Origin of the sequence: Psychrobacter sp. 219-2-C, assembly GCF_049560815.1 — a bacterium.
GTDB lineage: Bacteria > Pseudomonadota > Gammaproteobacteria > Pseudomonadales > Moraxellaceae > Psychrobacter > Psychrobacter faecalis.
In genome coordinates this window covers 1,557,126-1,672,468 of record NZ_CP186933.1, presented here as the reverse complement: position 1 = coordinate 1,672,468, position 115,343 = coordinate 1,557,126, and the positions used below count along the sequence as shown (strand labels likewise).

The following is a 115,343-nucleotide window of genomic DNA, read 5'->3' as shown; positions in this document are numbered from 1 at the left end:
TATTAGTTATATTTTATTATCAATAAATGGCGCATTTAACTAAAAATAACCTTTAAAAAAAGTTGTTTAAAATGTTTTAAGACAGTGATACATCATATCACTCTAATAATTCGATAGAATTCTAACGCGTTACGCGTCTGACCCCCACAGTGCGAGATGTTACTCATGTCCTTATATTCAAAATATTCAAACCTTTTGGCGCTAGATTGTACGCCAACGAACACGCTAACAAACATTGGCAGGCGAGCACGTTTGCCGCTTACCATAGCTGGACTGCTACTGACCGCGCAAGCACAGGCTTTTTTGCCAACGCCTGCAGCACTTGTGATGACAGGGGAGTTGGCACTGGATGCCAATGAAACTATGGATAGCAGTTTGGTCACCAAATCACAAAATGCTGAGCCAATATTAACGGCTTATACGAAGCCCATTGTTGCCAAAGCAAATGCCGAATCAAATAATACCATCAAAGAAAGTCACAGCCCAAAGGTAGAGGTAGCTTCTTCTGCATCTAATACTAAAAATATTAATGACGCCGATACAGAGCAGCTACTAGCCTCATGGCGTGCGCAAGCAAAAACAAAAAATCTCGCTCAGCATACGACATGGCGACGATTGTTATATTTCTTTGATGATCAAAAGAATTTAATCGGCAAGAAAAAAGACAGCAGTATCGTTGATGGTGCTGCATTTTACTTAAGCAAAAATGGACAGCATGATTCAGCGGCCGAGCTTGATGCCTTGCTGGTTGCCCTTGCTGACGAAATGGCTACGACTTCGGATAACGGCACTGCTAATAATAATACATCCAATCGTGCGACTGAAAATTTAGTACAAAATTCAGTAATGTGCCGTTTCCCAGCGCGTGTCCAGTGGCTGACTGATACACTCAATATCGACAAAAGCGGCTTGCAAACCGACTGTCCAGAGCTGAATGACTGGATGCAAAAGCTGGCACCTGAGCAGCTGTCTATTATGTTTGCACAAGAATATTTAGACAATCCTATTTCAGCTTTTGCTCATACATTATTGCGTATTGATTCTAAAGCCAGCGTTGCCGATCCAAGCCAAATTCATCATGCAGTGGCGTTAAATTATACGGTAGGCGGTGACTCAAGCGATAACTTTTTGGTCTATGCCATCAAATCGATGAGCGGTGGTTATGACAATTTGATTGAAATTGACCCATATCCGGAGAAGCTGGCGAAATACCTGCAAGAAGATGAGCGCGATGCGTGGACGTATCAATTGGCTTTGACCCCAGCGGAAGTGCAGCAGATTATGCTGCATGTCTGGGAGACCAAGGATTTGAAGTTGCCTTATTACTTCACCACTGATAACTGCGCCTCTGAGATTTTACGCTTGATTGACGTGGTACGCCCGCAGCAGCATTTATTAAGCCGCCTGCCTTATGCCGTGATTCCGTCAGATGTGGTGCAATTGCTCGATAGCGAAAATCTACTTGCCAGCACCAATTATACGCCTGCCGATAGCACCTTACGTCAAGCGCAGTTAAACAAGGTTAAAGAGCAGCGTGCGCAATTGGGCTATCATAATAGTGCTAAGCAGACGCTCAATGAGATTAAGTCTGCTCAGTTAAATCCGATTTCTAGCATTTCAGACGACGGACAAACGTTATTACCACGCCGTATTGCAGTAGCGGATAACAATCCGATAGACAGACATCCGCTGCAGCTAGGTTTTATTGGGCTAGGGCAGCGTGGTGATAATAATTATATGGATTTAGGTGTGCGCGCAGGTTATCACGATACCCTTGACCGTCCGTCAGGTTTCCCGCAGTTCTTTGATTTAGAAGGCGCGGCTGCAACCTTGCGTCTGTATGACACCGATAATGATAAGGCCCATCAGCCAAGTAGTGTGGTCTTGCAAAATGTGACTTTGGTGCGCGGGCGCTCATTTAATCCGGTAAATTCTGCCAAAAAAGGTAAAACCTGGGGCGCAAGTATCGAAGCGACACGCGTAAATGACGGCTCACAGCAGGATGGTAATGATCATTTAGTCGGCAGTTTAGGCTATGAAATGGGTTGGTCGTGGGCCTTTGGCACCCCTAGCGCGGGCACAGGCGAGATGCCGCCGCAGCTATGCTATACGTTCTTAGCAGGTACGGCGCAAGCAGGCCGCGGTATTAATAAAGGCTATCGTGTCGGCGCAGGCGTCAATGTTGGTTGCCGTTATCAGATTAACAATCAGTTACGTGCGCAGGCTGAATTGCAACTGCCATATTGGTATCATGGCAGCAGCGATGAGTCTAATGCCCTTGGTCATTATTGGCAGCCGATATCGACATTAGGGCTACAGTACGATATTGATAAAAAACAAGCGTTACGTATCAATGCCAACTACGAATGGCAAGATCGTATCGATGCCAAAGAAGACATACAGCTGTCGTATAGACGCTATTTTTAGTATCTTTTATGAAAAGCCCTTTTATTAATAAAGGTTTTAATAGACAGTCCTCACAAGTAGTTATCGAACAAAGGATAAATGATGAGTACGCAAAATTTACTGATTATTGGTCAAGGTGATATCGGCTTACCAGTCACCAATAAGCTCGCTCAAGACGGTTTTAACGTCACGGGGCTGGCACGTCGTGAGCGTCACCATTATGCTTTAGATGCTAACGCTAAGTTTTTGCAAGCCGATGCGTTAACGCTCAGCGCTGAGCAGCTGCAAGACTTTACTGCGATAGCAATTATCGTCACCCCCGATGAGTATTCGTCCAGCGGCTACCATGATAGTTATTTGGCCATCAGCCAACATTTAGCAACATTGGCGGATAAACTAACCAATCTTACGCGCGTTGTTTTTATCTCATCAACGGGTGTCTATGGGCAGGATAATGGCGCATGGATTGATGAAAATACCGTCCCTGTAACGCCAGAGCGTGAAGCTTCGCAAGTGATATTACAAGCAGAACAAGTTTTACAACAAAGTTTTGCTGCTAAGGCGATTATCATTCGCCCGAGTGGTATTTATGGACGCGAGCGCCTGATGCGGCTGCGTAAAGCCCAGGAAAAACAAAAAGAGCCAGTCGCCGCCGAGCACTGGAGCAATCGCATTATGGATCGTGATTTGGTTACTATTATTGCCAATGTCATGACCATAGGCACGCCAAAACCACTTTATATCGCTACTGATTATGCACCAGTCACCACTTTTGAGCTGAGCACTTGGTTAAGTGAGCAAATAGATACAGAGCCGCCTGCTATTGACGACAATAAAACAGCGGTTACGGGGAAACGCTTGCATAGCAACATTCCCTTAGCTTGGCTGGACTATCCTGATTGGCAAGCAGGTTATCGAGATATTTTGCAGCATCAAGAGCAAAAACAACATCAAAAGTAAAATGACTGTTCGATTGCTTTTATTTTTACATCTTTTAAATTGGTAAGCCTAGGGAACATCTATGACTCAGCATTCTACTTCTGACGATGGTTTATCCAGTGCTGATTTTATGGCAACAGAGGAGCAGTTTGCAGAAGGTCATACTGAACAGTCCGCTCATTTAGCAAATAGTCAGCAGCCGGCGATTGTCCATCCTAATTTTGATCCTAAGCGTTTGCCAATTGATCCTGCTCGGCCATTGACTGATATTCCAGAGCCTGCGCGGCGCTTAAATGGTCAGCTGCGCCGCTTATATGGCCGTTCGACTCGTTTTTATCAGCCTAAGATCGACAGCTTATCGAAATGGGCGCTAGTGGCTTCAGAAGCATTGGCCGAGCATTTATCACTGCTCAGTGCGGCAAAGCTGATTGAGCTGCCCGAGAGTTTTTATCACAATCACAGCGATCAGCCGTTATTATCGCCATTGACTGATATGACGTTGCTTGATATGGCAGATATTCAGCGCGCGCTACAGGCATACCCAAAGCTGACACGTTATGGGTTTGCAAGAGTCGATAGCATAAATATTGATAATAATATTAATAAGCCTTTAAAGACAGAATCCCTACGAGCATTGACCAGACGTTATAATCCTGATGAGCTGCTTAATAGCGTCTATGCTGACGATTGGCAAGTGGTATTGCAGCCGCAGCAATTTGACAGCGGCGCGGGCAGTTTGGCGACCGATATTATGGCTTGTAGTGTCGCCGTCCATGCTTTAAAGCAATGTAGTACGCGCAAAACCATCAATCACAGCTACAGCGCGGCGCAGATTTGTCAGCATCTGCGTAGTTATTTGCTCAGTCAAATAGTGTTTGAGCCCGCACAGCGCCATGCTTATCGTCAAGTGCGCTTATTTACGGGGCATATTATCGTTGCTGCCTATCATTTAGGCTGGGACATACAAGTCAGTCACGATGGGCAATGCTACTTTACTATCTCATCGCGCTGCGGATTATTGACGCGTTATGCGAATATGCAAGATTATGATATCAACGGTTGGTCAAGTTAAGCCGACGCGACTATAATGCCTTGCACAACTTTTTGATTGTTCAATTTTCATTTTTCTTTGCTGATAGGAAGACCCTATGCTGAATGCCGCCACGCTTAATAACGCTCAACATGCACAAAACGCCTCATTTTCATCGCATCAATTTATCCAATTGGCTTTAGACAATCAGGTATTGAAATTTGGCGAGTTTGTGCTTAAGTCTGGACGTATTAGTCCATACTTTTTTAATGCAGGTTTGCTGGCGTCAGGTGAGATGTTATCGTTATTAGCGCGTGGTTATGCCGATGCCTTAGCGGAAAAGATGGCTGAACAAATGGCAGCTAGTGATAATGGTACAAATGAGCAAGAGCTGGTCATTTTTGGTGCTGCTTATAAAGGCATTCCCTTTGTCGCCGCAACCGCACAAGCGTTATGGCTACACCATGGCATCAATGCCAAATGGGGCTATAACCGTAAAGAAGCCAAAACCCATGGCGAAGGTGGTAATTTAGTCGGCGCTGATGTCAGCGGCAAGGCGGTTTGGGTGCTTGATGATGTGATTACCGCTGGTACAGCAATGCGCGAAGTGGTAGAGATTTTAGAGCAAGCGGGTGCCAGTGTGGCTGGTATTATCGTTGCGCTTGATCGTAAAGAAAAAGGTTTGGCGGAGCGCTCTGCTATTCAAGAGTTGGCTGAAACCCTAGATGTACCAGTACGTGCCTTGGTAGATATCGATGATTTAATCAGCTACTTAGCAGGAAGTAGCACCGATAAAGATGCCGCCCAGCTTGCAAGAATGCAGCATTACCGCGCCCAGTACGGCGTATAATTTATCGCAAATGTGGCTGCACTCAGGTCATGTTTAAATAAAGTTTAAGTGACATTTGAGCCATACGCTATGTCCTCAATGTCTTTGAGATGTTTGCTTAAATAATTAATACTATAACGAAAGTGAGCCTTATCATGAGCCAAGAACAACAAAAAAAATCGTTAAAAATACTGGTCATTATGGATCCAATTGAGCTGGTCAATTATAAAAAAGATACCACGCTGGCGATGATGTGGTCGGCGCAAGACCGTGGGCACAGCCTTGGCTACTGTCAGATTCATGATTTATGGCTAGACCGTGGGCAATTGATGGTCGATAGCCAGCCGGTGACAGTCAAACGCGATCCCAATGACTTTTATGCGTTGGGTGAGAAAGCGATAGCGCCCGTCAGCGACTATGATGTGATTTTGATGCGTAAAGATCCGCCGTTTGATATGCGTTTTATTTATGCGACCTATATGCTTGACCATGCTAAAGCCGCAGGCGTGCTAGTAGTTAATGACCCACAAGCGATTCGCGATTGTAATGAAAAGCTCTTTGCGACGTGGTTTAGCGATTATATGAGTCCAACGATTGTTACCAGTAAACAGGCGCATATTCGCAAATTTATTACTGAGCAGCAAGACGTTATCGTTAAGCCTTTAGATGGTATGGGCGGCACGGGTATTTTCCGTTTAACCTCTGATAGTCCAAATATCGGCGTGACGCTGGAGATTTTAACCGAGCTCGAGACCCTGCCAATTATGGCGCAGCGTTATTTGCCAGAGATTAAGCAAGGCGATAAGCGCGTGCTGATCGTCGATGGGGAAGTGGTCGATTATAGCTTGGCGCGTATTCCGGTAAAAGGTGAGACGCGCGGAAATCTTGCCGCCGGTGGTAGTGGGGTTGCGATGCCGCTCACCGATATCGAGCGCCAAGTGGCAGAGGTAGTGGCGCCGATTGTCAAAGAAAAAGGGCTAATGTTCGTTGGTTTAGACTTAATCGGTGGCCGTATCACTGAAATTAACGTTACCAGTCCAACCTGTGTGCGTGAGATTGATGACCAATGCGGTACTGACATTGCAACTGACTTTATAATCGCTATCGAGAAAAAACTGGCTGTTTAAGCTATTTATTCTAAAGTATTGGTCTAAATAAAGCCTTTAAACGATAAGTTTAGGCAACGCCGTAAGGATAGAGTAATTTATCACTAAGCTATGTGCACAATACTTGAAAAACAGTGTGCTAAGCTATAACGATAGACCGTATCTCTTAATAGCACTTTTAAAAAGTGATAAAAAATCATGAAAAATGATTTTTTGACCTGTTAAGTGAATTTATAAAAGCCAAGCCGCGATGAATCACGGCTTGGATTTTTATTATTCATACGGCACAAAATGCTGTCTATCCGGCAGCGATTTACACTATACTATGCGGGCTTTTATAAGGCTGTTTTGGTTCGATAGATAGCGCAATCAAAAGATAATAAGTCTTTCATATACATAAAGAAAAGATAGGCAGACGTTCATGAAAACACCGCATATATTAATGATGGCTGCGGGGACAGGCGGGCATGTATTTCCAGCGCTAGCAGTTAGCGAAGAATTGACCAAGCGCGGCGCGGTTATTCACTGGCTGGGTACGCCAAATGGCATGGAAAATCGCTTGGTTGCACCGACTGGCTATCCTTTTCATGCGATTGATATGCAAGGGCTGCGCGGTAAAGGCGTAGGGCGTTTGCTTAAGCTACCGGTTAATTTGTTGTCAGCGACGATGGCGGCGATCAAAGTCATCCGTGGCAATCAGATTGATGTGGTTGTTGGCTTTGGGGGTTATGTCACCGCGCCCGGCGGTATTGCGGCGCGTTTGACCAAAACGCCGCTGATTATCCATGAACAAAATGCCATTGCTGGCATGAGCAATCGTTATTTGGCCAAGATGGCGACCAAGGTCATGCAAGCGTTTGAGAATACCTTTGCTAGTAGCGAAAGTGATAGCAAGATAGAAACGGTGGGGAATCCTGTGCGCAATGCTATTAGCGGGGTTGCCGAGCCTAGTGTGCGTTACGATGTCAATGATAGCTCGCCGCTTAAATTATTGGTGGTTGGTGGCTCGCTTGGCGCGCAAGTGTTAAATGAGACGCTGCCAAAAGCATTGGCTTTGCTTGACCGCCTGTTTGAGGTACGTCATCAATGTGGACGCGATAATGAGGCTACCACGCAAGCGGCGTATGATAGTGAAGCATTAAGCGCCCATCAATTTACCGTGCAGCCATTTATTGATGATATGGCAGCGGCGTATAATTGGGCTGATATCGTGGTTTGTCGAGCTGGGGCTTTGACAGTGACGGAAATTCAAAATGTTGGGATAGCGGCAATATTTGTCCCGCTACCAAGCGCCGTTGATGACCATCAGACCGCCAATGCGCGCACCTTGACCGAGCACCAAGCAGGGATTTTGCTGCCACAAAATGAGCTAACTCCTAACAAGCTGAGTAATGAGCTCAATATGCTAGATAGACGCGCTTGTTTAGAGATGGCAGAAAAAGGCCATGCGCTTGCCAATCGTCAAGCTTGTCAGCGAGTTGCCGATATCATCTGGCAGGCGTTATAAGAGCTGATTGTTTTGTTTATTATTTTTATTACTTATTATTAACCAAATTTGTTCGCCTTCAATAAAGAGAAAACCCTATGCCGACCTCTGCTAAATCTTTAACCAAACGTTTGATTGAAATACCAGAAATGCGCCGTATCCAGCATTTGCATTTTGTTGGTATTGGTGGCTCGGGGATGTGTGGTATCGCTGAAGTGATGAACAATCAAGGTTATACAGTCAGTGGTTCGGATATTGCTGAAAGCTTAGTGACGAAGCGCTTAGCAGAAATTGGTATTGATATTGCGATTGGGCATGATTCCAAAAATATCGCCAATGCCGATGTCATCGTCGTCTCGTCTGCCATCGACCGTAGCAACCCTGAAGTAAAGGCAGCGCTTGAAGCGCGTCTGCCTGTGGTACGCCGTGCAGATATGCTCGGCGAGTTGATGCGCTATCGTCATGGTATCGCTGTAGCGGGCGCGCACGGTAAAACTACCACTACCAGTCTGCTGACCACCATGATGGCGGAAGGTAAGCTCGATCCGACTTATGTCATTGGCGGTAAATTAAATGCTTCTGGTAAAAATGCCGCGCTTGGTAGCAGCCGTTATTTAATTGCCGAAGCCGATGAATCTGATGCGTCGTTTTTAACTTTGCATCCGATGGCGGCGATTGTCACCAATATTGATCAAGACCATATGGAAACCTATGGCAACAGTTTTGATAAATTAAAAGCCGCTTATATCCAGTTTTTACAAAATATGCCGTTTTATGGGTTGGCGGTGGTCTGCGGTGACGACCCTGAGTTGTACGCTATGATTGATGACATCGGGCGTCCGGTATTAACCTTTGGGCTTGAGCCGTTTAACGATGTACAGGCGGTTGATTTGGTCAGCGAAGGTACAAAAACTCACTTTACCGTGCTACGCCGTGACCGCGCGCCATTACGTCTGACTTTAAATATTCCCGGTGTACATAACGTTTATAATGCACTGGCTGCTATTACCATGGCAACCGATGAAGGCGTCGACGATGAAGCGATTACGCGCGCCCTACAAAAATTTGCCGGTGTCGGTCGCCGCTTTGAGCAGCAAGCGTCTGTAGAGATAGACGATGGTAACGTCTTGCTGATTGATGATTACGGTCATCATCCAAGAGAAGTCGATGCAACCATTAAAGCGGCGCGTCAAAGCTTCCCTGAGCGCCGTTTAGTCATGATGTTTCAGCCGCACCGCTATAGCCGTACGCGTGATTGCTTTGATGATTTTGTCGAAGTGCTTTCAAGCGTCGATGAGTTGTTGTTATTGGACGTTTATCCTGCTGGTGAAACTCCGATTGCTGGTGCTGATACCAAAGCCTTGGCACGTAGTATCCGTTTGCGCGGCGCCGTTGAGCCAACGATTATTGATAAAGCTAATATCGCCCCGGTCATGCAGCGTTTGCTCAAAGCCAATGACATGCTAATTACTCAAGGCGCAGGAAATGTCGGACAAATAGCAGTCGAATTGGCCGCTAATAATCTATATATCAAACAAGCCGCAAAAGAATTTTAGGAATAAGACTCATGACTATCAATAACCAAGAAAACATGAAACAAGAAAACAATCAGCAAAAAAATGAAAGCAACATTGATAAAAGTATCAATGCAGACGCTAAAACGACGATTGTCAATCCAGAGCTGGCATTGGTAGCGGCGGCACAAGCACAGCAAGATGATGCTGCAAGTCATGAGCAAAACGATAACGCCGTTCCTAGCATCGCAAACAGCAAAGTCAAAGACGCCAGTCAGTTTGGTAAAGTTGCCGTCATTTGTGGCGGCAGTAGCAACGAGCGCAGCGTCTCATTAGACAGTGGGGCTGCCGTATTAAAAGCGCTACAAAATCAAGGTGTAAATGCCACGCATTTTGACCCAAAAGATCAAGATATTACCGAGCTGCGTAAGTTTGATCGCGTGTTTAACGTCTTGCATGGTCGCGGCGGCGAAGACGGTCTGCTACAAGGCGTGCTGCAATGGTTTAATATTCCGCAAACCGGTTCTGGTATTTTGGCATCAGCGCTTGGAATGGATAAAGTCCGCACCAAGCAGCTTTGGCAAGGCTGCGGCTTATCAACCGCGCCATTTTCATTGTTAACCGCGGATACCGACTGGCAGCAAGTAGTAAATATGCTTGGACTACCGCTGATTATCAAACCAGTCCATGAAGGCTCAAGCATTGGTATGACCAAGGTCAATAACCTTGATGAATTGCCTGCCGCTTATGCAACGGCGGTGCAGTGCGGTGACGCGGTGATGGCTGAGCGCTGGATTACTGGGCGCGAATTTACCATTGTTATTATCGATGACGAAGCTTATCCGGTTATTCGCCTTGAGCCTGCTGATATCACCAACTTCTATGATTTTGAAGCCAAATACAACCGTAACGATACCAGCTACTACATACCTTGTGGGCTAAGCACTGCGGATGAAAAGCACCTACAAGATTTGAGCTTGGCGGCATTCCGTGCTGTCGATGCTAAAGGCTGGGGACGTATTGATGCGATGCAAGACGAAGCAGGCAACTTTTGGCTACTCGAAATTAATACCGTACCGGGTATGACCAGTCATAGTTTAGTGCCAATGGCTGCCAAAGCTCGCGGTATGGATTTTGAGGCTTTATGCTGGCATATTCTAGCGCAAACTTTAGAAGTATAGATTTGGCCAAATATACATTTGCTTAAATATCCTTTAAATGGGCTGTTTAACGTTCTTTAATTAACCATACATTTAACCATGAAGAGCACTACTTAATACAGACAAATGTATCGCTAGCCCTGCTATAACACAGCTTCATGTAAACTTGTGTAAATTCGTTGTTAGTAGTAAGGGTTGAGCTATTGTTTAAACGTAAAATACGTTAATATTGTAATTATTGGTCTATATTAGTGATATTTATAGTTATTTACGCAATTTCTTTAAGTTATTCATTAAATAAGAAAAATGTTACGTTTTAATGCGCCTAACTGAGCTTTATCGCTCGTTTTAGACAAATAAATTGATAATATGGCAGTTTCATCGATTGCTGTACCGATTAGCGGATTTACCATTAATAATAAGCACTATTGGCATTATGCAAATAGTTTAAGCAAAAATAGGGACGACGTGTATTATGACTCAAACTGTCAATGACATCGCTGACTTGATGAGTGATAAAACCTCGCACCCTAAATCTAATTTGCAAATACCCTCCATGCTCAGATATTTTTTCACAGTGTTGGTGTTAGGTTTGCTGGTGCTGATATTGGTCATGGGCGGTAAAGCATTGCGTGATGCACCGCCTGCCGCTATTCATGTCGACGATAGAGGGCTGACCGTAGCGCAATATCGTGCGTTACAACAAGTAATGAACCAACAGAGCGTAAGCAGTTTTTTTACCTCTGATTTGCAGGCGCTCAGAGATATCTCTACCGGTCTTGCTTGGGTGGACCAAGTCAGTATCAGCCGTGACTGGCAACAAGGTATTGTCGTGAAAGCGCTACCAAAACAGGCCGTGGCAAATTTTGGTACCGAGCGTTTAGTCGATGCCAAAGGGGCGGTTTTTGTGCCGGCTGATAGTAGAGAGCTGACGCAAGAGCAATTTGCGACGCTGCAAGGCGATATAGCGCAAGCGCCAGTTATTATGCAACAGATGCAACAAGTTAACGACTGGTATGCACCGCTCGATATGCAAGTTGAGGATATCATTTTATCGCCAAGAATGACGTGGCTGATTCGCTTTGATAATGGCTTACGTGTTATCGTTGACAATGAAAACACCGCGCAAAAACTGTTGAATTTAAGTCAACTGCTTGGTAATCAATTAAGTAATCGCCGCGATGAAATGCAGTCTGTCGATCTTCGTTATAAAAATGGATTTACTATCGCATGGAATTTGGCGCCCCCAAAAGATGGTGAAACACCGCCATAAAATAGCATCGTAAAATCATACTAAGCAATAAGAATAAAGCACCATAAATTAAGAAAGCAGTCGATTTCCAATACCCGTTTGCTTCTTGATAAAGAGAGTTTACTGATAATATGACCGCGTGATCATAACGCATTTTTCAATGATTTAATGGAGACATCATTTGCTCTCCTGTTTAGCGATAATTTGTCTGGTACCATGAAAAATACTGAAAATCTGGTTGTTGTCCATTTAAGTGCCACGGCAGTCTATGTCGTTATTGGTAATGTTGTGTCTGCAAAAGACATACGTATTATGGGTGTGGGGCAAGTTAAAAATAACGACTTCTATCAAGGTCAGATAAAGCATCGCGAACGCTTACAAGGCGCTATCAGACAAGCGATTCAAGAAGCTGAAGACACTGCCAATTGCCGCGTGCATAGCGTTTGGCTGACCTTAGCGACTCCTGAGCTGTTAAGTAAAAACAGTGCCGGAGATGTTAGGGTAGAAGACGAAGTTGTCCGCGCTCAAGATATGGTACAAGCGTTATCCAATGCTAAGTCACAAGATTTGTCGCCTGATTACTATTTGATGCATTGTTGCCAACAAGGTATTTATATCGACAATCAAGAGTTTATGGTTGACGATGCCATTGACATGGTCGCGCATAATATTACCGTCATGTATCATATGATGATGATGCCTGTCTCTAGCCGCCAGAACATTCAAAAACTTTTGCAAAGCTGTGACGTCGGTATCGACCACATCGTTTTTGATGCGGTGACCAGCGCAGAATATAGCTTGATGCCCGATGAGCGCCAGCAAGGCGTTTGTTTGGTCGATATTGGTGCCAGTACCACCAGTATTTGCGTCTATAAAGAAAATAAGCTGATTTTTACCCATTGTATTGCCACGGGTAGCCATGAAGTGACGATGGACATTTCAGCCGATGTTGGTATCTCAATGATAGAAGCTGAGCGCCTTAAAAAAACGCACGGTACGGTTGATGTCAATAGCGTCGATCCCAGCTCGTTCTTTCTATTTAAGCCGCAAGGCTCAGGTGACGAGATTAATATTGGTACTTATAATCTAGCGCGCATTATCGAAGCGCGCTATGAGCAAATATTTACCGAAGTGGTACGCCAATTACATGATGCTGACTTGTTAGGCTATATTGATAAAGGACTGGTACTTTCAGGCGGCGGCAGCTCTATTAAAGGCATGATACCTTTTGCCAAAAAATTGCTAAAAATGCCAGTAGTATTGACCAATACCCATCCTGCGATTAGCGCTTATAATCACTTTGACAATGATGAATCGTTTAAACAGCTGAATATGCAGGTCAATGATCGCGCTTATCAAACCGCATTTGGTACCTTACTATATAGTCAGAGCGAGCAATTTCGTCGTAGTGAAAAAAGTGAGCCAGAAGCGATTCAAAAAAGTCGCGTGAAGGGTGTTTTTCAAAGTGCCGGACAACGTTTTGCCAGTGTACTCAAAAAGATATTATAATTCTGCTGGCAAATTTGCTTCTGTTAAGCGTTAAGCAGAGAAGAGTAAGTCACAGCATAATAAGCAAACAGATTAATAGCAGCACCCTGTACCATAACGGCATACATTGGCAACGCATGACTATTTAAGCCATTGCCCTGTTTTAATTAAATACGTTTATATATAGTAAGTCGATAGCGCGCCCTATGAGTGTGTTACTACGTATCGACCATCACGCTATCTGCAACTGGAGAAATCTTTTTATGTCAAAATACACCATGCCAGATGATAATCAGCTTCAAAGTAACGGCCAGGCAAGCTTCACTGTATTCGGTGTGGGCGGCGGCGGCGGTAATGCGGTTGAGCATATGGTACAACAAGGGATTAGAGGTGTAACATTTGTCTGTGCCAATACCGATAAACAAGCGCTCGATCGTCTAACAGCGCCGCATAAATTGCAGCTTGGTGCCAAAACCAACCGCGGTCTTGGCGCAGGGGCAAACCCAGAAGTCGGTCGTGAAGCAGCAGAAGCAGATGAAGAAGCCATCCGCGCGTTACTCGAGCACTCAGATATGGTGTTCATTACCGCAGGTATGGGCGGTGGTACAGGTACGGGTGCAGCGCCAGTGGTTGCGCGTATTGCCAAAGAAATGGAAGTCTTGACTGTAGCGGTTGTGACGACGCCGTTTAAGTTTGAAGGTGGTAAGCGTATTAAGGCTGCCAAAGCAGGTATTGAGCAGTTGACCAATTTCGTTGACTCAATCATTACGATTCCCAATGATAAGCTTATGAGCGTCTACGGCAACATCTCTATGCAGGATGCTTTCAAAAAGGCCGATGACGTTTTATTGCATGCGGTACAAGGTATTGCAGAAACCATCGCTAGCGAAGGTATGATTAACATTGACTTTAACGACATTCGCACCGCGATGACGGCTAAAGGTCATGCTATGATGGGTATTGGACGTGCTAGCGGCGATGATCGTGCGCGTCAAGCAACCGAAAAAGCCATCAGATCGCCGTTACTTGATGATTTACGTTTAGAGAATGCCAAAGGCTTACTCGTTAACGTTATTTCATCTGAGTCTTTATCACTCGATGAGATGAGCAAAATCAGTGTCATCGTTGAAGAAATCACCGATATCGACGACGCCCATATTTTCTACGGCTCTGTTATTGATGAAAAAATGGGTGATGATTTGCATGTGACGGTTATCGCAACAGGTCTGACCTTAGATGAAAATGCGGGTCAAGAGCCTGAAGTCGTGGAGCAGCCAGTACCTTCTGTTAATAGTACCCAGCCTGTGGATCCGAACTTGCACACCAGTGCGCTAAACAGCCAAAAACAAGCGCAAGCGCAGTATCAAGAAAGCCCCGTACGCGCAAATGTGACGCAAGAACAGCCTAAAACTAAAACCAACAGCATTCAAGACTACCTTAAGCGTCAACAGAATAAATAGTCTTTAACAAAGCAATCGTTAGATAGTTTGGATAAAAAAGCCAGTATTTCGATACTGGCTTTTTTGTTTTTTAAAAAAATAAAAAAATATAAGGTTGATGGTTAATAAATAGGCTTTAGTCATAATTTAGCTAAGATTGAGCATTTGTTACGTTATAAAAATAAACGTTAAAATAATGACGATAAGTGTTATCAATCAAAGAGATAAGCAAATTAACGCTTTTTAGCGCTAGCGAAATAGGGTCGGGTAATGCTACACTATGGCAATTGTAACAAAATATGTGAGAAGACAGCCATGAACCAACGAACCATAAAAACAGCAATAGCCGTTACAGGTACTGGTCTTCATAGTGGTCAACCTGTTGACTTAGAGTTTCATCCGCAGCCTATTAATACTGGCATTATTTTTGAGCGTTCTGATATAGCAGGTAGCGAACCGATTCCTGCCAGTGCCTTTTTGGTACAAGATACCATGATGTCATCGAATCTAGTATTTGGTGGCACGCGTGTGGGTACCGTTGAGCATTTGCTCAGTGCGATAGCAGGGCTAGGGGTTGATAACCTATTAATCCGCGTATCAGCGTCGGAGATACCAATTATGGATGGTAGCGCCGCGCCATTTGTAGGTTTGCTACTGCAAGCAGGTTTCTGTGAACAAGAAGCAGCAAAGCGTTTTATTAAAATTGTGCGTCCTGTCCGCGTCAAAGTTGATGATAAATGGGCAGAGCTGCGTCCTTATGATGGTTTTGAGTTAAATTTCGAGATTGATTTTGACCATCCTGCTATTAATAAAGATTTTCAGCATGCACAATTGCAGTTCTCGACGCAAAATTTTATTGAACAATTAAGCTCAGCGCGTACTTTTGGTTTTTTACGAGATATCGAAGCTCTACGCCAAAATAACCTGGCGCTAGGTGGCAGTATGGACAATGCGATTGTTATTGATGATGCCAATATTCTTAATGAAGAAGGGCTGCGTTTTAATGATGAATTCGTGCGTCATAAAATTCTTGATGCTTTAGGCGACTTATACCTCATTGGCTATCCTATTTTAGGCCGTTTTAATGCCTATAAGTCTGGTCATGCATTAAACAATATGCTGGTACGCGAGATATTATCAGATCCTAGTAACTTTGAAATTGTAACTTTTGATGACAATGTAAGTTGTCCTATCGAATATTTACCTTTGAATCGTATAACAGTCGAAGGATAAATACAGGAATATACACGAAGTATCGAAACATTTACGCAATATTACATAACTTGGTTATAAGCAGTACTAAATAATATTCATTTAAATAGATATTTTCTCATCTATTTTTGAAAAAATGAGCTACAACTTCGATAGAATAAAAGCTGTAGGAGATAAAAAAATCATCTGTCAGTACGGTTCACATTATGAATCACACTGACAGATGATTTTTTTTGTTTGTAAGATTACAAAAACGCAGCTTTATCTGGGTCGAATATGGGTCTAGTTTACATAACTTTACATAGTAAACCGTACTTTTTCAGGAATTAATTAAGCGCAAAAGTGCATTTTTAAGATTTTTATCGGTGGTGACATGCTCTGCAGCCTGTGATATAGTCCGCTTTGTGTTTTGGCTAAGGGCCTGATTTTCATGGGCTTTACGAGGCTTTGATGAGGTCGCTGATAACGCTTTTGATGATTTAGAATAATTATTATGAGCGGGAATATTGGCTACGACGACGCGAATTTGCTTGAGTTGTTTAAATGTAATCGACTGCTCTGTTAATACCTGCAAATAGGCGTTCTGTAAATAGCGAATATGATTGGCAGCGGTTATCGAGCCCACACTGAGTATAAGTTGCTCAGCGGTTAAGCCCACGACCCAGCAGTTATTGAGGATTTCCTCAGGTAGACAATCTACCAAAAGCTCTTTTACCTCGGTCGTTGCTTGTAGATAGAAACGCATATTGTCAGCAAGAGTTTGAGGTAGCGCGCTACCGGCAAAAGCTTGATGATCAATCAGTTTAGCAAGTCGGTTAGGTTGTTTCTTTGACATCGTAAACACTCATCTTCTAGGTGACAGCAGCGATATTCATCATAAACAGCGAGCTTTTGTACTACGGATTTTATCATGTTTATTTCATGGTCATCTTCCCTAAATTAATTCATGCTTTGTCACGGACGGCGAGCAATCCTGTATTTACAATAGGTAGTAAATTTATGAAACAAGCTTTATTAATTTTGTCAGTATTGGGAATGGGTATAGCACAGACGAGTGGTGCTGTCGAAACAACCTTTCAACCAAATAATACCTTGAGTCATACCATTACAAATATCTCTACTTCTGCGAACTACGGTTCAAGTCGCAATATCTATAGCACCAATAGCGGTGCTTATGTTTCTAGCAATGACGAAATCAGTCAAGCGATTGACAATCTTAGTGCGCATGCAAAACAGAAAGAATACCAGCTTGCTTCGCTAACCAGCCGCTTATCTTATGAGCAGCGTCAGCAGCAAGCAAAATCAGTACCTGATCGTTATTCTGCTCCTGCTATCGCCGCCGCCAATGCGTCACGCGTTGCGCGCTCAAGCAGCACAGGTTACTGTGCCCGTTACGTCCGTAAAGCATTACAATCAGCAGGTTACGAGTTTACGCCAAATCCGTCAGCCTATCAGTATGCCTCTCGTGGTACGCTAGCCCAAGCTGGCTTTGCTAAGATTAGTAATAATACTCAGCCACAAGTAGGCGATGTTGTGGTTTATGATCGCAGCTCAAAGCATCCGCATGGTCATATTCAAATCTTTGATGGCAATGATTGGATATCTGACTTCCGCCAGAGTAGCATCAGCCCATATAGCGGTGTATACAGTTATACCACTTGGCGCGATTCTAAATACGTTGACGATGCATCGAACCGCGGTATCTATCTTGCTATGGTTGACTAATCAGCAAGTGTGAATTAACGATTATAGATTTTAGAATTCAGTGTTTTCTCCGAACCCAGTAATGCTCTTGATGGCATTACTGGTTTTTTTATGTATTAAATTCAGAAACATAAAATTAGAAAGCGTGAGAGGAAAATGTAGAGTGCATTAACGTTTTAAGAGGATTGCACCATTGCGGCCTGTTTATCAAATACTGGCCAATATTGCATGTCGTGAAAATCTGGCGGGGCGGCGTGATTGGGCGCGAAATATAATGCCGTCTTACCAAGTTTAGTATCAAAGCTCAAAATCACACAAGGATGGATGTATTCAATGCCAATCTCATCGTTGGTAGTCTGTACTTGGGATAATTGGTTTAATGATAAATAAAAGCTACGCTCGAAACGATAAGTTTTAGCGCCAGCTGCTAATGGATCATTAAAAGAGGGGGTTGGGATTGAACCCGCTTGCAGCGCTGCGTTGTCAGCGGCGTTACTCACTGAGAAGGGAGTAGCTGTCCAATCAATAGAAGCCCGTGTTTGCCCATTTCCTTGTAAAAGCGGCGTCGGCGGTAATGTCGCAGGCTTACGATAGTCGGCAAATTGATAAAGCGCATAACGGCCGTCAGGACTAGCGTTTATTTCCATATAAGGGTTTGTTTGAATATTATGTTCATTTATCGAAACGGCGCTGTTTATCAACCCGCCTGCTAAAAAGCACTCAAGACAAGTCTGTTCCCATAAATAATCTGCAAAACCTACTTGTTCAGCTTGCCAGTTTGGCCAGTACAATTGCGCTGATAACGATTTAAGCGGTAGCGTTATGCAGTAATCAAGCTGTAATTGCCATTCTGTAGGCTGGGCAATTACAGCTCTATTGACCAAAGTTGCGACCACTTCTACTTCGATGCCTTGTAAGTCTGCTATGGTGACACCTAGCTGCTCGGCATCAGCGGCTAGCGTATCAGTTGCTAAGCATAAATTAAAAATTTGGCTCATAGGTCGATAATGTCCAGAGTTTAATATCAGTAGCGCATTATAATATTTGTAGTATTTTATGGTGTAATGGACATTATTCATGCTGGCGTAGTGTCTAACGCTATATACTGTCTATATTTGCAAGGAATCAAAGCCATGAATCAAAAAACTGCCCTTTTTGTCATGATAAACACACCAAGAAGAATGGACGCAAGCTAGGCAAACAACAGTATCAATGTCTAGCTTGCAGACGGCAGTTTTTAGGTGGCAAAAGACTCAATAACCAGACCCTTTGGACTGAATACACCCAAGGGAAACAGACCTACAAACAACTGGCTGACAAGTATAGCTGTAGTCTTAAAACCATTCAAAGACGCTTAGACAAAGTCAGTACCCAGTATCAAGTTAAACGACCGAATACTGCTAACATCATCATGGATACCACTTACTTCGGTCGTAAGTTCGGTTTAATGGTTTTTATGGACAATACCACTAAAGCCGTTCTTTACTACGCGATAGTCAGTCATGAAACCAACAGTGCCTACAAGCAAGGAATTGATCATCTAGCATCGTTAGGCGTTGATGTACAAAGCATTACCTGTGATGGTAGACGAGGACTGCGTACGTTATTTACCTACACCCCTTGCCAGATGTGCCAGTTCCATCAGGTACAAATAGTAACTCGCTATCTCACTCGTCGACCTAAGAATATCGCAAGTATTGAGCTTAGACGGCTCACTTTAGACTTAACACAGCTTAATAAAGCTGACGTCATAGAGCACTTAGATTATTGGTTGTTAACTCATGAAGACTATCTTAATGAGCGTAGTACCAATGACGATAACAGTAGAACGTGGTACACGCATAAGCGTCTTAGAAGTGCTTATCGTAGTCTCAGAACCAATAGCGATTGGCTATTCACTTATCAAGAATATGGGCATTTAGATATACCAAATACCACCAATTCTCTTGAAGGGTTATTCAGTGAGTTAAAGCGACAATTACACAGTCATCACGGTCTAAGTGAGCAGCGTAAGTTGCGGTTTATTAAAGACTTTTTAGGGTCAAAGTCACTCAAATAGCATGAATTATGTCCATTAGCGACTACCTTCTACTTTTTAGCATGAATTTTGCCCATTACACCTATTTTATTTAGAACTGACTATGAATAGCAGAAAAGCCGCGAGCAAATGCAGCGCGGCTTTTATTCAATAAGATAGAACATAAGCTAAAATTAAATAGGTAGCTTATTTATTGGGCGTGACGCGCAAGGTTTGACAGCTTTGGATTGGCGTTTGGGTTTTGACGCAGTAACAGCGCCATACGGCCAATTGAGTGTATCAAAGTCGCATTAGCCGCTGCGGCAAGCTCAGCGCCAATGACATCGCGCTCTTCTTTGCTGCCAGCTGGCAATTTTACTTTGATAAGTTCATGATCGGTCAAAGCGCGATCAATCTCTTCAGCGATACTTGGGGTAATGCCTTTATTGCCAATCATAACAATCGGTTTTAGGTCATGACCAATGCCTTTTAGGCGTTTAACGGTAGCGTTATCGAGTTGCATACTATTCCTAGATGTTGGTAAAAATAAAAGCAGGTGCTATTGCGAGCAGATAATGACCATTATAGACAATCTATGGTCACCTTGTATGAGATCAGCAGGATTTTGCACGATTTTATGTGATGAAAATGTTAAACTGAAAGTATAAGTACATTATAAACGCTACAGGTTTATAAAGCAGTGTTTTTGCCAAGAGAATTTAGCGGTTAAAGGGTAATGAAACAGATACAAGATTTCGTTGTTCAGCACTAGCGTAATCATATGCTGGTAAGAACGTTTTTATAGACGCTCAATTGAGAAGCGACTATTTTAAAAGTAGGCCGTTATTAAACGCTCATAAATAACCCCTTTATAAACCGCCAGTCGTGTTTTACAAACGATGTACTAGTAAGCAGGTATATTACCAGACAATAGGAGCAGTCATTTTGGTCACGCGTATTGAAAATAAAAAATTGTCAAAAAGCAGCAGTGCTTGGATGCAAGAGCATATTGACGATCCTTATGTGAAAAAAGCCCAAAAAGATGGCTACCGTGCCCGCGCTGCTTATAAATTGCTGGAGATAAATGAGAAAACCAACCTGATTAAAAAAGGCATGACCGTCGTTGACTTGGGCAGTGCGCCCGGCAGTTGGTCGCAAGTCGCTGGCAAATTGGTCGGTGAAAAAGGCGTCCTGATTGCCTCGGATATACTGCCGATGGATACCTTGCCCGACGTGACCTTTATTCAGGGTGATTTTCGTGAGGCAGATGTGTTCGAGCGTATCATGGCAGAAGTCGGCAACCGGCAGGTCGATGTGGTGCTATCAGATATGGCACCCAATACCGCTGGTAACAGCGCCATTGATCAGCCGCGCATGATGTATTTATGCGAGCTGGCGGTCGATTTCGCGCTGGCAACCTTACCCCAAGGTGGCGCGCTTATTATGAAAGTGTTTCAAGGCGAGGGTACACAAGAATTACGCAAGCAGATGCAGGCAGATTTTAGTAAAATTCGTAGTATCAAACCGGGTGCTTCACGACCACGCTCAAAAGAGATGTTTTGGATTGCCATTAAGTAGTAGGTCGTTTAACTATTTAATAAAAAGGTTTTAACGTCAAGCAGTTGCGCGAATCATCCATCCTATAAAGTGTGATAAAAGGTCACCATAAAGGCTATGATTAATAAGCGTAAAAACGCTACAATCCGTTAACTGAATAAATGTGATTGCTGCTTGAATTATACAGGTTAGCACCACATATCATGATATATTAACTTTGTTTTAAATCTATATTTTTACATCTACGTATCAAGCCTATGTTTTAAGCAAAGTCGTCTGAGAGTAAACGCTTTAACCGCTCAGTCATTCATTTTAGTTCGCTTATTTATTATTTTGCTCGGGTTTTTAGAGTCATTAAACCTAAGTAAAAATAATAATTTGCAGCTAGGCATTGAATAGTGAGCCATACGTTTATATATAGACGTCACGTGTTTAGTAAACACACCAATAAGTAAGGGATGGGAATAACTAGTGAGCGACATGGTAAAAAATACCTTATTGTGGCTGGTGGTGATCGGTGTTTTAGTGCTGGTGTTTAGCGGCTTTGACAAATCATCTGAGCCGGATAATCTTAACTACTCGGAGTTCGTGACCGCCGTGTCAGAAAACCAAGTAGCCAGTGTTGAAATCGATGGCGAGCAAATCACCGGCGAGAAGAAAAATGGTTCATCATTTGAGACCATTCGTCCAGCTGTGACTGATGATCAGCTAATGCCACTATTGCGCGAAAACCAAGTTGAAGTGCAAGGCACCGCGCCTAAGCGTCAAAGTGTTTTGATGCAACTGCTAATAGCCAGTTTCCCAATTTTATTGATTATTGGTCTGTTTTTATTCTTTATGCGTAATATGCAGGGCGGCGCTGGTGGCAAAGGCGGCGGTCCAATGAGCTTTGGTAAATCAAAAGCTAAAATGCTGACTGAAGACCAAATCAAGGTCAACTTTGATGACGTTGCTGGCTGTGAAGAAGCCAAAGAAGAAGTCGTCGAGGTTGTTGAGTTTTTACGCGACCCTGACAAATTTACTAAGCTTGGCGCGACGATTCCACGTGGTATCTTGATGGTTGGTCCTCCAGGTACGGGTAAAACACTATTGGCAAGAGCCATTGCTGGTGAAGCCAAAGTACCTTTCTTCTCGATTTCAGGTTCTGACTTCGTTGAAATGTTCGTCGGTGTTGGTGCCTCACGTGTACGTGATATGTTTGAACAAGCGAAGAAGAGTGCGCCTTGTATTATCTTTATTGATGAGATTGATGCAGTCGGTCGTCATCGTGGCTCTGGTATGGGCGGCGGTAATGATGAGCGTGAGCAGACATTGAACCAATTATTGGTTGAAATGGATGGTTTTGAAGGGAACGAAGGCGTTATCGTCATTGCGGCAACTAACCGTGCAGACGTTCTTGATAAAGCACTATTGCGCCCAGGTCGTTTTGACCGTCAGGTGCAAGTAGGTCTGCCCGATATCAAAGGTCGCGAGCAAATCCTTAAAGTGCATCTACGCAAATTACCGAATACGATTGGTGTTGATGCGCATGCATTGGCTCGTGGTACGCCAGGATTTAGTGGTGCGCAGCTCGCCAACCTTGTTAACGAAGCAGCGCTATTTGCTGCCCGTCGTAACAAACGTAGCGTTGATATGAATGACTTTGAAGACGCAAAAGACAAGCTATATATGGGTCCTGAGCGCAAATCTATGGTTATCCGTGAAGAAGAGCGCCGCGCGACAGCCTATCATGAAGCGGGTCATGCGCTAGTTGCTGAACTATTACCCGGTACTGATCCTGTTCATAAAGTGACGATTATGCCGCGTGGCTTTGCCCTTGGTGTGACTTGGCAGCTACCTGAGCATGATCAGACCAGCATGTATAAATCGAAAATGCTTAACGATATTGCGATATTGTTTGGTGGACGTATTGCTGAAGAAGTCTTTATCAATCAAATGTCAACGGGCGCTTCAAACGACTTTGAACGTGCGACCAAAATGGCACGCGCGATGGTAACCAAATATGGTATGTCAGATGCGCTAGGCATCATGGTTTACGAAGACGATGATAGCTCACAGGGTTACTTTGGTGGCGGTGGTCGGACGATTTCGGAAGCCACACAGCAAAAAGTTGATGAAGAAGTACGCCGTATGCTGGAAGAGCAATACGATATCGCCCGCGAATTGATTGAAGGCAATCAAGACAAAATGCATGCGATGGTAGATGCGCTGATGAAATGGGAAACCATTGACCGCGATCAGTTGCAGGATATTTTGGCAGGTGAAGAGCCTCGTCCGCCAAGAGTTTATCAGCCTAATGAAGTAGATTTATCGAAAACTGATATTAAACCGACGAACTCTACACCGCCGCCATTACCAGCGATGTAGTTTCTCGTTTATTACAATCTCATAGATAGTCGATAAAAAGCCCTTTTTGATAAAGGGCTTTTTTGTGGGCGTCATTTGACGAAGGCTTTAGGACGGAATAAGATTTGCTGCTATCATGGACGTTTATAATCTTAAACAGTATAAATACCGCTAAAACAATTCTGTAAAATACAATTTATCATGGATAAGTTATGTCATTATTCCAGCCTTTACCTAGCTATAAAGTAACGAGCCGCGATAAAACTTTAGATTTATCACAGCCGCATGTTATGGGGATCTTAAACGTCACACCTGATTCTTTTTCTGATGGCGGGCAGTTTACTGCGATTGATAGCGCCATCACTCACGCTAAAGACATGATAGGCGCGGGTGCAACCATTATCGATATCGGCGGTGAGTCTACGCGGCCCAATGCTGCTATTGTCGCAACTAATGAAGAATTGCAGCGAGTTATACCGGTCGTCAAAGCAATCCGGCAGCAACTTGGTGATGGAGTTTGGTTGTCTATAGACACCAGTAATCCTATCGTTATGCAGGCAGCGTTTGAAGCAGGCGCTGATATTTGGAATGATGTTCGCGCGCTGAAGCGTGAAGGCGCAGCAGAGATGGCAGCTAAGCTTGATATTCCTGTCATGCTGATGCACATGCGCGGTGAGCCTACGACGATGAATAATCTTGCTCAGTATGATGATGTGATTAAAGAAGTCAGTACCGAGCTAACAGCGCGTATCGCTGAAGTGACAAACGCGGGCATCAAGCGCGAAAAAATCATTATCGATCCAGGTTTTGGCTTTGCAAAAAACTATGAGCATCACTGTGCGTTATTAAGTCAGCTCGAACGTCTGCAAACGCTCGGATTGCCAATGATGTTTGGTATTTCACGTAAGCGTTTTTTAGCTGAAGTATTAAGCAAAAGCGGAGTCGAAGCGTTTGCCAATACTCAAGCGCTAGAGCGTGACGCGGTAGGAACGGCGGCGGGAATTTTTGCACTACAGCAAGGCGCCAGTATTATCCGCACCCATAATGTCGCTATGATGCAGCAAGCGGTGATGCTATGGCAGCAATTATCGGCGTATAATCAAAGCTGATAGGCTAATAGCTTTTTATAAGCTGGCTGTTGCTAGATTGCCTTTTATAGACGTTATCTTTATAAATGATGCCTTTATAAGTACGGCTGACTCTTATTATTTATTAACCTTACTATTTATTAACCTTACTATTTATTTAACGTATATTTAGTTAAATGCCATTTAAACCTATGGGAATATTTTTATGACGATTAGCAATCAACCAGAGCCAAACAAGCAACCAGAACCCACCCTCGAGCAACGCCGCATTATTTATCAAGCACGCCGTGGATTAAAAGAATTAGACTTTTATATTGACCCTTATATTAAAGAGTTATATTTAACCGCTGACCCAAGTGAACAGGCGACTTTCGCAGAAATGCTGACCCATGAAGATCCAGATTTATTGGATTATTTTACCAACCAAAGCCGTCCAGAAAATGCAGCGATATGGGATTTGGTTAATAAAATTAAAACATGGCGTCATAGTAAAAGTTAAACGTAACCATTGAGGTTTTTTCAAAGTACCAACCTTTGAGATAGAAGTTTGAATACATAAAATCCTGCTTGGATGCTAACGATGACATTGCTAAGCTCCTTACGTATCGACGCGCCAATCCAGCCTGCGAGCCGTATACGTTTGATGTTTTATCTGCTTTTGGCCAGTGCGCTGCTGATATTGGCAGCGCTTGCGTCATTGGCGTTGTGGCAGTATGTACTCATATTGATTGTAAGTGCCGCTGCCCTAAGCTATTTAGCGCTATCGCGACCGATTTTACTGCATCTAAGCCAGCCGCCCTTAAATAAGAGCATCTATCAACATTGGCAACTTCTGATGCGGAGCAGTCGCGGCGATAACTTGTGGCAAGCTGAGCTGGTCGCAGTCAGCAGCTATTCTTGGGTGATATGTTTTAAATTTATTGTCAAAGAACCTTATCAGCGCCCTTTAGCAGTCGCGATATTTCGGGATCAAGTCAGCGCCGAGCAATGGCGCAAATTGTCTATTTTAGCCAATAGCGTTTCTGCCAAAACTGCGTAAATAAAGACTATGCGTTAAGAAAATAATACAAGTAGCGTCATCTATATGGTGCAATTCTTTATATATCTTTTCCTACCTCTCATTTCATCCTTTCAATCACTAACATGCCGCTACATGCCATAACAAAACGTCTATCTAGGCTAAGTAAAAGTTTTGCTATAGTGGAGATAAACGTCAAACTCTTATCTATCTTATTATTTAAGGATTTGCCATATCCGTGGCGAATAGATTTTTAGATGAGTAAAGAAGATCAAATATTTGACGATACATTTTTATAATAAAAGGACGATATCATGAGCTTATTAGGAAATTTAGTCAGTCAAGTGGCGCGCAGTGCCATGGATCCAGAGGACAGACAACGCAATCCGGTCAACCAACGTATTAATCCGCGCCGCACTGGCGGACTTGGTGACATATTGGGTAGCGTACTTGGTGGCGGTCATCAACCCGCACCTTACAATCCGCAGCAGTATGAGCGCCGCTCAGCAGATAATGGTTTTGGTTTAGATGACATCATCGGCGGGCTTACGGGCGCAAACCAGCGCGGCGGTATGAGCGCAGGCACAGGTGGACTTGGCGATGTTTTAGGTAGCGTCTTAAGTGGTCAAATGGGTAGCGGTCGAACCTCGCGCGCGGGCTTTGGTGGTAAAGGTATGCTGATCGCCGCATTGATGCCGATGGTACTCAGCTGGATTAAGCGCAATGGTGGTTTGAGTGGCGCTTTATCAAAAATCACTGGCATGGGCTATGAGAATCAAGCGCGTTCTTGGATGAGTAACCAAGAAGTCAATGATAACCTTGATCCTAATGAGATCACGCGTTTATTTGATGAAAGTGAGATTCAGCAGGTAGCGGCGCATACCGGCGCAAATGAGATGGAAGTCCGCCAAAGTCTGGCTGAGCTACTGCCTGAGGTTATGAACCAATTAACGCCAAATGGCAATTTGGAAAATGAGCCAGAAGCCAATGAAGAGATTGACCAAATTATCACTCAGTTATCAAATCGTTTAGGCACATTAAAGTAAAATAATTGTCCTTTATAAATCTTCCTTTCCGTCATTAAGAAAAGAGTGCATATACATGCGCTCTTTTTTTTGTTTTAGCTTAGCAAAAATACTTACATTCTAACGCGATAAGGGCGCAGAGTTTTCTATGTGAGTTGAGTGCTAAAAAAATAGATATGTTAAGAACCGTGACTAAAGTCGCTAAGAAGATTCAAAAAATTTATGATAACGGTATAATTTATTTAAGGCTACTTCATAGCTTTGCATGTTATTACCCAGTTTCTTTAAAAAGCTTTATATAAAGTCATGCGATATAAAGGTATAAGTATTTTACAAGGATATTACTCATGCCATTTAAGCCTATCCAAGCAGCAATTGCCATCTTAGTTGGTTTGATTATCTGGTTTGTGATTCCTGTACCAAATGGAGTAACACCAGAAGCGTGGCATATGCTGGCTTTATTCATCGCCACTATTGTGGCCATCATCGGTAAAGTCTTGCCCATCGGGGCAATTGCCATTATCGCCGTTATGTTGGTGGCGCTGACTGGGGTGACTAATGACAGTCCAAAAGACGCCATCGCTGATGCCTTATCGAGCTATTCAAGTCCACTGATTTGGCTCATCGGTATTGCGGTGATGATATCGCGAGGACTTATAAAAACGGGTTTGGGTCGGCGTATTGCTTATTACTTCATCTCGATATTTGGAAAAAAGACCATTGGCGTTGCTTACTCGTTGAGCGCAGCGGAGCTGATGATAGCGCCGATTACCCCTTCTAATACCGCTCGTGGTGGCGGGATTATTCACCCCATTATGCGGTCAATTGCGCAAAGCTTTCATTCAACGCCAGAAGAGGGCACGCAAAATAAAATTGGCCGTTATTTAGCGATGGTGAATTATCACGCCAACCCGATTACATCCGGTATGTTTATTACCGCCACCGCGCCAAACCCACTGGTGGTAGATTTGGTCAATAAAGCCACAGGGAGTGAGATTCAGCTGTCATGGACGACGTGGGCAGTGGCCATGTTTATACCAGGAATGCTCTGTTTACTATTGATGCCATTGGTTATTTATCTGATTTATCCGCCCGATGTCAAAGTCACCCCAGATGCCAAACAGTTTGCTAAAGACAATCTAAGCGAGATGGGGCAGGTGAGCACGCAGGAAAAAATCATGTTGGGTGTCTTTGCCTTGATGCTGATATTGTGGGCCAATATTCCAGCACTAATCTTTGGTGAACAATTAAGTGTCGATGCGACAACCACTGCTTTTATCGGTTTGACGGCGCTTATACTGACAGGCGTATTAACTTGGGATGACGTGCTTAAAGAAAAATCAGCATGGGATACCATCGTATGGTTTGGAGCCCTGATTATGATGGCGTCTTACCTCAATAAACTGGGTCTGGTTAGCTGGTTCTCAAGCAATATCGAAACGATGATTGGCGTAATAGGCGTCGGCTGGATCGGCGCTGTGGTGATTTTAACATTGGTTTATTTGTATATTCATTACTTTTTTGCCAGTACCACCGCCCATATTACCGCCTTGTTTGCTGCTTTTTATGCCGTAGGGTTAAGCCTAGGCGCGCCGCCAATGTTATATGCGCTTATTTTAGCAGCAGCAGGCAATATCATGATGACGTTGACCCATTATGCAACAGGTACGGCGCCGGTTATTTTTAACTCGGGCTATGTGACCCTAGGAGAGTGGTGGATTATCGGCGCCATCATGAGTGTGGTCAATCTTGTGGTATGGATAGGCGCTGGTTTGATTTGGTGGAAACTGCTTGGTTATTATTGATAAATAGACTGACAATATTATGAGTCATCGATGAGTTTGCTCAAATTGGTTAAAAGCGCTCATCTAAGGTATCTAACGTATAATTTAACGCCTCAAAGCAGATATCGGTATTGAAGCCACGATATTGCAAAAATCGTAGCTGGCGAGCCTTGTCTTTTTGCTCAGTGGGGATGTCATCGCCATATTTTTTGGTACGGGCGGTGACCGCAAGTTTTAGCCAATCGACGCCTTCGACTAAGTTATCGGTATCCTCATCGATAAATTCACTAAATTCTTCCGATTCGGCATTGGCCATGTCGATCAGCTCATCAATATTGCCAGGCATGGCTATCTTTTTATGATAGAACTCTTGCTTAATACGAGCGCGTCCGCGTCCTTTACGGATATTTTCTCGTATCAGCATCAGCGTGGTACGATAATCGCTTTGATAGCCTTTTTCTGCAAACTCATCAAGTAGAGCATCGATTTTATCGGGGTCTTGCTCTTTGTCTAGCAGCTTTTGTTTCAGCTCGGCTTTGCCGTATTCACGGCGTGACAAATAATAGAATGCCAACCAGCGCAAACGGCTTTCGGCTTTAATGGCGTCGATATCCGCTTGCCGTTGCTCAGGCGTACGCAAATAGGCTTTAAGCGCTGCAGGTAGGTTGTCTGTTTGATTATTAGCTTGATGGTTTAATTCACTATGACCGTTAGCAATATTGCTATCTGTATGCTCATTATCTTCGCTATCATGAACATCATGCTTAACCTCGGCAAGTAGCTGTTTAATGCTTTGCGCTTCTGGTGGCTGATAAGCAGGTATGTCATTAGGCTCAGGAATGAAATTTGCCGCTGGATGAAAGCTTTTTTTGCGCTTTTTGTTTTTAGAAGGCTTTTTATTATAAGAGGAAGAAGAGACAAGCGAGTCTATATCCGTTATAGCATCGTCCTGTAAAGGCGTTGCTTCCTTTTTTATATAAGTCGTACGTTTAGCCGTTTTTCTAGGCTTGTCTGGATAGGAGCTCTGAGTGTGTTTGAAAGACTCAGAGGATTTGGTAGACTTTTTGGATTTGGCAGGAGTAGCACTCGCTGAATCGGCTTCCGACTCAGCGAGTATTTCAGCTAAGGTTTTAATTTTCATAATCAATCATGATAGACAATCATATTCTACAAAAAATCTATTATTGCACAGGCTCAGGAGCAAAGTCTTGTTCAGGATCTTCCTCGTCTGGAGCTTTATTAGGGTCGACTACTCCGAGTTTTTCAGCCCGAATTTTAGCTTCGATCTCTTCAGCAATTGCAGGGTTTTCTTTTAAAAACAGTACCGAATTGGCTTTACCTTGGCCAATTTTTTCATCGCCATAGCTGTACCAAGAGCCTGCTTTGCCAACTGCGCCAATCTCAACGCCCAAATCAATCACTTCTGCTAGATGGTTGGTACCTTCACCATAAGTGATTTCAAATTCAGCTTGGCGGAATGGCGGCGCCATTTTGTTTTTGATGACTTTGACACGGGTTTGGTTACCGATAATATCATCGCCATTTTTCACCGCCCCGATACGGCGGATATCCATACGTACGGACGCATAGAATTTTAGTGCATTACCACCGGTTGTGGTTTCAGGACTACCAAACATAACGCCGATTTTCATACGGATTTGGTTAATAAAGACCACCATACAGTTCGAGCGTTTGGCATTACCAGTAATTTTACGCAGTGCTTGGCTCATCAAACGTGCCTGCAAGCCCATGTGCGAGTCGCCCATTTCTCCTTCGATTTCTGCTCGCGGGGTCAGCGCTGCGACTGAGTCGATGACAATCATATCAACTGCCCCTGAGCGCACCAACATATCGGTAATCTCAAGTGCTTGCTCACCATTGTCTGGCTGTGACACGAGTAAATCGTCCGTATTTACCCCAAGTTTACGGGCGTAAACTGGGTCAAGGGCATGCTCAGCATCGATAAAGGCACAAACGCCGCCTTGCTTTTGACATTCGGCAATCGCTTGCAAGGTCATAGTAGTTTTACCAGAGCTTTCAGGACCGTAAATCTCAATGATACGACCTTTTGGCAAACCACCGATACCAAGCGCGATATCTAAACCCAATGAGCCGGTAGAAACCACATCGGCGTCAAGCGTGGCTGACTCGTCACCAAGATGCATAATAGTGTTTTTACCAAATTGCTTTTCAATTTGACCTAATGCCGCTTTGAGGGCTTTGGCTTTATTTTCGTCCATGTAGGACTCCTTGTGAAAAATAATAAATATAAGATGGTTTAGTTATGTAAAACGTGGCTTTTAAAACGATAGGTTTAAAGCGTTTGTTAAATAACGACTTGCTTAGTGAAATCACTCACGACTTTCATCATCAGTAAACGACACATTTGGCAAGTTTGAGGTAGAGGGTTATAGTGGGTTTAAGACAGTGATATCGGCTATATCACCTTACTATACAGTAAAAACGAATCATGATAAAAGCAAAAAAAAGTTCATAGACGCTAATGCTCATTTGCTATAACGATGGCTGTAGGTTTATCTTTGCGATACTGGTCGCGCTATCCTGTGTTATATCGCTATTGTTTAGATAAGACTATTATAACAAATACCAAGCCCAATATTTAGCGTAGTAAGCGGCTAAACGACAGTTAATGTCGCCTATTATTGTCCTGCTTTTATTATGAAATAGTCATGCTTTGCATATAGTTTTGGACGTGATAAACGGATGATTTGTCAATAGTTTTATGAGTTGTCCACAATAAAAAAAGTATTTTTATTTGTAGGTTGTGAAACATTGATAGGCTTTAAATTAATTTGAAAAAAATTAAAAATATATTATTTATCTTTCAAATACGTCGTAAGCTACTGATTTATAAGGTTTTTAAAATTGTACAAAAAATGAACGATTTTACCTAACCCTTTAAGCTATCTAAGGAAATGCTTGTCAAGTAGCGACTTATACACAGGGTTATCCACAGCTTATGGGGAGAACTCCGCAAACCCTTATGTTACCGATGTTTGCGCAGACATGAAATCCGAGGGAGAGGCGAAATATTGATGATTTCTATTTTTGCAACTTTAAATCTAATAAAAAAATTGTTCTGTTACGCCTATGTTTCACATAATGCCTGCGCCTACAGGGAATTCAATAACAGCCTTGAATGGCTAAACATCTTGAAAACGACATGCAAAGCCTTATATGTCAAGGGCTATGCTAAAAGTAGCAAAATTCAGCTAAAAGCGGAAAAATGAATTGGCATAAAAAGCGGCTAAGTACGTTATTAGTATCTTAGCCGCTATCGTGCAGGAATGCTAGGGTTACGCTACCAGGCCTAATCCTTGATATAGATCAAATCCCAAACGCCGTGTCCGCGCTCTAAACCGCGGCGCTCAAACTTAGTCATTGGACGAAAGTCAGGACGGTCGGTGAAATTACCAGCGCCTGCTTGATTGGTCAGTCCAGCAAAAGCATCTAAGACTTCGAGCATCCAAAAGGCGTAATGTTCCCAATCGGTCGCCGTATGGAACCAGCCGCCTTGCTTTAAGCTGCGCGTAACAATCGCCATACGCTCAGGGCTGACAAAGCGGCGTTTGTAGTGGCGCTTTTTTTGCCACGGATCAGGGAAGTAAAGCTGAATGCGGTCGATATGGTTTTCTGGTAGCTGCTTGAGCAATTGGATGGCATCACCGTTGATGATTTTAACGTTGGTTAACCCTTGCGTCCCTGCCATATAGGCGCATTTACCGATACCTGGCTCATGGACTTCAACACCAACAAAATTGCGCGTCGGCTCTGCGGCGGCCATCTCGATAAACGAATCGCCTAGGCCAAAACCAATCTCTAAAGTCAGCGGCGCATCACTGCCATTCGGGCTATCTGCAAATAACGCGCGTAAATCGTTAATGCCCTCAAGATTGCCATCTCCGAAACTGTTATTGACCAAGTAATGCGCAAACTCTGGCGCAGTCAGTGCTAGCTCGGCATTCTTATTCATGTGCGTACGGCGCTTCATAAAGGTATTAACGATACGAATGTGCTTGTCAGTTGACTCTTCAGTCTGACTGCTGGCATCAGTATCCACATCCACGTTATCAGTATTAACGCTATCAGTATTGATGTTAGAAGCGGTTTGCATTTCGGTGTTCATGGTATCAGCGGGATTAGGGTTTTGCGCATCAGTCGTATCGTTACCACTACTATTGATGTCATTGTGCTTAGGATGTTGACTCATAGGATTAACAAAGCTTAATTAAGTAGATAAAGTTGCCTCATTATAAGTGAAATCGTCACCACTGTGAACGCACAATACAGTTTTAGCGCACCCGCCATAACGCTTATAACTTTATAGGCTGTTTGTATATATAGGTTTCATATATATGGGTTTTCTACGCAGGGCTTTTGGCGTTATCATATAGCCAGCATGTTTTAAAAATAAGGGTTTAAAAATAACCACTTAATCAGAATCGTTGGATAAAAAAACGATATACAAATCCGCGCGTTAATATTTATGCTTAATAATCAGTAAGGCCTATCACCATGTTATTTATCGAGACGGATTCGCCGCCACCGTTTTATCAAGAACAGCTGAGCGCTGCTAAACGCGAACAACTGGATAAATGGTTTATCAGTCAGCGTAGCCAGTCGTATTATCTTAAACGCTTTAAGGAGTTTGATGAACAAGGCTACCTGTCGCCTAAATGGCACTGGGCGGCGTTCTTTGTCACCTTTCCTTGGCTGCTGTATCGCAAGCGCTATATGGATGCGATTGTATATAGTGTCGCAGGTTGGTCATTTATTCAACTGAATGTGGCGCTGATACTGGTAGCGTTTGAGTTTGTGGCGATGCCTTTTATTGCCGATGCGTATCAGATGAGCATACGGGTCGCTATTGCGGCGCTGATTTGGCTGTTTTGGTCGTTTATGGTGGCACGTTGGACGGATGCTTATTATTACCGCATGGCACGGCGCGAGATTGCGGATGCTATCAATGATTATCCACGCGATGAAGCGGCGCAAAAAGCGCATTTAAAAAAGGAAGGCGGGGTCAGTCTATTTGGCTTGGGCTTAGGCTTTGGATTTTTTGCTTTTGCGTTAATGGTAATAAAGGTACAGTTTTTACCCATTGTCGCTAAGCCTAAAGAAAATGAAGTGTTATTTGATACCTACGATACTGCTAAAACGGCACAAAATCGTGTGGCGCTTAGCTATCGGCAAACAGGACAGTGTCCGCTTAATCTGCCTTTAGATATGGGTACACAGCAAGTCAATATCGCAGTTGATACTAAAGCTGCTGGCGTGACAAACACCGATTGCGCAGTTATCGCTACCATTCAAAACGTCAAATTTCCATTACGTTATTTAAATGAGCAGACGCTGGTTTTTTATCATCTGCCCGATAGCGATAATTGGCGCTGTACGACCTCGCTAAATAAAAGGCAAGCACCTAAAGGTTGTAGCGAAGATTAACCAACAATAAAAGAATAATAGCCGTTAGTTTTTAGAATCGGCGGTCAGATTGTCTTTTTCATCAGCGGGTATGGATTGGCTTTTTAGCGCGTCATAAAAGTCCGTTAAATCCATTTTACGGGCTTTATCGATATCTTCATCAAATAAGCTCTCAAGCTCCGCTATGGCTGATTGTGCCGATTCAATCATACTGGCTTCGTCGTCATAGATCGCTTGCTGGCGCTCGATCAAATCATCATCATAATCACGGAAAGTTTGGACGGTCTCGCGCGCTTTTTCTGCTGAAATACCTAGTAGTTGTAATGATTCACGCGACATATCTAAAGACGATAAATAGGTCTCACGCCAAATATGTCGGACGCCGACTTCACGCAAACGGTAATAATGCTGGCGGTCACGGGCGCGTGCTAAGACGATCATATCAGGATAGTTTTTACGCAAATATTGAGCGGTGGTGATAGAGCGCTCAACATCGTCGATAGCGAGAATAAAGACGCGTGCTTTTTTGATACCGGCGGCGCGAAGTATCTCGGGATTTTTTGGATCGCCATAATAGACCTGGTTACCAAATTTACGCACGAAATCGACGCGATTTGCCGAGCGCTCAATCGCTGTAAATTCGATATTGTGCATACGCAGCACCCGACCGATAATCTGACCCACACGCCCAAAACCAGCAATAATTACCTGATGCCCGTCATCAGGAATAGTATCGTACTCGCGGCTGGGTTTTCTTTTGGCAAAGAGCGGTTCACCGATTTTTTCTAAGAGTAAAAATGCCAGTGGCGTGAGCGCCATAGAGATGGTGACTATAAGGTTTAGGGTGTTGCCAAGCTCAGGACGCAATACATTTTGCGCGCTTGCCACACTGAATAAAACAAAGGCAAATTCACCACCTTGAGCGAGGGTAACTCCCAAACGAATACTGGTCGGCCAGCGATTGCCCGATACTTTTGCAATGGCGGTAATCACCGCAAATTTAATCACCATCAACGCCATAGCGCAGCCGATGATAAAGATAGGCTTTGCTAAGATGAGTTTGACATCGGTGAGCATGCCGACCGACATAAAAAACAGCCCTAACAGCAAGCCTTTAAATGGCTCGATACTGGCTTCTAGCTCATGACGATATTCAGAATCCGCCAGCAATACGCCAGTCAAGAACGCACCCAATGCCATCGATAGGCCAATTTGTCCCATTAAAATAGACACGCCCATGACGATAAATAAAGCGACGGCGGTTAAAAGTTCTGAGGCGCCGCTAGATGCCACAAATTTAAAGAAAGGGCGGATGATATAACGGCTAGCAAAGATAAGTCCGGCAAAAACGGCAAAGACCTTGCCAAAATAAATCAAATCGTAGCTTTGCTCGCGCACCCCTGATAAAAACGGAATGACGGCTAACAAAGGGATAACGGCAATATCTTGGAATAATAAAATGGTAAAGGCTTCACGGCCATGGGTACTAGAAAGCTGCTGTTTTTCCGTCAAGATTTGTAGCACAAAGGCAGTCGACGACAAGGCTAAACCAAAGCCAACGATAAAAGCGGTATCAAGCGGCAAGGTAAAAAACTGGTGTAACAGCCACATCAATAGCGTGCCTGTCAGACCGACTTGTAAGCCCCCGAGGACAAATATCGAACGCCGTAGCGCCCATAATCGTGAAGGCTGCAACTCAAGACCAATGATAAACAACAGCATGACCACGCCGAACTCAGAAAAGTGCAATAAGCTCTCGGCGTCGCCTGCAACGTCTAAACCACTGGGACCCAATATCAAGCCAGTAATCAGATACCCTAACACCGTCGCAATACCGAAACGCTTGCCGAGTGGTACAAACAGCAGCGCTGCTCCCAAGAAAATTGTAGCTTGTAACATCAAGTTTGGTGAGCCGGCGGCGGCAGCGAGCATCTGGAATCCTTAGCGGTAACGATAAAATAAGCAGTAAAACAGTGTAGATCAATAGTCAAAAATTTTGAACATCGTTTATTTTTTACGATAAATCTTCCATACGCCATTGTCTGCCAGCGGATTGCTATAAGCATCGTTACGGCGCTTACGTGGGGTCTGGCGACTATCGACGATTTTAAAATCAGGCAGGGCATGAACGATAAGCCCCGTGCGATAAAAGCGTACGCGCTCAGGCTCTAGCATCTCGCCCTTGGCATCACGGCAAAATACATATGCGCGCAAATCAATAAATTCACGATGCGCCACCAAACGTGCCTCATCATCATTGTCAAATACGGCGCTCATACGGGAGATTTCATCGGCGCTGTAATCGCCACATTTATCGGTCAGCGCACCGACCGAGCCAAAGCTTTTGGATTCTTTGGCACGGGTCTTGGTCAGATGTAACCTTTGTACATGGTAGATAAATTGCGGTATCTCAAGGCTGGCAGGTAACGGCAGGTAATCGGGCGGTAGATTGGCCGCCGGATAAAAAGCCATCGCACGCTCAAGCAGATTGTGCCAACGCTGCTGATAAGCTTGGACTTCGGCTAAATTGCCTTCATAAATCGGCATATCACGAATTTGCCGCAAAATATCAGGCGGAAACTGCTCATCTCGAAAGCTGGCAATATCTTCTTGCAGCGTCGATAGCAATGCTTTGGCATGCTTTTTACCCTCGCTTGAGATAGGGTCATCAATGTAGCTTGGAGCGACGAAAGGAGCTGAGCGTCTCGACATGGCAGAAAATAATCCAGTAGTGGCAAATTAGGCGTTTCAGCTTTAAGTATACAGAATTTAGATAAAAAATATGGCGACGCGGTTAAATTTCCCATGATTTTTAACATCCTATTACAATGAAAAAAGCCGCCTGATATAAGCTTATTTAAAATTAACTCTCTTTCTTAGGCGCTGTTTTTATGGATAATGGCTCTAAATACTTCCTAAATCATCATAATCGGCGGAGCTTATTAAAAAATATTAGTAGAGTGGTTTTAAAAATTACCGGTGCAGGATTGGCGCTAGTATTTGGATTTTGGTTGCTACTGGCGTCAAATATGGGACCGGTTTATCTGCCACAGTTTATGGACGGCGCGCTAGATTTTTGGATTCGCATGACGCTGTTGGGACTGGGGCTGAGTATTTGGCTCATAACAGCAGTTTGGTTCGTTTGTTTTGTGCTGCGTTATTGCCATTACTTCATAAAGCACTATTTGACAAAACGTCGCTTATAGCTAGAACCCAGATGGGCGACGTTTTAATTGATAATTATATGATTTAATATTTAATGTCTTATGCCTAATGGTTGTGACCAATATGACTATTGCTATCAGTCGCCTGCTGGGAGATATCGCAGACTAAGGCGTCGCTATGGGTTTTGGTTTGCGGATGCGCTAAGCTTTCAACCTGTATCGTTGCGTGATGAATATCAAGCTCAAGAAGGCTCTGCTCTAAACTGGCAATCAAGATACTCGATTCATAAATACTCATTTCACCATCGACGACCACGTGACACGATAGGGCGTTGAGACCGCTGGTGATACTCCAAACATGTAGGTCATGGATTTTTTGAACTTGTGGATGGGTAAGTAGTTTATCTTCGACCTCTACCAGCGATATGCCTTCTGGTGTGCCTTCCATCAAGATATGTACCGAATCACGTACCACGCGATAACCACTAAATAAAATCAATATGGCGACAATGACCGACGCTGCAGCATCTGCCCAAACCCAGCCAAAGCTCATCATCAAAAGCGCGGCAACGATAGCGGCAACCGAACCCATTAAGTCACTTAATACGTGCAAATAAGCACTTTGCATATTTAAATTAACTGGTGCTTTAGCTTCAGCTTGTCCATCTTGCTGTACATGATTGTCGCCATGGCTATGACTATGTGCATGCCCATGCGTATCAGTGCCGCGACTGCCGCGATGCATCAGCCAAGCGACCACAATATTGACCAGCATACCAATGGTCGCAACAATAAGCATCCCTTGGGTCGCAATCTCAGGCGGCGAGTTAAAGCGTTTAATCGCCTCATAAAAAATCATGATGGCAATAATAACCAGCGTTGCACCATTGACCGTCGCCACCAAAATCTCAAAGCGTTTATAGCCAAAGGTTTTTTGATGGGTGGCGGCTTTTTCACCAATTTTAAAGGCCATTAACGTCGCGCCAAGCGCTACCGCGTCACTGAGCATATGACCAGCATCAGACAGCAGCGCCAAACTACCCGTGAGCCAGCCGCCAATGGCTTCGACAAACATATAGCCTGTAATGATGATAAAGCTAAACAGCAAAGTGCGCTGATAACCCTTGGTGTCGCGCGGTGCAACCGTCTCTTCTAGATGCTCATCGTGGTCATGATGGTGTTGATTATCCTTGGTATACCTGTCTTGAATATTACTATTATCTGCATGATTTTGAGCATGTTTATGGGTATCAATCGCCGCATTCTGATAAGAATGGTCATGTTGCTTAGATTTCGGGCGCTCTTGATTCATAACAATACTCGGGATAATAAAAGGTGAAATAGAGGGTTTATAAAGCTTTAATTGCTTATAAAGTTGGACTTGCTGTTCATAACCAGACAGTTATAGAGAATTTAGCACATTTACTAAAGGCTTGCTGTATCTAGGCAGTAAACGATATAAGGCGAATTTTGGCTAGCGTTCTTTATTGACAGCAATATATAGAGAGATAATTAAAACTGGCGAGGTGTGTTTTAAGATTGAACGTTTACCAGCCGACAGGGTCGATATCTAAGGTCAGTTTTAGATATTTGGCGCTTGGCAAAGCAAGTACAGGTTGCCACCAGTGATTGAGTACCCTATGTAATTGCTGTCGGTCTTTGCCTAATAGCAGTAATTGCGCGTGGTAGCGACTGTTCTTTTTACTCATCGGCGCATCGATAGGGCCGAGAACAGCAAGATTATGAGCATTTGGAAGAATACCAACGGCATCTTTTAGCGCTTGCGTGGTGGCAGCTAACGTTTTACCTTCGCAGCGTATTAGGGCAGCATAACTATGCGGCGGCAAGCCCATCATTTTACGCTCTTGCAATAGCTCACGTGCGAATGATAAGTAACCGTCTTTTACCAATTTTAATAACAGCGCATTATCGGGTTGCAGCGTTTGAATAAGCACGCGCCCCGATTTGTCCCCGCGACCAGCACGGCCTGCCACTTGAATCATGAGCTGGGCGGTATGCTCTGGCGAGCGAAAGTCGGCGGACAAAAAACCGCGATCGGCATTAGGCAGGCAGACAAGCGTGACGTTGGGAAAATGATGACCTTTGGCGACCATTTGCGTGCCGACTAAGATGGCAGGTTTGCCTTCATTGATACGCTGATAAATATTCTCCCAGCTATCTTTACCTCTAGTAGTATCGCGATCGATTTGGATAATAGGGTACAACTCTTTGCTGGTTTGCGGATTGGCAAAAATTGCATGCAAATTTTCGCTTAGCCTCGTCGTTCCGATACCTTTGGCGTCCAAATTTTGACTACCACAATCAGGGCAAACCGCTGGGATATAGGCTTGCCAATCACAGTGATGGCATTTTAAATAAGGGCTGTTTGAATAGGAATTGGATTGCGATTGGCTATTATAATGCACGGTCAAATGCGCATCACAGCGCGGGCAATCGGCTTGCCAACCGCACGCTTCGCATAGCAAAACGGGCGCATAGCCGCGGCGATTTAAAAATATCAATACTTGGTCGCCCGCTTCTAGCGTTTGCCGTATCGCCCCAATCAGCGCATCGGTTAGTCCGGTATCATAACGTGCGCCTTCGTCTGTCGTCTGTTGATGGGTGCTTTGCTGGCGTGCATCAATCAGCTGCATGGTTGCAGGTTTGGCGTTACCAGGGCGAGTTTGCAGTTGGTATTCGATAAGCTTGCCATCATCGACCAGTTTTAGATGCTCAAGCGAAGGAGTCGCAGTACCAAGTACGACGGGAATATTGGCTTGCAGGCCGCGATACAGCGCGACGTCAGCAGCATGATAGCGCAACGTATCTTGCTGTTTATAAGAACCATCATGCGCTTCATCGACGACAATTAAGCCCAAATTCGCAAACGGATACAGCACCGCTGAGCGCGTGCCAATAATGATTTGCGCGCGACCAGTGCGGCAGTCTTGCCAACCTTGCAGGCGGTGGGTATTGTTCATACCCGAATGTAATAAGACTATATGAGCGGCAAAGCGACTGGCAAAGCGCGCGCGTGTTTGCGGCGTCAGTCCAATTTCTGGTACCAGTATCAATACTTGCTTGCCAGCTTCTAATACCGCTTGCATCGCCTGCAAGTAGACTTCAGTCTTACCACTACCGGTAATGCCATTTAATAAAAACCCCGTATATTGCTTATTTTCATGCGCAGCAATAATGCCATCGACTGCAAGCTGTTGCTCTTCATTTAGATCAAGCGGCATTTTTGCTAAAGTAACGGGTGCGGGCGCAGATTTGGCTTCAATATAGCGCTCGATAAGCCCTTTTTCTTCTAGCGCTTTTAAGAAAGGTCGCTGCATACCTTCTAATAATAATACGTCTTCACTAGCGCCGTGCTCGCCGTGTAACTTAAGCATCTCAAACTGTTGTTTCTGCTTTTTGGCATTGCTATGAAAGTCAGTATCAGTGACGTGCGGTAAAATCCGCCAATGGGTAGTCAATAAATCTAACGGCTTACCTTGGCGTACGAGAGTTGGCAACATCACCGCTAACACGTCACCGAGTGGATAGTGATAATAACGCGCCAGCCAATGCGCGAGCTTTAGCATGCTAGCATCTAAAATGGGCTCAGCATCTAAGCATTTATTAATAGGTTTGAGCTTGTTGATGGGAACGTCGCTAGCCGCTTCCTCAATATGAGCAATGACAATACCGATTAAGGTTTGACGACCAAAAGGTACCTCAACACGGCTACCAATCGGTGGTAGCGGCATGGCAGCCATGGCAGCGCCGTTTGGCAACGTCGGCGTATCTGCTGGCAAGCGATAGTCAAATACCCGATAAAGGGGCACGGGTAGGGCAACTTGTAGCAACATAGCTGGGCTTCGCAGTCTTTTATCGAATGAATAGAGAGTAAAAACATCAACAGCAATATAAAAAGGCACAGACAAATAAGCTTAGCATGAAGCTAAGCTTATTATTATTTACTATAAACCAGTAACGCTCAATAATCGTCTTATTCAATATACATGATAGATTCAATTTCAACCACGCCGCCTTTAGGTAGCGCGGCGACTTGCACCGCTGCACGGGCAGGATATGGCTCGCTTAAGTTAGCGACAAATACGTCGTTTAGCGCCGCAAAGTCATTTAAATCGGTCAAAGAGACATTGAATTTGACCACATCATTTAAGCTGCCACCGGCCGCCTCACAGATGGCTTTGATGTTTGCAAATACTTGCTTGGCTTGTGCTTCAAAGCCTTCTTTTAGCTCCATGGTATCAGGATCAAAGCCCAGTTGACCGGAGATATAAACAGTATTGCCTACTTTTACCGCTTGTGAATAGGTACCAACGGCGGCTGGGGCTTTATCGGTTTGAATGGTTTGACGGGTCATATGATTTCCTTATGATGTTTTTTTGGTTAAAAAGTTGGCCAAAAATTTCAGGCGATAATAAATGTTCAACATTGAATGGTTTTAAAAGGGATAGATTTTAACATGTATTTTAACGGCTTTTATAATTGATAAAGCCTAATAATATTGGGGAAGCCAAGTAGCGACCGCAACTCGCGAATGCCTTGTGCCAAATGGTTACGGCTACGCACGACGATATGAATAATAGTGTCGCTGCTACGCACGTCGACCTTTTCGACCCCGATATTTAACTGGCGCAGATGATAAATCACTTCACTGATTTGCTCGTCGCTTAGGGCGATTGAGAGTTTGAGATAAGCAGGGAAGCGAATTTTGCTGTTATGTTCCCCGGATGAGTCGCCTTGTTTAATGGCTTTATCATTACGCCAGCGCAGTTGGATAACTTGATAAGGGTTGTCTTTACGTATATCGTCTAACGAAAAGCACTTATGGCGATGTACAACCAGACCATGACGTGATAAATGGCCAACGATAGGGTCACCATAAATCGGATGACAACAATTGGCAAAATCAAGCTCAACACCTGAAGCGTTGACAATCAATTGTTGCGGTTGGGTCATATCATCAACGCTTTCTTGCGACTGCATATCACTGACTTCATCGCTAAACAAACGGGTGACCACCAGTTGCGGCAGCAACGTGCCTGAGCTAATTTGCTCAAACAGGGCATTTTTTTTCTGTCAGACCGCGCCATTCAGTTAAGTTTTTCCAATCACTTTCGGTCAAATCGTCGAGGCTTTTCTGATACGTTTTTAGGGCTCGGTCTAGGGCTTGTCTGCCATGATGCTGTTTATCGGCGGGCGATAAGTCTTTAAACCAACGTAAAATTTCCACGCGGGCTTTATTGGTCACCACAAAGCCGAGCCATTCCGCTTTTGGCTCAGAATGACTGTTGACTTCAATCTCGACCAACTGCCCGTTTTTCAGTACCGTACCAAGCTTTGCATGCTTGTTATCGACATTGGCACCGACCGCAACATTGCCAACCATAGGGCCGACGGCGTAAGCAAAGTCTAGCGCTGTGGCACCTTGTGGCAGCTCATAAGCGCGGCCTTGTGGACTGTAGCAGATGATTTTACTCGAGTGTAGATAATCCATCAGCTCATTAATAGTAGAAACGGCTGCGGAAAAATCAGGACTGTCGGCATCTAACGTGTCTTCGTCGACCAAATCTTTCATATTACGCAGTGATGCTTGAATAACCGACTGGCTAACATCGGAGGCGTGTTCGGCACCAATAACGCCAAGCCTTGCCGCGTTTTGCATTTGCTTGGTTAAAATGGTGACTTTAACAAAGTCATTGTCACGCTCATAAATAAGGGTGAGCGACTGATTGCCACCGGGCAGCGGACGACGAATATTATCAGCGATATGACTGTCATCAATCTGGTATTTTTTAATCAGATAATAAGCAAGCTTGTCACAAGCTTCGATGTTATCAAGCACTATCTCAAACGCATAATGGCGTAATAGCGCATTAATTTCACCGCGATTACGGAAAAATTGGCGGAAGATAACCACGCGATTGTCTAAAACTTTGACCATGCCATTAAGATTAAGGTTATTTAGCACAATGCTCAAGTAGCGATGAATGGCTTCTCTTTGAAAATTACGCCCAAGTCCATGTTGCAGCAGCTTATCAGACAGCTTGTTATACATATCAGAATCAAGATTACGATAACAAAGCACTTCGATATAATCGGCAATGTCATTGAGCCCCATCAAGCGCGCAAAGGGTACATAAAAATCCAAGGTTTCTTGCGCGGTGGTGCGCTGTTTTTCGGGACGTACCGCATCGAGCGTCGACATATTATGCAAGCGGTCGGCTAGTTTAATAATCAAGACGCGCGGATCGGCAAGGGTAGCGGTCAAGATTTTATGAAAGGTGGCGGCTTTGTTTTCTTGCTTGTTATGGGTTGAAGATTTTAATTTGGTCACGCCATCGACCAGTCTTGCCACTATTTTACCGTAACGCTGCTCAATATCATCAGCGCTAACCTCGGTATCTTCGACCGTATCATGTAGGATTGCTGCAATAATGGTATCGCGATCCAAGCGAAAGCCTGCCAATATTTCGGCGACGGCAATCGGATGCGTGATATAAGGCTCCCCTGATTTACGCTTATCTTTGATATGCGCTATATCACCGAACTCACAGGCATCAATAATATCACTACGTTCAGCCGCAGTGAGATAACCTACTGAGCGCAGCAGGTTGTATTGAGCATCATCAACTAAAGGATGACTGAGTTTGGGCAAGGTTTGAGTCATAAGGTGGTAATCCTATTTTCCAATACCTATTTATCAGTTCAGGACGGTTCGTCGGCTACGGACTTTTAATGGGTTCAGGACTGTTGGGTAAATGATAGCTGGATGAATAAGCGGCGGTTATGCAAAAGAGTAAGCTATTAGGTCAAAGCATACTAACTTAAAACGCACAAAGCGAAAAGAGGGCAGACCACCCTCTAATTAATCGTAAATCGTTCTCAATGTCAACTCTTATGCGCGTAAGTCAGGCAGAAAATAAAAAATTCTACCTGAGTGGTATGATTTTCGCTATAAATGGTCGCAAAAATTGGCAAGCGTTTGGTGTTATCAGTCGTTTCATAACCAAAAAACCACAGCCGATGCTGTGGTTCTTATCTTTTAGTAATGTCAGCACGGAATAAAGTGGTCGTGCTTATTGCTAAAAGTTAGGCTTTACTAAAAACAGCTCTGTATTAAAAGCTATGATCGCCCGACAAAGCCAAATCTAATGAGCTTGTCGCAAAGTTATGCTCTGGCTGGTTTAAAATATCACGGGTGATTTTGCCGGCAGCAATTTCACGTAATGCCAATACCGTAGGCTTGTCATTATCGACGTCAACCATCGGCTCAGCGATACCCTTGGCCAATTGACGGGCGCGCTTACTAGCGACCAAAATCAGCTCAAAGCGATTATCAACATTATCCAAACAATCTTCAATCGTCACTCGTGCCATAAATAGCTACCTCGGTTGTTTTTATCAGTCACGGCGCTTGTCCGTTACTCAATAAAAATAATATCAAAAATATAAAAGGGGGATAGCTGGACATTATAGCATTTTTTGCTTAGGCGCGTAGTTGCTTTTTATATCTACTGTTAGTTATACGAAAATCGAGATTTTTCACTTTTAAACCTTCTTTCCCCTAGGTTTTCTTTGCTTATTCGTCGACTTGGCTATTTAGCAAATTGGCAATAGTGCGATGATAGCGCTGCTGCTGGCGTTTAAGGGTTTGTCTATCGGCGACGATAATGGCTTTTAGCTCGGTTAACGCCACTTCAAAATTGTCATTAATCACCACAAAATCAAAATGTACATATTGCGCCATCTCCGTGACCGCGCCCGCCAAGCGCTGCTCGATGACTTCCATGCTGTCCTGCGCACGCGTCGATAAGCGCTGACGTAAGGTCGCTAAACTTGGCGGCAAAATAAAAATCATCGTCGCATCGGTAAATATCTTTTTGACTTGTAGCGCCCCTTGCCAATCAATCTCAAGGATAACATCGACGCCTGCCTCCAACTGCGCGCGTACGCTTTGCTCTGACGTGCCATAATAATTGCCAAACACTTCGGCATGCTCTAAAAACTTGCCTTCGCCGATAGCCGTGACAAATTTATCAACGTCGGTAAAATGGTAATGCTGACCATCAATCTCACCGGGACGCGGCGCACGCGTGGTGTGCGATACGCTAACGGTCAAGTCGTTGGTGGTGGCCAGTAGCTGTTTGACCAGTGAGGTTTTGCCCGTGCCTGAGGCGGCGGTAATAATAAATAATGAACCTGTCATACGGTTTTTCCTAATGGAGTGCATTCTAATGAAGGATGTATTAACAAAATATGAGCTAGAGAAATATGTGCTGCAAAAAAGCAGAAATCGTTTTAGTAAAGTGTTAAAAACTGGTAAAAACAAAAAACGCCATCGAGTATGGCGCTATAAAGTTGTATTGATTTCTCAGTGATACGTCATTATAAACTGCTTGGCGCGCTTTTATTTAATTCGCGCAAGCTTTTTAGCACTTAATCTTAATTATTGTCTGTTTTTGCACTAAAAGGCGCTGTGTCAATGAACGTTAATGCTCAGTTGATTTGAAACATGGCTATTTTCAAAGGCAATAAAAGCAAATTATGCTAAAGTAGAGCATGGATGTTATTCCAAGTTTTGAGGTTAAGCAGTTTGACGTTAAGCTGTAACCATAAATTATCTAATGATAGGCCCTTTTATGCAAATTTATCTTGCCAATCCACGTGGATTTTGTGCTGGTGTGGATCGCGCGATTGCGATAGTGAACGAAGCATTGACACGTTTTGAGCCACCCATATATGTGCGTCATGAAGTCGTGCATAACAAATTTGTGGTCTCAGATTTGGCCAATCGCGGCGCGGTTTTTGTCGAAGAGCTGCACGAAGTGCCGGATGGTTCAATCGTGATTTTCTCGGCGCATGGTGTCTCAAAGGCGGTCGAAGATGAAGCAGAGCGCCGTGATTTGACCGTATTCGACGCCACTTGTCCGCTGGTCACTAAGGTGCATATCGAAGTGGCTCGATTTGCCCAAGACGGGATGGATGCAGTATTAATTGGTCACGCAGGTCATCCTGAAGTTGAAGGCACTATGGGGCGTTTCAATCGTCGCCACGGCGGGCAAATTCATTTGGTCGAAAATGAAAGCGATGTTGAGGCTTTAAATGTGCAAAACGCTGAGCATTTGGCTTTTGTAACCCAAACGACTCTTTCGATGGATGATACCGCGCGCGTTATTGATGCGCTGCGTGAAAAATTCCCCAGCATTCAAGGCCCGCGCAAAGACGATATTTGCTACGCCACCCAAAACCGCCAAGATGCGGTCAAAGATTTAGCCGGTCGTTGTGAAGTGGTGTTGGTGGTTGGTTCGCCAAACTCGTCAAACTCTAATCGCTTGCGTGAGTTGGCTGAGCGTATGGATTGCCGTGCCTATCTGATTGATAACGCTACTGAGATGGATAGAAACTGGTTTGCTGGCATTCAAAGTGTTGGCGTTACTGCTGGCGCGTCTGCACCTGAGATATTAATCCAAGAAGTGCTACAACAATTGCAAGATTGGGGCGGAGATTTACCAAGTGAGCTGTCAGGTATCGAAGAAAACGTGACCTTTAGCTTGCCAAAAGCGCTGCGCATTCCGGTTACGCAAGTAGGTAAATAGCATGAATAAGCAGAAAAAAGGCTTTGTGTTAGCAGAAGCGACGCTTGCTGAGATTAATAAGCAGTTAAAAATTAATCTGTTTACCATCGTTGTGCTGATTGTCATGCTAGTGCTGAACACTGCGCAATTTATGAAAGATTATAGTGTCTTATATGGCGCGCTTATCGCTGTCATGGCGTTTTTTCTATTTATAATGGCCAAAAGTCGCACCATGCTCATGATGAGAAAACAACAGCTTACCAAGTAAATGCTAAAGGTAAATTAAATATAACCGTTATTATGAAAGACCAACCTATTAAAGTGGTCGAGAATACAGCATTAATAAAGAAGATTAGATTAAGGATGTTCATGCCAGCTTATTATCATTTTATCAAACGCGAACAGCTAGAAGGTGGGGTTAGCGTTGCCCATTATCAGCCAACCAAACATGCACAAGGCGCTTGGAATGAACACGAGCAGCATATGGCACCAGCGACTGGACTGCTGACCGCCGAGCTTGAAGGCTATACGCCGCAAGCAAATATGCGTATTGCTCGTATCAGCCTGGATATTTTAGGCTTGATACCGCTTGATGAGTTTACCGTTACCACGCGTTGTATCCGTCCGGGTAGAACGATTGAGCTAATCGAGGCGGTCATGAGCAGTCGTGGCCGTGATGCCATTATCGCGCGCGCTTGGCGACTGCTGACCCAAGATACCAGCGAGATTGCCGGACTTGAAGACCAAAAAGCGCTGCATCAGCCTGAGGATTTGCCTGTTTGGGATGGTATGAAAGGCTGGCCGGGTGGTTTTATCGAAAGCGTTCGCTTGGTTGCTGAGCCCGACCGCCGTGCTGGACGTGGTATGGTATGGATTACCAATGATGTCGAGATGGTAGAAGGCGAAACGACTGACGATTTGGTACATCTAATGGGGATGGTCGATACCGCCAATGGCGTCGTGCCACGCTTGGGACTCGGCTTATCAGAATTACAATGGATGTTCCCCAATACCGACTTACAAATCCATATGCATCGCGCGCCAAAAGGGCGCTGGCTTGGCATCGAAGCGGTGCAACAATATGGCGATGACGGTATTGGGCTGACCAGTGCCGTGCTGCATGATGTGCACGGGCCGTTTGGTCGCAGTGAGCAAATCTTAACTATCCGCCCGATGCCGCGTTAAAGCGCGATAGCTTTATGTGTTGGATAGTCACAAAAGTAAACTGAACAGGATTGCTTCAGCAAATTATCGTCCTAAGTTAGCATTTAGTTGATAAGAAAATGGTTAATAGTTATATAAAACAAATCAAAAGTATGTGATTAATTTATTATACAAATAATTGAAAATCGGTTGTAATGGAATACCACAACGAGGCAAGGTGATTCAAAACTGCTATGATGGGTTTTGATAGTGAAGGTTACCTTTCACTTTATCCTTGCAACAACGATAACTAAAGGAATATGGCCATGAACGATATGAACGATAAAAAATGCCCTTACGATATGACGCCGTTGACCATGAGTAATGGCGCGCCAGTGGTTGATAATGAAAATAGCAAAACCGCTGGTAAACGCGGTCCTCTACTTGCAGAGGACTTATGGCTTAACGAAAAGCTCGCTGATTTAAACCGCGAGGTTATTCCAGAGCGCCGTATGCACGCCAAAGGTTCGGGCGCGTTTGGTACTTTTACCGTCACTAATGACATTACTCAATATACGCGTGCTGATATTTTTAGCGAAGTGGGTAAGCAAACGGAGATGTTTGCGCGTTTTAGTACAGTCGCAGGTGAGCGCGGCGCTGCTGATGCTGAGCGTGATATTCGCGGTTTTGCCCTAAAATTCTATACCGAGCAAGGCATTTGGGATTTGGTCGGCAATAATACGCCGGTATTTTTCGTCCGTGACCCGCGTAAATTTCCAGATTTAAACAAAGCGGTCAAGCGTGACCCACGTACCAATATGCGTTCGGCGACCAATAACTGGGATTTTTGGACGTTATTGCCAGAGTCTTTGCACCAAGTTACTATTACCATGAGCGACCGCGGTATTCCGGCGTCTTATAGACATATGCACGGCTTTGGCTCGCATACGTATAGCTTTATCAATAGCGCCAATGAGCGTTTTTGGGTCAAGTTTCATTTCCGTACTCAGCAAGGTATCAAAAACTTAACCGATGCCGAAGCCGCTGAAATCATCGCCTCGAATCGTGAAAGCCATCAAGAAGATTTGCTCCGTGCCATCGACAATGGCGATTTTCCAAAGTGGAAAATGTACGTGCAAATCATGCCAGAAACCGATGCCGATAAAGTGCCTTATCATCCGTTTGATTTGACCAAGGTATGGCCAAAAGGGGATTATCCGCTGATTGAAGTTGGCGAGATTGAGCTTAATAAAAACTCAGACAATTATTTCTTAGACGTCGAGCAGGCGGCTTTTGCGCCGAACAATCTTGTAACTGGCATTAGTGCCTCACCAGACCGTATGCTACAAGCGCGTCTCTTTAGCTACGCCGATGCTCAGCGTTATCGCGTTGGTGTCAATCACAAGCAGATCCCAGTCAACAAACCTCGTTGTCCGGTGACCAGTAACCAGCGCGACGGTCAAATGCGTGTCGATGATAACTACGGTGGCCGTCCACACTATACGCCAAACAGCTTTGAGCAATGGCAAGACCAGCCGCAGTACGCTGAGCCAGCTTTAAAGATTGATGGTTACGCGGAGCACTACGATTTCCGTGAAGACGATAGTGATTATTTTAGCCAGCCACGCGCACTGTTTAACCTAATGAACGATGAGCAAAAGCAAGTGTTGTTTGATAATACCGCTCGCGCGATGGGTGATGCGCTTGATTTTATTAAATATCGCCATATCCGTAACTGTAACTGGTGTGATCCAGCTTATGGCGCAGGCGTTGCCAAAGCACTTGGCATGAGCGTTGAAGACGCTATGGCAGCACGTGAGAATGATCCTGCTCGTCATTTACCTAGCTGTTTATAATCTCTGTAGAAAATAAAAACGATAGAATTTAGCTGCTCTATATTTATATAAAAACACCGCCTTAGGAAACTGGGGCGGTTTTTTTATGCTTAATTATTTTTTTAGCTTAGTTTAGCCTATTTGATCTTGAAATTTTTACCCGTGCCCCTATCTGATTAGGCAGCCTAGCAGTATTTACAGCGCCTTCTTGCTAATCAAATTTAGTAATTAGATTGGGTAATCAAATTGGCTAAACTGCTAGTATTTGAAAATTTGTGATTTATGCGTGCTGGTAACAGCATTTTTGGTATCAATAATAGGAGTTTTTATGAGTGAGCAGACCCAAGCGGATAATAAAAACGCTAATGACATCAATATTAATAAAGACAGCCCAGAATTAAAAAAACACAGTTTTGAAGCAGAAGTGGCGCAGCTGCTGCATTTGGTGACGCATTCGCTTTATTCTAATGCCGATATTTTTGTGCGTGAATTGGTTTCGAACGCATCGGACGCTTGCGACAAATTGCGCTTTGAAGCGACCAATGACGACAGTCTTTATGAAGATGACGGCGAGTTAAAGATTCGTATCGCTGTCGATGAAGATGCCAAAACCATTACCTTTATCGATAACGGCATCGGTATGAATGAAGCCGACGCCATCGAAAACTTAGGAACGATTGCCAAATCTGGTACTAAGGCTTTCCTCGACAAATTGTCTGAATCGCAAAAGCAAGATGGACAATTAATTGGTCAATTTGGGGTTGGTTTTTACTCTGGATTTATCGTGGCTGATACCATTAGCGTTGAGTCACGAAAAGCGGGCGAGCCTGCCGATAAAGGTGTACGCTGGGTTTCAGACGGCACCGGTAGCTTTACCGTTGAGCCAATTACCAAAGAGACGCGCGGTACCAGCATTACTTTGCATCTAAAAGAAGAGTACAGCGAAGGCGAAGATAATTATCTAGACCGCGGCAAAATCAAGCGTTTGGTCAATAAGTACTCAGACCATATTAGCTTGCCGATTCAGATGCGTAAAGAAGTCTGGCAAGAAGATGTGAAAGAAGAGGGCGACGACAGTGACGCGCCAGCAGGCGGTCAGATGGTCTTGACCGACGAGTGGGAAACCATTAACAAAGCCAGTGCGCTTTGGACCCGCTCAGCATCTGAGGTTGAAGATGATGAGTATGTCGATTTTTATAAAAACATCACTTATGACATGGATGCGCCGCTAACATGGACACACAACCGCGTTGAAGGTCGCGTTCAGTATACCCAGCTTTTATATATTCCGAAAAAAGCGCCGATGGATTTATACACGCGTGAGCAGCAGCACGGCTTAAAGCTTTATGTGAAGCGCGTCTTTATTATGGACGATGCTGAGCAATTGCTGCCGATGTATTTGCGTTTTGTGAAAGGGGTCATTGATTCAGCGGATCTGCCGCTTAACGTCAGCCGCGAAATCTTGCAAGAATCGCGCGATGTTAAATCTATCCGAGATGGTAACGCGCGCCGTATTTTGACCTTGCTAGCGAGCCTTGCTAACAGCGAAGATAGCGATAAACAAGAAAAATTTGCCCAATTCTATAGCGAATTTGGCGATGTCATTAAAGAAGGCCTTGGCGAGGATATGGGCAACCAAGAGCGCATCGCCAAATTGCTGCGTTATGCCACCAGCACCAATGACAAGGTTGAGACCAGCTTTGAAGACTATAAAGGTCGTATGATTGACGGTCAAAAAGCCATCTACTATCTGACGGCAGATAATTTAGCAGCTGCTAAAAACAGTCCGCAGCTTGAGCTGTTTAAGAAAAAAGGCATCGAAGTTATCTTGATGACCAGCCGTGTTGATGAATGGGCGATGAACTTCTTGACCCAATTTGATGGCACGCCGCTACAAAATATTGCTAAGGGTGCGGTTGATTTAGGCGACTTGCAGGACGAAGCCGAAAAAGCTGAAGCTGAAAAAGCGCAAGAGACCATGAAGCCTGTCGTTGATAAGCTAAAAACAGCACTTGGCGCGCGCGCAAAAGACGTTAAAGTCTCAACGCGTTTGGTTGATAGTCCAGCGTGTCTAGTCATTGGTGAAGGTGAGCTGTCACCGCAAATGATTCAGATGCTGAAGCAAATGGGTCAAGATGTACCAGAAAGCAAACCAACGCTTGAGGTCAATCCTGACCATCCACTGATTAAAAAGTTAGAGAGTAGCGAGCAGTCTGACGACAATTTTGACAAGCTGGCGCAGGTCATTTTTGACCAAGCGTTACTTGCCGATGGCGGTCAACTAGAAGATCCAGCCGCTTATCTAAAACGCGTCAATGAGCTATTGATGCGATAATAATTGCTGCTTAATAAAAGGAGGTCTTGATTTTAAGGCCTCCTTTTTTAATGGATTGTCAATCAACGTTTAGAGTAATTTTTCGGCAGTTTTTACAAATCAGCCTTATCCTCTTGAGCGACAATCCGTTACAATCGCGATAGATTAGCGAGCTAAAATATTAAGTTAGATTTCTCGCTTTTCAATCCTATTTTATCGTCAAATAATAATAAATTGGCGTTATTTCTCTCGACTGGCTAGAGGTCTAAGTCTTTGTCACTTGCGTCATTAAAAACCGTATCGCTTCAGCGCTTCTCGCTCAATTTCGCGGCCAATATTATTGCCACCTTGTGGATGCTGGTCGGGTCGACGCGGGCGTTCTCTTGGGTAAAACCCACCTTTATCCAGTTTGCGGTATTCGCCATATTGGCACTGGGTAGTAATGTCCTATTCTCGTGGTTAGCCGCCGCAAATGGTAGCGTCTTTAATGAGCAAGGATTGGTCAGCTATTTAATTTGGCCGATGATTATTTTGCTCAGTGGCATTATTTTAGCCCGCCGCGCTGGTAACCAAGCGCTGGTTTTTGTCCCTGTCATTCTATGGCTGGTTGCCGATACGCTATCAGCGTTATTGCAAAGCCTCGTCCAGTTTTTTGGCAGCTATGGGTGGTTGCCAAGTTGGAGTTATTCTTTTTTACCTATTTTATTTTTAGTGCTGTTTTTATGGCAAACCCTCGCTTTATTATGGATATTTTTCCGCCGCCTGCGCATTTCTTGGTGGGAGAGAATCATTGTCTTAGTAGGAGCAGTGGCATTATTGACCATTTGGCAGCGCAACGTCGCCGACCAGCCGATATTTAAGCAGATTCCTGTTGAGCCAGTACTAGAAGAAGCGGCTTTGTACGAGCAACCGCGATTATTGCAGCAAGCTTTAGACCGTATCGACCCGAGTATACCCGGTAAAAGTGACTGGTATTTTATGGGCGTGGCAGGATTCTCAGACCAAAACGTCTTTCGTTCTGAGATTAATAAAGTGCGTGAATTGTTTGACGTGCGCTTTGGTACCAGTGGCCATTCGCTGGCATTGATTAATAATAACTATACGTGGCTAGATGAGCCAATTGCGACAAAAACCAGTATTTTGCGCGGGTTAAAAACCATCGGTCAGCAAATGAATGCTGATGAAGATGTATTATTTCTTACCCTATCGTCACATGGTGATGAGAATGTTATTCAACTGGCAAATCCACCATTAGCGATGGATAATTTAGATGCCACGTGGCTGCGTGAAGTGTTAGATGCGTCCGGTATCCGCTGGCGAGTGATTGTGGTGTCGGCGTGCTATTCAGGCTCATTTATCGATGAATTGGCATCACCAACAACGGTAATTATTACCGCCTCCGCCGCTGATAAAATGTCATTTGGCTGCACCAATAGTGCTGAGATGACTTACTTTGGACAGGCTTTCTTTGCCGAAAGTTTGCGCGAAAACACCAGTTTTTCTGATGCGTTTAAAGATGCCGCTTACCGCGTGCAAGAACGTGAGCTTTATATGGGTTTTGAGCCATCAGAGCCGCAGATGGTCATTGGTAGCTTAATGGAAACCGCGCTGCCAGCATTTGAGCAAGTGTTGTTTACTAAAACCCGTCCAGCGCTCGCCAATATGACTAATCAGCCGAATTCTGTTAAGGTTACTCAAGCTCCTGATACGGCAAACGCAATCGTTAATCTGCCTGAAAGTGACTAAGGCCTGCTGATAAATGAGATTTATGTCGCTACTAAGGCGCGCTTTTTGAATTTTTAAAATGCTACTTGAGTGAGTGACTGCCTTTAACTGACTTTACTTAATTACTTGTCGTTAACAGTTTGCTTGCTAATAGTAAGGATGGGCAGTTGTCACTTAGCGCTTATTTCATCTTGGATAAAAAGGATGTCACTTATGAATAATTCTTATAAACACAGTTTGTCTACCAACTCAAAGATTGAGCAAATCAGCGTCAATCGCTGCTTCGATGGCGAGCAGCATTATTATTGTCATGAGTCCACCGCGACCAAAACGCCGATGACCTTTAGTATTTATCTGCCAGATGAAGCGCTGGCTGGGCGCCGTTGTCCGGCTGTTTTATATCTCTCGGGTTTGACCTGTAATGCCGATAACGTCACCCATAAAGCGCATTTTCAACAAAAATGTAGCGAGCTTGGCATGATATTTATTGCGCCTGATACTTCTCCTAGAAGTCATGACGCGCACGATGTCGCAAACGATGAGCGTTATTTTGTCGGGCAGGGCGCAAGCTACTATGTCGATGCCACGCAAGCACCCTGGGTAGAACACTTTAATATGCAAAGCTATATCGTTGATGAATTATACGATTTACTACGCTCAGAGTTTCCGATTGATAGTATCGGCATCACAGGCCACTCGATGGGCGGTCATGGAGCGTTACTATTGGGCTTTAAGTTCCCAAGTAAGTTTGTCAGTGTCTCCGCCTTATCGCCTGTTTGTGCCGCCAGTGAGTCGGCATGGGGGCAGGCCGCTTATACAGAGTACTTCGGCGATGATAAGTCGCTATGGGCGCAAGCTGACGCCTCACAGATGATTGTAGAAGTCGGCCAGCAGTACGCCAGTATTTTGGTCGACCAAGGCGCGGCTGATAATTTTTTGGCAGAAGGTCAGCTGCAAACGCCTAAGCTGCAAGCAGCGTGTGAAAAGGCCAAGCAGCCATTAACATTACGCTATCAGGCCGGTCATGACCATAGCTATTATTTTATTCAAACAGTGATTAATGACCACATCGAACACCACTGGCGTATGGCGCAAATGGGTTAAGCCTGTCCAATAATATCTGTCTACAAGTAATAGCCGTCTAATAGCTGAGCGTATCGTCTGTCATATAACTTGACAGACGGTTACGCTGATTATTTAACCAAGCGCCTTTATTATTATAAAATAGATTGGTACAAAACAGATTGGTGCAAAATTGAGCGTGCTTGCCAATAGGCAAAACTTTTTTAAAGGTAAGTTTTATGATGAATAAGCTAACAGCGCCATCGAAGACAAATCTGGCTAACCGACAGCAGACGGCTCAATTATCGTTGGCGGCCATGCAAGCAGATATGGCTAATATGATGGCAACTTTAAAAAATAAGCAGCGAGTTGGTGTTGTTCAAAAAGAAAATATCAAATCAAAAACTAGCAAAGCAAAGCCAGCTAATACAGATGCTATTCATGCGCTTGATGCCGTGCAATTATCGCGGGTGATAGAGATGGCGTGGGAAGACCGTACGCCGTTTGAAGCGATAGAGCACAGCTACGCTCTAAATGAGACCGCAGTCATTAAGCTGATGCGCCAAGAGTTAAAGCCATCGTCTTTCCGCTTATGGCGTCAGCGCGTTACTAGCCGTGCGACCAAGCACCAAGCAAAGCGTCCTTTTGATGTCGGTCGTGCGTATTGTAAAACCCAATATAAACCGCGCTAACGCTTTTTTTAAAACGCCTTATTTAAAAGAATCGTCTAAATGTAGTATCTAAATACCAATCCTAGTGATTAAAAGCTTTTTTATTAAACGTTTATACCAACCCAAATAGGTAGCTCAACTATGACTAGCCCAGCCAAACCTTATCTTATCGCGCCTTCTATTTTATCAGCTGACTTTGCCAGACTTGGTGAGGAGGTCGAAAAGGTATTGGAGGCGGGCGCTGATGTCATCCATTTTGATGTTATGGACAATCACTATGTGCCTAACCTAACCTTTGGTAGCATGATATGTCAGGCGCTGCGTGACTATGGTATCGAGGCGCCGATTGATGTCCATCTTATGGTATCGCCAGTCGATAGTATGATCGAGCAATTTCTAGAGGCGGGTGCGAGTATTATCACCTTCCACCCAGAAGCCAGCGCCCATATTGACCGCTCTTTGCAGCTGATTAAAGATGGCGGTGCTGAATGCGGTTTGGTGTTAAATCCTGCAACACCGCTGCATTATTTAGATTATGTGATGGACAAGGTTGACCAAATCTTACTGATGAGCGTTAACCCTGGATATGGTGGTCAATCGTTTATTGAGGGTACCTTAGATAAAGTTCGCCAAGTTCGTCAACGTATTATTACCAGTGGTCGCGATATTAGACTAGAAGTAGATGGCGGCATCAAAGCCAGCAATATTCGCGCGATTGCCGAAGCAGGCGCTGATATGTTCGTCGCCGGTTCCGCTATTTTTAATCAAGAAGATTATAAATCTGCCATCGACGCTATGCGCGCCGAATTAGCCTTGGCAAATGGTTATTAATCCCCATTTATAACTATTGGTAAGAGTGTTAAGGTTATAACAATGGACTCGATAAGCCATATAAAGGTGAAATATGAACACGCAAAAGCCCATTAACTCGTCAGTATCGCCTGAGCCTATAAAAGAAAAACAAGCCCCAAGCTTAGTACCTAAGGGTCTCACTATAGGCATGGCAGCTTTTGCCTTGGTGCTTAGCCTCGCTGGTTATGGTTTTCGCCTGCTGATTGGCGATGATGTCGGAGAAGTGCTGCGTCATGCAGCAGTGATAGTGCCAGCCTTTATGATTGGTATTCCGCTATTTTTTTGGCTTGGTTCGCGCGTTTTAAATAAGCTCAAAGGTTTACATATCGCAAGCTGGAATGCCATTAGCTTGGGCTATTTAACCTCTTGTATAGCCATGCTTTGGTTAATGGGCACTTATAGCTAATAATTGGCTGATGTTAGCGCTTTAACATGGTTATCTTTTAAAACTTTGTCTTTATGGCATTCATCGATTTCTACTTTTTAATAAGTCGCGCTTTATGATGCGACTGGACACTTGCTAGTATGGCTACTTCCTCTAAGAAAATCACCGATATCATTTTCCCAAAAGACCTTCCAAACAGTTTGTTTATTTTGCTGATTATCGCCTGTTTGCTCTTAGGCTTATCCTACCTGCGCCATGGTACCGGACTGCAAGGCTGGCTACATGTCTTTGAAAATTGGCTGCTTATGTTGCTCATTATCCCGACCGCCACCGCTACCGTAGCCTTACCGTTCAAATATCGCGACCCGTCGCTCGAGCTCAAGCAAATGTATTATCTGGGGATGTTTGTCGCTTTCTTATTTACCTTAGCGAAATTACGCTATTGGCGTTAATAGCGATTTAGCTCGTTCATAAGCTTGATAAGTAGTATTAAAGAGCATTTATGCAAAAGACTTACGCGTCAGGCCTTGAATTGTCGGCGCAAAGCGTCCATTGTATAAGTAAGATAGTTTTGCCCGAATATCTGTAAAACTAAGATTTTATAAACGAAGTCAGCGCCTTTTTACAGACATAAAGCGGGATAATAAGGAAAAAATAGATGCCATACGATATTGATAATGAAATAGAAGTAGATAACGATAGTCGCGATCAATTCGCTGGATTTGCTAAAGAAACCACGCTTGAGTTGGTTGAAGCAGCGGATGGCAAATTGCTGCTACGTGATGCCGAGGAAGAAGAAGCGCCGCTGATGACCATCGATTTTTCTGATAAGCTGAAAGAAATATTAGGCAGCGATACCCAAGCGATTGGTCAGCATATGATTCATGCTGCGATTCAGGTCATTATGCAAAAACAGATGAGCCAGTGGCATGCCCATGTCTATGACAAAGAACCCACTCACTATAGCTAAAGCTAATCAGGCTGATAGCCTCTAAATTTATAGCTTATAAATCTGTAAGAACGAAATATAATAGCTGGTTAAAATAGTGTATGGTTGAAATGGTTGTTGGGTCAAAAACTGGCAATAAAAAAGGGTTTATCATTTGATAAACCCTTTTTTTGTTCAAATAATTTAATAATAAACTATTTGATTTTTGCTTCTTTAAAGATTACGTGCTGGCGTACTTTTGGATCAAACTTTTTGATTTCCATTTTGCCAGGCATAGTGCGCTTGTTTTTGGTAGTGGTGTAGTAATACCCAGTACCAGCAGTTGATACTAATTTAATTTTATCTCTCATGATAGCTTTCCTGTAAATGAGGGGTCTTCAAACGATAGGTACGAATACAAAAAGTTCAGTTGCTACAAAGAAAGTAGCTAAAAAGCAGCTTGGAAGGTGAAAATTATCGACCGCTCAAGCTGCTTCTCTTAACTTATACTTTTTGACCTTGTGCGCGTAGATCCGCTAACACTTTGTCGATACCAAGTTTGTCAATGATGCGCATACCTTTGGTAGACACACGTAGACGTACAAAACGATTTTCAGACTCTACCCAAAAACGATGGTTATGAAGGTTTGGTAGAAAGCGACGACGGGTTTTGTTGTTTGCGTGCGAAACATTATTACCCACCATAGGGCGCTTTCCAGTCACTTGGCAAACTCTAGACATGGCGAACTCCTAATCTATGAGGTATGAGGGATTCTCATACCAGTCTGGGCAAGTTGCACGTTTTTGCGGCATGGACACAGCAAGCGGCAGCTTTGCACCAAACAAAACTATTATGAAGGTTGAGCTGATATTACTGTCATCTAAAGGCAAATAACAGGCAAACCAATTCAGAAAATTTTAAAGCCGACATTTATACCATAAAACTAATGAATACTCAAATATTTTTATAATAATAGCTGCTTTAAACGATAGCTATTATACCCTGAATTGCACACGCTATGTGATTGATTATTTAATAGTAAAGATGCATTTTTTAGTTGTAAGTTATAACAAAAGTCAGTAAAGTTGCGGTTATATATTTAATACAATCTGTTAATACAACTGCTCTTATTGTAAGTGTGTGTATCTTTACTTAAATAGATGATTGCCATCACGGAGTTTTAAAATGTCCTATAGCTCATTACCACTGACTTCCAAGTTATTTCAGCTCACTTCTTTAACCTGTGCATTAGCATTGGCAGGTTGTGGTGGCGGGGATGGCACAGATGTCATTGCTCCTACACCTGATTTAGGAGTGCAGCCCGGTACTGGTGGTAATAACGGTGGTGGCAACAATAATGGCGGTGGCGAGCAAACACCAGAGATTGAGCCTGACTTCTTTATCCAAAAACTGAGCACAGCGCCTACTATTATTGAGTTGTCTGATGATCAAGCAGCTTTTAGTGTTACAGTTAAAGCTGTTGAAAAAGTATCTGGTGGAGCGATGGTTGGTAAAGCCGTGACTCTAAAAGTAGTGGACTCTGAAAATAACGGTATCACTATTGAAGGTCAGAGCACCCAAACTACGGACGATGACGGGAATGCGGTATATGCATTAAAGCTCAATCCGCAAGCAGTTGCTGATAAAGATGAGCTGATAGCCAATGGTTTTACTCTAGTGGCGACTGCTAACAAAGCAGATGGCACTGCAGTCGCACCGCAGGAATTAAAGGTTTCTGTCAGTAAAAAAGGCAGTGGTGATGGCACACAAGTTACGGAAAGCAAGCTTGATATTACCTCTTCATTGAAAACAAGCTCAGTCTCTAATAACGCTCTAAACCCTTATGGTGACAGCGCTCAATTGACCGTCATTGCTAAGAACAGCAAGGGTGCCCGCGTTCAGGATGTTAAAGTTGGGCTGGGTATTGATAATATAAAAGGCATCTCTATCGTAGGTGGCAGTAGTAAAGTCACAAATGCGGATGGTATTGCAACTTTTAGCATTAAAATAGATGAAAATCTTTCGAAAGCTGAGCGTGATGCACTGTTGAAAGGTGAAGGTGTTGCATATGCAATCAGTATCCAAGAGCAGAATGGCGCCACCAAGCAAGAAACAGATACTTTAACTGTAGCCCTGCCTGTCTCTGATTATGTCTTAGATGTGAAAGGTAGGGACGTAGTGCTTAATGCCTATGGAGATGAGAAGCCGCTAACTATCACAGCAACGGCTAAAAACTCTAAAGTGCCAACCGTTATTAATGGGGCAAAAGGCACAATCAAGCTTAACAATGCAGTTACTGGTGTTAAGCTTAGTACAGAGAGTTTTACATTTGATGCAACAGGAAGTGCAGTTGTTAGTTTAATTGTAGCGCCTACGCTTACTGCAGCTCAGCGCAAAGAAATTGTAGAAAAAGGCGTCAGCTATACGGTGGTTTTATCAGAGCCAAACCGTGCAGTCACGATGGATACATATGGCAACGAAGCGTATATCCCTGAATCTCAGTATCAAATAAAGTTTGCGACGAAAAATAAAAGTAGAATCTCTAGTTTCGGTAGTGAAGCTATTATCAGTTTCCGTGTCAATGATAAAGATGGCGGAGCAATTGCCAATCAAAAAGTCACTGCCAGCTTGCCTCAGGATCTAATTAAAACTGGACTCTTAAACTTAGATAGTGCTGCTACTCAAGTAACTGATGGTAAAGGCATGGTGAATTACAGTGTGAGTGTGCCAGCAAGTTTGACAGCCGCTCAAAGAACAAAGTTAGAGAGTATCGGTGGCTTTGTTTTAACCGCTAAAGTTACTGAAGCTTCAGGAGCTAGTAGTAGTATCAATAGTGAACGTATCAAAGTAACTGCTGAAAGTGAAACGATTCTAAATGTAAAAAACATTCCTAGCGCTGTAAACATCCTAAAAAATCAATTCCAAATTCAAGTTGCAGGTAAGCGCCCGGATGGTAGTGCTGCAGCTGGCAAAGAAGTTAAGTTGGCTATTAGTAATGTCACAGGCGTGAGTATTCAAGGCAGCCAGCAAACGACAGATGCATCAGGCAACGCAGTATTTACCGTCAACTTAAGCCAAGATTTGACAGAAAAGCAACGTCAAGATTTGGTGAAGTCTGGTATTCCTTATACCGTGACTTTGACTGATGAAGATGGCGTGGCTACGAATAAGTATAAGGCACCAGTTATCATTCCAGTGGCTGAATATAAGCTAAACTTTGGCAGCAGTAGTACTGATAAGCTGTTGAGTACAGGCGGTGTAACCACTTTAAGTTTCCGCGTTAATGATAAAAATGGCGGCGTAATAGCCAACCAAACTGTAACAGCAAGCTTACCAAGTAGTTTGACTCAAAAAGGGCTGATAACGCTTGAAAGTGCAGCAAACCAAGCAACTGATGCTCAAGGTAATGTCAGTTATACGGTTCGTATTCCTGCAGGGCTATCTCCTACACAAAGAGCAGAACTTGAAAAAGCAGGTGGGTTCGTCCTAAATGCCCGTTTGGTAGAAGCCTCAGGTGCAAGTATCAATACAAGCAGTAATCGTATTCCTGTGACTGCAGACCCTAGTAGAAGTCAAACCATCCTGACTGCAAAAACCACTCCTAGCATCGTAAACGTTTTAAAAGACCAGTTTACGATTCAAGTATCTGCTAAGCGTCCGAATGGTAGTGCTGCTACAGGTAAGCCTGTGAAGCTTGCAATTAACAATGTCAAAGGCATTAGTATCGAAGGTGGTGAACAAGTCACTAACAGTGCTGGTAATGCTGTGTTCACCGTAAATATAGACCAAGCATTGACTCTAGAACAACGTAAGGCATTTGAAAAAACAGGTATTGCCTATACTGTTGCATTGACTGATGAAGATGGGGTTGCCACTGAAAATTATAGTATTAAAGCATCTGTGCCTAGTGCTGCATACAAAATCAATTTTGGTAGCAGCAGCAATGCAGAGCTCTCAAGCTCAGGTGGCAGTACTGTCATTAGTTTCCGAGTTAATGATAAAGACGGTGGCGTTATAGCCAATCAGAAAGTCTCGGTAAGCCTGCCAAAAGCTTTAGTGGATGCAGGATTGTTGACCTTAGATACTGCTGCTAATCAGACAACAAATGATAAAGGTATCGTGAACTATACCGTTCGTATTCCGACTGGGCTATCACCTACACAGAAATCAGCATTAGAAAAAGCCAGTGGATTTATCTTGAGTGCTAAGCTGACTGAGGCATCAGGAGCTACTACTAGTGCTAATAGTACGCCTATTAACGTCAGTAATAAAATACAGAAAAGCTTAACGGTCTTAACATCAGAGACCAATCCTAAAGTCGTTAATATTTTAAAAGACCAGTTCACGATTCAAGTATCAGGTAAACGCAAAGATGGTAGTGCAGCAGCTGATAAAGTCGTCAAGCTAAAGCTTACTCAGATGACGGGTATTACTGTTAAAGACGATGAGAAAAAGACTGATTCATCAGGTAATGTGACATTTATCGTAGATATAAGCCCAGATTTAACCCAAGCCCAACGTGAAGCACTAGTAAAGTCAGGCGTTACTTATACTGCAACCTTAACTGACAATGATGGTGTCACTGCCAGTAATTATAATGCCTCTGTGGTTATCCCTGCTGCACAGTATCAAATTAATTTTGGTAGCAGTGATAAAGTTCAATTATCAAGTTCAGGTGGTAGTGCAGTCATTAGCTTCCGTGTGAATGATAAAAATGGCGGGGTTATTGCTAACCAAAGCGTCACAGCAATGCTACCGAAAGCTCTAATTGATTCTGGCTTACTGACTCTAGATAGTACTGCGACCCAAACGACCAATGCTCAAGGCGTAGTCAGTTATAAAGTTAGTGTTCCTGCAGGTTTGGCTAAATCACAGAAAGATAAGCTAGAGGCACAAAAGGGTTTTGTGTTAACTGCCAAAGCTGTTGAAGCCTCAGGTGCAAGTAGTAGTATCAGTAGTTCAGCTATAAAAATCAGTTCAGAGTTAGCCAAAAGTGATATTAAACTTACTTCGATTAGCTCTCCTAAAGTGGTGACTGTCACAGACAAGCAGTTTACTATTCAAGTATTTGCTAAACGTCCTAATGGTAATGTTGCAGTAGGGCAAAAAGTTAAGCTTGAGATCAGTGATGTCGCAGGCGTCAGTATCCAAGGAAATGAGCAAACAACCAATGAAGCTGGCAATGCAGTATTTACTGTTAACCTTAGTCAAGATTTAACACCAGTACAACGTACAGCACTAATTACATCAGGTATTAAATACAATGTTACTTTAACGGATGATGATGGCACAGTCGCTAAAATTACAGATGCAGTTGTCAAAGTGGTACAGCCAGCAACGAGTTTAGAGTTTGCTTCTATTCTTACGCCTTCAATTAGTGAGCTTGGCGGTAGCGGTACTATAAGTATCAAGCTATTGGATAAAGGTAAGCAAACGCCAGTTAAAGGACAGACAGTTGCTATCCAGTTAGGTAAAGCTGCACTCGATTACGGTGTTACTGTCAATGCACAGTCAGCAACTACTGACTTTAGTGGTGAGACGACGTTTATAGTTACTATCCCAGAAGGGCTGACAGCAAAAGAGCGTACCGAGCTTAAATCTACTGGTATTAATTACCAGCTGTCGTATGTCGAAAAAGGCGAAACTTATACTTCTGCTATAACCAAAGTAGATATCTTAACCCCAGTGGTTGATTTGACAGTACTAAATCCACCAAATCTTATCAATAATCGTCCTTTCTATACATTGAATGGCGAAGGCGATACGGTTGTGGTTAATGCAGCACTGAGTACTCGAAACACCAACATTAGTATCGGTGGGCAGCCTATCCAGTTAGAATTTGCAAATAAAGAACTGGCGGCATTATTGAACGTGAACGGTAAATTAGGCTCAGCTAGCAGTATTGTAAGTACCAACGCTACAGGCACAGCAGGTTTCACCGTTACTGTACCGAGTAACTTAACCCCAGAGCAAAAATCTGCTCTAAAAAACCAAAAGCTAACAGCTACTTTGACTGAGACATTGACAGGTAAGAAACAAGAAATCCAGTTCAATATACAGTCGACTAAAGCCGCGATTGACTTGATAGCTATCACACCGAAAAAACTGAATCTAAACGGTGGTGAGACTCAAGTTGAGGTGATAGCCAAAGACAGTAAAGACAATGTCATTGCAGGCAAGACAGTTTACTTAGCACTCCCCGCTGCCATTGCGGCTCAAGGGGTTAGCTTAGTCACTAGTGGCACGCAAACTACCAATGAGTCGGGGAGAGCTAGCTTTACACTTGCTGTGCCATCTGGTCTAACTGATGAGCAGAAAAAACTCATCGGCAGCAACTTTAAAGTTGTATTTTCAGCAACCGATGAGAATAATAATATTGCCACGAAAACCAGCATCGTCGAGACGATGGCCCCAGATGCAAGTGGTACGCAAGAAAATATAACGATTGGCGCTAATAAAGTCGTTAATACGAAGGGCGATACATTTAAAGTATTTGTGCGTGTAGAGAATAAAAAGGGAAGTATTGCCAATCGTGAAGTGCGTTTGAATGTTGATAACCCTATCAAAACTGGCGTGACGGTTAGTAGTAATAACGCTATGACCAATGGTGATGGTTTAGCAACCTTTGACCTAACACTTACAGACGGTGCTAACGTCAACCAAGCCATCTTAGAAGCAGGTATCAAGCTGACAGCTACCACGACAACTGCAGAGGGTGTCGAGCTACCACAGACCTATATCGTTGCAGTAGATACTGCTACGATTGATAGCTATCAGCTCATAGCCTCCTCTGATAAGTCTACGTTGAATACTGGTGGTGATCAGACCAATGCTACCTTCCGTGTGACCGACAGCAAAGGCGGTATCTTGGCAGGAGTACCTGTACAGCTAAGTATTGAAAACTTAGAGGCCAGTGGTGCGGCGTTAACCACACCAAGTATGGTAACCACTGATGCTAATGGTCAGATCGATGTCGGCGTCATCTTAGCAGCCAACTCTATCAATTCGCGTCTAAATCATAGCGTAGTGATTAATGCTAAAATCGTTACACCACAATACGATGCAGATGGCAAAGTCAGCATGCAAGTGCGTGAAGAGAAGTCATTAAGCTTATCAGCTATCGGTACAGAGATTACTATTGCAGCTACAGAAGCCAATCTAAAAGATGGCGCTTCTACTACTATTACGACCACCTTGGTGGATGGTGCAGGGCGTGCTATTGCCAATGCTAGTATGGAGTTGGTCGACGCGAACGGTGATGTTATTGCTACTAGCGCTAATGCGACTACCGATACAGATGGTAATGCCAGTTTTAATGTCCGTGAAAGTGATTTATTCTTCGATAATAATGGTAACTTACGTGTATTTGCTCGCGCTTTGGGTGAAAATAGCATCAATACTCAACGTAGTTTAAATAGTGTTGAGCTGGTTAAGATTTCTCAAGCGGGCATCAGCTTTATTAATATTGAAAACGTTTATAATGTCGATGAGCCACAATTAATTAACGTTCAAATTCGTGCTGATAGTGCAGAACAGGCAGCAACTCTTGTCGGTAAAGAAGTTGAAGTGCAAACGACTATTGGTAGCTTGATTCCTAACTATTTAGATAAGTTCACTGATAAGGTTATTGTAACTAAGCCTATTAAGGCAACTGATATTCAGGGCAATATCATTACCGTGAAAGTATGGTTAAAATCTAATCTTGCTGGTACCGCTGTATTGCAAGCAACAGTTCTCGGTGAAAATGTCAATGGTCAGCCTCGTTACCAAACGACAGTTGATACACGTTTCCGTGCTACAACACCTGCTAAAATGCTATTCCAAGCGGTGAAGTCTGTTATTACTCCAGGCAGTAGTACTGAAATTGTGGCCACGGTAAAAGATAAAAACGATGTCCCAGTCGAAGGTCAAACCGTGGTCTTTGGCCGTGCATCAGACTCGTCAGCAGGGCGCTTGTCTGCGGCAACTGCTATCACTGATAGTAAAGGTGAGGCGCGTGTGGTCTATAAAGCCAATGCCAGCTCTCCTATCGGTGGTGTGGTTATCAATGCACGCCTGCTCAATGATCCATCCAGTATTGGCACCAAAACTACTAATATTACGGTATCTGAGGATGCGGTATATACCACTTTAGCATTTGCCAATAAGTTATCTTCTGATGATATTTACTATACTGTTCGTGGTTCAATTTCTGTCATGGATGGTTCAGGTCGTGCTGTCCCGAATCAAGAAGTTTCAATTAAGTCTTATGCTACACAGTATGCTCAAGGTAGAGTCTGTTTGTTAGACAGCACTGTGACCTATCAAGCGGCTGATATCAAAGAAAAGGATGAGAATGGTCAGGATATTACTACGACACCTGAGCCTAAAGTATTCTCTGAAAAATCGCCTATTTTCTTGCAGTCTGGATGGATTACCACGGAAGATCTAAACTATAACTATACGTTAGATCAAGACGAAGATATTGACAAAAATGTTGATGCTAATGGTAATATTGTTATTGGTAATAAACAGCTAGATCCAATTAATCCAGTTGCAATTATTGGTGGTACTGTTTCAGAGGATGGTTATACGTTTATTACTGATGACGAAGGGCGAGCTGATTTTGAGATTCGTTACCCATTACGCTATTCAAATTGGGTAAAGGTGCGCTTTGATGCATCAACCTTCGTTAATGGTAGTGAAAATACACAGAGTATTAACTATCAACTGCCTAGTGAGGTAAATGATTTGTCAATAAGCGGAACCAGTTTAATCACGCCTTGGATAGATAATGCAAGCCCATTCGGTACGGGTGGAGCTACTTGTGTAAATAATATGAGTGTTAGTGTTGATGCTAACTCTACTAATGCTTATCCACGTGGTAATACAACAGTTAGACTATCGCCTTATCAGCCAAACTATTCTGTTTCAATCGATGGGGTTAATTCATTACCGAATTCAAGTAGCAACAATACGATTTATATTGTTGACTTCAATCAAGCATTTGATTTAGGTTCTGTGATTAATGTTCGTAACAATGGAATTGGATTTAATAAAGTAATTAAAGTTGAATAATGGTTTATAAACCTTATTCAGAAGATTAGCATTTTATAACCCCCAACCCCGCGTTGGGGGTTTTTGTATTCATAATCTCAATAACCAAATACAAGCAACTCAATCAGCAAAGTTTTGCAAAAGCGATTAGAATAGTCAGTTTCCTATGCTGCTATGCATATTCAAAATAAGCAGCATGTTTCATTTTTAATTGGGCGCACTATGTCAGACAATACCACGACTGCTACAGCAAGCATAAAGTCGAACAAAAATTCTCAAAACTCACCAGTTGCGGCTGCTATTGATACCGCGACGCTATTGATTAAATGCCGCGATCAAGCCGGTATCGTGCAGGCCGTATCTGAGTTTATACACCGTTATGGCGGCAATATTATCACCCTCGATCAGTATTCAACCGCGTATGAAGGCGGGCAGTACTTTATGCGTTTGGAGTTTGCATTAGCAGGCTTGAGCGAGATTATGGATAACTTTGAAGCCAGCTTTGGGCATACGGTGGCCAAGCGCCATAATATGGCGTGGCGCTTACATAATAATGCGATTAAAACCAAGGTTGGCATCTTAGTATCAAAGTTCGATCATGCCTTGTTAGATTTACTGTGGCGGCATCAGCGCGGCTTGCTCGATTGCGAGATTACCTGTGTCGTTAGTAATCATGAGGATTTGCGCCAAGCGGTAGAAAACTTTGGCATCACTTTCCATTATGTGCCAGTCACCAAGGATAACAAGGCTGAAGCGGAAGAGCAGATTCATATCTTGATGGCAGGCAATGACTTGCTGGTATTGGCGCGTTATATGCAGATATTATCGTCTGATTTTGTCAAGCGTTGGCCAATGCAAGTCATCAATATTCACCATTCATTTTTACCTGCGTTTGTCGGTGCTGATCCTTATCGTCAGGCTTATGAAAAAGGCGTCAAGCTTATCGGTGCGACCGCGCATTATGTGACAGCCGAGCTAGATCAAGGGCCTATCATTGAGCAAGACGTCCATCGTGTCACTCACCGTCAAGGAGTGGCCGAACTGCGTGCTATTGGCCGTGATATCGAGCGTAATGTCTTAGCGCGCGCAGTGAATTGGCATGTACAAAACCGCGTGATTGTGGCAGGTAATAAAACTGTGGTTTTTAATTAGCTTTTTTTAAGACGGTGTTAAACCAAAATAAGCGCGCAAAAAAAGGCCGCCAGTATTGGTATTTAATACTGGCGGCCTTTTTTTAATCACATTACCACTATTACAGCACTGGATTTACAACAGCATCTCTAATACGAACTTGCTACCGACAAAGCCAATTGCTAATAGGATAAAGGCATAAATGGTCATATTGGCAGCGCGTTTACCACGCCATCCTGCGCGCCAATTACCCAATAATAATGCGCCAAATAACAGCCAAGATAACACGCTAAAGACCGTTTTATGAGCAAGGTGCTGTGCCAATAAATCTTCTACATAAACAAAACCAATGCCTAGCGCGATACTGAGCAACACAAAGCCGACCAATAGCATATCGAACAATAAACTTTCCATGCTCTGCAAGGACGGCAGTTTATTGACCCAAAAGCGATGAATCGACTGGTGTTTGAGCTCGCGTATTTGTAAGCGCAAAAATAGCGCTTGCAGCGCTGCCATCAGCAGCACACAATAAGCAGCAAGTGATAGTAGGATATGCGTCTCTAACCCGACACTGATGTCCGTAATCGGACGATAAGGCGCGCGGCCGATATAACCAACTATCATCCCGGCTAAAGCGGTCGGCGCTGCTAAAATACCAAGACTGACAATAGGGCGGTATAAGCTAAAAATAACGTAGAAAAATAAGAAAAATAAACTGATCAGGCTAATGGTATTAAATAAGTTGAAATTTAGCCCATAAAGCGTGACCACATGTGGATAGAGTAGTGCGGCATGTGCGAGCATGCCGACAACCAATAAACCTAAGCTCACGCCCTTGTGGATAGGTTTATCGTGAATCAGCGCCCAGCCGATGTAGATGCTGACCAAAATATAAACCATGCCAGCCAGTAAAAATGCAAGTTGCAAGATAAAGAACCTCATCTCATGATGAGCGCACAAACGCCGCTCAATTGAATGCTAAAATGGTATTATCAGAATGATTAGAATAATTCTCCAATTTATCATAAAATGGCAAGCAATTGAGCGCCATCTTACGGATTGATTATAGCGCTTGTAGCACAGCAGCGCTTATTAGAAAAATGCCATTTGCAAAACGACTATAAGCTTTATGGCCTCTTAATGCTATAGTATTGATAATATGCTACTTTTTAATCGTCTGTAGCATAGCCAAATCATGTAAATCAGCAAGCAACGCTGAACCAAATTTGACGACGTATTGTTGTCATAGTGTTTTTACTAAGAATTGCTTTTATCAAAGATTGTTTTCACTAAGAATTATTTTAATTGAGAGTTATTTATGTTTGATACCTTAACCGAACGCTTATCATCGAGCCTGCGTAATATCGCCGGTACTGGGCAGTTGACCGAAGATAATATCAAAGACACGCTGCGCGAAGTGCGCATGGCGCTATTAGAAGCTGACGTTGCGCTACCGGTAACGCGTGATTTTGTCAAACGTGTCAAAGAGCAAGCGCTTGGCGCAGAAGTGCTCAAAGAGTTGGCGCCAGGACAAGCCTTTGTCAAAATTGTCCATGACGAGCTGACCGAAATGATGGGCAGTGCCAATCAGCAACTTGAGATGACGGGTAAACCGCCGGTTGTTTATCTGCTCGCTGGTTTGCAGGGGGCGGGTAAAACCACCACCGCTGGTAAATTGGCGAAGTTTTTACAAGAGCGACATAAGAAAAAGGTGATGTTGGTCTCTGCTGACGTCTACCGCCCAGCAGCTATTAAACAGCTTGAGCAAGTAGCAGGACAAGTCAATGCCAAGTTCGTCAATTCAACAGTTGATGAAAATCCGATTGATATCGCCCGTCGCGCTATCGAAGAAGCTAAAATCCAATATCAAGATATTTTGATTATTGATACGGCTGGTCGTCTGGCTATCGATGAGACCATGATGGCTGAAATCAAGGCGTTGACTGCGGCGGTCAATCCATCTGAAACCTTGTTTGTCGTCGATGCGATGACTGGGCAAGATGCCGCCAATACCGCCAAAGCCTTTAACGATGCGCTGCCATTGACGGGTGTTATCTTAACCAAGACCGACGGTGATGCGCGCGGCGGTGCAGCATTGTCTGTGCGCGCCATTACTGGTAAACCGATTAAGTTTTTAGGTCGCGGTGAAAAACTCGACGCCCTCGAGCTATTCCACCCTGAGCGTATCGCTCAGCGTATCCTTGGTATGGGTGACGTCTTAAGTTTGGTCGAAGAAGTCGAGCAAAAAATCGACCGTGATAAAGCGGAAAAAATGGCGAAAAAGATGCAAAAGGGCGGCGACTTCGACCTTGAGGATCTATTGACCCAGTTTCAGCAAATGAAAAGCATGGGCGGCATGGCAGGTTTTTTAGATAAAATGCCGGGTATGGGCGGCTCTGATATGCAAAAAGCCGTGCAAGACGCTAAGCCTGAAGAAAAAGTACGTGAAATGGAAGCCTTGATTAATTCAATGACGCCGTTTGAGCGTAAGAATCCCGATAAGATTAACCCAAGCCGCAAGCGCCGTATTGCCGCAGGTTCAGGACGTGAGATTCAAGACGTCAACCGTTTGCTCAAGCAGCACAAGCAAATGGCAAAAATGATGAAAATGATTTCTAAGCCTGAAGGTATCAGTAAAATGATGAAGTCGATGCAAGGCTTGATGGGCGGCGGTGCTGGTGGCGGCGGTCCGTTATTTGGCGGCGGTCAGCAAAGCGGTGCCAAAGATGTGAATCCCGCGCAGATGGCAAAGCAGATGGGACTGGATCCAAACAATATGCCGAGCACCGAAGAGATGCAAAAACAGATGCAAGAGCTACAAAACCAAGCGCCAAAGAAGTTTAAAACGCGCTTTTAAGCAATAACCGTTTGGATTAGCACAGTTGTTACGTCTTAATATCTTTACGTTTTCATGAAAACCCCAAGCTAACATCGCTGTGGGGTTTTTTATGTTTGGCGTATTTGCATAAATATTGATGGATGACATAGGAAAATTTAGAAATTAATAAAATTCTTTTATCCTAAATGCTATGATAGGCGCTGATTGATGAGCGCATGTTTTGTGGTATTAAGAAAATAAGCCGAGGTAATGATGTTTTTAGCAATGGATACCGTATTTGAGCAGTGTTCGATCGCGATTTTAGATGCCAATGGTCAGGTGCTATCGAGTCATACCGAACAAGGCAAACGTGAGCAAACTCAGCACATTTTGCCAATGATTGATGCGGCTCTATCTGAAGCTAAGCTTAATCTGGCGCAGATAAAAGCATTGATGTTCAACCGTGGCCCCGGTGCTTTTAGCGGTATAAGAATCAATACAGCGGTGGTGCAAGCCTTATCTGTCGCCCACGATATTCCTTGTGTCGGTGTTTCTAGCTTACAAGCCATTGCCCAGTGTGCGTATCAAAGGTATGGTTTGACACAAGTTTATAGCGCGCTTGATGCGCGTATGCAGCAAGTATATTTTGGGCAATATGCACTAATAGACCATATTATGCAGCCCGTCGTGCAAGAAAGTGGCGAAGATACCGAGCGCTTACTTGATTATGACAGCCAAACCGCTGCCAATCTGCCTGTCGTCGGTAATGGTGCGCCGCTATTAAAAGCGCATGACGAACAAATCTGTCACGAAGAGGTTTGGCCAGATGCGGTCGTGATTGGACAGTTGGGTATCGCTCAATTCATACAGACAGGCGGTAGCGATGCCGCTAATGCCTTACCAAAGTACTTGCGCAATCAAGCATGGAAAACGCTAAAAGAGCAAGGTAAGGCGTAGGGCTTACCTGATGATTCGTAAGCAATGTACTTTGTACTTCTACGTATAAACGATTATAAAAGCAACAACAATATAAAACAGCGGCTAGCGCTGTTTTTTTAGGGAAGCAACTGTGGATATACTGTTATTAATCCAAGCGCTCATTATGGGTATCGTTGAAGGTATCACGGAGTTTTTACCCATCTCTAGTACGGGGTATTTGATTTTATCAGCCGATTTGATGAGCTTTTGGACTAAGGAAAAAGTTGATTTATTTGTGGTGGTAGTCCAGCTTGGTGCTATCTTAGCGGTCATTTATGATTACTGGGGCAGGCTCTGGCAAGCGCTCATGGGGCTACTGACCGGTAAAGCGGAAGGTATGAGTAATCCAAGGCAGCTTGGTTTAAGCTTAATTGTGGCGACCATTCCGGTAATGATTGTAGGTTTTACCTTTGCAGACGAGATTAAGGCATATTTGTTTAACCCCATCGTGGTAGCGATTATGCTGATTGTCGGTGGCTTGCTGATATTTTATGTCGAAAATCGACCTAAAACGATTATTGCCCAAGAAGCAGAAGACGTCAGTCTAAAAACTGCGTTAATGATTGGTTTGATGCAGTGTTTGGCTTTGATACCCGGAACCTCACGCTCAGGGGCCACTATTATCGGCGCCCTCTGGCTTGGCGTGTCGCGTAAGGCGTCTGCGGAATTTTCTTTCTTTTTAGGCATACCTGTCATTGTTGGCGCAGCATTGTTGGATTTATTAAAGCACCATGACGTGTTGACCAGTAGCGAAGACTGGCTGGTATTGGGTATCGGCACCGTGGTGTCATTTGTCGTCGCTTTACTTTGTATCCGCTTATTGGTCGCTTGGGTTAGCCGTCGTGACTTTAAAATCTTTGCTTGGCTACGTATTGTTACGGGCGTATTAGTACTGATTGCCGCTTGGGGTTTTGGCTATCAGATGGCAGGCTAATTTTTAAAGATGTGGCGTTATCATTTTCAACTGGGTTAACGGTAACGTTTTAAACCATAAAACATTAAGAGGGAGGGCAATCATGAGCAGTTTGCAACAAACATCAAGCGACTTTATGCATTGCCAGCTTTTTTATGTCAATGAAGCCCAACAAGCGCAAATAGCCAGCCTGCAAGCGCTGGTAGTCAAACATCAATTGCCTATTATTCTAAACATTGAGTTATTTAGCGAAAAACTCAATCAAAAACGTCGTCAGCAATTAAGTCAGTATTCTATCCAGCCTATCTTAGTATTAGATGAAAAAAATAAACTGTCATGGTTAAGCGATGGGCTGAGCGTGGCGCCCGAATGGGATAAGCTACAGCGCCGAGTGGTGAGTGCTGGGCGTAAGTCTGAGTTACTGCTACAAGCGGCTAAAATTACCGCGGATAGCACGGTCATTGATGCGACGGCAGGCTTTGGGCATGACAGCCTGATATTAGCCAGTACTGGCGCTCAAGTCATTATGCTTGAACATCAGCCCTTGATAGCGCTGCTTTTGCTAGCTGAACAGCAGCGGATGAGTACGCTACCAAATTGGCAAAAGCTGATGTGCCGACTACAGATTATCAATACCGATGCGCTGAGTTATTTTGAAAGTATTGATTTTACAGATTCTAGTAATGGTTTGACCGCTAATAGCCATCAGACTATTGATGTGGTATATCTTGATCCTATGTTTCCAGAGGATAGCTATCAAGATAGCAAAACGGGTAAAGGCGCGAAAGTGGGCAAGCATATGCAAGCCTTGCACCAATTGGCACGTCCACCAACGCTAGAAGAAGAGTCACAATTGCTCCAAAGTGCACAAGCAATCGTCAGTCAAAATGCAAGCCAAGGCCGCGTCGTCGTTAAACGCCCGCAGCTCGCACCATTACTTGCGCATCAACAACCAAGCGAAAGCTGGCATAATGAAGCGATACGTTTTGATGGGTATTTCGTTTAAAAAACCTTTCGTTACCATGCATGGAGTCAGTTTAAACTTTTAGAGTTAGTGAATTTAGGAGCAAGGAATGTCGACACTAATTATTTGGGTAATGGGAGCGGCGCTATTACTGATAAATATTATGCTGCGTACGAGAATTTTAAGATTGGAAGCGCGCTTAAAAGAATTGAGTCGCCCTGAAGATTACTTGAGATTCTTGCGACAGCAAGCCGTACAAAAAGAAAAAGTTCCTGCCATTAAAGCCTTACGCAAGCAATATCCTGAGTTGTCGCTCATTGAAGCTAATAATTTGTGGCAACAAATCCAATAGCTCGCCAACCCTTTCGCTTCTATTCGCTTGACCTAGCAGCTTGCAAAAAAGTATATAAAATTTATATAGATGATAATAAAACGCCATGACATTTAATGACAAATTACAAGCCTACCTACAACTAACACGCTTTGATAAACCTGTAGGTATCGAGCTGTTACTCTGGCCAACGCTTTGGGGGGTAATGCTGGCGGCGATGGGTCAAGCGCAGCAGCAAGGCATGGTAGCAGGTATGCCAAATTTTAGAGTCTTTGTTATTTTTGCGCTCGGTGCGATTTTTATGCGCGCGGCTGGCTGTGCAATCAATGATTTTGCTGATCGCAAGGTCGACGGTTATGTCAGCCGCACCAAAGGCCGTCCATTAGCAGATGGACGCTTGTCTGGTAAGGAAGCCATTGCCGCGTTTTTAGTATTGGTATTGCTGAGTGCCAGTTTGCTATTCTTTTTGCCTATTGCCGTTTTTTACTGGTCGCTTGGCGCCGTTATATTGGCGTTTATTTATCCATTCATGAAGCGTTTTACCCATTTGCCGCAAGTGTTTTTAGCCGCCGCTTTTGGTTGGGCAATACCGATGGCCTATGTCGCTATACAAGGCGCGCCTGATATCTGGTGCTGGTTATTATTTATCGCTTATATGTGCTGGACAGTAGCGTATGATACCCAGTACGCGATGGCGGATCGTGAGGATGATTTAAAAATTGGCGTCAAATCAACGGCGATATTATTTGGCCGCTACGATTTGATTATTATCTCGCTGCTGCAAACCGTCTTTTTAGTTATTATGGGTGCGGTCATGTGGCATTACTTTGCGCCAACCAGTGTGGGCGTGTTACCAGTATTTGGCTTGGCGCTCGTGGCGATGATGTTTGCCAAGCAGAACAGCGCTTGTGCCAGTCGTCAAGCACTGGCCTGTTTTCAGGCGTTTTTGGCCAATATATGGGTAGGGCGTTACGTCTTTGCTCTTATCGCAATCGCGTGTTTATGGACAACTTTTAATGGATAACTTTAAGAAACTCTCAAAGTCAAAAGCTAGAAAGGTATCTGATGTTAAGGCGCCAGTTATCGATTATCAGGCAAAGCTAGCTGAACATGGCTTAACACGCGCACAAGTCATCGAAACTGAGCGTAAATTGGCGAAATTTGCCAATACCATGGATTCGCTCGTACGTATTCCCTTTACCAAACAAGGCATGGGGGCTGATGCGGCGCTGTCGACCATTCCGCTGGCGGGAGATTTGGCAGGACTGGCGTTGACCAGCTATGCTTTTATATTAGGTCGGCAGTTGGGCGTACCTGCGCATAAAATGACCCCAGCGGTTAGATTGGCGCTGATTGATATGGTGGTTGGTATTGTACCGGGTATAGGTACGGTGCTCGATATTTTTATTCGGCCCAGTCGTAAGACATTGAGCATCGTGCACGAGCATCTACACGATGAATATGGCATTACCGAAACCATGCATATGGATCGGCCGTTTTTGCATCAATCATTAGAAGATAGGCAGCAGAAAAGCCGCTTTGCGTTCTTTTGGCGTAATCCTATCGTTGCTTGGTTATATCTGCATATTCCTGACCTATTAGGATTAATCGTTATTGTGGTTATCGGTTGGGGCTTATGGGCGCTGATAAGCTGGCTGGTCAGTCTGTTTAGCAAGACCACTGGTTTTGGTTAAAGGTAAAGTAGATTAAAAAAGGCGGCAAATATGATAAGTATTTGCCGCCTTTTTTAGGGCTGAATTTATTATTTTTGACAGGTTCTAAGCCAAATTTTTATTTGAAAAACTATTCGGTGATGACTTCTGCTTCTACACTGATGGCCTCAAAGCTGGTTATTTTATTGTTTTGAATAAGATCAATGCTGCTACCACCGCCATGACTGACCAGCTGAATACTGCCATCGTTTGAGCGATAAGTAGGGTTATTGCCTTGGCCTTCTGGCGCACTCAAGGTCATTTTTGGTTTATTTGGCAAGGTGACGATAGCGTTAAGTACGCCTTTTTCTGAGGTTTCAAAGATGACAAATAACGTCTCACCGCTGGCACTGCGATAATTGACATCAGTGATTTGCGCGCCTTTGATGGCTTGTTCTGGATTGGGCATTATCGCAGCACTATTTGTTGAGGTATCCGCTGCGCTAAGCTCGTTTTCTGTTTCATTTAAGCTTGTATCTTGCTCTAAAGTGGCTGCCGAATCAGTAGCGCTTGGCTTTGTTTCTGCAACTTTAGGCGCATTAATATTAGAGCTTACTGGCGTCGTTTGGGTGGTTGCTTCAGCAGTTTCATTAACGGTTTCAGGTTCTGGCGTCTTTTGGCAAGCATTTAGCAGTGATAGGCTTAAGAACGCAATAGAAATTGCTTTAAAGGAGGGTTTTGATTTCACTAAGGTAAAAATATCGGTTTTCATAATAGATAGCTATCCATTTATCATCGTTATTTAAGTGTTTTAAACTTTAAGGCTAGTCTAGCATTATTCTTTAAGCCTGCTTCTATACTGTTATCAATACATGCCTTGGCTTTAAGAGCGTTTTCATAAATATTGATAAAAGTTAGCGTAACGTTAAATTGTTACTTTTTACGCTTTATGCAATCGCGCCCGATTGGATGACAGCCGCCCTAACATAACAACCGATAAAGGGGGAAAGCAACCGAGCATCATATCTGCTAATGCTTCAGCGCATATCGGGGCTAGCGCATAACCTTTTGCACCCATCGCAGAGAGCGTCCAAATGCGGCGACTTTGGGCAAGTCGTCCGACCAAGGGATGATAATCAATCGTTTGCGTACGCACACCGGCGCGCGCTTGCCATGCGCTGGTATCGTCTGGCAAGACATTGCTTAATTCAGGAATATCCTCAAGCAATTTGTCATAATTTTGCTGATTTTCTTCTTCGCGGATATCAATACTGGCGTCAGCATCTACAAAGCTGGCACCTAATAAAAACTGTGGCTCATTGTCGCGAATGTTATTTATCTCAGCATCGCCGCTTTGCCCGATAAAGGGCGCGCAATAACCACTATATTTGAGCGGTAGTTTAGGCAAACCCGCAACTTGCTCAGCAGTAGGTGTAAACCAAGATAATTGCCCGCGAATAGTACGGCACTCAACAATACGTTTGTCTAATTGATGGCTTTCATAGGCGGCGCAAATCACTATATTGTCAGCGCAGATAGTGACAGAACTTTGACCATCAATACCGCTTTCTTTCTCACCAATCACCGTCACTTTATTGGCAGCTTCTTTGATATCAGTAACGCTAAGCTGCTGATAATTGATATTTGAGTGCTTAAGGATGAGCGTTTTTAGCGCTTGTGGATTGACCAATCCAGATTTTGGTAAATATAAATTGTCCGTTAAGTCTTTAGTTTTTAAGCCGCTTAATTGCTGCGCCTCTTCAATCGTAACCGTGGTTGCCATTTCATTGGGATAATCGGCAATTTGCACAGTTCCGATATTGGTTTTGATTAGCAAGTCTAACGCGCCTGTTTGCTCAAGTATGAGCGGCGTTTGCTGCAGCGCTGCTTGCCGATTGAAATAACGGTACAACCTGCCGCTATAGAGATAGCCGATAGAGTGCAAGTGCTCATACACATGATGAATGGGTGTCATATTTGGTGCGAGGAGGGCGCGCGGATTGCCAGAGGCTCCAGCAAGCGGCGCGACTTTATCTACTATCGACACAGCCACACCGCGGTTGGCCAGCGTCCAAGCCGTAAGTAGTCCCGCAACGCCTGCACCAATAACCACTGTATGATTAGGAGTATGGTCATGAGGGTGTGGCAAAACGCAAATATTGTTATCGTCATTTAGTGCTAAAGAATCAGGTAAGAACTCAGTATTGTCCGCCATCGCTGCCGTTAACATCTCGCGCTTGCGCCCAAAACCTTTTACCTTTTTAATGCTAAAACCATGCGCTTGCAAGCCACGTTTGACAATACCAGCACAGCTATAAGTAGCGGCAGTGGTACCAGTACGAGATAAGCGCTGCATCTGGGTAAATATCGACTCCGCCCACAAGCTCTCATTACAAGAAGGCGCGAAACCATCTAAAAACCAAGCATCAACGTAAGGACGATTGATAGCAGTCTCAGTATTTAAAGTAGCTAAGCTCTCAAAACTAGCCAGACTTGCCAAACTATCGCCCGCATCGCCTAACCAAATATCAAGCGTGATATTATCGTCAATAAAGTTTAGTCGATGACAGCCCGCAATCAGCGGTGGGTAGTTGGCTAAAAGCTCTTTAATCAATTCGGCAAGTTCAGGGGCGCGCTGTGCCCATAAAGCGAGTATCTGCGTTAAGTCGTTAAGCGGAATGGGGTATTTTTCAGTGGTGATAAAGTGTAAGCGCGCGCTTGTTAACTGCGGCTGCTGAGCACGAAGCTCACGCCAAAGCTGCCATGTCGCTAAAAAATTCAAGCCCGTTCCAAAGCCCAATTCAGCAATCGTAAAGCATTGCTTATCAGCAAGGTTTGCTAGGCGCTCGGGTAATTGATTATGGGCTAAAAATACATGGCGAGATTCTGCTAAGCCATCAGCGTGCGAGAAATACACATCGCCAAACTCCCCTGATACTGGCACTTGATTGCCAGCATCATCGGTTTGCCATCCAATCTTAGCAGGGGTAATCACATCTGGCGGCGCGGGTTTCTTAGGGGGCTTGGTGGCTTTTTTATAAGTGGCAAGAGAGGTAGAGGTAGGCTTGGATATAGCCGGTTTAGACTCAGGTTTAGACACAAATTTGGACATAAAGCATCACATTTATAGAGGATTTACTACCAGCGGTCACGGCGGACAAACACCAACCACGAAATAAATATCCCAACCAATAAGCTCACTAACACCGTAAATGCGCCGTATAAAAACAATTGACCTTTGCTTTCATAAACCAAAACGTTTACTTGTGTTTGTAAGTCATTGACTTGACGCTGAAGCTGGGCATTACGGCTAAGCAATTCTTGATTGGCTTCAGAGAGCGCTTTAGTTGATGGTTGTAGCTGCGCGGCTAAAGTGTCGCTAATATTGGTCGCAGGCTGAGCACTAGTAGCTTGGTTCGCTGCTGTAGCAGAGACCGTATTTGAGGCAGTATTTGGTAACGCTAGTTGATTAACACTATTGGGCGCTAATACAGCATTTGGCGCAAGCGGAGCCGTTCTTGCCGCAGGATCAGCATTGGTCACAGTTGGTGCTGCTTGTGCTGATAAGCTAGCAAGTAATAACAAGCTCGCAACACTAAGATTAGCGACGCGGCCAAGAACGTGCTCACTGGTATGATTAGAAACAGAACCATTTAATAATAACTGCTGAATCACGATACTGTTACCTTATTTGCTGGCTTGTCTGCTGGTTTATCTGCAGCGCTGTCAGTAGGTTCAGGTAAGGTCTGAAGGAACGGCTTGATATCTACATGGCTATAGACGCCATCACGCAGATAAGGCTCAGCGCTCGCCCATGCTTGCGCAGCATCGAGGGAGTCAAAGTCAGCAATAATCAAGCTGCCTGACATCTCGCTTTTACCGTGTTCGATGGGCGTTGGACCTGCGATAATGAGTCGCTGCTCGCTTTGTAATACTTTCAGGCGGGCAACGTGTTCGGCGCGTGTTACCTGACGTTGGGCGCTGCTGCCAGCAACATCGTGGCCGATAATAGCAAATAAGGACATGGGACTTCCTCAAGTAAATAATATGTATAAAGCGCTAATAACCAGAATAAAAAATAATGATAATATGTCTCATTATACTTTTAAGTCTTTTATTATGATTGAAATAGCTTCTATTTAGTGGTTTTATCGGTTAATGCTGGATTGAGATGGTTTTTTAATACGGCAAATTGGGCAATCACAAATACCAACATAATTGGAATCCAGCCATAAGTTTTAAAGTTAATCCAAGCCTCATCAGACATCGTAAATGCCGTGATATAATGCAAAATACCCATAAAGGCAAAAAACAGTGCCCAAGCGACGGTGAGTTTTTTCCAGCCACTTAAGGTCAGTGAAAACACTTCTTTCATCGCCAGTTGCATCAGTGGCTTATTGATGATGGCACTGACCAATAGCGTAACGGCGAAGATACCGTTGATGATAGGCGACTTCCAGCGTAAGTAGATGTCGTCACGCAATAGCAGCGTGCCACCGCAAAAGACGATGGTTAATAATAAAACGACCCACTGCTGCTTATCAAATTTGCCTTTTTGACGCACAAAATGGATGGCATAAATAATAATAGTGGCCACGAGCAAGGCGCCTGCCGCCGCTAAAATGCCACTGTAACGCGCGGCAATAAAAAACGCGATCAACGGAATGAAGTCTAATAGGGCTTTCATAGCAAATAGGATGTCCAACAAAAAACGTATGGGGTAGTTTACACGTCTACTGCTGCAAAAAAAAGCAAGTAACAGGATAATCATCCGTTATGATCTGCCTTCATGCGTTATCTTCGCCGCATTTCCCCTTTTTTACTGATAATATAGTCAGTAGTGACAGCGTATTTGAATGCACAACACTTTCAACACCTTAAGGCCAGCTTTATGAAAATCGACTTACATTGCCACAGTACTTGCTCTGATGGTACCTATGCGCCGACCGAGGTAGTACAGCGCGCGCACAATGCTGGCATTCATGTACTGGCGCTGACCGATCATGATACCTTGATGGGTATCGACGAGGCGCGCGCAGCGGCTGAGGCCTGCGATATACAATTAATTAATGGGGTTGAGATTAGCTGCGAGCATACACTTAGCGGCGGTTATGGCAAAAATAAATCTACCAATAAAATTATCCATGTATTGGGACTGGACTTCACCGACTTTGATAAAATGCACGCGACGCTGCAGCAATTGCAAGATAGCCGTGCCACGCGCGGTCAACGTATCACTGCAAAGCTTAGCGAGCTATTAGATATTGATTATAATGAGCTATGGCAGGCGGTGCTCGATAAAGCAGGCGGCAATCCACAAGCGGTAGGGCGTGCGCATATTGGTCAAGTGTTGTTTGAGCGCGGTGCGGTAAAAACCGTGCAAAAAGCTTTTGATAAATATCTAGCGGATAATAAACCCGCCTACGTGGCGATTGAAGCATTAACCATGCAGCGCGGCATCGAGCTGATTCACGCTTGCGGCGGCAAGGCGGTACTCGCGCACCCAACCCGTTATCAGCTATCTGCCACCCGCGTACGTAAACTGATCGAAGAATTTGCCGGGCTTGGCGGTGATGCTTGTGAGTTACCCTCAACTAGCGAACCGATTAGTACGCGTCGAATGGTCGATCGCAGTATCGCTGAACATCAGCTTGCTGCCTCTATCGGCAGTGATTTTCATGGTAGTAATATGCCGTGGCGACGTTTGGGCGACGTACCAAACCTTAATCCTGAACAGCAAGGTATTTGGCAGTCATTTGCGGCATTGGCTTAGTTAAAAGTATAAACCAAAACTATTATTTAAAATGATAAGTCGATCCTGTGACTCGGCATTGTAAATTGACCATATAATTGAAAATCATTATTAAAAATCATTACTAAAAAAACATAGGCCAAAATGAGGTGTCAGATATTGACGCATAAATCACTTAAACAGATTGATAATTAAAAGAAAAATTGCCACACTAAATGCGTCAGTTTAGATCTAACATAAATCATCCTTTTTACTTTCTTATTTGGTTTTAGCTCAATAACTTTCATTATCTGCGGTAGCCCATTATGGCTGTATCGATATCTCATCTAGGCTACAGAAAACTCTCGCGAGTGATTTTTGAGTGGCAAGCTGCTGATAGGGCATCGCTGCTGGCATTGTTTATTTTGCTGGAAGTGTCATCGCATTGGCTATGGTGTTTATTTGTCTGGTGGCGCCAAGATATCTATGGCTCCTACGTAAATATGGATGTGCTGTATCCCTTGTGGATAGGGCTCACCTTGATGGTCCTGTTTTTTTCTTGGATGGTTAGCCGCTTATCGCCGATTAGAAAAGACACGGATTCGTTATATAAGTGGCAAGCGATAATCGTCACGCTTTATAGCCTTTATATTGCCGTGGTCATTTTAGTCATGGGTCACAGTAGTTTGGTCGCGGGAGTATCACTCGTTGGCGGCGCGATGTTAGGTATGATGCTTATACGTCGCCGCTATGTCTGGAAAGCCTTTTTGGGTCATATTGTCCTGATTTTTCTCGTCACTTTGGTTCCCTATTTTGGCTTGACGATACCCAATCTACGTCAAATGACGATGAGCTCTTTTCCTTTAGATGGCTATAGCTATCTTACTTATAGCGAGATGACATCAATTGAAAATGCCATTTCTGCGTCGATTTTTAAAAATGGGATACTGAGTTGGGAGACCTTTAATCAACTGCGTTTGTCTTCAGCATTTTTTTGGCGCACCACCCATATTTATATGGCGCTGCCAAAGGCAATTTTTATCATTTATATGTTTCGCACGCTGCTATTGATATTGGATAACAGTAAAGCTGAGATTATGCAGTATGCCAATCAAGATGAATTGACCCAGTTAAAAAGCCGCCGTTATGGTTTGACGCAGATGCAGCAAGCGCTGCTCGCAATGGGAGATAAGCAAGATTTCAGTGTGATTTTATTGGATTTAGATTGGTTTAAAAATATCAATGACAATTATGGTCACGACGTTGGCGACCAAGTGCTGTCTGAGGTTGCTCAAACCCTATTAAACTCTTTATCAGAAGAGAGCATTGTCAGTCGCTATGGCGGCGAAGAGTTTTTGATTGTGCTACCCGATACCCAGCATGATAGTGCCATGACCATTGCGAAGCAGCTGCGCCAAGATATTGCGCAACATGTCATCAAGAGCGATGATGGAACGGATTTTAATATCACTGCCAGTATAGGGGTTTATACCCTGACCCATGAGGAGCGCGCCTGTATTCAAAGTGAATATAGGGCTTTGGCATTAGAAGAAAGTACGCAGCCGCTGGCGGAAACGCAGAAATCTCGTAGGCAAGAGGCCGATATTAATAAAGCCCGTACCGACAAAGCTAGCACCAACAAAGCCAGTACGCAAAAAGAAAGCTCGCAAAAAGAAAGCTCGCAAAAAGAAAGCTCGCAAAAAACCCGCGCCCAAAAAAGAATCTCTCATAGAAGAAAACGCGCTGCCACAGAAATATTAAAGGCGCAGCTGCCGAGCGATATTTGTCAGCGCTTAATCTGCATTGCTGATAAAGCCTTATATGAGGCAAAAGATCGTGGTCGCAATCAAGTGGTCAGCGCCAATGCTGTGTTAGCGGCAGAAAAAGATAAGATTGCCGTCCTTTATGCGACTAGCTAATCGTTAACTAACGCCAGATGAAGTGTTTAAATTTTGCACTAAGCTTGAAAGTACACTGGTCGCAAAGCTACCCGTCGTTAAGGTAAAGCTCAGCACCAATATAGGCTCATTATCTATGTCCTGCCATTCCCAACTTAATTCTTCAATCGGTAATCTTAGCGCGCGTCGTTGTGCTTTGATATCACGCTTCTCTAGGCCTGTAGCTAGCTGATGTAATAATGGGTCGTTTTGCACAATCTCATTTTCGATAGCGGCTGCTACGCCACTGACTTTATCATTACCCACGCCCCATAACACGGCGGTCGGATGAATATCGCCGCTGGCAAGCCGCGCTTGCAAAGTCTCGTCAATTGCTTCGCTGGCAAATATCGAGCCTGACCCGTCCAAATTAAACACTTCGCCTGCAAGCCCTGTATTCCAACTACCATCGCGTACTCGCGCTGCCAATATTTCATTAAATATCAAGCTACGCGCAGCAGACAGCTCCATGCTGTTTTGCTCGCGCGGCGCTTGTTTACGTTTGCTCTTTTTGGGCTGCGGACGACTTTCTGGCGCTGGACGGGCAAATAATGCCAATGCTTCTCTGACATTATTGCCATTACGACCAAAGCGCTGCGGGCCAAAATAATTGGGCACGCCCGTTGTGCTGATATTGGCTAAATGCTGCTCAACAGCACTTTTGTCACTTTTCTTAGCCGATAAATCCTGCTCGGACGCTGTAGCTTCTAAGTCCGCAAACTGGATATCTCGTAAAGTAATGATAAATTGATTGGCTCTATGCGTACCGCGATTGAGTTTTTTATTGTGCCACTGCTGTGCAAGGATAGTAAGCGATTCATTGGCGCCGATATCGACGGGCGCAAATTCAGACTCTGGTAATTGCTTTTTTGGTAGGCGCAGGCTAAACCACTGTGTCGTCAGCGCATGACGGTCTTTTAGCCCCGAGTAACCGACATCACGCAGTGGAATCTCTGCCCATTCGGATAGTAGTTTAGCCAGATAGGCGGTATTCATACCGAGCTTTTCGATATGCAGCCATAAATGCTCACCTTCGCCCGTAAAGTCGAGCGGCAATATCTCATTGACCACAAAATCTGTGGCATAGGCTTTATAGGTCGCTTGCCTTAAAGGCTGCTGCGTCGGCTGTGGCAATTTGGCCGTATCAGTGGCGGCGGTAATATCGATAGTTGAGATATCAAAGGTTTTATCAGTCAAAGGTTTGTTATTAGGAGAATCGTTATTAAATGAGTCGTTAGCAAAATCGTCTTGAGAAGTCATAAAAGGTATCTTTTGTATTGATAAAAAGTGGTAAGAGCAAAACGTTAAAGAGGGAGTAAAGGTAAGTTTACGTTTTGCAACGCAGTCAGTATATAAAAAAATGGCGTCTGGCAATGGGTCTTGCTAGTATCAAAATATCTGGCAAGACATCTGGTCTTTTAATCACGTATTTTTGGCATTAATATTTTATTTAAAACGCCAATAAAAAGTACATTTGCAGCAGGAAATAATAAATTTTAATAATAACCGTTAAGGATAACTCATGAGTAAAGCAACGATTCATACCGTCACCATTAGCAAAGCCGACATTCCAAATGGTGGCATGAAATCCTATAAACAGGATGACGATAGTATCATTTTAATCACCCGTGATGAGGACGAATTTAGTGCCTTCGATGGTAAATGTCCGCATGCTGGCGCAGATTTGGGTGAGGGGCTGCGCTGTGGTAATCGCGTCGTGTGTCCGTGGCATCACGGTACTTTTGACAGTCGCGACGGCACGCTATTGGAGCCTGTTGCGATGCGCGGCTTGACCCAATACGAGTTAAGCGATGAGGGCGATAGCATCGTCGTCAATACCGCCGCAAAGATAGATAAGCGCGTGGAAAATGACAAGCTGACGGACACCCATACCATTATCATTGGCGGCGGCGGCGCGGGATTTATGACTGCCAATCAGCTGCGTCATAGTGGCTATGGCGGCAAGATTACGATGATTAGTAAAGATGATAAAGCGCCTTATAATCGTCCTTTATTATCCAAGATGTTTTTGGCTGGCAAAATGAATGAGAAATATTTGATGCTTGGCGGCGCGGATTGGGCGAGTAACAATAGTATTGATTTGCGCTTAAACCAAACTGTCAGCGAAGTATTACCAAACGCGCGAACCATCGTCATAAAAGGCGAAGATGGTAAACGTGAAGAGCAAACGGCGGACTTCTTAGTGGTGGCGACAGGCGCTGAGCCAAAAGTGCCACCGTTTAAAGGCGCAGATGCCAAGGGAGTCTATACACTGCGTAGTATGGATGATGCCAAAGACATTAAAGAGGCCAGTGAAAACAAGCAGGTAGTTATCGTCGGTACCGGCTTTATCGGTATGGAAGTGGCGTCAGCATTAATGGAGGCGGGGAAGGTCGCTTCTATTACCATCGTTGGTCGTAGCCCTCGGGTAATGAGTAATATTGTCTCCGAAAGTATCAGTGATGCTCTGATTGATTTGCATAAAGAAAAAGGCGTGAACTTCGCCTTTGGTGCCAACGTTGCTGAGATAGCGCAAGATAATGGCACAGTGAGCGGGGTTATCTTAGATGACGGCAACAAAATTGACGCCGACATGGTCATATTGGGTACAGGTGTAGCACCGCGTACCGAAATAATAGACGAGGTCAACGATCCTGATGGTGTGCAAGTTAACGACTATTTAGAGCTGCGCGACGGCGTTTATGCGCTGGGTGATATTGCCAAAGCCACCAATCAGATGGGGCGTATGCGTATCGAACATTGGCGCGTGGCCCTGCAACACGGTATCGTTGCGGCCGCCGCTATTTTAAATGAAGACAATGTCAACTCTTCAGCCGAGCGTATTCCATTTTTTTGGACTGCACAGTATGGCAATAGCCTACGCTATAGCGGTCATGCCGCAACGCCTGACCACGGCATTATATTCGGCACGCCGAGTAAGTTCGACTGTATTGAGTACTATTTTGATGACGAAGCAGAAAACACCCGTGCAAGTGCTGCTATCTCACTTGGCCGTGATAAAGAGTTGATTGCCTTCTCTGAGCTACTGCGCCGTGATCATGCGCCAACGCGCGCGCAAATCAATGCTGGGTTTGATATTATCGCGCAAGCCCATGCGTTATCGCGCTAGTAGTAAAAACGGATACGTATTATTATAAAGGCTGGCTTGGTTATCCGAGCCAGCCTTTTATACAATAAATTTTTATAAGACATGAATGGAAAAGGAAAGCCGATGCTATGAATAAAGAGCCATTAAATAAATCAACCGTATTTTTACGTCAAGCTGAAGCAAGTGATGTCGACGCACTCGAGCAATTGCTCAATCGCTGTTATCGACAAGCGGAAGGCTGGACCAATGAGGCAGATTTGGTGGGCGGTATTCGTACTACCAAAGATGAGCTATTGGCTGTCATTAATGACCCAAAGCATTACGTTTTTATTTATCCAAAAACCACAAAAAGTGAGCGTGATGGCAAAGAAACGGGCGAGCTATTGGGCTGTATCGCGGTCGACATAAAAGATGATGTCGCTACAAATCAGCGCGCGGGTAATCAAAAAGCTTATATCGGTATGTTTGCCGTCTTGCCTGAGCTGCAAGGGCTTGGCGTCGGTCATCAGATACTGCAGGCGGCTGAGACGTTTGCGCAGCGGCATTTACAAGCAAATACCCAAACGCCTGCACAAAACCCTGCGCGTTTAACGATGTCTATTCTCAGTCATCGACCAGAGCTCTTGGCGTATTATCAGCGCCGCGGTTATCGTTTAAATGGCAATAGCATGCCGTTTCCCGTCGACGGTAATAATGGCGAACCTAAGCGCCAAGATTTAGAATTATTAGAATTAGAAAAACTCGTAAGCTAATGATAAGTCAATCAGTTTTACTAAATCTGAAGCCATTCACCTCAGAGCAATTAACGTAAAAGCCATTAACCCCAAAAACTGCCAAAGGTCATAAATAAACCGACACTCAATAGGAGAAATGCCACGATAATTAAACGCTTAAACCAGTTAAAACCCAGCAAGCGAGTGGCATTATCATTGGACATCAAATAAGCAAACAAGCCGATTAGGCTGGCGACCAAGGTCATGATACCAAGACCAATCGGTAAGATAGAAAAATACATCTGCCACACAAGCATCTCGCAACGGTGATTATTAAACGCATCATAGCAGTATCGTGATTGTGCTGTCTGAATTATCTGCCTCTTACGTTTGAAAAACGCTATCAGCATAACAGGAGGTGAAGGTGGGAAAGTTTAAAAAATTGACGCTATTCCTCCTATTTATACTATTTTTTGTCACCTATTCTAAAGCACCTCCTGATAGTGTGATTGAGCAATTGATCGCAGCACAATATAAAGAGGGTAACAAGATAATGCAGGCTGCTAAAACGAATGCGAGCAATAATAAGAATGACAAAATGGCGCAAGATATAAGCAGTTTGATGGAGCGCATGATGCCAACGCTTGAGCGCGTCGAGAATATCGACTGTAACCGCGTCAAGGGTAACCGTACTTTTAGCTGTACCGCTGATATCACCCAAACGATTGCGGGAAATAGCCGAACTAATAAAACCATATTTAACGTTTATCATGCCAAGGGAGAATGGACGCTGAATAATTAATTGCTTTAATAATCTTTGATAAATGAAGATTTATATGAAAAACGCAAAATGCCTTAATGGCTAGTAATAAAAAAGCTACCTCGTTAAAGGTAGCCTTTTATGAATTTAGCCCAGTCAATAAAAACTAGCGCATGGTGACAAATTCTTCTGAGCCTGTCGGATGAATAGCAACCGTGTTATCAAAGTCAGCTTTCGTCGCGCCCATTTTTATCGCTACCGCAAAGCCCTGAATCATCTCATCGACACCGTAGCCAATACCATGTAAGCCAATGACTTTTTCTTCTTCACCCAAGCACACCAGTTTCATCACGCACTTTTGACGATGCTGGGTGACTGCGCTATACATAGAGGTAAATGTTGATTTATAGCATTTGATATTTTCTTTGCCATGCTGCTCAACGGCGTCGATTTCAGACAAGCCAATCGTACCGATAGCAGGGTGGGTAAAGATGACCGTCGGTATCAAGTCATAACTGAGATGCTCATTGGTTTTATTGTTAAATAAGCGCTCTGAAAGCCTGCGACCGGCAGCGATAGCCACTGGCGTCAAATCAATGCTGTTTTCGATAATATCACCGACCGCGTAAATGCCTTTGACATTGGTGTTTTGAAATTTATCGACTTTAATTTTGCCAAATTCAGTGGTCTCAACGCCGGTTACTTGCAAGTTGATATTGTCGGTTGAGGGCGCACGTCCAATCGCCCAAATCAAGCAATCTACCGTATCAAGGCTACCATCTGCGGTACATAACGTCAGGCTACCATCTTCATTTTTATGAATCTCAGTGAGTGTGGTATTGGTATGCAACTGGATACCGTCTTGCTCCATCTCTATCAGCAAGGTTTCAACGATAGTATGGTCAAATGAGCGCAGCGGCGAATGTTGACGCACATACTGATGCACCTCAGCACCAAGGCTATTGAGCACGCCAGCGATTTCGACAGCGATATAGCCAGCGCCAACGATGGCAACCCGTTTTGGCATTTCATTTAACGCAAAAAAGCCATCAGAATCGATGCCGTATTCTGCGCCTTTGATGTCGGGGAGAATCGGATGTCCGCCTGTTGCAATCAAAATATGATCGGCGGTAATGAGCTCGCCATTGACCTCGACAGTGTTAGTATCGACAAAGGTAGCAAAGCCTTTTATCACTTCAACGCCATTTTTCGCCAGATTATTATCATAAGAGCGATGAATGTTTTCGATATATTGTTGGCGGCTATGGACCAGTTTTTGGAAGTCAAAACCTTTGACCTCGACGTCAAAGCCATAATCGGGTGCATATTTTTCGATGGCTTCGGCCACTTGCGCGCCGTACCACATGACCTTTTTGGGTACGCAGCCTAAGTTGACGCAGGTGCCGCCCAATTGGTTGGCTTCGATAATGGCGCATTTTTTGCCATAGCTTGCAGCGCGGTTAATTGATGCTATACCGCCGCTACCGCCGCCAATGGAAATATAATCATAATGTTTGGTCATTGTAATGTCTCTTGATTTGGTTTTTATTAGGAAGGTTGTGAAATTGGTATTTATAGGGAATAGGGTAAATATTAGCCTTTTTAACCCTACAAAAAGTATGCTTGATGATACCATGAAGTGTGACTGGTTTTAATAAGGAAAACTCATGCATATCGTTATCTTAAGCCTGACTTTCGCGCTACCGGGTTGTAGCTCACTCAAAGAAAAACGCCAACGGATGGGCGGCTTGCATGCACGCTTTGGCAATACCCCAAGCGTTGCGGTCTGTGAGAGCGGCGAGCGTGATCGGCATGACGCCAGCGAATGGACGTTTGTGATCGTTGGGCTTTCTAAACGTGAGGTGGAGTCGCAATGCAGCCAAATCGAGGAAAAAATAGAACGGACAATAGATGCGCGGGTGATGGATGTTGAGAGGGAGTTTGTTTAGGAGGATATATTAAAGGATGCTTTCTGAACAGCGACTCTGATTAAAAGAATACAGTTGGATGCTTCAATTGAGAGTTAAGTAAATATTTTGACTCTAGAAAACGAACTATAGTTTATTTGTTGATAGACTTTTGTTTTTTGCTATGATAATCTCTTTCAGCAATTCAGAAACATTACTTACATTTCAGTTACATATTCAATTATATATTGCTATCAATCGGGGTCATGCAAGATATAAATTTACGGTAGTAAAGCTCTAAATTTATAACTTCATGATTTTAATTGAGCTATTTAATTTGACTGTATTTCTCAACTAGGACGTTTAATGAAAACTGTTAATAAAATAAAAAGTGCTTTAGTTTTGACTACTATTACAACTTTAGTAGGTTGTACCACTGTAGCTGATATGGCAGGGTACGATACTGCTACGTTAAATACTAATGCGGCTAAAAGTTACTCTCAAGTGGTTTCTAAAGCCAATGGTCAAGGCGCAGTAGATAATACTTCTGCCACTGCTATTCGAGTTAAAAATGTCTTCAATCGTATGAAGCCTTATGCCGTTCGTGCTAATACAACAGGTGTTCCTTTTGACTGGCAAGTTACAGTTATACGTTCACCTGAATTAAACGCTTGGGCAATGCCTGGCGGTAAAATGGCTTTTTACACCGGTATTGTAGAAAAGTTGAAGTTAACAGATGCAGAGATTGCTGCGATCATGGGACACGAAATGACCCATGCATTATCTGAGCACAGTAAAAAAGATGCTGGGCAAAAAATTCTGACCGGCTTAGCTCTTCAATTAGGCGGTGCTGCGATACAGGAAAAAACAGGACTAAATGCTGAGGCAATGAGTTTAATTAGTGACTACGGCCTTGATAAGCCGTTTTCTCGTAGTCAAGAATCACAAGCCGATGCTGGTGGTTTACGTTTGATGGCACAGGCAGGCTACAATCCAGAAGCTGCAATTGCAGTATGGCAAAAAATGGAGGCAGCCAATGGTCGTAGCAATGCGATAGTTACTTTGATGTCTACGCATCCAAACTCTGGGCAGCGTATCGCTAAAATTCAGGCCCTGTTACCTGAAGTTATGCCAGTCTATCAAGCGGCGGCTAAAGCACCTGCTAAGGCAACTACTGGAGTAACTACTAACGCCACTACTACTAGAACTATTAAACGTAAATAACTCAGTAAGTATTCAAAAAAGTAAATGTTACCACAAAAGGTAAGTCAAACGACTTATCTTTTTTTTGCAAAAGGATATGTACAAGTGGCTGATTTGATGGTTATCTTATGTCTTAAGGGCTAGGTGTGGCAAGCTGTACTCATTTGGCAATACGCCAAGCGTCGCGGTTTGTGAAAGTGGCAAGCGTGATCGGCATGATGCCAGCGAATGGACGTTTGTAATCGTTGGCCTGTCTAAACGTGAGGTTGAGTCGCAATGCAGCCAAATCGAGGAAAAAATAGAACGGACGGTAGATGCGCGGGTGATGAATGTTGAGAGGGAGTTTGTTTAATTGAAGGCGTCTTTGGTATTTCTTTGTAGTATCAATTAGTTTAGGGGCTGTAGTAGATAAGGGTTAAATATCACACCATTTTCTCAGCGTTTTAAGCTGATGAGCCATAGTTAAATCTAAACTCACACTCTTTTAAAAACAAATGGAAGTTCTTTTTATCGATCCCATTATATTTTCTGAGAGTTCGTTTAGACTGATTCCAAAAGCTCTCAATGCCATTGATATGATTATTTTTACCGCAAGTGAACTCTTTAGAGTGATTGACTCTGAAATGTTTAAACTCGCTCACATCCAATGCATTGTAACTTCGATAACTATCCGTATAAACAAAGCTATCAGGCTTGATTTTACGCTTAATAACAGGTATTAAAGTAGTCTGTTTGGTGTCTGCTACGACAATGGTATAAACCTTGCCATTTCGTTTTAGAATACCAAATACGGCTGTTTTACCAGCAGCTCCGCGACCTCTTTTGCCTTTGCGCACATCGCCAAAGTAACTTTCATCTAATTCAACTTCACCATCAAAGAGCTCATCAGCTTCTAATGAGAGGTGGTAATCTATCACAAGTCTTATTTTATGATAAAAAAGTGCAGCAGTGTTAGGCTGAATATTGAGCAAATCTGCGGCTGTTCTAGCAGTTACTTCAGCTGCGTAAAACTCTAAGAGCCTTCGCTGAACTTTTTTACTTAGCTTACAACGGGTTATCTTCATAAAAGTAGTCTAGCATAGTGCTTATCTACTACAGCCCCAAATTTAAAGATCTAATTTTTTGGCTTTTATTGTTTAAAGCTTTAAAGGAATAGCTTCAAAAAAATGGAATTATTATAAATGCTAACAAAGTTCCAGAAAATAATGACCCTCCAATCAATGGGAGTTTCCAGTCATCTGGAACCTCTGGAATCAAGGAAGGTGCAAAAGTATGTCCTAGTAATACGGATAAGCATACTACAAACACTGCTGTAACGAACGCACGTGAAGTCTGTAGCTGTTTTATTATTTCTGTTAGCCAGTCCATGAATTTTCTTTTGAGGTTTTTACTTTAGTTTACTTTAAAAAGTTTAATTTACAAATAGGTTTAAATTAAAAGTAGCGGAAAGCACTTTTAACTACAGTGAACAGATTTTAGAAAACGAAAAAAGGCCACTCCCTAAAGAGTAGCCTTTTCATCAATTATTACCTAAGTTCTATTAACTTACTTCTTTCATCTTCTGCTTAAGCATCGGCTTTAAGAACTCGCCAGTATACGAGCCTTTCACTTCTGCCACTTCTTCAGGCGTGCCTTCAGCGATAATCATGCCACCACCTTTACCACCTTCAGGACCAAGGTCAATCACCCAATCGGCCGTTTTGATGACGTCAAGATTGTGCTCTATGACCACGATAGTATTGCCTTTATCGCGTAGGGTGTGGAGGATATGCAGCAGCTTATCGATATCATGGAAGTGCAGACCAGTGGTTGGCTCATCCAAGATATACAGCGTCTGTCCGGTATCACGTTTGGCAAGCTCACGCGCCAGTTTGACGCGCTGCGCTTCACCGCCTGATAGCGTTGGCGCTGATTGACCCAAACGAATATAGCTAAGACCAACGTCCATCAGCGCTTGCAGGCGACGATGAATCGCTGGAATCGCTGAGAAGAATTCAGTCGCATCTTCAACTGTCATATCGAGCACATCGGCGATGTTTTTACCTTTATAGTGAATCTCTAGCGTCTCGCGGTTATAGCGTTTACCATGACAGGTATCGCAGGGCACATACATATCAGGTAAGAAATGCATCTCAACTTTGATAAGGCCATCGCCTTGACACATCTCACAGCGTCCGCCTTTGACGTTAAAGCTAAAGCGACCCGCTTTATAACCACGAGCGCGCGCTTCTTGCGTTTGCGCAAACATCTCACGCACTGGCGTAAAGACACCGGTATAAGTCGCAGGGTTTGAGCGCGGCGTTCGGCCAATCGGGCTTTGGTCGATATCGACCATTTTATCCAAATGCTCAAGACCGCTAATGCTGTCATGCTTATCAGCGATAAGCGTTGAAGCATTATTTAATTGAGTGGCAGCGATAGGCATTAAGGTGCGGTTAATCAAGGTCGATTTACCAGAACCAGAAACCCCCGTAATACAAGTCATAATGCCAATCGGCAAGCTCAAATCCACATTTTTTAAGTTGTTGCCTATTGCGCCTTTAAGCTCAATCGACATCGGTACTTGCTTTGGTTTGGCTTTACCTCTGGCTTCAACTTCGATGGTTTTGGCTTTATGACGAATACTTGGAATCTCAATTCGTTTCTCACCAGACATATACTGCCCTGTGAGCGAGCCTTTGGTTGCCATAATGTCATCGACCGACCCTTGGGCGATGATATGACCACCGTGAACGCCCGCGCCGACACCGATATCAATCACGTGATCCGCTTGGCGAATGGCATCTTCATCGTGCTCGACGACCAGCACGGTATTGCCCAAATCGCGTAAGCGCGTTAAGGTTTTTAATAAACGATCATTGTCGCGTTGATGCAAACCGATCGATGGCTCATCGAGCACATACATGACACCCATCAGACCAGCACCAATCTGGCTAGCAAGACGAATACGTTGTGCTTCACCGCCCGATAACGTTTCAGCAGAGCGGGCAAGGGTAAGATAATCAAGCCCGACACTGACAAGGAAGTTAAGACGTTCATTAATCTCTTTAAAGATTTTTTCGGCGACTTCACCTTTATGACCGCCAATCTTGAGCGTTTTATAATAGTCAGCAGCATCACCGATAGACAGCTTAACAATTTGGGCTATGGTTTGATCGTCAACGCGAACATTGCGTGAGATTTCATTCAGACGCGCGCCATCACAGACGTTACACGTGGTATCAGCGAGATATTTTGCCAATTCATCACGCACAAGGTTGCTTTGGGTTTTGGCATAACGGCGCTCTAAATACGGTAGTACGCCTTCAAACGGCACAGTTTTATTGGTTTTACGACCACGCTCATCGGTAAAGTTAAAGGTCAGCTTTTCTTTGCCAGAACCTTGCATGATGATATCTTGCTGCGCTTTTGGTAAGTCTTGCCATGGCGTATCCATATCAATTTTGAAATGATGGCAAACGGTCGATAGCAAACCAAAGTAATAGGCGTGCCGCTTATCCCAGCCATTAATCGCCCCTTGATTGAGCGATTTTTCATGATGAGTAATCAGCTTATCGCTTGAGAAATACTGACGTTTACCGAGACCATCGCAACTTGGGCAAGCACCATAAGGGTTGTTAAAACTGAACATCCGCGGCTCAAGCTCCGAGACGGCGCGATCACAAACAGGGCAAGAATGCTTGGCTGACATGACTTGGTTTTCGTCACCGCCTTCTTTTGGATTGCCATCCATAAAGTGCAGGGTTACCAGACCTTGACCCAAGCGTAGCGCCGTCTCGAGGCTTTCAGCGACGCGGTTGCCCAAATCATCACGGACTTTAAAGCGGTCAACGACGACTTCAATCGTATGCTTTTTCTTCTTATCGAGCGTTGGCAGCTCATCGGTATCATAAACATCACCGTCGACGCGCACACGCACAAAGCCTTGCCCAATTAATTGCTCAAGCAATACCGTATGCTCGCCTTTACGCTCTCGAATCACCGGTGCCAGTATCATAAGCTTGGTGTCAACAGGCAACGCCATGACTTGATCGACCATCTCGGTCACCGACTGTGCCACCATTGGCTCGCCATGCTCTGGACAATAAGGCGTACCGATACGCGCATAGAGCAGGCGCAAATAGTCATAAATCTCGGTAATCGTCCCAACGGTTGAACGAGGGTTATGGTTGGTAGATTTCTGCTCAATAGCAATCGCTGGCGACAAGCCCTCGATACTATCGACCTCAGGCTTTTCCATCTGTGAGAGGAATTGACGCGCATAAGCCGATAAGCTTTCAACGTAACGACGTTGCCCTTCGGCATAAAGCGTATCAAACGCCAGTGACGATTTGCCAGAGCCTGATAAGCCAGTGATTACCACGAATTTATCGCGTGGAATGTCTAAATCGATATTTTTTAGGTTGTGCGTACGTGCGCCGCGTATTGCAATATGGTCATGTGCCATCGTTGATAGGTTTCCTATTTGCTAATGGTATATAAAATCTAAGCGTCAAATATAGTCAATGAATGGGCTGTTAAAAGCATATTTGGTTGTTAAGTTGCTATGGCTTTATAAAAATCTGCCGTTATCACGAAATTTCCTTAATAAAACAACAGTTATAAAATAGATTTTCATACGCTAATTTTTTCATAAAGCGTCAGTGATGTAGGTTTATATAAGCGTAACGTTCAAACCTAACTTAAGTCTTAACCTTGAAATCATTAAAACAATCTAAATGAAATGTTTGTTAACTAACATAAGTGCTTTGTTATAGATTGAATTAAGCTTTGTTTTTCAGTCTTTTCAGCATAGTTTTCGAGAAAATGTCGGTTTTGAATATTGTTAGTTGTAAGCACGGCTTTTTTAAGTATTACTTGTTTATGTCATACCACTTTAGATTTTATTATTTTAAATATCGTATTTCTTAAAAGCTTGGCTGCTTTAAAAGCCATTATACTTACTATAAATCTGTATCATTAAAATCAGTCTAAAAGCTGCCGTACAGTCAAGGCAAGTATCTTGTCAACGTCTTACTTTATTGTCATGGCAGCGGCATTATTCAAGGTGTAATGAGTCATTAAATGCACTTGGTAACAAAATTATCGCCTCTATAAAAAGCGCAAGTAGAAGCCAACCGTGCGGCTGCAGCAGTAAGATAAAAGTTTCGGCAAGCAAACGGCGAATGACTTATACTAGTGGGCTTGATTTGTAGGCTAACGCCTTGATAAAGGCGTGATAATACCAGCAAGCCGCAGTGATAAACCAGCAATGATGAACCAGTGAGGCAAGTATGAATAGCGTAGAAAAACGGGCAATTCTCGGGGTCGGTGGTATCTTCGCCTTACGGATGATTGGCCTGTTTATGATTGTGCCCGTGTTTTCGGTGTATGGTGATAATTATGCGCACGCAACGCCGTTTCTGATTGGTTTGGCGGTCGGTATTTATGGGCTCGGGCAAGCGATTTTTCAGATACCGATGAGCCTTGCCGCGGATAAGTTTCCGCGTAAGCCGATTATCTTTTTGGGTCTGATATTATTTGCTATTGGCGGTATCATCGCTGCCAATGCCACTGATATCTACGAAGTCATTATCGGGCGGGCGCTGGCAGGCAGTGGCGCGGTATCGGCGGTATTGATGGCACTACTTGCTGATGTGACGCGTGAAGAGATGCGCACCAAAGCGATGGCGACCATGGGTTTGACCATTGCTACCTCTATTATGCTGGCCTTTGCCTTTGGGCCTTTATTGGTCGGCTCGCTTGGTATCTCAGGGCTGTTCTGGCTCACCGCTGGTTTCGCTGTTTTAGCGATGTTGCTATTATTGTTCGTACCGACGCCGCTACGGGTGCTTAAGCACAACCTCGATAACAAGTCGATTGGTCAGCAATTGGCAGATGTGCTAAAAATTGGCGATTTAAACCGTTTGCATATCGGTATTTTTGCCCTGCATTTAACCATGACGGCTATCTTCGTTATCTTACCGCATCAACTTAGTGAAGTACTTGGTTTATCGGTACGTCAGCAAGGTTTGGTTTATTTGCCGTTATTATTTATTGGTTTTGCCGTAGCGATACCTTTTATTATTATTGCTGAAAAGAAGCGCAAAATGCGCCAAGTATTTTTGGCAGCGATTGCGTTAATGACCGCGGCTCTGGCATTATTAGCACTTGGTAGTCAGGTCGGGGTTGGTATTATTCTAGGCTTGTTGCTGTACTTTATGGGCTTTAATTTACTCGAAGCGACCATTCCCTCATGGATATCGAAGCGTGCGCCCGTTGCCAATAAAGCAACGGCGATGGGGCTAAACTCATCAAGTCAGTTCTTTGGTGCTTTTGTTGGCGGGGCGATGGGCGGTTTATTATTAACCCAGCCGAATTTACTGGCGTGGGGCGTATTGGCTGTTATTATGGGCGCGGCATTGCTGCTGATTATTCCGATTGCTGATCCACCGTATTTATCAAGCACCACGGTGACCATTCCCAAAGATATCAATATCCAAGATTGGTCACGGCAAATGCTGGCGGTAGATGGCGTTGATGAGTTGGTCGTGATGGCAAAAGAGCAGGTCGCTTATTTAAAATTGGATAAAACGCAATTGACAGATTCTGCACGACAAGAGCTGTCGCATTTAGCGCAAAGCCCCCTAGATATTTAACAGAAAAATGGTTAAAGTGAAGTCATATTACTGCTAGTATTCATACTCTATATTAAATACTCGATTAAAGCTGATAAACAAATTATTTATAAGTAAAAGGACGATATTATGCGCGGAGTTAATAAAGTTATCATCATCGGTAACCTTGGAGCAGACCCCGAGGCTCGCCAATTCAGTAATGGCGGTAGCGTGACCAACATTTCGGTTGCCACCTCAGAGCAGTGGACTGACAAGCAAAGCGGTGAAAAAAGAGAAGCGACAGAATGGCATCGCATTTCATTGTTCAACCGTCTAGGCGAAATCGCAGCGCAATATTTGCGTAAAGGCAGTAAGGTTTATATCGAAGGTAGCTTGCGTACGCGTAAATACCAAGATCCTAACGGCCAAGACCGTTATATTACCGAGATTCGTGCTGAGCAAATGCAAATGCTCGATGGTGCGAGCGGCGGTAGTAATGATGGCGGCAGCTTTGGTGGCGCTCAAGGCTCGAACCAATATCAGAACCAAGGCGGCTATGGCAATCAGGGTGGCGGTTTTGCTGGTCAGAACCAAAACCAAGGTGGCCAAAATAACTTTGGCCAACAGGGGAATAACCAACAAGGCGGTTATAACCAAGGCGGCGCTCAGGGTAGCAACCAACACAGCTTTAATAATCAAAATGCGCCTGCACAGCAGAACCAATTTAATAAACCTGCCCAAACAAAGCCGACGGCAATGCCTGACGGTCCGGTAGATGATGATATTCCGTTCTAGGATGCACCTTAGACCATAGTGTTGATTAAATCAGAGAAAAGAGCCTACATTTAGAGGCTCTTTTTTTTATATGATAAATTCTATTTAATATAAAAGTTTATTTTTTTGGAAATAGTTATTTGCTTACTGGCATTTATTATTAAATATCAATCAATACTTGTGGCGGTTTATATTTTTGTTTATATTACTGCTACTTACGATTTTTATTACGCATAAGTTTTTAGTAAAAATCCAACTCGGTTATAGCCTTAATATAAAAGTGGAGTTTACGATGAACAAAAATAACGTCATAGATTTAAATAGTTTAAACGTTGATGAGCTACGCGCGATTACTGAAAATGCGCAGCAATTGATTGAAGAAAAACAGCATCAGCGTTTATATGACGCCTATATGCAGTTTGAAAAAATCGCTGAAGAAAGCGATGCCAGCATCGAAGAGATTTTGCAAGCAGGCGAGAAGCTGGAGAAAAAACGCAGCATTAAATATCGCAATACCGATAATAATGAAGAAACTTGGACTGGGCGCGGACGCAAACCAACTTGGTTGGTAGATGCACTAGCGTTAGGTCGCAAGCTTGAAGATTTTGCCATCTAGCCATTTAAAAACTCTTGGTTAAAGGCTTATTCTATTCTGCTTTCATGTATTATTAATTATGATGGTTTCATAAAATAAGTTGCTAGATAAAAGCCAGTCTCTTTATCGCCACTATTTTGGTGCAAAGATACTGGCTTTTTTTCTGTCATCTGTATGCCATTGTTTGCTATGATAATGACGTTTTTGTCTTCTATAAGAGTTAGCTTACCGTGCCTCACGTTTCCACGTCGTCTCACAAGCGTCCCCGCAAGCTCTGGTGGCTACTTGGCTTTATATTCTTCGCGCTATTTGCCGTGTTGCAAATGCCAGCAGCCTGGCTACTTGAAAAATATGCCCCTGATACGCCGTATGTACAACATGTGTCTGGCAACTTATGGCAAGGCTCAGTGATTTGGCAATTTCCCGTGTCAGCAACACCGCTTACCGGTGCTGCTGAGTGGTCGTGGCAGCCGTGGCATCTACTATTAGGCAAATTAGGCGCAGAAGTCGATATCAGCTCAGAGCAGACCCGCTTAAATGGTCAGGTGAAAGTAGGCACCAGCTCATGGCAAATTCAAAACATGAGCGGTAAAATTGCCCCTGAAACTTTATCAAATGTGGTCGATTGGCAGCTGCCTAACACCCCAATTCAGGTCAATAACGTTTCATTAAAACGTCAATCTGCTAAAAATTCTGAGTCAAGCAGTTCAGGTAAAAACGCCGCTGGTTTTAGGGAGGCAAGCGGTCAGCTAACATGGGTTGGCGGTGAAGTTGGCTATCCTAGTGGCGGTAAGGTCTTTTATATCACCATGCCCGCGCTACGAGCCGAGCTTAGTGCCGAGCAAAAAAATAATAAAAATCTACTGCATGTTAATCTTATCAACAATCAAGATAAGCGCCTGGGCGATTTGTATATCGATGGCGATAATATGCTAGATGTGAGCTTAACCCAGCGTCTACTAGAAAATATGCCAGAATATAAAGGTCAAGCCCCACAAGATACGCCTGTGGTCAGTGTGCGCCAGCCACTGCTTAACGGCTTAGAGGCGCGCTAGATGATGAATGTTGCCGATGTATCTAGCCGTTTAAAACCTATTATTAATACCCTAAATCGCTTTTCAGCAGCACTATTGCTATTAGCGATTGTTTGGCTATGCTGGAGCGCGGCGCGTTTGCTTTGGTTGCTGCTGGCTGCGCCATTAGCACCTGCCTTACCGCTTGCTCCTTTACAGAATACGGCGAACAGTAGTGCAGATCATAGTGGTTTATTTGCCATTTTTGCTGACCCAGATCCTATCGCTGCGCCAGTACAGCCGCCGCCTAATGTTTCGTTAAAAGGTGTGCTTATCGCCATACCAGAGAGTCTGTCTTCGGCGATGCTGGACGTCAATGGCGAAGTGAAAAATTACCGTATCGGTGACACTTTAAAAGACAGTGACTATACGCTGGTCGCCGTCGATTGGAATGAAGTCATTATCGCCGATGCTTACGATAAAGAAGTCGTCATCAGAATGCCAGAAGCCATGCCGCTTGATCAAAGTGCCATGCTGGCGGGTGCGGTGGGCAATCAGCGTTTGCCCGATAATAGTATGTTGCCAAACCTGTCTAATGCACCGATGCCCGAGCAAGGCAATCCTGAGATGCAGCCAAATAGTGACGCAAGTAATGATAGCGAGCCACAGTCGCCAATTGATGAAGCCGTCACCGAATTACAATCAAACCCAGCCAGTTATTTAAGTCGGATGGGAGTAATGGCGTCCGGTGAAAGTTATCAGGTCACCGCCGCCATGCCAGCCAAACTGCGTAACCGTTTAGGGCTAGAGCCGGGTGATAAGGTACTGACTGTTAATGGTCAAAGCGTTGGCAGTAATCCCGGCCAAGATGCCAGTATACTGCAGCAAGTAAAACAATCTGGCGAAGCGCAAATAGAAGTACAGCGCGGCGATCAAGTTATTACAATTCGCCAGCAGTTTTAGTAAAAAATTTCATCAGTTAATACATGTGGTTCATATTATATTCAGCAAAAGATTTGTTCAGTAAGTACGAAAATCAGTATATCCGCGTCATCACTGTAGGTAATTATCAATATGGTCAGTTCTCAAAATTTTTCGGTCACGCCTTTGTACCATATCTTGCAGCGTTTGATGCGTTTGTGTCGGCCGCTATGTTTAGCCGTTCCGCTATGGGCAGCGAGTACAGGGCTGGTCAATGCAGAAAGCTGGAAGGTTAATCTGCAAGATGCCGATATTAAAGCATTTATTAATGAAGTGGCGACCATTACCAATCAAAACTTTGTCCTCGACCCGCGTATCAACGGTAACGTCACGGTCATCTCCAATAAAGCGCTGTCACGTGACGAGATTTTTCAGCTGTTTTTAAGTGTCATGCAGGTCAATGGTATTGCCGCTATCGATTCGGGTACAACTATTAAGCTGGTACCAGATAACGTCGCCAAGCAATCTGGCGTGGCGGTGGACTTACGCGGGGACAGTGTCGGTGAAGCCTTAGCGACAAGAGTGATTTATTTGACCAATACCCAAGCAGCAGAAGTGCTTGGCGTCATTCGTCCCTTGATGCCGCAGTCCGCCCATGCAGCAGCGGTACCGGGCGTTAATGCGCTAGTATTGTCAGACCGCGCTGATAGCTTAAACCAATTAACGGCGCTTATCCGCGATTTAGACAGCAACGTCAATGACAGTTTGCAAGTCATACCGCTGCGTCACGTCGACGCTGAGCGTATGATGGAGTTGATTAGCGCCTTGGTGGCAAGCGCGGGTAGCGGGCAAGCGCAAGGTGGCAGTAATCAGCTAAAAGTCATTGCCGATACCTCTAGCGATAGGCTGCTCGTCAAAGGCAGTCCGGAGATGATTGCCAAAGTTCAAGAAATGGTCAATCAATTAGACACCACGCCTTCGAGACGTTTAAGTGGTCTGCGCGTCTTTCGCTTAAAATATGCCAGTGCCGGTCACATTGCAGAGATGCTGCGCGGCTTGCTTTCCAGTCAGTCTATTAATAGCGCTGGTGCGGCTTCAACCTTAGAGTCAGCTTCGCTAAACGGCGCCAGTAGTACAGGCTCGGCCCTTAACAATAATACTAATGCGCTTACCAACAGTGCTGCAAATACCAATACTGGCGCTACGGGAGCAGCGTTATCTACGGCAAGTTCAGGTGGCACAGGTAATGGTATTGGCGGGCGACCTTTTAGCATTATCGCGGATGAAACGCAAAATGCTGTTATCGTCAATGCCGCGCCCGAGCTGATGTTTGAGATTGAAGATGCCGTCGCTCAGCTCGATAGCCGCCGTGCCCAGGTTTTGATTCAAGCGGCGATTGTTGAGGTTTCAGGCGATGACGCTACCCAACTTGGCGTGCAGTGGGCCCTGGGTAATGCCAATAGTGGCTATGGCGTGGTGAACTTTAATAATGTTGGCGCGAGTGCCGTCTCGCTTGCCGCCGCCGCGTTATCAGGTGGCGCAAATATTAGTGCAGCAGCGGGCTCTATTGCTGGGGCGTTAATTGGTATCGGCGATAGTAAAAAAGACAGCCAAGGTAACACTCAGTTTTATGGTGCAATCTTACAAGCGCTTGATTCTTCGACCAGCGCCAATCTGCTGTCGATGCCATCAATCTTGACCTTGGATAATGAAAAGGCCAGTATTTTAGTCGGTCAAAACGTGCCTTTTGTCACCGGCTCTTATACCACAGGCAGTGACTCATCGACCAATCCTTTTCAGACCATTGACCGCCAGGATATTGGTATCAATCTAAATGTCATTCCTCATATTGGTGATAATGGCACCGTACGTCTAGAGGTCTCGCAAGAGGTCTCATCCGTAGTGCCTGGCAGCGCCGCCAATGCCAGCGGTCTTATTACCAATAAAAGCTTGATTAATACCACTATACTCGCCGACGATCAGCAGACCATTGCTTTGGGTGGTTTGATGCGCGATAACACCACCACCCGCCAACAAAAAGTCCCCGGCTTAGGCAGTATGCCTGTTATCGGACGGCTGTTCCGTTCTGATAATGACAGCACGCAAAAGAGTAACTTAATTATTTTTTTACAGCCGACCATCTTACGTGACGGCGGGGCTGTCGCTAGTGTGACTGAGCGCAAATACAATCAGATGCGCGTCCTGCAGCTGGTCATCGATAAAAACGGCACTATTAAACAGCTGCCACTTAGTGGTACAGAAGGTTGGAATGGCAACGTCAGTGCTGACTATGAGCTGATGCCGCTTAACCCACTGGTACCTAAGCGTGACCAAACGCCAAAGCCAACTTCGCAAGGGTTTACTAAAGTAGATACACCTAGTAGTAGTGGCATTACGACTTATCCTTTAAAACGCTAAATTCTAATATAGAGCGCTTGCGAATGGATAACGTAGGCGCTAACTTCTTGATTAAAGTAAAGCCCATCTCATCAGTAAATGTACGGCATGATAGCGCTGCCGTACATTAGCTTGCGTATTCATAACATAGATAAACATAGGGCGTCTTTAAGCGGCGTATAATTATAGTGTCTCTAATAACATATTGCTTTTATAAGCAATTTTTTAAGATAATTCTTTAGATAACTGTCATTTAAGTAGACTGGTTTAAGTTAGTAATTTTTAAGCTAATAAGTGAAAAATGGCTAGAATCTTAAAAGTAGCTAGAACCTATAGGCGGCACTAATGAGCAATCTTGATCATCAAAAGAAAAAGAAATGGTTAATCTTCAGTGCGGTCGCTATGGCTCTATTACTGATTCCGCGGCGTAGTAGTAAAAAGGCTGATAGCCAATTATCAAATAATAATAACGATGATAAAGGGCCTGACGAAAAAGCAGCTAATAAATTATCTAATTTGAATTAAACGTCTATATTTAAGAAAAATAATGAAAATTATTAAATTTGGAGTCTATTGATGACTGCGATTGACGCCTCATTTAACGCTAATGAGAAATTGCCTACTATTTTTCCTCTCATTGATACTCATACCCATTTTGACGCTCCTGTGTTTGATGTCGACAGAGAGGAGCAAATACAAAAAGCGTATCAGCGAGGCGTGCGCCATTTGGTATTGGTCGGTTATTTACACAGACACTTTGACCGTTTATACGCAACTAAAGAATTTATTAATAAACAGGCACATGCTGTTTCAGAACAGGCATTTAAGCAAAAAGAAATGTCTCTGCATGCGTATATTGCCCTAGGTTTGCATCCTTTTTATATCGACCAACATACCGATGAGCATTTAGAAAATATGGAGCAGATGTTAAATGACAAACGTCCTTTAGCCATTGGTGAAATCGGCTTTGATACCTTTACGGATGAGATGAAACAACCTGATATGGTCGCCAAGCAAGCGCGTTTTTTTAAAGCGCAATTGGATATGGCGGTGAGCCACCAGTTACCTGTGATGCTACATATTCGTAAAGCGCATGCTGAAGCATTGGCGTTGTTAAAGGCGCATGACTATGATGCTCATGAGCTTGGCGGCATTGCCCATAGTTTTAGTGGCGGTGAACAAGAAGCAAAAGCCTTTGTAAAACTGGGCTTTAAACTTGGTGTGACCGGTCAGGTGACCAATCCAAATGCCAAAAAGCTGCGCCGTGCGATTCAAGCAGCGGTCGATACTTATGGTATTGAGTGTTTGGTCATCGAGACGGATTGCCCAGATATGACGCCGATAATGTGCCAAGACTCAATCGGTAATCAGTCAGCGCTTGGGCAAAGCCCAGATGATGAATGGGGCGATGCGCCCGCTCATAATAGAAATGTCCCAGCCAACTTACCTTATGTATTAGGCAGTTTAAGTGAATTACTTGCGGTGCCAACTGAGACGCTTGCTGAGCAATTGTGGCACAACAGTTGCAGTGCTTTACGTACCGATTGGCGTTATCCAGCTTAAAAGTAGTCCAAAATACTTATTAATAATAAACAACCTTTTAATCGAGCTTTAATTTGTTATGACCGAAGAGACACAATTGCAGCAAACTATAAATCAAACAGATACTTTAGTTAATAAAGAGGTCACTGCGCGCAGCGAGCAACAACTTGCTGCTAATAGCGTCGATGTGATTGATGAATCGTCAGCGCAGTATGAACGCCGTTTTAAAGGCACGCAAACCCTTTACGGTGCCTCTGCTGTCGATACTTTTGCCGCAGCGCATGTTTACGTTATTGGCGTTGGCGGAGTGGGTTCTTGGGCGGCAGAGGCGCTGGCGCGCACCGCCGTTGGTACGATTACGTTGATTGACTTGGATATATTGGTGGCGTCAAATGTCAATCGTCAGCTGCCAGCGTTAGACAGTACTTTTGGGCAAAGTAAAATCGCGGCAATGGCCACACGTATCCGTGAGATTAATCCGAAAGTTAAAATAAATCTGATAGATGATTTTTTAACACCTGAAAATGTCGCAGCATTATTGCCCACGCGCGAGCAAGCAAAAATGGCTATGCAAAAAAATCCGATTGTTATTTTAGACTGTATCGATGATATGAATGCTAAGCTTGCTATTGTACTGCACTGCCGCTTTAACAAACTAAAATTGGTGTGTGCAGGCGGAGCAGGTGGTAAGATAGACCCAAGCCAGATTCGTATAAGCGACTTACGGGACAGTTATCAAGATCCGCTGTTGGCAAAGCTACGCAATAAGCTGCGCCACGAAAAAGGCATCAATAGTGCGCTAAAAGAAAAATTTGGCATCAAATGTGTCTATTCGACAGAGCCGCCACGTGTTGATAAAAGCTGTCAAACAGGCGGTTTACACTGCGGTGGCTATGGTTCGGCGGTCGTCGTCACCTCAGTGGTCGCGATGCTGATGGTTAGCGAAGCATTACAATTACTGCTCAAACAGGCGGCGGTTAAGTCAAGCGTCTGACCTGAATTAACGGAGTCCATTTTGTCTACATCTAACTCGTCAGAAATCGGTTATCGTTATCCTGTCGCTGCGGAAGACGCTGAGCGTATTAGTAAGCTCAGAAAATATCAGGTACTCAACAATAATGAGGAACCAGCTTTTGCGCGTTTAACCGAGCTTGCGAAATTGTTTTTTAATATGCCAGTCGTAGCCATTACCTTTATGGATGAGGAAACCCAGTATTTAAAATCGCTGCTTGGGCTCGATGGTATTTGTACAACGTCACGCAAAGTCGCTATTTGTAATTATACTGTCCTGTCGGATGAGGTTTTGGTACTGCCAGATTTGACAGAAGACAGTCGCTTCAGTCAAAACCCGTTGGTGACAGAAGCGCCATATTTGCGTTTTTATGCTGGCGCGCCGATTATTATGCACGAAGATGGTAAGACCTATCGTTTGGGTTCTTTATGTTTGATGGATATGCAAGCGCACCACGATTTTACCGATAAGGACGCAGATATATTGGCGCAGTTTGCTGCGATGGCTGCCGATGCTTTGAAACTTCAAGACCAGCAGCGCCATGCCAAGCATGCTAATGAGATGAAGTCAGAGTTTCTGGCTAACATGAGCCACGAAATACGTACGCCGATGAATGGCATCATTGGTATGGTTGAGATGCTCGCTGAAACCAAACTCAGCGCTGAACAACAAGAGTACGTCGATAATATTAAAGTTTCAAACGAGCACTTATTAGCTATTATTAACGGTATTTTAGATTTGTCAAAGGTTGAGTCGGGCAAAATGACCATCGATTCAATACCGATGAACATCTCGAGCCTTTGTAATGAAGTGGTGAGTTTATTTGCGGTCAAAGCTCGTCAGCGCGGTTTGACTTTAGATTATCATTATACCGAGGCATTATCGCCTTATATCAAGGGTGATCCGGTACGCATCAAACAAATTATGGTAAATTTGGTTAATAATGCCATTAAATTTACTCGTGAAGGCGGACGGGTGACCATTGACGTTAAACACATGGAAAACAACCCTTGTGAGGATAAATACGGTAATCATAAGTCTATATGCAGTCATGAGCTACAAGTAGAGCAAGCTTCTCATTATAATACTGATGATAGAGGTTCAGTTAAACATCAAGACATGACGCTCTGTATTGAGGTTACAGATACTGGTGTCGGTATCAAGCCAGAATCGCTAGAGGCGATATTTGATGCTTATGATCAAGCCAATAAATCGACTCATCGCCTTTATGGTGGAACAGGTCTAGGTCTGTCAGTTTGTAAATCTTTGGTAGAGCTGATGGGCGGCTATATCGAAGTAGATAGTGCCGTTGGTATTGGTACGACCTTTACCGTATTATTGCCGCTACCTCCTATCGATGAAGCACATTACGAGAACTGGCAAGACTCAAACGACTTTGGTATGACAGAACCAAGTCATGAGCTTATTGGTCATATATTGCTGGTTGAAGATGATAGCGTCAATGCCATGATTGCTAAAAAAGCACTGAACAATAGCGGTCATACGGTCACTCACGTCACGGATGGACAACAAGCCATAGAGGTTTTTGCGTTAAATCCTGAGCAGTATGATGTCATTTTGATGGATCATCACATGCCGATTATGGATGGTGTACAAGCGACGATTAAGCTGCATGAGCTTTATGACCCGCAAGCATTGCCGCCTATCATCGCCTTGACCGCCAATGCGATGGATGGTGAGCGTAAAAAATATCTTGATGTCGGTATGCAGGATTATTGCACCAAACCCTTTAAACAAGAGCAGCTTAATGCCTTGGTGCAATACTGGCTGATGTATAAACAATCGATGGAAGAATAATGGAAGAATAGTTTCCTCATCTAAAAAGCATTTGACATTAAAAAAGCTTAACCCCTAATAGCGGTTAAGCTTTTTTTAAACGAGATAAAGACGCTTAGTTAACGCGCGTTTGGTAATCGCCGGTACGGGTGTCAACACGAACCACTTCACCTTGCTGGACAAATAACGGCACACGTACCACAGCACCTGTCTCTAGAGTTGCAGGTTTGCCGCCACCACCTGACGTATCTCCGCGCACACCAGGATCGGTTTCAGTAATTTGCAGTTCAACAAAGTTAGGCGGCGTGACCGATAACGGCACACCATTGAATAGAGTGATGGTGCAAAGCGCGTTACTGTTTTCTTTTAGCCATTTTAGCGCATCACCAACCGCGGTTTTGTCGGCTTGTAATTGCTCAAAACTTTCGGGGTGCATAAAGTGCCAAAACTCACCATCGTTATAAAGATAGTTCATTTCAGTGTCTAGCACATCCGCCGCTTCCAAGCTATCGCCTGATTTAAACGTCTGCTCGAGCACGCGACCACTGCGTAAGTTGCGCATTTTGACACGGTTAAAGGCTTGCCCCTTACCCGGTTTGACAAACTCATTCTCAAGAATGGCATACGGGTTGCCATCGAGCATGACTTTGAGACCAGCTTTAAATTCGTTAGTAGAAAAACTTGCCACGGAAGACTCCTAAGGGTTGTAAGTATTGTCATCAATAATTGGATGTGGGGTTTGCGCCTTGCTGTGCTAAAGCTGTCTATGACGCTCGAGGTTTATGAATAATTCGTATGCTTTGATAGCAGACGTACTAAGAGCGTATAATAGCGGCTTTTGGGCACAGGTATAAGGTTGTCATGATAAACCATTTAATCACACAAAAAAACTGGCAAACGCAATTATCCGAAGCGATAACCTCTATTGATGAGTTGCTTGAGCTACTAAAGCTTGAATCATTGCGCTCAGAGGTTTATATACCTGAGCATTTTGTGCTGCGTGTGCCGCGCGGTTTTGTGGCAAAAATGACGGTTGGTGACGTTGATGACCCTTTGCTTAAACAAGTATTGCCCAATAAACAAGAACAAATTGCTGTGACCGGTTATGTGGCAGACCCTTTAAGCGAGAATACGCACAATCCGGTGAAAGGTTTACTGCATAAATACCAATCAAGAGTCTTATTAACCATTACGGGTGCTTGCGCCATCCATTGTCGTTACTGTTTTCGTCAGCATTTTGACTATAGCGCCAATATGCCAACCGCCGATGCCAAAGAGCATATTATCAATTATATTAGCGCCCATTCTGAGATTAACGAGGTGATTTTAAGCGGCGGTGACCCGTTAAATGTTACCAACAGACGCTTATTTGCTTGGCTCGATACCTTAGAGGCGATTCCGCAACTGACCACCATCAGGCTGCATACCCGTTTGCCATTGGTCATTCCAGCGCGTTTAGATGAGGCGCTATTAGAAAGACTGTCGCAAAGTCGCTGCCAAATAGTGATGGTGATTCATTGTAATCATGCCAATGAGATTGATGCGCTGACCGCTGAGTATTTGCAGCGTGCGCGCGCAGCGGGCGTCACTTTATTAAACCAAGCGGTACTGTTAAAGGGTATTAATGATAGCGTGACGGTGCAAACGGCATTGAGTCAGCGCTTGTTTGCTGCTGGCGTCCTGCCTTATTATCTATACGTATTGGATAAGGTAGCTGGTGCTGCCCATTTTGATAGTGACGAGCAAGCTGTTATTGCGCTTTATTGGTCGTTACTGGCAGCATTACCTGGTTATTTAGTGCCAAAATTGGTGCGCGAACTACCGAATAAACCCTTTAAAGTACCGATTGATATTTACAATGAAACTTAAAATAGGCAATATGGTACATCAGAATTTTAGTAGACAAATAACGATTAAATTATTATTAATAGTAATTTTTAGTGATAAGTTTAAAAATTCTCATAAATAGGCACTGTTAAAGTACTCTGAGTCAAACTCATAAAGTGGTCAGTGAGCAGTCAATTTGAGATCTATGCCTAAATAGTTTGTGCCCGAGTGGTTTGTACTTAAGTGTCGTCGTCTATAAAGGTAAATTCTAGAGATAGACTTCTATTGATAGCCTACGCAATTACTAAGGATAGTAATGGTAAATTTATCGACATTTCAGCAGTATTTAACAACGAATGCGCCCTTATCGCAACCATTGCCTAGATCGTTTAATAGCGATGAGCAGCATTTGCGCAAATGGGCTGCGCTGTTGCCCCTGCAAACAGAGACGCAGCAAATAGAGCAATTAGAACAAGTGCTTACAGAATTGCGCACGGCAAATATAGATGATCGACAACGTCTGACGCTATTTAATATTGTGCTGGATGCGGCCAATCAGCTGATTGCGCTGCTGCGCCAGCATTATATCTATGAGACGCAGGCTTTCAACGCTTATCAGTTGGATTATGTGGCACAAGTGAAGTCGCTGTACTATTTAATGATTATGGGTTACGACGGCGTTATAAAACGAGAGATTATTCTTTTAGCAGATAATGAGTCGCAATCAGCCATCAATCTGTGGCAGCGCTATTTTATCAATGACAAATCCTCGCCGATTACTTTGGCCATTGCAACCTATCAGACGCTGCTGATGTATCAAAAGTTACTGTTTGAAGAAGCGCTTTGCTATCAAAAGCCTACAGCGTCCTTATGGTCTAATATTAATCAGCTCTACTATATGGCTTGCCAACAGCGGACAGTGGATATTGATGTCAGTACTTATATCGCCACCTACTGTGCGGATACTATCCATCAGTTATATGCTCAGTTATGTTTGCATAGCTTGTTAAACGTGCGTGCCATGCGCCGAGCCAATATCTTGATGGTACAGCGTTTGCTATTAGAGTGGAGTGAACACCTTATTATAACAGTAGAGCCGCAGACGGAGACAAAGGTGTTCGTCAATTTAAATAGTGACAGCGCACCGACGTATTTGACCGCCCATTGTGCGATCAATCCTTATGATGCCCATCATGATTGTGTATTTATCGAGTTAGCACCGCTGGTCGCTCATTTGAAATCGCGTAGGGATAAACTTATCGAGGAAGGTCGAGAAGGCGCTGAATATTGCTTGCTTAACACGGTTGCCATGACATTAAGCTATCGCTATATCCAGCCTCGCTTGACACTACCCATCAAGCAAAGTGCCAAACAAGAGGCTCACGTCATCACGCGATTCAATGACATTCATTACCGCGTCAGTAACGAGCAAAGCTTATCAAGTTTGATTGTCGCTAAAGTGCTGCCAGATTATCAGCAACCCCGCTACGATACCTTGCCAAAAAAACATGCCAACGATAAAGGGTTAGCGGTAGAGACATTTGACGGTAGATTTAATGATGGCGCTGTCAATAATGACGATTTTTCTATTTTTCGTACCTTGCGATTATTGCCCAAACCAAAAGAGCCAGTGGCAACGGCTGAGCATATGGCGTGCAAAAACGTTCATTCATTTTTTGGCCCTGAGGCATCAATAAAAAGCGGAGAGACAAATGATACCCTCGAAAAAGACTATAGTCCTAAAGGTATAAAAGATATAGCAAGGATTGCTAATAATGATGTGCTAGATTCTATTAAACCGCCATCACTGCGTATTATGAGTCTGTTCTTATTATGTCGTCCTCATCAATCAGCGTCACCTGACTGGTCAATAGGGGTGGTACGCTGGCGCGAGATGGATAACGAAAAGCCTGAAATTGATTGGCAAGTACTTGGTCATCAGCTCATCGCCTGTGGTATTCGTCTGCACAATAGAGACAATCGCAGTCGGCATTTTGTACCAGCGCTTGTCGTTGGGGGCGATGAGCAATTACAGACTGTTTGTAGTTTGATCGTGCCGACTTCCCATTTTCAAGTAGGAGATAAAGTCATGATGCGTATTGATAGCAAACAAAAAACATTGCGCTTGGTACGGCGTTTAATGATGAACGACGAGTTTAGCCAATATGAAGTGGTACAACTTTAAATAGTTATCTATTAATAGCTTAGATAAGTGTAGGACGATCAATACTTAAGAATTGATCATAGGCTAAGTGAGTTTGGTTTAAGTTTATTTAAGAGTTTATAACATCGCCTTGAGGTTGTAACTTAAGCAGCAGTCGATTACATTATTGTTTATAATGACAAAACCGCTACTACCATTTAAAAGGCTTCTTATGCGTACTCAGTCCATCTTAAACTTATTAGTAATCGATGATGACCAGCTTTATGCTGAGCGTATCGTCGACTTGCTAGGTTCATATTATGATAGTGTGAACTTAGGGTTTTTAGATGATAAAGAGGAGCTGCTAAAGGCGTTACGCCAGCCGTGGGATACCTTGGTGTTTGGGCAAGCTTATGATATGAACTTTACCGAGGTGGTCGGTATTGTTCAAGAGCAAGGTATTGATTTGCCATCGGTTTGTTTGATAAATAAAGATACGATAGTCAACGCTCATAACGAAGCGGGCTTACCTTCTATTTTAAATGGCACAATGGTCAAAGCGCTGAGCGCCGATCAAGAAATGGCAGTAGTCATGGCGATTTGTTTGCTCCATGACAACCTACGCAGTCGTCAACAGCTTAAAACTTTACAGCATGTCATCTCTGAAGCAGAGCAGCGCGCCAATGTGCTGATTAAAAACTCTAAAAGTGCCGTTGCTTATATCGATCAAGGTATTCATATTTTTGCCAATGACCCGTACTTACAGTTGTTTGGTTTTGAATCAATGAATGACATTATTGGTATACCGGTAATTGATTTAATAGCAGGTGGTGATAATGTCAAAGCCTTTAAGCAGTTTTTACGTCAATTTGATAAAGGCAACCGCAAAGATGTTGAGTTTAATTTTGAAAGCAAACGTACCGATGGCAGTACCTTTGAAGCAAAATTACAGCTTGCAGTCGCGACGCTTGATGGTGAGCCCGTTACCCAAATCATTATTCAGCAAAATAACACTAATAGCGCCGACGTTGCCAAGCGTTTGGCAGCAGCCGAACGTAAAGACAGCTTGACGGGTATTGATAATCGCCTCGGTTTTGAATTGCAGCTGACTAAAGTGTATGAACAAGCAAAACAAGGCGCTTTGACGGCAGGATTATTTTATATTCAACTCGATAATGTGGGTAAGATTAGAAGCAGCTTAGGTTTACAAGGTGTTGATACCACCGTGCAGCAAGTCGCCTATGCCTTAGATGAGCTAATGACAAATGAGGTAGCAGCAGACAGCTATGTGAGCCGCTTTAGCGATACCGCTTTTACCATCTTAGTAGAAAATCAAAATACCGCTGTGCTTGAAAAATTGGCTGAGAAAATTGGTTCGACTATTAGTCAGATGTTTATTGAGGTAGATAAACGGACGTTAAGTACCACAGCAAGTATTGCGATCGTGAAGATAGAAAAAAATACGCCAGAGCCAAAAGTTTTGCTTGAGCGGGCGCTAGATGCTATCAATCAAATTATGATTGAAACCTCCAATCACGGTGATAAATACCATCTATATGACGCCAGCGAACATGCCAATAGTGATGATCATGCCCTTGCTGAGTCTTTAGTCGATGCCATTGCTAATAATCGCTTTGAGCTGTCTTTCCAGCCCATATATGACATCAATCATGATCGTAGTGATTTCTTTGAGGTATATCTGCGTTTGCCACTAGCGGATGCAAATAATACAGTATTGACCCCCGACCAGTTTATGGCGGTGGCCAAAGCGCACAAGCTCCTTGAAAAAATTGACCGCTGGATATTGATCAATGCCTGTAAAAAAATCAATGACGTGCGTAAATCCCATCCAGATGCAAGGTTATTGGTACAACTGACCAATGCGTCGTTGATAGATAAAAAACTGCCGAGCGTTGCTAGTCAACTCATCAATGCTGTCGGTGGTAAAGCGGGCGCGTTAACCTTACAGTTTAATGAAAAAGACATTGCCGATCATTTGACTGTCGCAAAATCGCAATTTAAAGCGCTTAACCAAGTAAACTGTCAGCTGGGTATTAATAATTTTGGCTCATCAGCTAAGTCGGTTGAGCTGGCCAATTTTGTGCAGCCTGATATGGTGCGCTTAGCCCGCAATTATGTCGAAGGGATTGATAACCCTGAGAATTTAGAAACGGTTAAGTCGCTCATCATGCGTACCAATGAAATTAGCGTTGATGTCTTGATGCCATATATTGAAGATGCGGCGACCATGTCAGTCGCGTGGAGCGTGGGCGCACGCTACTTACAGGGTTATTATTTAGAAGCACCTAGTAATACCATAAAAGTGGCAAGCGAGAGTTAAGTCTAGGTAACTAATTTTTATTTTTACCACATAACCCATATTTAACGGTTAGCAACGATATATACTTCTACGCAGCGCTATGTATGTTTGTCCTTTTTATCTTGTATTGTGGTTGAGATAGACGCATACATAGCCCATGCTTCTCAATTTAAGATTATTCCACCATGTCTATTGTCAAAAAATATCCATTAGGCGCTGTATTGGCCACTGTTCTATCGCTCACAGCTTGTGAGAAAACACCCCCTGATTATCGAGATCCGGTCACGCTGCCGCTTTATACTGAGGGCGATGCCGATAATGGTGCGCTGATATACCAAGACGCATGCGGTCAGTGTCATCAGCTTAACCCTGGGCTCAATAAAAAAGGCCCGCAGCTGATGAATATTTATGGCGCAAAAGCTGCTGAGCTAGAGGATTATACTTATAGCGAAGGGCTTGCAACTTCAGGTTGGGTATGGGATGCCAAAACATTAGACACTTATATCGCTGATGCTGAAAAAGCCATGCCCGACTCAAAAATGCTGTCAGATCCGATGCCCGATAGTAAGGAGCGTACCGATGTGATTGCTTATTTATCAACGCTGCGGGCACCGGTACCAACAGTTGATGAAACAAAATAGCAGCAGTGCCTGATTGAGAAATACCTGACAGAGAAGTATTCTTTTTTAAACCTATTTCATTAAAAAATGAGCCAAGAATCGATAATGAACCAAGCCACCAATGACTATCGCCATAATCAGCAAAAAATTGCTCAGTTAATGGCGCAATTAAATCAAATAGTGCTAGATAAACCCGAGGTGGTTAAACTGGCGCTCAGTGGTATTTTGGCAGGCGGGCATTTATTGTTGCAAGATCTGCCAGGTATGGGTAAAACGACGTTGGCGCAAGGCTTGGCGCAATTGCTCGGGTTGAGTTTTAGCCGTGTGCAATTTACCAATGATATGCTGCCAGCAGATATCTTGGGTATGAGTATTTTTGATCAAAGTCAGCAGCAATTCGAGTTTCGTCCCGGTCCTATCTTTACGCAGCTGTTACTCGCCGATGAGATCAATCGCTCTAGCCCTAAGACACAAAGCGCGTTATTAGAAGCCATGGAAGAGCGGCAAGTGACGCAAGATGGTCAAACCTATCCATTGCCGCAGCCATTTTTTGTCATAGCCACCCAAAACCCTTTGCAGCAAGCGGGCGTCTATCCGCTGCCTGAATCGCAGCTAGATCGTTTTTTATTGTGTTTGTCGCTTGGTTATCCATCGCCTGCCGCTGAGCGCGAGCTGTTAAAGGGACAAAATCGCCGTGAGCTATTAAAACAGCTTGGCGCCGTACTAGATACCGAGGCGGTCCTATTAGCGCAGCAAGGCGTCAAGCAGGTTTATGTCGCCGATGTGGTGTTGGATTATCTGCAAAGACTGGTTGCAAAAACGCGTGCAAGCTTTGATTATCATGGTTTATCACCGCGTGGTGTGCTATCACTACAGCGTGCGGCGCAAGCATATGCTTATGTATCGGGACATATGGAAGTGACGCCCGAAGATATTCAAGCGGTGTTTGCGGCGGTCACTGACCATCGTCTTGGTCAGCGTTTCGTGCCTGCACACGTGACTGGCGGACAAGTCACACAAACTATCGCTCAACGTATATTGGCAGACGTGGCTGTCGTTATTTAATTGTTTGCATCTTTTATGGT

The 115,343-nt window shown here is 43.9% G+C and carries 93 protein-coding genes and 2 pseudogenes; 67 read left to right on the top strand and 28 right to left on the bottom strand.

The genetic code is table 11. From position 1 onward, the window contains the following. Positions 1-165 precede the first annotated feature (165 nt). The 12 genes from ACPEGP_RS06740 (at position 166) to lpxC (ending at position 15,882) form a co-directional block, all read left to right on the top strand. Positions 166-2,427, top strand: a complete 2,262-nt coding sequence (locus ACPEGP_RS06740; RefSeq protein ID WP_423812972.1) for a DUF4105 domain-containing protein — start codon at positions 166-168, stop codon at positions 2,425-2,427. Between the two features lie 81 nt (positions 2,428-2,508). Next, positions 2,509-3,366, top strand: a complete 858-nt coding sequence (locus tag ACPEGP_RS06735; RefSeq protein WP_423812971.1) for an SDR family oxidoreductase — start codon at positions 2,509-2,511, stop codon at positions 3,364-3,366. Between the two features lie 61 nt (positions 3,367-3,427). Further along, complete coding sequence (locus ACPEGP_RS06730; RefSeq protein ID WP_423812970.1) at positions 3,428-4,417, top strand: hypothetical protein; 990 nt, start codon at positions 3,428-3,430, stop codon at positions 4,415-4,417. A 76-nt stretch (positions 4,418-4,493) separates the two neighbouring features. Continuing rightward, a complete protein-coding gene (gene pyrE / locus ACPEGP_RS06725) occupies positions 4,494-5,225 on the top strand; it encodes an orotate phosphoribosyltransferase (protein ID WP_423812969.1) in 732 nt (243 codons plus the stop codon). A gap of 134 nt (positions 5,226-5,359) precedes the next feature. Then, positions 5,360-6,331 carry a glutathione synthase gene (gene gshB / locus ACPEGP_RS06720; RefSeq protein WP_423812968.1) on the top strand — a complete coding sequence of 324 codons (972 nt, stop codon included), beginning with the start codon at positions 5,360-5,362 and terminating at the stop codon, positions 6,329-6,331. Between the two features lie 400 nt (positions 6,332-6,731). Further along, positions 6,732-7,817: an undecaprenyldiphospho-muramoylpentapeptide beta-N-acetylglucosaminyltransferase gene (gene murG / locus ACPEGP_RS06715; protein WP_423812967.1), complete on the top strand. Its 1,086-nt coding sequence runs from the start codon at positions 6,732-6,734 to the stop codon at positions 7,815-7,817. A 77-nt stretch (positions 7,818-7,894) separates the two neighbouring features. Then, complete coding sequence (gene murC, locus ACPEGP_RS06710) at positions 7,895-9,352, top strand: UDP-N-acetylmuramate--L-alanine ligase (protein WP_286797448.1); 1,458 nt, start codon at positions 7,895-7,897, stop codon at positions 9,350-9,352. Between the two features lie 11 nt (positions 9,353-9,363). Continuing rightward, a complete protein-coding gene (locus tag ACPEGP_RS06705; RefSeq protein WP_423812966.1) occupies positions 9,364-10,491 on the top strand; it encodes a D-alanine--D-alanine ligase in 1,128 nt (375 codons plus the stop codon). A 454-nt stretch (positions 10,492-10,945) separates the two neighbouring features. Continuing rightward, a complete protein-coding gene (locus ACPEGP_RS06700) occupies positions 10,946-11,743 on the top strand; it encodes a cell division protein FtsQ/DivIB (RefSeq protein ID WP_423812965.1) in 798 nt (265 codons plus the stop codon). Positions 11,744-11,938: 195 nt separating this feature from the next. Next, a complete protein-coding gene (gene ftsA, locus ACPEGP_RS06695; protein WP_197488851.1) occupies positions 11,939-13,231 on the top strand; it encodes a cell division protein FtsA in 1,293 nt (430 codons plus the stop codon). A 242-nt stretch (positions 13,232-13,473) separates the two neighbouring features. Then, entirely contained in the window at positions 13,474-14,670 is a 1,197-nt protein-coding gene (gene ftsZ, locus ACPEGP_RS06690; protein WP_068403791.1) for a cell division protein FtsZ, read from the top strand. A gap of 294 nt (positions 14,671-14,964) precedes the next feature. After that, a complete protein-coding gene (gene lpxC / locus ACPEGP_RS06685; RefSeq protein ID WP_068403793.1) occupies positions 14,965-15,882 on the top strand; it encodes a UDP-3-O-acyl-N-acetylglucosamine deacetylase in 918 nt (305 codons plus the stop codon). A 298-nt stretch (positions 15,883-16,180) separates the two neighbouring features. Here the strand turns inward: lpxC and ACPEGP_RS06680 are convergent, their stop codons facing one another. Further along, entirely contained in the window at positions 16,181-16,696 is a 516-nt protein-coding gene (locus ACPEGP_RS06680) for a hypothetical protein (RefSeq protein WP_423812964.1), read from the bottom strand. A gap of 164 nt (positions 16,697-16,860) precedes the next feature. Here ACPEGP_RS06680 and ACPEGP_RS06675 point away from each other — a divergent pair, with 164 nt between their 5' ends. Further along, entirely contained in the window at positions 16,861-17,586 is a 726-nt protein-coding gene (locus ACPEGP_RS06675; protein ID WP_200661836.1) for a CHAP domain-containing protein, read from the top strand. 155 nt (positions 17,587-17,741) lie between these two features. On the opposite strand, the gene ACPEGP_RS06670 is transcribed toward ACPEGP_RS06675, so the two are convergent. Beyond that, positions 17,742-18,563 (bottom strand): hypothetical protein, encoded by an 822-nt coding sequence (locus ACPEGP_RS06670; protein WP_423812963.1) that lies wholly within the window; start codon positions 18,561-18,563, stop codon positions 17,742-17,744. A 113-nt stretch (positions 18,564-18,676) separates the two neighbouring features. Between ACPEGP_RS06670 and ACPEGP_RS06665 the strand changes: the two genes are divergently transcribed. Continuing rightward, on the top strand, positions 18,677-19,624 hold the full coding sequence (locus ACPEGP_RS06665) for an IS256 family transposase, variant Zn-binding type (protein ID WP_423814259.1): 948 nt from the start codon (positions 18,677-18,679) through the stop codon (positions 19,622-19,624). Positions 19,625-19,793: 169 nt separating this feature from the next. Here the strand turns inward: ACPEGP_RS06665 and ACPEGP_RS06660 are convergent, their stop codons facing one another. Then, entirely contained in the window at positions 19,794-20,105 is a 312-nt protein-coding gene (locus ACPEGP_RS06660; protein ID WP_068403801.1) for a YhbY family RNA-binding protein, read from the bottom strand. A gap of 422 nt (positions 20,106-20,527) precedes the next feature. Between ACPEGP_RS06660 and ACPEGP_RS06655 the strand changes: the two genes are divergently transcribed. From ACPEGP_RS06655 to ACPEGP_RS06625, 7 genes are all read left to right on the top strand, one after another. Then, positions 20,528-21,160, top strand: a complete 633-nt coding sequence (locus ACPEGP_RS06655; protein WP_423812962.1) for an RlmE family RNA methyltransferase — start codon at positions 20,528-20,530, stop codon at positions 21,158-21,160. Positions 21,161-21,610: 450 nt separating this feature from the next. Next, positions 21,611-23,506 (top strand): ATP-dependent zinc metalloprotease FtsH, encoded by a 1,896-nt coding sequence (gene ftsH, locus ACPEGP_RS06650; RefSeq protein WP_068403805.1) that lies wholly within the window; start codon positions 21,611-21,613, stop codon positions 23,504-23,506. A 191-nt stretch (positions 23,507-23,697) separates the two neighbouring features. After that, a complete protein-coding gene (gene folP / locus ACPEGP_RS06645; RefSeq protein ID WP_423812961.1) occupies positions 23,698-24,594 on the top strand; it encodes a dihydropteroate synthase in 897 nt (298 codons plus the stop codon). A 184-nt stretch (positions 24,595-24,778) separates the two neighbouring features. Beyond that, a complete protein-coding gene (locus tag ACPEGP_RS06640) occupies positions 24,779-25,072 on the top strand; it encodes a succinate dehydrogenase assembly factor 2 (protein ID WP_068403808.1) in 294 nt (97 codons plus the stop codon). 81 nt (positions 25,073-25,153) lie between these two features. Continuing rightward, entirely contained in the window at positions 25,154-25,612 is a 459-nt protein-coding gene (locus ACPEGP_RS06635) for a hypothetical protein (protein WP_288725928.1), read from the top strand. A gap of 293 nt (positions 25,613-25,905) precedes the next feature. After that, positions 25,906-26,637 (top strand): YidB family protein, encoded by a 732-nt coding sequence (locus tag ACPEGP_RS06630; RefSeq protein WP_423812960.1) that lies wholly within the window; start codon positions 25,906-25,908, stop codon positions 26,635-26,637. A 326-nt stretch (positions 26,638-26,963) separates the two neighbouring features. After that, positions 26,964-28,421: an anion permease gene (locus ACPEGP_RS06625; protein ID WP_423812959.1), complete on the top strand. Its 1,458-nt coding sequence runs from the start codon at positions 26,964-26,966 to the stop codon at positions 28,419-28,421. 49 nt (positions 28,422-28,470) lie between these two features. On the opposite strand, the gene ACPEGP_RS06620 is transcribed toward ACPEGP_RS06625, so the two are convergent. The 3 genes from ACPEGP_RS06620 to trmB all read right to left on the bottom strand — a co-directional run bounded on the left by ACPEGP_RS06620 (position 28,471) and on the right by trmB (position 32,547). After that, positions 28,471-29,541 (bottom strand): regulatory protein RecX, encoded by a 1,071-nt coding sequence (locus tag ACPEGP_RS06620; RefSeq protein ID WP_423812958.1) that lies wholly within the window; start codon positions 29,539-29,541, stop codon positions 28,471-28,473. A gap of 40 nt (positions 29,542-29,581) precedes the next feature. Continuing rightward, the gene (gene recA, locus ACPEGP_RS06615; protein WP_191691025.1) at positions 29,582-30,640 is read right to left on the bottom strand and encodes a recombinase RecA; all 1,059 of its coding nucleotides are present in this window, start codon (positions 30,638-30,640) and stop codon (positions 29,582-29,584) included. Between the two features lie 1,091 nt (positions 30,641-31,731). Then, positions 31,732-32,547, bottom strand: a complete 816-nt coding sequence (trmB, locus tag ACPEGP_RS06610) for a tRNA (guanosine(46)-N7)-methyltransferase TrmB (protein ID WP_423814258.1) — start codon at positions 32,545-32,547, stop codon at positions 31,732-31,734. Between the two features lie 389 nt (positions 32,548-32,936). On the opposite strand from trmB, the gene ACPEGP_RS06605 reads away from it, so the two are divergent. Next, positions 32,937-33,866: a DUF2628 domain-containing protein gene (locus ACPEGP_RS06605; protein ID WP_423812957.1), complete on the top strand. Its 930-nt coding sequence runs from the start codon at positions 32,937-32,939 to the stop codon at positions 33,864-33,866. A 24-nt stretch (positions 33,867-33,890) separates the two neighbouring features. Here the strand turns inward: ACPEGP_RS06605 and ACPEGP_RS06600 are convergent, their stop codons facing one another. Together ACPEGP_RS06600 and ACPEGP_RS06595 are read right to left on the bottom strand one after the other, a co-directional pair. Further along, positions 33,891-35,777 (bottom strand): monovalent cation:proton antiporter-2 (CPA2) family protein, encoded by a 1,887-nt coding sequence (locus ACPEGP_RS06600; RefSeq protein WP_423812956.1) that lies wholly within the window; start codon positions 35,775-35,777, stop codon positions 33,891-33,893. A 75-nt stretch (positions 35,778-35,852) separates the two neighbouring features. Beyond that, positions 35,853-36,557: a hypothetical protein gene (locus ACPEGP_RS06595; protein ID WP_423812955.1), complete on the bottom strand. Its 705-nt coding sequence runs from the start codon at positions 36,555-36,557 to the stop codon at positions 35,853-35,855. A 179-nt stretch (positions 36,558-36,736) separates the two neighbouring features. Here ACPEGP_RS06595 and ACPEGP_RS06590 point away from each other — a divergent pair, with 179 nt between their 5' ends. After that, positions 36,737-37,051 (top strand): hypothetical protein, encoded by a 315-nt coding sequence (locus ACPEGP_RS06590; RefSeq protein ID WP_423812954.1) that lies wholly within the window; start codon positions 36,737-36,739, stop codon positions 37,049-37,051. Positions 37,052-37,115: 64 nt separating this feature from the next. Here ACPEGP_RS06590 and ACPEGP_RS06585 read toward each other — a convergent pair whose 3' ends face one another. From ACPEGP_RS06585 to gmk, 6 genes and pseudogenes are all read right to left on the bottom strand, one after another. Beyond that, positions 37,116-38,321 (bottom strand): cation diffusion facilitator family transporter, encoded by a 1,206-nt coding sequence (locus ACPEGP_RS06585; protein ID WP_201589371.1) that lies wholly within the window; start codon positions 38,319-38,321, stop codon positions 37,116-37,118. Between the two features lie 235 nt (positions 38,322-38,556). Beyond that, a complete protein-coding gene (locus tag ACPEGP_RS06580) occupies positions 38,557-40,863 on the bottom strand; it encodes a primosomal protein N' (RefSeq protein ID WP_423812953.1) in 2,307 nt (768 codons plus the stop codon). Positions 40,864-41,003: 140 nt separating this feature from the next. After that, positions 41,004-41,384, bottom strand: coding sequence for a RidA family protein (locus tag ACPEGP_RS06575; RefSeq protein WP_191691038.1), 381 nt, complete (start codon positions 41,382-41,384; stop codon positions 41,004-41,006). A gap of 119 nt (positions 41,385-41,503) precedes the next feature. After that, a pseudogene (locus ACPEGP_RS06570) lies at positions 41,504-43,694 on the bottom strand (RelA/SpoT family protein). A 449-nt stretch (positions 43,695-44,143) separates the two neighbouring features. After that, the gene (gene rpoZ, locus ACPEGP_RS06565; RefSeq protein ID WP_068403827.1) at positions 44,144-44,404 is read right to left on the bottom strand and encodes a DNA-directed RNA polymerase subunit omega; all 261 of its coding nucleotides are present in this window, start codon (positions 44,402-44,404) and stop codon (positions 44,144-44,146) included. Positions 44,405-44,606: 202 nt separating this feature from the next. Then, positions 44,607-45,233 carry a guanylate kinase gene (gene gmk / locus ACPEGP_RS06560; RefSeq protein WP_144296645.1) on the bottom strand — a complete coding sequence of 209 codons (627 nt, stop codon included), beginning with the start codon at positions 45,231-45,233 and terminating at the stop codon, positions 44,607-44,609. A gap of 433 nt (positions 45,234-45,666) precedes the next feature. Between gmk and ispH the strand changes: the two genes are divergently transcribed. The 12 genes from ispH to ACPEGP_RS06500 all read left to right on the top strand — a co-directional run bounded on the left by ispH (position 45,667) and on the right by ACPEGP_RS06500 (position 57,559). Continuing rightward, positions 45,667-46,623, top strand: coding sequence for a 4-hydroxy-3-methylbut-2-enyl diphosphate reductase (ispH, locus tag ACPEGP_RS06555; protein ID WP_191691044.1), 957 nt, complete (start codon positions 45,667-45,669; stop codon positions 46,621-46,623). 1 nt (position 46,624) lies between these two features. Continuing rightward, positions 46,625-46,870 carry a hypothetical protein gene (locus ACPEGP_RS06550; protein WP_191691046.1) on the top strand — a complete coding sequence of 82 codons (246 nt, stop codon included), beginning with the start codon at positions 46,625-46,627 and terminating at the stop codon, positions 46,868-46,870. A 101-nt stretch (positions 46,871-46,971) separates the two neighbouring features. Continuing rightward, a complete protein-coding gene (locus ACPEGP_RS06545) occupies positions 46,972-47,787 on the top strand; it encodes a thioesterase family protein (protein ID WP_423812952.1) in 816 nt (271 codons plus the stop codon). 293 nt (positions 47,788-48,080) lie between these two features. Continuing rightward, complete coding sequence (locus ACPEGP_RS06540; protein WP_423814257.1) at positions 48,081-49,601, top strand: catalase; 1,521 nt, start codon at positions 48,081-48,083, stop codon at positions 49,599-49,601. 307 nt (positions 49,602-49,908) lie between these two features. After that, positions 49,909-51,915 (top strand): molecular chaperone HtpG, encoded by a 2,007-nt coding sequence (htpG, locus tag ACPEGP_RS06535; protein WP_223808486.1) that lies wholly within the window; start codon positions 49,909-49,911, stop codon positions 51,913-51,915. Positions 51,916-52,167: 252 nt separating this feature from the next. Then, positions 52,168-53,640 (top strand): C13 family peptidase, encoded by a 1,473-nt coding sequence (locus tag ACPEGP_RS06530; protein WP_423812951.1) that lies wholly within the window; start codon positions 52,168-52,170, stop codon positions 53,638-53,640. A gap of 192 nt (positions 53,641-53,832) precedes the next feature. Next, positions 53,833-54,723, top strand: coding sequence for an S-formylglutathione hydrolase (gene fghA / locus ACPEGP_RS06525; protein WP_423812950.1), 891 nt, complete (start codon positions 53,833-53,835; stop codon positions 54,721-54,723). Positions 54,724-55,118: 395 nt separating this feature from the next. Continuing rightward, positions 55,119-55,373, top strand: a complete 255-nt coding sequence (locus ACPEGP_RS06520; RefSeq protein ID WP_333613097.1) for a TIGR03643 family protein — start codon at positions 55,119-55,121, stop codon at positions 55,371-55,373. Between the two features lie 120 nt (positions 55,374-55,493). Continuing rightward, entirely contained in the window at positions 55,494-56,183 is a 690-nt protein-coding gene (gene rpe / locus ACPEGP_RS06515; protein WP_191691052.1) for a ribulose-phosphate 3-epimerase, read from the top strand. Positions 56,184-56,256: 73 nt separating this feature from the next. Beyond that, positions 56,257-56,610: a hypothetical protein gene (locus ACPEGP_RS06510; RefSeq protein ID WP_191691054.1), complete on the top strand. Its 354-nt coding sequence runs from the start codon at positions 56,257-56,259 to the stop codon at positions 56,608-56,610. 119 nt (positions 56,611-56,729) lie between these two features. After that, positions 56,730-57,041: a hypothetical protein gene (locus ACPEGP_RS06505; protein ID WP_068403841.1), complete on the top strand. Its 312-nt coding sequence runs from the start codon at positions 56,730-56,732 to the stop codon at positions 57,039-57,041. 206 nt (positions 57,042-57,247) lie between these two features. Next, the gene (locus tag ACPEGP_RS06500; RefSeq protein ID WP_068403843.1) at positions 57,248-57,559 is read left to right on the top strand and encodes a hypothetical protein; all 312 of its coding nucleotides are present in this window, start codon (positions 57,248-57,250) and stop codon (positions 57,557-57,559) included. A gap of 173 nt (positions 57,560-57,732) precedes the next feature. Here ACPEGP_RS06500 and rpmG read toward each other — a convergent pair whose 3' ends face one another. Then, complete coding sequence (rpmG, locus tag ACPEGP_RS06495; RefSeq protein ID WP_010201403.1) at positions 57,733-57,888, bottom strand: 50S ribosomal protein L33; 156 nt, start codon at positions 57,886-57,888, stop codon at positions 57,733-57,735. 133 nt (positions 57,889-58,021) lie between these two features. Further along, positions 58,022-58,258, bottom strand: a complete 237-nt coding sequence (gene rpmB, locus ACPEGP_RS06490) for a 50S ribosomal protein L28 (RefSeq protein ID WP_057761372.1) — start codon at positions 58,256-58,258, stop codon at positions 58,022-58,024. Between the two features lie 445 nt (positions 58,259-58,703). Here rpmB and ACPEGP_RS06485 point away from each other — a divergent pair, with 445 nt between their 5' ends. Beyond that, a complete protein-coding gene (locus ACPEGP_RS06485; protein WP_423812949.1) occupies positions 58,704-66,575 on the top strand; it encodes a hypothetical protein in 7,872 nt (2,623 codons plus the stop codon). A gap of 201 nt (positions 66,576-66,776) precedes the next feature. Next, positions 66,777-67,706, top strand: coding sequence for a formyltetrahydrofolate deformylase (gene purU / locus ACPEGP_RS06480; RefSeq protein WP_423812948.1), 930 nt, complete (start codon positions 66,777-66,779; stop codon positions 67,704-67,706). A gap of 114 nt (positions 67,707-67,820) precedes the next feature. Here the strand turns inward: purU and ACPEGP_RS06475 are convergent, their stop codons facing one another. Beyond that, a complete protein-coding gene (locus ACPEGP_RS06475; RefSeq protein WP_423814256.1) occupies positions 67,821-68,627 on the bottom strand; it encodes a cytochrome C assembly family protein in 807 nt (268 codons plus the stop codon). A gap of 376 nt (positions 68,628-69,003) precedes the next feature. On the opposite strand from ACPEGP_RS06475, the gene ffh reads away from it, so the two are divergent. From ffh to ACPEGP_RS06440, 7 genes are all read left to right on the top strand, one after another. Next, on the top strand, positions 69,004-70,542 hold the full coding sequence (gene ffh, locus ACPEGP_RS06470; protein ID WP_423812947.1) for a signal recognition particle protein: 1,539 nt from the start codon (positions 69,004-69,006) through the stop codon (positions 70,540-70,542). Between the two features lie 234 nt (positions 70,543-70,776). Continuing rightward, positions 70,777-71,460, top strand: coding sequence for a tRNA (adenosine(37)-N6)-threonylcarbamoyltransferase complex dimerization subunit type 1 TsaB (gene tsaB, locus ACPEGP_RS06465; RefSeq protein WP_423814255.1), 684 nt, complete (start codon positions 70,777-70,779; stop codon positions 71,458-71,460). A 112-nt stretch (positions 71,461-71,572) separates the two neighbouring features. Continuing rightward, complete coding sequence (locus ACPEGP_RS06460; RefSeq protein ID WP_191690370.1) at positions 71,573-72,415, top strand: undecaprenyl-diphosphate phosphatase; 843 nt, start codon at positions 71,573-71,575, stop codon at positions 72,413-72,415. A gap of 82 nt (positions 72,416-72,497) precedes the next feature. After that, the gene (locus tag ACPEGP_RS06455; RefSeq protein WP_423812946.1) at positions 72,498-73,400 is read left to right on the top strand and encodes a class I SAM-dependent methyltransferase; all 903 of its coding nucleotides are present in this window, start codon (positions 72,498-72,500) and stop codon (positions 73,398-73,400) included. A gap of 67 nt (positions 73,401-73,467) precedes the next feature. After that, positions 73,468-73,710, top strand: coding sequence for a hypothetical protein (locus ACPEGP_RS06450; RefSeq protein ID WP_144296632.1), 243 nt, complete (start codon positions 73,468-73,470; stop codon positions 73,708-73,710). Between the two features lie 85 nt (positions 73,711-73,795). Beyond that, complete coding sequence (ubiA, locus tag ACPEGP_RS06445) at positions 73,796-74,713, top strand: 4-hydroxybenzoate octaprenyltransferase (RefSeq protein WP_423812945.1); 918 nt, start codon at positions 73,796-73,798, stop codon at positions 74,711-74,713. Then, a complete protein-coding gene (locus ACPEGP_RS06440; RefSeq protein ID WP_423812944.1) occupies positions 74,706-75,383 on the top strand; it encodes a DUF4112 domain-containing protein in 678 nt (225 codons plus the stop codon). Before ubiA ends, ACPEGP_RS06440 begins: the two co-directional genes overlap by 8 nt. Before the next feature lie 109 nt (positions 75,384-75,492). Here ACPEGP_RS06440 and ACPEGP_RS06435 read toward each other — a convergent pair whose 3' ends face one another. The 5 genes from ACPEGP_RS06435 to ispZ all read right to left on the bottom strand — a co-directional run bounded on the left by ACPEGP_RS06435 (position 75,493) and on the right by ispZ (position 80,028). Further along, positions 75,493-76,113: a hypothetical protein gene (locus tag ACPEGP_RS06435; RefSeq protein WP_423812943.1), complete on the bottom strand. Its 621-nt coding sequence runs from the start codon at positions 76,111-76,113 to the stop codon at positions 75,493-75,495. Between the two features lie 168 nt (positions 76,114-76,281). After that, the gene (gene mnmD / locus ACPEGP_RS06430) at positions 76,282-78,453 is read right to left on the bottom strand and encodes a tRNA (5-methylaminomethyl-2-thiouridine)(34)-methyltransferase MnmD (RefSeq protein WP_191690379.1); all 2,172 of its coding nucleotides are present in this window, start codon (positions 78,451-78,453) and stop codon (positions 76,282-76,284) included. Positions 78,454-78,479: 26 nt separating this feature from the next. Next, positions 78,480-79,016 (bottom strand): hypothetical protein, encoded by a 537-nt coding sequence (locus ACPEGP_RS06425; protein ID WP_318242142.1) that lies wholly within the window; start codon positions 79,014-79,016, stop codon positions 78,480-78,482. Continuing rightward, positions 79,013-79,366, bottom strand: coding sequence for a YciI family protein (locus tag ACPEGP_RS06420; RefSeq protein ID WP_191690381.1), 354 nt, complete (start codon positions 79,364-79,366; stop codon positions 79,013-79,015). The genes ACPEGP_RS06425 and ACPEGP_RS06420 overlap by 4 nt, the downstream gene beginning before the upstream one ends. A gap of 110 nt (positions 79,367-79,476) precedes the next feature. Further along, the gene (gene ispZ / locus ACPEGP_RS06415; RefSeq protein ID WP_068403925.1) at positions 79,477-80,028 is read right to left on the bottom strand and encodes a septation protein IspZ; all 552 of its coding nucleotides are present in this window, start codon (positions 80,026-80,028) and stop codon (positions 79,477-79,479) included. Positions 80,029-80,232: 204 nt separating this feature from the next. Here ispZ and ACPEGP_RS06410 point away from each other — a divergent pair, with 204 nt between their 5' ends. Beyond that, on the top strand, positions 80,233-81,114 hold the full coding sequence (locus ACPEGP_RS06410) for a PHP domain-containing protein (protein WP_423812942.1): 882 nt from the start codon (positions 80,233-80,235) through the stop codon (positions 81,112-81,114). 284 nt (positions 81,115-81,398) lie between these two features. Further along, the gene (locus ACPEGP_RS06405) at positions 81,399-82,991 is read left to right on the top strand and encodes a diguanylate cyclase (protein WP_423812941.1); all 1,593 of its coding nucleotides are present in this window, start codon (positions 81,399-81,401) and stop codon (positions 82,989-82,991) included. 3 nt (positions 82,992-82,994) lie between these two features. Here the strand turns inward: ACPEGP_RS06405 and truD are convergent, their stop codons facing one another. Further along, entirely contained in the window at positions 82,995-84,269 is a 1,275-nt protein-coding gene (truD, locus tag ACPEGP_RS06400; protein WP_423812940.1) for a tRNA pseudouridine(13) synthase TruD, read from the bottom strand. 262 nt (positions 84,270-84,531) lie between these two features. Between truD and ACPEGP_RS06395 the strand changes: the two genes are divergently transcribed. Both ACPEGP_RS06395 and ACPEGP_RS06390 read left to right on the top strand, forming a co-directional pair. Further along, on the top strand, positions 84,532-86,139 hold the full coding sequence (locus tag ACPEGP_RS06395) for an FAD-dependent oxidoreductase (protein ID WP_423812939.1): 1,608 nt from the start codon (positions 84,532-84,534) through the stop codon (positions 86,137-86,139). A gap of 107 nt (positions 86,140-86,246) precedes the next feature. Beyond that, a complete protein-coding gene (locus ACPEGP_RS06390; protein WP_423812938.1) occupies positions 86,247-86,870 on the top strand; it encodes a GNAT family N-acetyltransferase in 624 nt (207 codons plus the stop codon). A 65-nt stretch (positions 86,871-86,935) separates the two neighbouring features. Here ACPEGP_RS06390 and ACPEGP_RS06385 read toward each other — a convergent pair whose 3' ends face one another. Further along, positions 86,936-87,148 carry a hypothetical protein gene (locus ACPEGP_RS06385; RefSeq protein WP_068403915.1) on the bottom strand — a complete coding sequence of 71 codons (213 nt, stop codon included), beginning with the start codon at positions 87,146-87,148 and terminating at the stop codon, positions 86,936-86,938. A 107-nt stretch (positions 87,149-87,255) separates the two neighbouring features. On the opposite strand from ACPEGP_RS06385, the gene ACPEGP_RS06380 reads away from it, so the two are divergent. Then, on the top strand, positions 87,256-87,633 hold the full coding sequence (locus tag ACPEGP_RS06380) for a hypothetical protein (protein WP_286796727.1): 378 nt from the start codon (positions 87,256-87,258) through the stop codon (positions 87,631-87,633). Between the two features lie 124 nt (positions 87,634-87,757). Here ACPEGP_RS06380 and gorA read toward each other — a convergent pair whose 3' ends face one another. Beyond that, on the bottom strand, positions 87,758-89,113 hold the full coding sequence (gorA, locus tag ACPEGP_RS06375; protein WP_423812937.1) for a glutathione-disulfide reductase: 1,356 nt from the start codon (positions 89,111-89,113) through the stop codon (positions 87,758-87,760). 145 nt (positions 89,114-89,258) lie between these two features. Here gorA and ACPEGP_RS06370 point away from each other — a divergent pair, with 145 nt between their 5' ends. The 3 genes from ACPEGP_RS06370 (at position 89,259) to ACPEGP_RS06360 (ending at position 91,053) form a co-directional block, all read left to right on the top strand. Then, on the top strand, positions 89,259-89,540 hold the full coding sequence (locus ACPEGP_RS06370; protein ID WP_423812936.1) for a DUF503 domain-containing protein: 282 nt from the start codon (positions 89,259-89,261) through the stop codon (positions 89,538-89,540). Between the two features lie 324 nt (positions 89,541-89,864). Next, positions 89,865-90,722: a M48 family metallopeptidase gene (locus tag ACPEGP_RS06365; RefSeq protein ID WP_144296618.1), complete on the top strand. Its 858-nt coding sequence runs from the start codon at positions 89,865-89,867 to the stop codon at positions 90,720-90,722. Between the two features lie 133 nt (positions 90,723-90,855). Further along, on the top strand, positions 90,856-91,053 hold the full coding sequence (locus ACPEGP_RS06360) for a DUF503 family protein (protein ID WP_227671157.1): 198 nt from the start codon (positions 90,856-90,858) through the stop codon (positions 91,051-91,053). 63 nt (positions 91,054-91,116) lie between these two features. On the opposite strand, the pseudogene ACPEGP_RS06355 reads toward ACPEGP_RS06360, so the two are convergent. Beyond that, positions 91,117-91,765, bottom strand: a pseudogene (locus tag ACPEGP_RS06355) (IS1595 family transposase). Positions 91,766-92,241: 476 nt separating this feature from the next. Continuing rightward, a complete protein-coding gene (uvrA, locus tag ACPEGP_RS06350) occupies positions 92,242-95,148 on the bottom strand; it encodes an excinuclease ABC subunit UvrA (RefSeq protein ID WP_423812935.1) in 2,907 nt (968 codons plus the stop codon). Between the two features lie 826 nt (positions 95,149-95,974). Here uvrA and ACPEGP_RS06345 point away from each other — a divergent pair. The 10 genes from ACPEGP_RS06345 to ACPEGP_RS06300 all read left to right on the top strand — a co-directional run bounded on the left by ACPEGP_RS06345 (position 95,975) and on the right by ACPEGP_RS06300 (position 107,369). Continuing rightward, entirely contained in the window at positions 95,975-97,339 is a 1,365-nt protein-coding gene (locus ACPEGP_RS06345; protein ID WP_289047516.1) for an MFS transporter, read from the top strand. 108 nt (positions 97,340-97,447) lie between these two features. Continuing rightward, positions 97,448-98,092: a single-stranded DNA-binding protein gene (gene ssb / locus ACPEGP_RS06340; protein ID WP_423812934.1), complete on the top strand. Its 645-nt coding sequence runs from the start codon at positions 97,448-97,450 to the stop codon at positions 98,090-98,092. A 271-nt stretch (positions 98,093-98,363) separates the two neighbouring features. Further along, positions 98,364-98,687: an H-NS family nucleoid-associated regulatory protein gene (locus tag ACPEGP_RS06335; protein WP_144296613.1), complete on the top strand. Its 324-nt coding sequence runs from the start codon at positions 98,364-98,366 to the stop codon at positions 98,685-98,687. A gap of 302 nt (positions 98,688-98,989) precedes the next feature. Beyond that, a complete protein-coding gene (gene gspN, locus ACPEGP_RS06330) occupies positions 98,990-99,721 on the top strand; it encodes a type II secretion system protein N (RefSeq protein ID WP_423812933.1) in 732 nt (243 codons plus the stop codon). Beyond that, the gene (locus ACPEGP_RS06325; protein ID WP_423812932.1) at positions 99,722-100,642 is read left to right on the top strand and encodes a type II secretion system protein N; all 921 of its coding nucleotides are present in this window, start codon (positions 99,722-99,724) and stop codon (positions 100,640-100,642) included. Between the two features lie 111 nt (positions 100,643-100,753). Continuing rightward, on the top strand, positions 100,754-103,018 hold the full coding sequence (gspD, locus tag ACPEGP_RS06320) for a type II secretion system secretin GspD (protein ID WP_423812931.1): 2,265 nt from the start codon (positions 100,754-100,756) through the stop codon (positions 103,016-103,018). A 324-nt stretch (positions 103,019-103,342) separates the two neighbouring features. Further along, the gene (locus ACPEGP_RS06315; RefSeq protein WP_144296610.1) at positions 103,343-103,522 is read left to right on the top strand and encodes a hypothetical protein; all 180 of its coding nucleotides are present in this window, start codon (positions 103,343-103,345) and stop codon (positions 103,520-103,522) included. Between the two features lie 51 nt (positions 103,523-103,573). Continuing rightward, complete coding sequence (locus ACPEGP_RS06310; protein ID WP_423812930.1) at positions 103,574-104,560, top strand: TatD family hydrolase; 987 nt, start codon at positions 103,574-103,576, stop codon at positions 104,558-104,560. A gap of 166 nt (positions 104,561-104,726) precedes the next feature. Continuing rightward, entirely contained in the window at positions 104,727-105,533 is an 807-nt protein-coding gene (locus ACPEGP_RS06305; protein WP_416375582.1) for a tRNA threonylcarbamoyladenosine dehydratase, read from the top strand. A gap of 21 nt (positions 105,534-105,554) precedes the next feature. Next, positions 105,555-107,369: an ATP-binding protein gene (locus ACPEGP_RS06300; RefSeq protein WP_423812929.1), complete on the top strand. Its 1,815-nt coding sequence runs from the start codon at positions 105,555-105,557 to the stop codon at positions 107,367-107,369. A gap of 94 nt (positions 107,370-107,463) precedes the next feature. Here the strand turns inward: ACPEGP_RS06300 and efp are convergent, their stop codons facing one another. After that, entirely contained in the window at positions 107,464-108,036 is a 573-nt protein-coding gene (efp, locus tag ACPEGP_RS06295; RefSeq protein WP_286795731.1) for an elongation factor P, read from the bottom strand. A gap of 173 nt (positions 108,037-108,209) precedes the next feature. Here efp and epmB point away from each other — a divergent pair, with 173 nt between their 5' ends. The 5 genes from epmB to ACPEGP_RS06270 all read left to right on the top strand — a co-directional run bounded on the left by epmB (position 108,210) and on the right by ACPEGP_RS06270 (position 115,323). Next, entirely contained in the window at positions 108,210-109,217 is a 1,008-nt protein-coding gene (gene epmB / locus ACPEGP_RS06290; protein WP_286795732.1) for an EF-P beta-lysylation protein EpmB, read from the top strand. Positions 109,218-109,491: 274 nt separating this feature from the next. Next, a complete protein-coding gene (locus ACPEGP_RS06285) occupies positions 109,492-111,360 on the top strand; it encodes a hypothetical protein (RefSeq protein WP_423812928.1) in 1,869 nt (622 codons plus the stop codon). Between the two features lie 190 nt (positions 111,361-111,550). Further along, positions 111,551-113,659, top strand: coding sequence for an EAL domain-containing protein (locus tag ACPEGP_RS06280; protein WP_423812927.1), 2,109 nt, complete (start codon positions 111,551-111,553; stop codon positions 113,657-113,659). Between the two features lie 164 nt (positions 113,660-113,823). Next, complete coding sequence (locus ACPEGP_RS06275; RefSeq protein ID WP_423812926.1) at positions 113,824-114,279, top strand: c-type cytochrome; 456 nt, start codon at positions 113,824-113,826, stop codon at positions 114,277-114,279. Between the two features lie 84 nt (positions 114,280-114,363). Next, a complete protein-coding gene (locus ACPEGP_RS06270) occupies positions 114,364-115,323 on the top strand; it encodes an AAA family ATPase (protein WP_223808479.1) in 960 nt (319 codons plus the stop codon). Positions 115,324-115,343: the final 20 nt, after the last annotated feature.

What these genes read in the sequence shown, in the direction of transcription:
- ftsZ (WP_068403791.1), top strand. Translation starts at nt 13,474, where the DNA reads ATGTCAAAATACACCATGCCAGATGATAATCAGCTTCAAAGTAACGGC.
- rpmG (WP_010201403.1), bottom strand. Translation starts at nt 57,888, where the DNA reads ATGAGAGATAAAATTAAATTAGTATCAACTGCTGGTACTGGGTATTAC.
- ACPEGP_RS06270 (WP_223808479.1), top strand. Translation starts at nt 114,364, where the DNA reads ATGAACCAAGCCACCAATGACTATCGCCATAATCAGCAAAAAATTGCT.
- ACPEGP_RS06345 (WP_289047516.1), top strand. Translation starts at nt 95,975, where the DNA reads ATGAATAGCGTAGAAAAACGGGCAATTCTCGGGGTCGGTGGTATCTTC.
- lpxC (WP_068403793.1), top strand. Translation starts at nt 14,965, where the DNA reads ATGAACCAACGAACCATAAAAACAGCAATAGCCGTTACAGGTACTGGT.
- gmk (WP_144296645.1), bottom strand. Translation starts at nt 45,233, where the DNA reads ATGACAGGTTCATTATTTATTATTACCGCCGCCTCAGGCACGGGCAAA.
- ACPEGP_RS06735 (WP_423812971.1), top strand. Translation starts at nt 2,509, where the DNA reads ATGAGTACGCAAAATTTACTGATTATTGGTCAAGGTGATATCGGCTTA.
- ffh (WP_423812947.1), top strand. Translation starts at nt 69,004, where the DNA reads ATGTTTGATACCTTAACCGAACGCTTATCATCGAGCCTGCGTAATATC.
- ACPEGP_RS06485 (WP_423812949.1), top strand. Translation starts at nt 58,704, where the DNA reads ATGTCCTATAGCTCATTACCACTGACTTCCAAGTTATTTCAGCTCACT.
- recA (WP_191691025.1), bottom strand. Translation starts at nt 30,640, where the DNA reads ATGGACGAAAATAAAGCCAAAGCCCTCAAAGCGGCATTAGGTCAAATT.
- ubiA (WP_423812945.1), top strand. Translation starts at nt 73,796, where the DNA reads ATGACATTTAATGACAAATTACAAGCCTACCTACAACTAACACGCTTT.
- ACPEGP_RS06475 (WP_423814256.1), bottom strand. Translation starts at nt 68,627, where the DNA reads ATGAGGTTCTTTATCTTGCAACTTGCATTTTTACTGGCTGGCATGGTT.
- ACPEGP_RS06705 (WP_423812966.1), top strand. Translation starts at nt 9,364, where the DNA reads ATGACTATCAATAACCAAGAAAACATGAAACAAGAAAACAATCAGCAA.
- truD (WP_423812940.1), bottom strand. Translation starts at nt 84,269, where the DNA reads ATGACTTCTCAAGACGATTTTGCTAACGACTCATTTAATAACGATTCT.
- ACPEGP_RS06370 (WP_423812936.1), top strand. Translation starts at nt 89,259, where the DNA reads ATGCATATCGTTATCTTAAGCCTGACTTTCGCGCTACCGGGTTGTAGC.
- ACPEGP_RS06625 (WP_423812959.1), top strand. Translation starts at nt 26,964, where the DNA reads ATGCCATTTAAGCCTATCCAAGCAGCAATTGCCATCTTAGTTGGTTTG.
- murC (WP_286797448.1), top strand. Translation starts at nt 7,895, where the DNA reads ATGCCGACCTCTGCTAAATCTTTAACCAAACGTTTGATTGAAATACCA.
- gspN (WP_423812933.1), top strand. Translation starts at nt 98,990, where the DNA reads ATGCCAGCAGCCTGGCTACTTGAAAAATATGCCCCTGATACGCCGTAT.
- gshB (WP_423812968.1), top strand. Translation starts at nt 5,360, where the DNA reads ATGAGCCAAGAACAACAAAAAAAATCGTTAAAAATACTGGTCATTATG.
- ACPEGP_RS06670 (WP_423812963.1), bottom strand. Translation starts at nt 18,563, where the DNA reads ATGAGCCAAATTTTTAATTTATGCTTAGCAACTGATACGCTAGCCGCT.
- ACPEGP_RS06600 (WP_423812956.1), bottom strand. Translation starts at nt 35,777, where the DNA reads ATGCTCGCTGCCGCCGCCGGCTCACCAAACTTGATGTTACAAGCTACA.
- htpG (WP_223808486.1), top strand. Translation starts at nt 49,909, where the DNA reads ATGAGTGAGCAGACCCAAGCGGATAATAAAAACGCTAATGACATCAAT.
- ACPEGP_RS06325 (WP_423812932.1), top strand. Translation starts at nt 99,722, where the DNA reads ATGATGAATGTTGCCGATGTATCTAGCCGTTTAAAACCTATTATTAAT.
- ACPEGP_RS06500 (WP_068403843.1), top strand. Translation starts at nt 57,248, where the DNA reads ATGCCATACGATATTGATAATGAAATAGAAGTAGATAACGATAGTCGC.
- ACPEGP_RS06455 (WP_423812946.1), top strand. Translation starts at nt 72,498, where the DNA reads ATGAGCAGTTTGCAACAAACATCAAGCGACTTTATGCATTGCCAGCTT.
- ACPEGP_RS06595 (WP_423812955.1), bottom strand. Translation starts at nt 36,557, where the DNA reads ATGTCGAGACGCTCAGCTCCTTTCGTCGCTCCAAGCTACATTGATGAC.
- ACPEGP_RS06620 (WP_423812958.1), bottom strand. Translation starts at nt 29,541, where the DNA reads ATGAAAATTAAAACCTTAGCTGAAATACTCGCTGAGTCGGAAGCCGAT.
- murG (WP_423812967.1), top strand. Translation starts at nt 6,732, where the DNA reads ATGAAAACACCGCATATATTAATGATGGCTGCGGGGACAGGCGGGCAT.
- ACPEGP_RS06510 (WP_191691054.1), top strand. Translation starts at nt 56,257, where the DNA reads ATGAACACGCAAAAGCCCATTAACTCGTCAGTATCGCCTGAGCCTATA.
- ACPEGP_RS06580 (WP_423812953.1), bottom strand. Translation starts at nt 40,863, where the DNA reads ATGTTGCTACAAGTTGCCCTACCCGTGCCCCTTTATCGGGTATTTGAC.
- ACPEGP_RS06585 (WP_201589371.1), bottom strand. Translation starts at nt 38,321, where the DNA reads ATGAATCAAGAGCGCCCGAAATCTAAGCAACATGACCATTCTTATCAG.
- ACPEGP_RS06310 (WP_423812930.1), top strand. Translation starts at nt 103,574, where the DNA reads ATGACTGCGATTGACGCCTCATTTAACGCTAATGAGAAATTGCCTACT.
- ACPEGP_RS06700 (WP_423812965.1), top strand. Translation starts at nt 10,946, where the DNA reads ATGACTCAAACTGTCAATGACATCGCTGACTTGATGAGTGATAAAACC.
- trmB (WP_423814258.1), bottom strand. Translation starts at nt 32,547, where the DNA reads ATGAACACCGAAATGCAAACCGCTTCTAACATCAATACTGATAGCGTT.
- ACPEGP_RS06450 (WP_144296632.1), top strand. Translation starts at nt 73,468, where the DNA reads ATGTCGACACTAATTATTTGGGTAATGGGAGCGGCGCTATTACTGATA.
- rpoZ (WP_068403827.1), bottom strand. Translation starts at nt 44,404, where the DNA reads ATGGCACGAGTGACGATTGAAGATTGTTTGGATAATGTTGATAATCGC.
- pyrE (WP_423812969.1), top strand. Translation starts at nt 4,494, where the DNA reads ATGCTGAATGCCGCCACGCTTAATAACGCTCAACATGCACAAAACGCC.
- ACPEGP_RS06505 (WP_068403841.1), top strand. Translation starts at nt 56,730, where the DNA reads ATGGCTACTTCCTCTAAGAAAATCACCGATATCATTTTCCCAAAAGAC.
- ACPEGP_RS06550 (WP_191691046.1), top strand. Translation starts at nt 46,625, where the DNA reads ATGAATAAGCAGAAAAAAGGCTTTGTGTTAGCAGAAGCGACGCTTGCT.
- ACPEGP_RS06335 (WP_144296613.1), top strand. Translation starts at nt 98,364, where the DNA reads ATGAACAAAAATAACGTCATAGATTTAAATAGTTTAAACGTTGATGAG.
- fghA (WP_423812950.1), top strand. Translation starts at nt 53,833, where the DNA reads ATGAATAATTCTTATAAACACAGTTTGTCTACCAACTCAAAGATTGAG.
- ACPEGP_RS06315 (WP_144296610.1), top strand. Translation starts at nt 103,343, where the DNA reads ATGAGCAATCTTGATCATCAAAAGAAAAAGAAATGGTTAATCTTCAGT.
- ACPEGP_RS06545 (WP_423812952.1), top strand. Translation starts at nt 46,972, where the DNA reads ATGCCAGCTTATTATCATTTTATCAAACGCGAACAGCTAGAAGGTGGG.
- ACPEGP_RS06635 (WP_288725928.1), top strand. Translation starts at nt 25,154, where the DNA reads ATGACATTGCTAAGCTCCTTACGTATCGACGCGCCAATCCAGCCTGCG.
- gspD (WP_423812931.1), top strand. Translation starts at nt 100,754, where the DNA reads ATGGTCAGTTCTCAAAATTTTTCGGTCACGCCTTTGTACCATATCTTG.
- ACPEGP_RS06660 (WP_068403801.1), bottom strand. Translation starts at nt 20,105, where the DNA reads ATGCAACTCGATAACGCTACCGTTAAACGCCTAAAAGGCATTGGTCAT.
- ACPEGP_RS06395 (WP_423812939.1), top strand. Translation starts at nt 84,532, where the DNA reads ATGAGTAAAGCAACGATTCATACCGTCACCATTAGCAAAGCCGACATT.
- ACPEGP_RS06390 (WP_423812938.1), top strand. Translation starts at nt 86,247, where the DNA reads ATGAATAAAGAGCCATTAAATAAATCAACCGTATTTTTACGTCAAGCT.
- gorA (WP_423812937.1), bottom strand. Translation starts at nt 89,113, where the DNA reads ATGACCAAACATTATGATTATATTTCCATTGGCGGCGGTAGCGGCGGT.
- rpmB (WP_057761372.1), bottom strand. Translation starts at nt 58,258, where the DNA reads ATGTCTAGAGTTTGCCAAGTGACTGGAAAGCGCCCTATGGTGGGTAAT.
- ispH (WP_191691044.1), top strand. Translation starts at nt 45,667, where the DNA reads ATGCAAATTTATCTTGCCAATCCACGTGGATTTTGTGCTGGTGTGGAT.
- tsaB (WP_423814255.1), top strand. Translation starts at nt 70,777, where the DNA reads ATGTTTTTAGCAATGGATACCGTATTTGAGCAGTGTTCGATCGCGATT.
- ACPEGP_RS06435 (WP_423812943.1), bottom strand. Translation starts at nt 76,113, where the DNA reads ATGAAAACCGATATTTTTACCTTAGTGAAATCAAAACCCTCCTTTAAA.
- rpe (WP_191691052.1), top strand. Translation starts at nt 55,494, where the DNA reads ATGACTAGCCCAGCCAAACCTTATCTTATCGCGCCTTCTATTTTATCA.
- ACPEGP_RS06410 (WP_423812942.1), top strand. Translation starts at nt 80,233, where the DNA reads ATGAAAATCGACTTACATTGCCACAGTACTTGCTCTGATGGTACCTAT.
- ACPEGP_RS06675 (WP_200661836.1), top strand. Translation starts at nt 16,861, where the DNA reads ATGAAACAAGCTTTATTAATTTTGTCAGTATTGGGAATGGGTATAGCA.
- purU (WP_423812948.1), top strand. Translation starts at nt 66,777, where the DNA reads ATGTCAGACAATACCACGACTGCTACAGCAAGCATAAAGTCGAACAAA.
- ispZ (WP_068403925.1), bottom strand. Translation starts at nt 80,028, where the DNA reads ATGAAAGCCCTATTAGACTTCATTCCGTTGATCGCGTTTTTTATTGCC.
- ACPEGP_RS06420 (WP_191690381.1), bottom strand. Translation starts at nt 79,366, where the DNA reads ATGTCCTTATTTGCTATTATCGGCCACGATGTTGCTGGCAGCAGCGCC.
- ACPEGP_RS06740 (WP_423812972.1), top strand. Translation starts at nt 166, where the DNA reads ATGTCCTTATATTCAAAATATTCAAACCTTTTGGCGCTAGATTGTACG.
- ACPEGP_RS06590 (WP_423812954.1), top strand. Translation starts at nt 36,737, where the DNA reads ATGGATAATGGCTCTAAATACTTCCTAAATCATCATAATCGGCGGAGC.
- ACPEGP_RS06540 (WP_423814257.1), top strand. Translation starts at nt 48,081, where the DNA reads ATGAACGATAAAAAATGCCCTTACGATATGACGCCGTTGACCATGAGT.
- folP (WP_423812961.1), top strand. Translation starts at nt 23,698, where the DNA reads ATGTCATTATTCCAGCCTTTACCTAGCTATAAAGTAACGAGCCGCGAT.
- ACPEGP_RS06280 (WP_423812927.1), top strand. Translation starts at nt 111,551, where the DNA reads ATGCGTACTCAGTCCATCTTAAACTTATTAGTAATCGATGATGACCAG.
- ACPEGP_RS06605 (WP_423812957.1), top strand. Translation starts at nt 32,937, where the DNA reads ATGTTATTTATCGAGACGGATTCGCCGCCACCGTTTTATCAAGAACAG.
- ftsA (WP_197488851.1), top strand. Translation starts at nt 11,939, where the DNA reads ATGAAAAATACTGAAAATCTGGTTGTTGTCCATTTAAGTGCCACGGCA.
- uvrA (WP_423812935.1), bottom strand. Translation starts at nt 95,148, where the DNA reads ATGGCACATGACCATATTGCAATACGCGGCGCACGTACGCACAACCTA.
- ACPEGP_RS06405 (WP_423812941.1), top strand. Translation starts at nt 81,399, where the DNA reads ATGGCTGTATCGATATCTCATCTAGGCTACAGAAAACTCTCGCGAGTG.
- ACPEGP_RS06285 (WP_423812928.1), top strand. Translation starts at nt 109,492, where the DNA reads ATGGTAAATTTATCGACATTTCAGCAGTATTTAACAACGAATGCGCCC.
- ACPEGP_RS06365 (WP_144296618.1), top strand. Translation starts at nt 89,865, where the DNA reads ATGAAAACTGTTAATAAAATAAAAAGTGCTTTAGTTTTGACTACTATT.
- ACPEGP_RS06680 (WP_423812964.1), bottom strand. Translation starts at nt 16,696, where the DNA reads ATGTCAAAGAAACAACCTAACCGACTTGCTAAACTGATTGATCATCAA.
- ACPEGP_RS06730 (WP_423812970.1), top strand. Translation starts at nt 3,428, where the DNA reads ATGACTCAGCATTCTACTTCTGACGATGGTTTATCCAGTGCTGATTTT.
- epmB (WP_286795732.1), top strand. Translation starts at nt 108,210, where the DNA reads ATGATAAACCATTTAATCACACAAAAAAACTGGCAAACGCAATTATCC.
- ACPEGP_RS06575 (WP_191691038.1), bottom strand. Translation starts at nt 41,384, where the DNA reads ATGACCCGTCAAACCATTCAAACCGATAAAGCCCCAGCCGCCGTTGGT.
- mnmD (WP_191690379.1), bottom strand. Translation starts at nt 78,453, where the DNA reads ATGTCCAAATTTGTGTCTAAACCTGAGTCTAAACCGGCTATATCCAAG.
- ACPEGP_RS06440 (WP_423812944.1), top strand. Translation starts at nt 74,706, where the DNA reads ATGGATAACTTTAAGAAACTCTCAAAGTCAAAAGCTAGAAAGGTATCT.
- ACPEGP_RS06385 (WP_068403915.1), bottom strand. Translation starts at nt 87,148, where the DNA reads ATGCTTGTGTGGCAGATGTATTTTTCTATCTTACCGATTGGTCTTGGT.
- ACPEGP_RS06640 (WP_068403808.1), top strand. Translation starts at nt 24,779, where the DNA reads ATGACGATTAGCAATCAACCAGAGCCAAACAAGCAACCAGAACCCACC.
- ACPEGP_RS06630 (WP_423812960.1), top strand. Translation starts at nt 25,906, where the DNA reads ATGAGCTTATTAGGAAATTTAGTCAGTCAAGTGGCGCGCAGTGCCATG.
- ssb (WP_423812934.1), top strand. Translation starts at nt 97,448, where the DNA reads ATGCGCGGAGTTAATAAAGTTATCATCATCGGTAACCTTGGAGCAGAC.
- ACPEGP_RS06275 (WP_423812926.1), top strand. Translation starts at nt 113,824, where the DNA reads ATGTCTATTGTCAAAAAATATCCATTAGGCGCTGTATTGGCCACTGTT.